88 protein-coding genes, 1 tRNA gene and 1 rRNA gene (1 of these 90 running past the window's edge) are annotated in these 115343 nt (G+C 71.6%); 59 read left to right on the forward strand and 31 right to left on the reverse strand.

Features of this window, described 5'->3' with window-relative positions:
- The first annotated feature begins 173 nt into the window (after positions 1-173).
- The 3 genes from rrf (at position 174) to ACIGAQ_RS00015 (ending at position 1215) form a co-directional block, all read left to right on the forward strand.
- Positions 174-290: ribosomal RNA gene (rrf, locus tag ACIGAQ_RS00005) — 5S ribosomal RNA — on the forward strand.
- A gap of 114 nt (positions 291-404) precedes the next feature.
- Positions 405-1067 carry a DegT/DnrJ/EryC1/StrS family aminotransferase gene (locus ACIGAQ_RS00010; RefSeq protein WP_311689174.1) on the forward strand — a complete coding sequence of 221 codons (663 nt, stop codon included), beginning with the start codon at positions 405-407 and terminating at the stop codon, positions 1065-1067.
- A gap of 72 nt (positions 1068-1139) precedes the next feature.
- Positions 1140-1215, forward strand: a tRNA-Thr gene (locus tag ACIGAQ_RS00015).
- Positions 1216-1259: 44 nt separating this feature from the next.
- Here ACIGAQ_RS00015 and ACIGAQ_RS00020 read toward each other — a convergent pair.
- Complete coding sequence (locus tag ACIGAQ_RS00020; RefSeq protein ID WP_311689158.1) at positions 1260-4016, reverse strand: SpoIIE family protein phosphatase; 2757 nt, start codon at positions 4014-4016, stop codon at positions 1260-1262.
- Positions 4017-4392: 376 nt separating this feature from the next.
- Here ACIGAQ_RS00020 and ACIGAQ_RS00025 point away from each other — a divergent pair, with 376 nt between their 5' ends.
- The 10 genes from ACIGAQ_RS00025 (at position 4393) to ACIGAQ_RS00070 (ending at position 19587) form a co-directional block, all read left to right on the forward strand.
- The gene (locus ACIGAQ_RS00025; protein WP_311689160.1) at positions 4393-9864 is read left to right on the forward strand and encodes a HAMP domain-containing protein; all 5472 of its coding nucleotides are present in this window, start codon (positions 4393-4395) and stop codon (positions 9862-9864) included.
- Between the two features lie 307 nt (positions 9865-10171).
- Positions 10172-10852 carry a response regulator gene (locus tag ACIGAQ_RS00030; protein ID WP_311689162.1) on the forward strand — a complete coding sequence of 227 codons (681 nt, stop codon included), beginning with the start codon at positions 10172-10174 and terminating at the stop codon, positions 10850-10852.
- Positions 10853-10979: 127 nt separating this feature from the next.
- Positions 10980-13739 carry a DNA translocase FtsK gene (locus ACIGAQ_RS00035; RefSeq protein WP_362285746.1) on the forward strand — a complete coding sequence of 920 codons (2760 nt, stop codon included), beginning with the start codon at positions 10980-10982 and terminating at the stop codon, positions 13737-13739.
- A 264-nt stretch (positions 13740-14003) separates the two neighbouring features.
- A complete protein-coding gene (locus tag ACIGAQ_RS00040) occupies positions 14004-14852 on the forward strand; it encodes a RodZ domain-containing protein (protein WP_311689166.1) in 849 nt (282 codons plus the stop codon).
- A gap of 93 nt (positions 14853-14945) precedes the next feature.
- The gene (rimO, locus tag ACIGAQ_RS00045) at positions 14946-16427 is read left to right on the forward strand and encodes a 30S ribosomal protein S12 methylthiotransferase RimO (protein ID WP_362285749.1); all 1482 of its coding nucleotides are present in this window, start codon (positions 14946-14948) and stop codon (positions 16425-16427) included.
- Positions 16424-17269 (forward strand): CDP-diacylglycerol--glycerol-3-phosphate 3-phosphatidyltransferase, encoded by an 846-nt coding sequence (gene pgsA / locus ACIGAQ_RS00050; RefSeq protein WP_399777963.1) that lies wholly within the window; start codon positions 16424-16426, stop codon positions 17267-17269. The genes rimO and pgsA overlap by 4 nt, the downstream gene beginning before the upstream one ends.
- Complete coding sequence (locus ACIGAQ_RS00055) at positions 17266-17811, forward strand: CinA family protein (RefSeq protein WP_399777965.1); 546 nt, start codon at positions 17266-17268, stop codon at positions 17809-17811. Before pgsA ends, ACIGAQ_RS00055 begins: the two co-directional genes overlap by 4 nt.
- Positions 17812-17920: 109 nt before the next feature.
- Positions 17921-18301 carry a helix-turn-helix domain-containing protein gene (locus ACIGAQ_RS00060; RefSeq protein ID WP_015657463.1) on the forward strand — a complete coding sequence of 127 codons (381 nt, stop codon included), beginning with the start codon at positions 17921-17923 and terminating at the stop codon, positions 18299-18301.
- A gap of 223 nt (positions 18302-18524) precedes the next feature.
- Complete coding sequence (locus ACIGAQ_RS00065; protein ID WP_311689176.1) at positions 18525-18995, forward strand: DNA starvation/stationary phase protection protein; 471 nt, start codon at positions 18525-18527, stop codon at positions 18993-18995.
- 343 nt (positions 18996-19338) lie between these two features.
- Entirely contained in the window at positions 19339-19587 is a 249-nt protein-coding gene (locus ACIGAQ_RS00070) for a hypothetical protein (RefSeq protein ID WP_399780606.1), read from the forward strand.
- A 95-nt stretch (positions 19588-19682) separates the two neighbouring features.
- On the opposite strand, the gene ACIGAQ_RS00075 is transcribed toward ACIGAQ_RS00070, so the two are convergent.
- The 3 genes from ACIGAQ_RS00075 to ACIGAQ_RS00085 form a co-directional block, all read right to left on the reverse strand.
- Complete coding sequence (locus tag ACIGAQ_RS00075; protein ID WP_399777967.1) at positions 19683-20447, reverse strand: SDR family NAD(P)-dependent oxidoreductase; 765 nt, start codon at positions 20445-20447, stop codon at positions 19683-19685.
- Between the two features lie 32 nt (positions 20448-20479).
- Positions 20480-21310: an Fpg/Nei family DNA glycosylase gene (locus ACIGAQ_RS00080; protein ID WP_399777969.1), complete on the reverse strand. Its 831-nt coding sequence runs from the start codon at positions 21308-21310 to the stop codon at positions 20480-20482.
- An 85-nt stretch (positions 21311-21395) separates the two neighbouring features.
- Complete coding sequence (locus ACIGAQ_RS00085; protein ID WP_399777970.1) at positions 21396-26387, reverse strand: ATP-dependent helicase; 4992 nt, start codon at positions 26385-26387, stop codon at positions 21396-21398.
- Positions 26388-26509: 122 nt separating this feature from the next.
- On the opposite strand from ACIGAQ_RS00085, the gene ACIGAQ_RS00090 reads away from it, so the two are divergent.
- The 3 genes from ACIGAQ_RS00090 to ACIGAQ_RS00100 are packed head-to-tail and all read left to right on the forward strand — an operon-like array spanning position 26510 to position 28391.
- Positions 26510-27340, forward strand: a complete 831-nt coding sequence (locus ACIGAQ_RS00090; RefSeq protein ID WP_399777971.1) for an AraC family transcriptional regulator — start codon at positions 26510-26512, stop codon at positions 27338-27340.
- A gap of 23 nt (positions 27341-27363) precedes the next feature.
- Positions 27364-28086: an AzlC family ABC transporter permease gene (locus ACIGAQ_RS00095; protein ID WP_399777973.1), complete on the forward strand. Its 723-nt coding sequence runs from the start codon at positions 27364-27366 to the stop codon at positions 28084-28086.
- Complete coding sequence (locus ACIGAQ_RS00100) at positions 28083-28391, forward strand: AzlD domain-containing protein (RefSeq protein WP_399777975.1); 309 nt, start codon at positions 28083-28085, stop codon at positions 28389-28391. The genes ACIGAQ_RS00095 and ACIGAQ_RS00100 overlap by 4 nt, the downstream gene beginning before the upstream one ends.
- Here ACIGAQ_RS00100 and ACIGAQ_RS00105 read toward each other — a convergent pair whose 3' ends face one another.
- Positions 28392-29336 (reverse strand): hypothetical protein, encoded by a 945-nt coding sequence (locus ACIGAQ_RS00105; protein WP_399777977.1) that lies wholly within the window; start codon positions 29334-29336, stop codon positions 28392-28394. It abuts the gene before it with no gap.
- An 80-nt stretch (positions 29337-29416) separates the two neighbouring features.
- On the opposite strand from ACIGAQ_RS00105, the gene ACIGAQ_RS00110 reads away from it, so the two are divergent.
- From ACIGAQ_RS00110 to recX, 4 genes are all read left to right on the forward strand, one after another.
- Positions 29417-29611, forward strand: coding sequence for a DUF3046 domain-containing protein (locus tag ACIGAQ_RS00110; RefSeq protein ID WP_311688446.1), 195 nt, complete (start codon positions 29417-29419; stop codon positions 29609-29611).
- A gap of 90 nt (positions 29612-29701) precedes the next feature.
- Complete coding sequence (locus ACIGAQ_RS00115; RefSeq protein ID WP_399777980.1) at positions 29702-30970, forward strand: AI-2E family transporter; 1269 nt, start codon at positions 29702-29704, stop codon at positions 30968-30970.
- Between the two features lie 419 nt (positions 30971-31389).
- Entirely contained in the window at positions 31390-32514 is a 1125-nt protein-coding gene (gene recA, locus ACIGAQ_RS00120; RefSeq protein WP_399777981.1) for a recombinase RecA, read from the forward strand.
- 3 nt (positions 32515-32517) lie between these two features.
- Entirely contained in the window at positions 32518-33390 is an 873-nt protein-coding gene (gene recX, locus ACIGAQ_RS00125) for a recombination regulator RecX (RefSeq protein WP_399777983.1), read from the forward strand.
- A 71-nt stretch (positions 33391-33461) separates the two neighbouring features.
- Here the strand turns inward: recX and ACIGAQ_RS00130 are convergent, their stop codons facing one another.
- From ACIGAQ_RS00130 to ACIGAQ_RS00165, 8 genes are all read right to left on the reverse strand, one after another.
- Complete coding sequence (locus ACIGAQ_RS00130; RefSeq protein WP_399777985.1) at positions 33462-33902, reverse strand: rhodanese-like domain-containing protein; 441 nt, start codon at positions 33900-33902, stop codon at positions 33462-33464.
- Positions 33899-34450 carry a cysteine dioxygenase gene (locus ACIGAQ_RS00135; protein WP_311688438.1) on the reverse strand — a complete coding sequence of 184 codons (552 nt, stop codon included), beginning with the start codon at positions 34448-34450 and terminating at the stop codon, positions 33899-33901. The genes ACIGAQ_RS00130 and ACIGAQ_RS00135 overlap by 4 nt, the downstream gene beginning before the upstream one ends.
- A 94-nt stretch (positions 34451-34544) precedes the next feature.
- Positions 34545-34631, reverse strand: a complete 87-nt coding sequence (locus ACIGAQ_RS00140) for a putative leader peptide (protein ID WP_348772510.1) — start codon at positions 34629-34631, stop codon at positions 34545-34547.
- Between the two features lie 93 nt (positions 34632-34724).
- Entirely contained in the window at positions 34725-36332 is a 1608-nt protein-coding gene (locus ACIGAQ_RS00145; protein ID WP_362285849.1) for an FAD-dependent monooxygenase, read from the reverse strand.
- Positions 36333-36540: 208 nt separating this feature from the next.
- Positions 36541-37446 carry an amino acid ABC transporter permease gene (locus ACIGAQ_RS00150; RefSeq protein ID WP_311688437.1) on the reverse strand — a complete coding sequence of 302 codons (906 nt, stop codon included), beginning with the start codon at positions 37444-37446 and terminating at the stop codon, positions 36541-36543.
- Positions 37443-38120: an amino acid ABC transporter permease gene (locus ACIGAQ_RS00155; RefSeq protein WP_311688435.1), complete on the reverse strand. Its 678-nt coding sequence runs from the start codon at positions 38118-38120 to the stop codon at positions 37443-37445. Before ACIGAQ_RS00155 ends, ACIGAQ_RS00150 begins: the two co-directional genes overlap by 4 nt.
- A gap of 125 nt (positions 38121-38245) precedes the next feature.
- Positions 38246-39091: a glutamate ABC transporter substrate-binding protein gene (locus ACIGAQ_RS00160; protein ID WP_311688433.1), complete on the reverse strand. Its 846-nt coding sequence runs from the start codon at positions 39089-39091 to the stop codon at positions 38246-38248.
- Between the two features lie 75 nt (positions 39092-39166).
- A complete protein-coding gene (locus ACIGAQ_RS00165; RefSeq protein ID WP_094053832.1) occupies positions 39167-39943 on the reverse strand; it encodes an amino acid ABC transporter ATP-binding protein in 777 nt (258 codons plus the stop codon).
- 290 nt (positions 39944-40233) lie between these two features.
- Between ACIGAQ_RS00165 and ACIGAQ_RS00170 the strand changes: the two genes are divergently transcribed.
- The gene (locus tag ACIGAQ_RS00170; protein ID WP_309098141.1) at positions 40234-40920 is read left to right on the forward strand and encodes a response regulator transcription factor; all 687 of its coding nucleotides are present in this window, start codon (positions 40234-40236) and stop codon (positions 40918-40920) included.
- Positions 40921-40929: 9 nt separating this feature from the next.
- Positions 40930-42336, forward strand: a complete 1407-nt coding sequence (locus tag ACIGAQ_RS00175) for a HAMP domain-containing sensor histidine kinase (RefSeq protein WP_311688428.1) — start codon at positions 40930-40932, stop codon at positions 42334-42336.
- On the opposite strand, the gene ACIGAQ_RS00180 is transcribed toward ACIGAQ_RS00175, so the two are convergent.
- Entirely contained in the window at positions 42326-43327 is a 1002-nt protein-coding gene (locus tag ACIGAQ_RS00180; protein ID WP_311688426.1) for a TAXI family TRAP transporter solute-binding subunit, read from the reverse strand. The two genes, ACIGAQ_RS00175 and ACIGAQ_RS00180, sit on opposite strands and share 11 nt — an antisense overlap.
- A gap of 96 nt (positions 43328-43423) precedes the next feature.
- Between ACIGAQ_RS00180 and ACIGAQ_RS00185 the strand changes: the two genes are divergently transcribed.
- Entirely contained in the window at positions 43424-43849 is a 426-nt protein-coding gene (locus ACIGAQ_RS00185; protein WP_399777990.1) for a MazG nucleotide pyrophosphohydrolase domain-containing protein, read from the forward strand.
- Between the two features lie 82 nt (positions 43850-43931).
- On the opposite strand, the gene ACIGAQ_RS00190 is transcribed toward ACIGAQ_RS00185, so the two are convergent.
- On the reverse strand, positions 43932-45155 hold the full coding sequence (locus tag ACIGAQ_RS00190) for a cation:proton antiporter (protein WP_311688422.1): 1224 nt from the start codon (positions 45153-45155) through the stop codon (positions 43932-43934).
- 4 nt (positions 45156-45159) lie between these two features.
- A complete protein-coding gene (locus ACIGAQ_RS00195) occupies positions 45160-45645 on the reverse strand; it encodes a TrkA C-terminal domain-containing protein (protein WP_311688420.1) in 486 nt (161 codons plus the stop codon).
- A gap of 219 nt (positions 45646-45864) precedes the next feature.
- Here ACIGAQ_RS00195 and ACIGAQ_RS00200 point away from each other — a divergent pair, with 219 nt between their 5' ends.
- The 4 genes from ACIGAQ_RS00200 (at position 45865) to ACIGAQ_RS00215 (ending at position 50009) form a co-directional block, all read left to right on the forward strand.
- Positions 45865-46815 carry a sensor histidine kinase gene (locus tag ACIGAQ_RS00200; RefSeq protein ID WP_311688463.1) on the forward strand — a complete coding sequence of 317 codons (951 nt, stop codon included), beginning with the start codon at positions 45865-45867 and terminating at the stop codon, positions 46813-46815.
- Complete coding sequence (locus ACIGAQ_RS00205) at positions 46812-47477, forward strand: response regulator (protein ID WP_399777993.1); 666 nt, start codon at positions 46812-46814, stop codon at positions 47475-47477. Before ACIGAQ_RS00200 ends, ACIGAQ_RS00205 begins: the two co-directional genes overlap by 4 nt.
- Before the next feature lie 63 nt (positions 47478-47540).
- Positions 47541-49067: a tRNA (N6-isopentenyl adenosine(37)-C2)-methylthiotransferase MiaB gene (gene miaB, locus ACIGAQ_RS00210; RefSeq protein WP_399777995.1), complete on the forward strand. Its 1527-nt coding sequence runs from the start codon at positions 47541-47543 to the stop codon at positions 49065-49067.
- 204 nt (positions 49068-49271) lie between these two features.
- Complete coding sequence (locus ACIGAQ_RS00215; RefSeq protein WP_399777997.1) at positions 49272-50009, forward strand: class III extradiol dioxygenase subunit B-like domain-containing protein; 738 nt, start codon at positions 49272-49274, stop codon at positions 50007-50009.
- 130 nt (positions 50010-50139) lie between these two features.
- On the opposite strand, the gene ACIGAQ_RS00220 is transcribed toward ACIGAQ_RS00215, so the two are convergent.
- Both ACIGAQ_RS00220 and ACIGAQ_RS00225 read right to left on the reverse strand, forming a co-directional pair.
- Positions 50140-50637: an Rv0909 family putative TA system antitoxin gene (locus tag ACIGAQ_RS00220; protein ID WP_399777999.1), complete on the reverse strand. Its 498-nt coding sequence runs from the start codon at positions 50635-50637 to the stop codon at positions 50140-50142.
- A 26-nt stretch (positions 50638-50663) separates the two neighbouring features.
- On the reverse strand, positions 50664-50939 hold the full coding sequence (locus ACIGAQ_RS00225) for a hypothetical protein (protein ID WP_311688415.1): 276 nt from the start codon (positions 50937-50939) through the stop codon (positions 50664-50666).
- A gap of 182 nt (positions 50940-51121) precedes the next feature.
- Here ACIGAQ_RS00225 and miaA point away from each other — a divergent pair, with 182 nt between their 5' ends.
- The 6 genes from miaA (at position 51122) to hflX (ending at position 59516) form a co-directional block, all read left to right on the forward strand.
- A complete protein-coding gene (gene miaA / locus ACIGAQ_RS00230; RefSeq protein WP_399778001.1) occupies positions 51122-52060 on the forward strand; it encodes a tRNA (adenosine(37)-N6)-dimethylallyltransferase MiaA in 939 nt (312 codons plus the stop codon).
- A gap of 108 nt (positions 52061-52168) precedes the next feature.
- Positions 52169-52681: a hypothetical protein gene (locus ACIGAQ_RS00235; RefSeq protein WP_311688413.1), complete on the forward strand. Its 513-nt coding sequence runs from the start codon at positions 52169-52171 to the stop codon at positions 52679-52681.
- A gap of 200 nt (positions 52682-52881) precedes the next feature.
- On the forward strand, positions 52882-53754 hold the full coding sequence (dapF, locus tag ACIGAQ_RS00240) for a diaminopimelate epimerase (protein WP_399778003.1): 873 nt from the start codon (positions 52882-52884) through the stop codon (positions 53752-53754).
- A gap of 278 nt (positions 53755-54032) precedes the next feature.
- A complete protein-coding gene (locus ACIGAQ_RS00245) occupies positions 54033-56255 on the forward strand; it encodes a RelA/SpoT family protein (protein WP_399778005.1) in 2223 nt (740 codons plus the stop codon).
- 91 nt (positions 56256-56346) lie between these two features.
- Positions 56347-57861, forward strand: a complete 1515-nt coding sequence (locus tag ACIGAQ_RS00250; RefSeq protein WP_399778007.1) for a M1 family metallopeptidase — start codon at positions 56347-56349, stop codon at positions 57859-57861.
- 161 nt (positions 57862-58022) lie between these two features.
- The gene (gene hflX / locus ACIGAQ_RS00255) at positions 58023-59516 is read left to right on the forward strand and encodes a GTPase HflX (protein ID WP_399778009.1); all 1494 of its coding nucleotides are present in this window, start codon (positions 58023-58025) and stop codon (positions 59514-59516) included.
- Positions 59517-59625: 109 nt separating this feature from the next.
- On the opposite strand, the gene ACIGAQ_RS00260 is transcribed toward hflX, so the two are convergent.
- Entirely contained in the window at positions 59626-60825 is a 1200-nt protein-coding gene (locus ACIGAQ_RS00260) for a trypsin-like serine peptidase (RefSeq protein WP_399778011.1), read from the reverse strand.
- A gap of 227 nt (positions 60826-61052) precedes the next feature.
- Positions 61053-62276, reverse strand: coding sequence for a hypothetical protein (locus ACIGAQ_RS00265; RefSeq protein ID WP_311688407.1), 1224 nt, complete (start codon positions 62274-62276; stop codon positions 61053-61055).
- 586 nt (positions 62277-62862) lie between these two features.
- On the opposite strand from ACIGAQ_RS00265, the gene ACIGAQ_RS00270 reads away from it, so the two are divergent.
- From ACIGAQ_RS00270 to ACIGAQ_RS00285, 4 genes are all read left to right on the forward strand, one after another.
- Positions 62863-64152 carry an aminotransferase class III-fold pyridoxal phosphate-dependent enzyme gene (locus tag ACIGAQ_RS00270; RefSeq protein WP_399780611.1) on the forward strand — a complete coding sequence of 430 codons (1290 nt, stop codon included), beginning with the start codon at positions 62863-62865 and terminating at the stop codon, positions 64150-64152.
- A gap of 245 nt (positions 64153-64397) precedes the next feature.
- On the forward strand, positions 64398-66311 hold the full coding sequence (locus tag ACIGAQ_RS00275) for an IucA/IucC family protein (protein WP_399778014.1): 1914 nt from the start codon (positions 64398-64400) through the stop codon (positions 66309-66311).
- A gap of 374 nt (positions 66312-66685) precedes the next feature.
- Positions 66686-67411, forward strand: a complete 726-nt coding sequence (locus ACIGAQ_RS00280) for a GNAT family N-acetyltransferase (RefSeq protein ID WP_399778015.1) — start codon at positions 66686-66688, stop codon at positions 67409-67411.
- 273 nt (positions 67412-67684) lie between these two features.
- Complete coding sequence (locus ACIGAQ_RS00285) at positions 67685-69682, forward strand: ATP-dependent DNA helicase (protein WP_399778017.1); 1998 nt, start codon at positions 67685-67687, stop codon at positions 69680-69682.
- Between the two features lie 170 nt (positions 69683-69852).
- Here ACIGAQ_RS00285 and lexA read toward each other — a convergent pair whose 3' ends face one another.
- On the reverse strand, positions 69853-70632 hold the full coding sequence (gene lexA / locus ACIGAQ_RS00290; RefSeq protein WP_030845416.1) for a transcriptional repressor LexA: 780 nt from the start codon (positions 70630-70632) through the stop codon (positions 69853-69855).
- A gap of 632 nt (positions 70633-71264) precedes the next feature.
- Here lexA and nrdR point away from each other — a divergent pair.
- Positions 71265-71825: a transcriptional regulator NrdR gene (nrdR, locus tag ACIGAQ_RS00295; RefSeq protein WP_362285843.1), complete on the forward strand. Its 561-nt coding sequence runs from the start codon at positions 71265-71267 to the stop codon at positions 71823-71825.
- Positions 71826-71989: 164 nt separating this feature from the next.
- Complete coding sequence (locus tag ACIGAQ_RS00300; RefSeq protein WP_311688401.1) at positions 71990-74881, forward strand: vitamin B12-dependent ribonucleotide reductase; 2892 nt, start codon at positions 71990-71992, stop codon at positions 74879-74881.
- A gap of 143 nt (positions 74882-75024) precedes the next feature.
- Here ACIGAQ_RS00300 and ACIGAQ_RS00305 read toward each other — a convergent pair whose 3' ends face one another.
- Positions 75025-75558 carry a TerD family protein gene (locus tag ACIGAQ_RS00305; protein ID WP_399778021.1) on the reverse strand — a complete coding sequence of 178 codons (534 nt, stop codon included), beginning with the start codon at positions 75556-75558 and terminating at the stop codon, positions 75025-75027.
- 155 nt (positions 75559-75713) lie between these two features.
- Between ACIGAQ_RS00305 and ACIGAQ_RS00310 the strand changes: the two genes are divergently transcribed.
- The 3 genes from ACIGAQ_RS00310 to ACIGAQ_RS00320 all read left to right on the forward strand — a co-directional run bounded on the left by ACIGAQ_RS00310 (position 75714) and on the right by ACIGAQ_RS00320 (position 78031).
- The gene (locus ACIGAQ_RS00310; protein WP_311688399.1) at positions 75714-76319 is read left to right on the forward strand and encodes a YdbC family protein; all 606 of its coding nucleotides are present in this window, start codon (positions 75714-75716) and stop codon (positions 76317-76319) included.
- A gap of 134 nt (positions 76320-76453) precedes the next feature.
- Entirely contained in the window at positions 76454-77113 is a 660-nt protein-coding gene (locus ACIGAQ_RS00315; RefSeq protein WP_311688398.1) for a histidine phosphatase family protein, read from the forward strand.
- A gap of 12 nt (positions 77114-77125) precedes the next feature.
- Positions 77126-78031 carry an ADP-ribosylglycohydrolase family protein gene (locus ACIGAQ_RS00320; RefSeq protein ID WP_399778023.1) on the forward strand — a complete coding sequence of 302 codons (906 nt, stop codon included), beginning with the start codon at positions 77126-77128 and terminating at the stop codon, positions 78029-78031.
- 520 nt (positions 78032-78551) lie between these two features.
- Here ACIGAQ_RS00320 and ACIGAQ_RS00325 read toward each other — a convergent pair.
- A complete protein-coding gene (locus ACIGAQ_RS00325) occupies positions 78552-80102 on the reverse strand; it encodes an MFS transporter (RefSeq protein ID WP_311688396.1) in 1551 nt (516 codons plus the stop codon).
- Between the two features lie 187 nt (positions 80103-80289).
- Here ACIGAQ_RS00325 and ACIGAQ_RS00330 point away from each other — a divergent pair, with 187 nt between their 5' ends.
- From ACIGAQ_RS00330 to ACIGAQ_RS00340, 3 genes are all read left to right on the forward strand, one after another.
- On the forward strand, positions 80290-80907 hold the full coding sequence (locus ACIGAQ_RS00330; protein ID WP_399778026.1) for a TetR/AcrR family transcriptional regulator: 618 nt from the start codon (positions 80290-80292) through the stop codon (positions 80905-80907).
- A gap of 81 nt (positions 80908-80988) precedes the next feature.
- Entirely contained in the window at positions 80989-81690 is a 702-nt protein-coding gene (locus ACIGAQ_RS00335; protein WP_362278310.1) for a ribonuclease HII, read from the forward strand.
- A 68-nt stretch (positions 81691-81758) separates the two neighbouring features.
- Positions 81759-82388, forward strand: coding sequence for a hypothetical protein (locus ACIGAQ_RS00340; RefSeq protein ID WP_399778028.1), 630 nt, complete (start codon positions 81759-81761; stop codon positions 82386-82388).
- Between the two features lie 298 nt (positions 82389-82686).
- On the opposite strand, the gene ACIGAQ_RS00345 is transcribed toward ACIGAQ_RS00340, so the two are convergent.
- Entirely contained in the window at positions 82687-83301 is a 615-nt protein-coding gene (locus ACIGAQ_RS00345) for a hypothetical protein (RefSeq protein WP_311688392.1), read from the reverse strand.
- Between the two features lie 343 nt (positions 83302-83644).
- Positions 83645-85810 carry a RecQ family ATP-dependent DNA helicase gene (locus ACIGAQ_RS00350; protein WP_399778030.1) on the reverse strand — a complete coding sequence of 722 codons (2166 nt, stop codon included), beginning with the start codon at positions 85808-85810 and terminating at the stop codon, positions 83645-83647.
- 142 nt (positions 85811-85952) lie between these two features.
- Here ACIGAQ_RS00350 and ACIGAQ_RS00355 point away from each other — a divergent pair, with 142 nt between their 5' ends.
- The 7 genes from ACIGAQ_RS00355 (at position 85953) to ACIGAQ_RS00385 (ending at position 97706) form a co-directional block, all read left to right on the forward strand.
- On the forward strand, positions 85953-87668 hold the full coding sequence (locus ACIGAQ_RS00355) for a DUF4192 domain-containing protein (protein ID WP_399778032.1): 1716 nt from the start codon (positions 85953-85955) through the stop codon (positions 87666-87668).
- Between the two features lie 725 nt (positions 87669-88393).
- On the forward strand, positions 88394-90316 hold the full coding sequence (locus ACIGAQ_RS00360) for a glycogen debranching N-terminal domain-containing protein (RefSeq protein WP_399778034.1): 1923 nt from the start codon (positions 88394-88396) through the stop codon (positions 90314-90316).
- Positions 90317-90469: 153 nt separating this feature from the next.
- On the forward strand, positions 90470-91228 hold the full coding sequence (locus ACIGAQ_RS00365) for an NUDIX domain-containing protein (protein WP_184589838.1): 759 nt from the start codon (positions 90470-90472) through the stop codon (positions 91226-91228).
- A gap of 139 nt (positions 91229-91367) precedes the next feature.
- Positions 91368-93632, forward strand: coding sequence for an ATP-binding cassette domain-containing protein (locus tag ACIGAQ_RS00370; protein ID WP_399778036.1), 2265 nt, complete (start codon positions 91368-91370; stop codon positions 93630-93632).
- Positions 93633-93793: 161 nt separating this feature from the next.
- Positions 93794-94681, forward strand: coding sequence for a FadR/GntR family transcriptional regulator (locus ACIGAQ_RS00375; RefSeq protein ID WP_311683374.1), 888 nt, complete (start codon positions 93794-93796; stop codon positions 94679-94681).
- A 427-nt stretch (positions 94682-95108) separates the two neighbouring features.
- Positions 95109-96650 carry an RNA polymerase sigma factor gene (locus ACIGAQ_RS00380; protein WP_311683372.1) on the forward strand — a complete coding sequence of 514 codons (1542 nt, stop codon included), beginning with the start codon at positions 95109-95111 and terminating at the stop codon, positions 96648-96650.
- A gap of 225 nt (positions 96651-96875) precedes the next feature.
- Complete coding sequence (locus tag ACIGAQ_RS00385) at positions 96876-97706, forward strand: S1 family serine peptidase (protein ID WP_399778038.1); 831 nt, start codon at positions 96876-96878, stop codon at positions 97704-97706.
- Positions 97707-97976: 270 nt separating this feature from the next.
- On the opposite strand, the gene ACIGAQ_RS00390 is transcribed toward ACIGAQ_RS00385, so the two are convergent.
- Positions 97977-98207, reverse strand: a complete 231-nt coding sequence (locus ACIGAQ_RS00390; RefSeq protein WP_094053871.1) for a hypothetical protein — start codon at positions 98205-98207, stop codon at positions 97977-97979.
- 441 nt (positions 98208-98648) lie between these two features.
- Here ACIGAQ_RS00390 and ACIGAQ_RS00395 point away from each other — a divergent pair, with 441 nt between their 5' ends.
- From ACIGAQ_RS00395 to ACIGAQ_RS00405, 3 genes are all read left to right on the forward strand, one after another.
- Positions 98649-100772 carry a DNA topoisomerase IV subunit B gene (locus ACIGAQ_RS00395; protein WP_311683367.1) on the forward strand — a complete coding sequence of 708 codons (2124 nt, stop codon included), beginning with the start codon at positions 98649-98651 and terminating at the stop codon, positions 100770-100772.
- A gap of 160 nt (positions 100773-100932) precedes the next feature.
- Positions 100933-101493 (forward strand): DUF485 domain-containing protein, encoded by a 561-nt coding sequence (locus tag ACIGAQ_RS00400; RefSeq protein ID WP_399778040.1) that lies wholly within the window; start codon positions 100933-100935, stop codon positions 101491-101493.
- Positions 101490-103082: a cation acetate symporter gene (locus ACIGAQ_RS00405; RefSeq protein ID WP_399778042.1), complete on the forward strand. Its 1593-nt coding sequence runs from the start codon at positions 101490-101492 to the stop codon at positions 103080-103082. Before ACIGAQ_RS00400 ends, ACIGAQ_RS00405 begins: the two co-directional genes overlap by 4 nt.
- A gap of 222 nt (positions 103083-103304) precedes the next feature.
- Here the strand turns inward: ACIGAQ_RS00405 and ACIGAQ_RS00410 are convergent, their stop codons facing one another.
- The 4 genes from ACIGAQ_RS00410 to ACIGAQ_RS00425 all read right to left on the reverse strand — a co-directional run bounded on the left by ACIGAQ_RS00410 (position 103305) and on the right by ACIGAQ_RS00425 (position 108100).
- Positions 103305-103985, reverse strand: coding sequence for a response regulator (locus ACIGAQ_RS00410; RefSeq protein WP_311683391.1), 681 nt, complete (start codon positions 103983-103985; stop codon positions 103305-103307).
- Positions 103985-105655, reverse strand: coding sequence for an ATP-binding protein (locus ACIGAQ_RS00415; protein ID WP_399778044.1), 1671 nt, complete (start codon positions 105653-105655; stop codon positions 103985-103987). The genes ACIGAQ_RS00410 and ACIGAQ_RS00415 overlap by 1 nt, the downstream gene beginning before the upstream one ends.
- 103 nt (positions 105656-105758) lie before the next feature.
- Positions 105759-106703, reverse strand: a complete 945-nt coding sequence (locus ACIGAQ_RS00420) for a sucrase ferredoxin (protein WP_399778046.1) — start codon at positions 106701-106703, stop codon at positions 105759-105761.
- 53 nt (positions 106704-106756) lie between these two features.
- Positions 106757-108100 carry a citrate synthase gene (locus tag ACIGAQ_RS00425; RefSeq protein ID WP_399778048.1) on the reverse strand — a complete coding sequence of 448 codons (1344 nt, stop codon included), beginning with the start codon at positions 108098-108100 and terminating at the stop codon, positions 106757-106759.
- Positions 108101-108210: 110 nt separating this feature from the next.
- On the opposite strand from ACIGAQ_RS00425, the gene ACIGAQ_RS00430 reads away from it, so the two are divergent.
- Both ACIGAQ_RS00430 and ACIGAQ_RS00435 read left to right on the forward strand, forming a co-directional pair.
- Positions 108211-109371, forward strand: coding sequence for a citrate synthase/methylcitrate synthase (locus tag ACIGAQ_RS00430; RefSeq protein ID WP_399778051.1), 1161 nt, complete (start codon positions 108211-108213; stop codon positions 109369-109371).
- A gap of 106 nt (positions 109372-109477) precedes the next feature.
- Positions 109478-110593, forward strand: a complete 1116-nt coding sequence (locus ACIGAQ_RS00435) for a CobW family GTP-binding protein (RefSeq protein ID WP_399778053.1) — start codon at positions 109478-109480, stop codon at positions 110591-110593.
- Here ACIGAQ_RS00435 and ACIGAQ_RS00440 read toward each other — a convergent pair.
- Positions 110590-113046: a DNA topoisomerase (ATP-hydrolyzing) subunit A gene (locus ACIGAQ_RS00440; RefSeq protein ID WP_399778055.1), complete on the reverse strand. Its 2457-nt coding sequence runs from the start codon at positions 113044-113046 to the stop codon at positions 110590-110592. The genes ACIGAQ_RS00435 and ACIGAQ_RS00440 overlap by 4 nt on opposite strands.
- A 219-nt stretch (positions 113047-113265) precedes the next feature.
- On the opposite strand from ACIGAQ_RS00440, the gene ACIGAQ_RS00445 reads away from it, so the two are divergent.
- Both ACIGAQ_RS00445 and ACIGAQ_RS00450 read left to right on the forward strand, forming a co-directional pair.
- A complete protein-coding gene (locus tag ACIGAQ_RS00445) occupies positions 113266-114657 on the forward strand; it encodes a pitrilysin family protein (RefSeq protein WP_362278279.1) in 1392 nt (463 codons plus the stop codon).
- Positions 114654-115343: the start of a pitrilysin family protein gene (locus tag ACIGAQ_RS00450; protein ID WP_311683347.1), read on the forward strand. The gene runs 699 nt beyond the window's last position; only the first 690 of its 1389 coding nucleotides appear in the window; the start codon lies at positions 114654-114656; its stop codon lies off the right edge, out of view. The genes ACIGAQ_RS00445 and ACIGAQ_RS00450 overlap by 4 nt, the downstream gene beginning before the upstream one ends.

Genomic DNA, 115343 nt, shown 5'->3' on the forward strand with positions numbered 1-115343 from the left:
CCAGTAGACGACTGGGTTGATAGGCCGGATATGGAAGCCAGGTAACTGGTGGAGTTGACCGGTACTAATAGGCCGAGGGCTTGTCCTCAGTTGCTCGCGTCCACTGTGTTGGTTCTGAAACCACGAACAGCCCCGTCTTTTGTGACGGTGTGGCGTTCACAGTTTCATAGTGTTTCGGTGGTTATAGCGTAGGGGAAACGCCCGGTTACATTCCGAACCCGGAAGCTAAGCCTTACAGCGCCGATGGTACTGCAGGGGGGACCCTGTGGGAGAGTAGGACGCCGCCGAACAAATATTGAAAGGGTCGGACCCGGAACTTTGTTTCCGGGTCCGACCCTTTTTTGTTGTGCGTCACTTGAAGTTCACGTTGCGCAACCAGCATGCACAACATGGGTACTGCTGCAATGCTCAGGGCCGCCGGTGTCGGACTCGGTGACGAGGTCGTCGTGCCGGCCTTCGGGAACGTCGAGGTCGCGGAGGCCGTGGCCATGGCCGGGGCGCTGCCGGTGTTCGCCGACATAGATCCCGTCACCTACTGCCTGGATGCCTCCGCGGTGGAAGCGGTGGTGACGCCGCGGACCGCGGCCGTCGTCGTCGTGCACCGCTTCGGCCGGCTCGCCGACATCGCCCGGCTCCACGGTGTGGGGCAGCGGCACGGACTGCTCGTACTGGAGCAGGGCGAGTCCGAGGCGCCCTACGACGAGATAGCCCGGCGTCGGGAGCGCGCGGCGTATCTCGACGCGAAACTGCGGGGTGTACGGACGCCGGACGACGGGGACGGGCACACGTACCAGCAGTACGTCGTGCGGGTGCCGGGCAATGGGCGGCCCGACCGGGACGCCTTCGCGCGGGCCGTGCGCGCCAGGGGAGTCGAGGCCCGGGTGCCGGTGAAGACGCCGGTGCACAGGCTGCCCGAGTTCCGGCGTTGTGTGTCCCTGCCGGAGACGGAGCGAGCTGCCGACGAGACGCTCGCTCTGCCGGTGCACGCCGCGCTCACCAAGCGGGACATGCAGCGGATCGTGTCGGCGTGCAATGCCCTCGGAGGACTGCTCCAGCCGGCGTTCTGACGTGGTTGGGAGCACGGGTCCGTTCGGGGTATGATCTATTCCGTTGCCGCGGGGGAACCCGCAAAGCAACAGGCCCCTATAGCTCAGTCGGCAGAGCGTCTCCATGGTAAGGAGAAGGTCAACGGTTCGATTCCGTTTGGGGGCTCCAGTCGAAAAGGCCCCACCCTGACGGGTGGGGCCTTTTGCGTTGTCCTAGTCCTTGTGGGGGCCCGGGACGCGCATCGCCAGGATCGCCATGTCGTCCGACGGGGCGTCCGAAGCGAAGCGTTCCACCGCGCGCATGATGCGGGCCGCGACCGCGCCGGCCGTGAGCCCCGTGCAGGTCGTCAGGACGTCGGCGAGGCCGTCGTCGCCGAGCATGCGGGTGCCCTCGCGGCGTTCGGTGACGCCGTCCGTGACGCACAGCAGGACATCGCCCGGGTCGAGCGTGACCGTCTGCTCGTAGAGCTCCAAGTCGTCGATGACGCCGAGGAGGGGCTGGGGTTCGGCGGCCGGCTCGACCGTGCCGTCCTGGCGCAGGCGCAGCGGCAGCGGGTGGCCGGCGCAGACGACCTTCAGCTCGGCGCTGCCGTCCTCCTGGGGCCGCATCTCGCCGTAGAGGAGGGTGAGGAAGCGGCTGCGGGCGCCTTCGTCGAGGATGGCGGAGTTGAGGCGTTCCAGGACCGTGGGGCCGCTGAGGCCCTCGCGGGCGAGGAGGCGCAGGGCGTGCCGGGCCAGGCCGGTCACCGCGGCCGCGTTGGGGCCCGTGCCGCAGACGTCGCCGATGGCGAAGCCGTAGGCGCCGTCGCGGATGGGGAAGACGTCGTAGAAGTCGCCGCCCACCTCGTTGCCCTCGCCGGCGGCGCGGTAGATGACCTCGACCTCGACTCCCTCGATCGTGGGGAGCTCCGGGGGGAGGAGGCTGCGCTGGAGGGACTGGCTGATGGCCGTGCGCTCGGAGTAGAGGCGGGCGTTGTCCAGGGCCAGGGCGGCTCGGCGGGAGAGGTCCTCGGCGAGTTCCAGGATCTCCTGGCGGAAGTGTTCGTCAGTGGGCTTGCCGAGGGTGAGCATGCCGATGACGCGGTTGCGCGCGACCAGGGGGAGGACGACCGTCTCGCCGCCGACGGCGGAGGCGGTGGCCAGGGTGGGGCCGATGCCGGGCTTGATCTGGTGGCTGGGGCCGCCGCTCAGCCCGAGGCTGCGCATGGAGGTGCGCAGGGCGGCCTGGTGGGCGATTTCGGCCGGGGCCGTCCAGACGCGGGCGCCGGGGGTGGGGACCGGGTCGGGCGGGGGGACCTTCGACAGCAGGGACTTGATGCCGTCGATGAGTTCCTCGTCCTCGTGCAGGACGTAGGAGAGGTACGGCTCGGAGGCCTGGTCGGCGATCGTGTAGACGGCGCACCAGGTGGCGAGGGTCGGGACGGTCATCTGGGCCATCAGGGCCAGGGTCTGGTCGCGGTCCAGGGTGCCGGCCAGCAGGTCGGAGGCCTCGACCAGGAAGCTGAGGGAGCCGCGGCGCAGGCGTTCCAGTTCGCCCAGGCGGGCCGATTCGACGGCCAGGGCGATGCGGTCGGCGGCGAACTGCAGGCGCAGGGCCTCCTCGTTGGAGTATCTGCCCGGCGCCTCGGCGGCGACTCCGAGGGAGCCGGTGAGGCGGCCTTCGACCTTCAGGGGGACCGTGACGACCGAGCGCATCCCTGTGCCGTTGAGCAGGGGGACCGCGCCGGAGACCGCCGTGAGATCGTCGTGGACGGCGGGCATGCGGGCGGAGCCGTAGCGGCCGGTGCCCGCCTCGACGGGGACGCGGGCGAAGCGCTGGCGGGCGGAGGGGAGGCCGGTGGAGGCGCGGACCTCCAGTTCCGTCTCGTCGTCCGTGGCGAGCAGCAGGAAGGCCGAGTCGCCGTCCAGCATGTCGCGGGCGCGCTCGACGGTGCGCTGGAGGAGGCCGTCGAGGTCGTCGGGGGCGGGGGAGCCGATGAACACCTCGAAGGGGTCGGTGCTCTGACCCTCGGAGCCGGTGGAGGTGTCGGAGGCGGGGACGCGCAGGGGGGTCTGCAGAACGGCCCGTTCGTGGTCCCTGACCAGGAGGCACACGGTTGACGGTTCGCCGCCGGTGTCGCGGACGCGCAGGTGGGAGGCGTAGACGGGGGTGACGCGGCCGTCGGCGTCCCGGATGCCGTAGCTGCCCTCCCAGCGGGAGAGCCGGAGTGCCTCCGCGATGCCCGTGCTGGTGCCGGGGGTGTGCGGCCAGGCGGCGAGGTCGGTCAGGGGCTTGCCGGTGACCTGCTCGGCCGGGTAGCCGAAGAGTTCCTCGGCGTCCTCGTTCCAGGCGCTGATGTGGCCGGTGCGGTCGACCTGGACGACGGCCACGCGGACCCGGCTGTCGGCGAGGGGGAGGAGGTCGGCCGGGAGGGCGGGGCCGGCGGCGCGGGTGCCGACCGTGCGGGCGGGCAGGTCGAGCTGGAACCAGACGGTCTTGTGGGTGGGGGTGTACTCGACGCCCCAGCGGCCGGCGAGGGCCGCGCAGAGCTGGAGGCCGCGGCCGCCCTCGCGGTCGGGGTTGCCCATGGTGACGGCCGCGCCCTGGAGCGGGATCTCGCGCTCGGGGTAGTGGTCGGCCACCTCGATGCGCACGCCCTCGTCGCTGCGCAGGCACAGCACGTCGGCGGAGGTGCCGGCGTGGACCACGGCGTTGGTCACCAGTTCGCTGGTGAGAACCACCGCGTCGTCGACGATGTCGGCGAAGCCCCACCCCTGGAGGGTGTCGCGGACGAAGGAGCGGGCGCTCGCGACCGAGCGCCCGACGGGCTCGAAACTGGCGGCCGCGCGCGCGGTGATCACAGAACTCCTCGACCGGTTCTCGACGTGCTGCTGGGCTGCGGGGCCGACCGGCTCGAGCCGCTGATGCGGCAGGCCGCCCGTCGGCCGGGGGTCCGGGGGCTGTCCCCCCGGGATCAGTCCGGTGGTCATGTGTGCGGCCGCCCCTCCGATGCCCGCTCGTCTTCGTGCCACCGCCCAGGCCGGACGGACCGGCGCGGCTGGACAGCCGGATGCAAGGTTACTTACCTTCGCGGTCCATGCGGATGCCGGTCTGCAGTGTTTCCGTCCGGAGGGTGTGCGGACGATGTGCGAAGCTGCCGAACTGTTATGGCCTGGTTCGGCCGGGGTGAAACACTGGGCAAGCTTCTTGTGAAGGTCAGGGCAGGCTGAGTGCACAAGGCGTACGGCGGGCAGCAGCCCCCTGGGACGGGCCCGGTGCGCAGGGCAGAGAATACGCAGTAGTAACTGGTACGCCGAGCGGTACCGCGAGCACAGAGTGACGGTCGACCCCTGCGGGAGGGACACAGTGGAGTCTGGCGCAGCGACGCGTGGCACGAAGACGCGCGCGAAGGGCGGACAGTCCCCGAGCAACCAGGGCAAGGTGCGGGGCGGCACGACCGAGGTGGACACGGCGGCCCTGAACCGGCTGATGGCGGCGCTGGTGTCCATGCGGGACGGGAACTTCCGCAAGCGGCTCACGGTGTCCGGCGACGGCGTGATGGCCGAGATCGCGGCGGTCTTCAACGAGGTGGCCGACCGCAACCTGCACCTGACGGGTGAGCTGTCGCGGGTGCGACGGATGGTGGGCCGTGAGGGCAAGCTGACCGAGCGGCTGGAGACGGGTGCCTGTGAGGGTTCCTGGGCGGCCGCGATCGACCACTCGAACGCCCTGGTCGACGACCTGGTGCGGCCGGTCTCCGAGGTCGGCCGGGTGCTGTCGGCGGTGGCGGAGGGTGATCTGTCGCCGCGCATGGACCTGCGCACGCAGACGGCGGACGGCAACAGCCAGCCGTTGCGGGGCGAGTTCCTGAAGGTCGGGCGGACCGTCAACAACCTGGTCGACCAGCTGTCGACGTTCACGGACGAGGTCACGCGCGTGGCCAGTGAGGTGGGCACCGAGGGCAAGCTGGGCGGCCAGGCACGCGTGCGCGGCATGTCGGGTTCGTGGCGGGACCTCACCGACTCCGTCAACACGATGGCGAACCGGCTGACCGCTCAGGTGAGGGACATCGCGCTGGTGACGACGGCGGTCGCCAAGGGTGATCTGTCGCGGAAGGTCACGGTCCAGGTGGCCGGCGAGATGCTGGAGCTGAAGAACACCGTCAACACGATGGTGGACCAGCTGTCGGCGTTCTCCTCCGAGGTGACCCGGGTGGCCCGTGAGGTGGGCACGGAGGGCGCGCTGGGCGGTCAGGCGCAGGTGCCCGGGGTCGACGGTGTGTGGAAGGAACTCACCGATTCGGTGAACACCATGGCCGGGAACCTCACGGCCCAGGTGCGCGGGATCGCGGAGGTGACGACGGCGGTCGCCAACGGTGACCTGTCCCGCAAGGTGACCGTGCCGGCCCGCGGCGAGGTCGCGCAGCTCGCCGACACGATCAACCAGATGACCGAGACGCTGCGGATCTTCGCGGACGAGGTCACGCGGGTGGCCAACGAGGTCGGTGCCGAGGGGCGGCTGGGCGGTCAGGCGAACGTGCCGGGCGCGGCGGGGACGTGGAAGGACCTCACCGACTCGGTGAACACGGTCTTCCGGAACCTGACCACTCAGGTGCGGGACATCGCCGCCGTGACGACGGCCGTGGCCAACGGCGATCTGTCGCAGAAGGTCACCGTCGACGTGGCCGGCGAGATGCTGGAGCTGAAGAACACCGTCAACACGATGGTGGACCAGCTCTCCTCCTTCGGTGCCGAAGTGACGCGTGTGGCGCGGGAGATCGGTGTCGAGGGCGAGCTGGGCGGTCAGGCGCAGGTGCCGGGCGCGGCGGGGACGTGGAAGGACCTGACCGACTCCGTCAACACGGCGTTCCGCAACCTCACCGGTCAGGTGCGCAACATCGCGCAGGTCACGACGGCGGTGGCCAACGGCGATCTGTCGCAGAAGGTCACGGTCGACGTCTCCGGCGAGATGCTCAAGCTGAAGAACACCGTGAACACGATGGTGGACCAGCTGTCGAGCTTCGCCGACCAGGTGACGCGGATGGCCCGGGACGTGGGCACGGAGGGCCGGCTCGGCGGTCAGGCCCGGGTCGACGGCGTGTCGGGCACCTGGAAGGAGCTCACCGACTCCGTCAACTCGATGGCCGGCAACCTCACCTCCCAGGTGCGCAACATCGCCCAGGTGACGACGGCCGTGGCGCGGGGCGACCTGTCGCAGAAGATCGACGTGGACGCGCGCGGGGAGATCCTGGAGCTGAAGAACACCATCAACACGATGGTCGACCAGCTCTCGGCCTTCGCCGAGCAGGTGACGCGGGTGGCCCGCGAGGTGGGTACGGACGGGCGGCTGGGAGGTCAGGCGCAGGTGCCCGGCGTGGCCGGTGTGTGGCGCGACCTGACCGACTCGGTGAACGGCATGGCCGGCAACCTCACCGCGCAGGTGCGCAACATCGCCCAGGTGGCGACCGCGGTGGCCCGGGGTGACCTGTCGCAGAAGATCACCGTGGACGCGCGCGGGGAGATCCTGGAGCTGAAGAACACCTTGAACACGATGGTGGACCAGCTGTCGTCGTTCGCCCAGGAGGTCACGCGTGTGGCCCGTGAGGTGGGTACGGAGGGCATCCTGGGCGGCCAGGCCGAGGTGCAGGGCGTCTCCGGCACCTGGAAGGACCTCACCCAGTCGGTGAACGGCATGGCCAACAACCTGACCATCCAGGTGCGCAACATCGCCGAGGTCACGACTGCGGTCGCCCGGGGCGATCTGTCGAAGAAGATCACCGTTGACGCCAAGGGCGAGATCCTGGAGCTGGTGACGACGGTCAACACGATGGTCGACCAGCTGTCGTCGTTCGCCGAGCAGGTGACCCGGGTCGCCCGCGAGGTGGGCACCGAGGGCATCCTGGGCGGCCAGGCGCACGTGCCCGGCGTCACGGGCATCTGGAAGGACCTGAGCGACAACGTCAACCTGATGGCCAAGAACCTCACCACTCAGGTGCGCAACATCTCCCAGGTCTCGGCGGCGGTCGCCAACGGTGACCTGACGCGGCAGGTCACCATCGAGGCCCGCGGCGAGGTCGCCCAGCTCGCGGACACCATCAACACGATGGTGAAGACGCTGAGTTCGTTCGCCGAGCAGGTCACCAAGGTGGCCCGTGAGGTGGGCACGGACGGCATCCTCGGCGGGCAGGCACACGTGCCGGGTGTGGCCGGCACGTGGAAGGACCTGACCGAGTCCGTGAACCAGATGGCGTCCAACCTGACCGGCCAGGTCCGCAACATCGCCCTGGTCACCACGGCGATCGCCAAGGGTGACCTGAGCAAGAAGATCGACATCGACGCGCGGGGCGAGATCCTCGAGCTGAAGACGACCATCAACACGATGGTCGACCAGCTGTCGTCGTTCGCCGAGGAGGTCACCCGGGTGGCCCGCGAGGTGGGCACCGAGGGGCAGCTGGGCGGCCAGGCGCGCGTGCGGGACGTGGACGGCACCTGGCGGGACCTGACGGAGTCCGTGAACGAGATGGCCGGGAACCTCACCCGGCAGGTGCGGGCCATCGCGCGTGTGGCGACGGCGGTGACCCGCGGCGATCTGAACCTGAAGATCGACGTGGACGCCTCCGGGGAGATCCAGGAGCTCCAGGATTACATCAACAAGATGATCGCCAACCTGCGCGACACCACGATCGCCAACAAGGAGCAGGACTGGCTCAAGGGCAACCTGGCCCGCATCTCGGCGCTGATGCAGGGACGGCGGGACCTGGAGGACGTGGCCTCGCTGATCATGAGCGAGCTGACGCCGGTGGTGTCGGCCCAGCACGGCGCGTTCTTCCTGGCCATGCCGCTGGTCGACGGCGAGGACATGAACGCCGCGGACGAGGACCAGTACGAGCTGCGCATGCTCGGCAGTTACGGCTACTCGATGGGCTCCATGCCGACGTCGTTCCGGCCCGGTGAGGCGCTGATCGGGACGGCCGCCACGGAGAAGCGCACGATCCTGGTGGAGAACGCGCCCAGCGGCTACCTGAAGATCTCCTCGGGACTCGGCGAGGCGCCGCCCGCGCAGGTGATCGTGCTGCCGGTGCTGTTCGAGGGCAAGGTCCTCGGCGTGATCGAGCTGGCGTCGTTCACGCCGTTCACGCAGATCCAGAAGGACTTCCTGAACCAGATCGCGGAGATGATCGCCACCAGCGTCAACACGATCTCCGTCAACACCAAGACGGAGCTGCTGCTGGCGCAGTCGCAGGAGTTGACCGAGCAACTGCGCGAGCGTTCGGCCGAGTTGGAGCAGCGGCAGAAGGCGCTGCAGGCGTCCAACGCCGAACTGGAGGAGAAGGCCGAGCTGCTGGCCCAGCAGAACCGCGACATCGAGGTGAAGAACACCGAGATCGAGGAGGCGCGGCAGGTCCTGGAGGAGCGTGCCGAGCAGCTCGCGGTGTCGATGCGCTACAAGAGCGAGTTCCTCGCGAACATGTCGCACGAGCTGCGCACGCCGCTCAACTCGCTGCTGATCCTGGCCAAGCTGCTGGCCGACAACGCCGAGGGGAACCTCTCCCCGAAGCAGGTGGAGTTCGCCGAGACGATCCACGGGGCCGGTTCGGACCTGCTCCAGCTCATCAACGACATCCTCGACCTGTCGAAGGTCGAGGCGGGCAAGATGGACGTCTCCCCGACGCGGATCGCGCTGGTCCAGCTCGTGGACTACGTGGAGGCCACCTTCCGGCCGCTGACCGCGGAGAAGGGCCTGGACCTGTCCGTGCGGGTCTCCCCGGAGCTGCCCGCCACGCTGCACACCGACGAGCAGCGGCTGCTGCAGGTGCTGCGCAATCTGCTGTCCAACGCGGTGAAGTTCACCGATTCGGGTTCGGTGGAGCTGGTCATCAGGCCGGCGCGGGACGACGTGCCGCAGAAGATCCGGGAGCAGCTGCTGGAGACGGGGTCGCTGACCGACCCGGACGCCGGGCTGATCGCGTTCTCCGTGACCGACACCGGGATCGGTATCGCGTCCAGCAAGATGCGGGTGATCTTCGAGGCGTTCAAGCAGGCCGACGGCACGACCAGCCGCAAGTACGGCGGCACGGGCCTGGGGCTGTCCATCTCGCGGGAGATCGCGCAGCTGCTGGGCGGCGAGATCCACGCCCAGAGCGAGCCGGGCCGCGGTTCGACGTTCACGCTGTATCTGCCGCTGCACCCGAGCGAGCTGCCGCCGCAGGGCTACCAGCAGCAGCTGCCCGCCCTGGAGGCCGGTGACCTGGTGGCGTCCAAGGCAGAGCCGGCCGAGCTGTCCGACGCGGAGGTCGAGACGCCGGCCGAGGTGACGTCGTACCGCGAGACGCAGAACGGGCCGGCGGCCCTGTTCCGGCGGCGGCGCCGGATGCCGGAGCTGGAGGCCCGCCCGGCGCAGCCCGAGCAGTGGACGCCCGCCGAGCCGGAGGCGGCGCCGCGGCCGCAGCGGGGCATCCGGTTCGGGGGCGAGAAGGTCCTGATCGTCGACGACGACATCCGCAACGTCTTCGCGCTGACGAGCGTCCTGGAGCAGCACGGCCTGTCGGTGCTGTACGCCGAGAACGGCCGTGAGGGCATCGAGGTCCTGGAGCAGCACGACGACGTGGCGGTCGTCCTGATGGACATCATGATGCCCGAGATGGACGGGTACGCGACGACGACGGCGATCCGCAGGATGCCGCAGTTCGCCGGATTGCCGATCATCGCGCTGACGGCCAAGGCGATGAAGGGCGACCGCGAGAAGGCGATCGAGTCGGGCGCCTCCGACTACGTCACGAAGCCGGTCGACCCCGATCACCTGCTGACGGTGATGGATCAGTGGATGCGGGGGGAATGAGGGGATCCGTGGACCGTTGCGCGACTGTGCGGGGAAGGTTCGGTGTTCACACGGAGTCGCCGACCGGGTGTGCGCATAGTCGTGTAGAAGTACGAGTTCCGGGGAACCTTCTGGTCTCCTGCTGCGTTTCTGCTACGTGCACAGTGACATCACGGTGACAGGGTGTGGCGACGGGCGGGGTGCGGCTACGATGACCGGCACAAGGACGGACGGCGCAAGGAAGTCGTCCGCTGAGGCGGCACCCACCGGTGCATCCTCAGGTCCTGTGGACAGGGGAGGCCCCAAGCCGGGGCGAGGAGGGCGGGCCATGGTGCAGAAGGCCAAGATCCTCCTGGTCGATGACCGGCCGGAGAATCTGCTTGCGCTGGAGGCGATCCTCTCTGCGCTCGATCAGACGCTGGTGCGGGCATCGTCCGGGGAGGAAGCGCTCAAAGCGCTGCTCACGGACGACTTCGCGGTGATCCTGCTGGACGTCCAGATGCCGGGCATGGACGGCTTCGAGACGGCCGCGCACATCAAGCGGCGCGAGCGGACCCGGGACATCCCGATCATCTTCCTCACGGCGATCAACCACGGCCCGCACCACACCTTCCGGGGCTACGCGGCGGGCGCGGTCGACTACATCTCCAAGCCGTTCGACCCGTGGGTGCTGCGTGCGAAGGTCTCCGTCTTCGTCGAGCTGTACATGAAGAACTGCCAGCTGCGGGAGCAGGCGTCGCTGCTGCGGCTCCAGTTGGAGGGCGGCGGCAAGGACGCGGACGGCGAGGCCAAGGAGTCGGCCGGGCTGCTTGCGGAGCTGTCCGCGCGACTGGCCGCCGTCGAGGAGCAGGCTGAAGCGCTGACCAAGCAGCTCAACGACGAGTCGACGGACGCCGCCGCGGTGGCCACGGCGGCTCATCTGGAGCGCAAGCTCACGGGGTTGCGGCGGGCGCTGGACGCCCTGGAGCCCGGCACCGGCAGCACCTCCTCGGTGTCCTCGCAGAACTGACCCACGCGGACGCGGCGTTGCCCGTCCATGACCGCGCGTCAGTTTCGCGCCTCTCCCGGAGCGACACGAACGGGTGAAGCGGCAGGCACACGTGTCCCCCGTCGTCTCCCCCGGTAACCTCACACCCATGGCCTCACGTCCCTCCGCAGCCAGGAAGCCGCCGGCGAAGAAGGCGGCCGCTTCCGCGAAGGCCCCGGCGAAGAAGGCCGCTGCCAAAAAGGCTCCCGCTAAGAAGGCGCCCGCCAGGAAGGCCGCGGCCAAGAAGGTCGCGCCCAGACCGGCCCCCAGCCCCACCGGAGGCGTCTACCGGCTCGTGCGTGCCGTGTGGCTCGGCGTGGCGCACGCCGTCGGTGCCGTCTTCCGCGGCATAGGGCAGGGCGCCAAGAACCTCGACCCGGCCCACCGCAAGGACGGCGTCGCCCTGCTGCTGCTCGCCATCGCGCTGATCGTCGCCGCCGGCACCTGGGCCGACCTCAAGGGCCCCGTCGGCGACCTGGTCGAGATCCTGGTGACCGGTGCCTTCGGCCGGCTCGACCTGCTGGTGCCGATCCTGCTCGCCGTCATCGCCGTGCGCTTCATCCGCCACCCGGAGAAACCCGAGGCGAACGGGCGCATCGTCATCGGCCTGTCCGCGCTCGTCATCGGCGTGCTCGGTCAGGTGCACATCGCCTGCGGCTCACCCGCGCGCGCCGACGGCATGCAGGCCATAAGGGACGCCGGCGGCCTGATCGGCTGGGCCATGGCCACCCCGCTGTCGTACACCATGGGCGACGTGCTGGCCGTGCCGCTGCTGGTGCTGCTGACGATCTTCGGGCTGCTGGTCGTCACGGCCACCCCGGTCGCGGCCATCCCGCAGCGGCTGCGGCTGCTCGGCGTCCGGCTCGGCATCCTGCGCGACCCGGCCGAGGACGCCTACGGCTACGCGGAGGACGACGACGAGCGCTACGAGGAGCAGTGGCGCGAGGCGCTGCCCGCGCGCCCGCGCGGCAGGCGCGCGCCTGCGCCCGCGGCGTACGACCCCGACAGCGCCGAGGAGGAGGCCCTCACGCGGCGCCGGGGCCGCCCCCGGCGCTCGGCCGTGCCGCAGCCCGACATGGACCGGCCCCGGGACGCCGTGGACGTCGCCGCCGCGGCCGCCGCGGCGCTCGACGGCGCCGTGCTGCACGGCATGCCGCCCTCCCCGGTCGTCGCCGACCTCACCCAGGGCGTACGGGTGGGCGACCAGGAGGCGACCACGCCGACGCCGGTCCCGGCCGCCCGGCCCCAGCAGGACCCGCCCCGGCCGGAGCAGCCGCAGCAGGACGAGCCCGCGCCGCAGAAGCCCAGGGCGGGCGTCCGCGACCTCACCAAGGCCCCGCCGGCCGAACCCCGCGAGCTGCCCCCGCGTGCCGAGCAGCTCCAGCTGTCCGGTGACATCACCTACGCGCTGCCCTCGCTGGACCTGCTGGAGCGCGGCGGTCCGGGCAAGGCCCGCAGCGCCGCCAACGACGCCATAGTCGCCGCGCTGACCACCGTCTTCACCGAGTTCAAGGTCGACGCCCGGGTCACCGGCTTCACCCGCGGGCCGACGGTCACCCGCTACGAAGTCGAACTCGGCCCCGCCGTGAAGGTCGAGCGGATCACCGCGCTGGCCAAGAACATCGCCTACGCCGTCGCCAGCCCGGACGTGCGGATCATCAGCCCGATCCCCGGCAAGTCCGCGGTCGGCATCGAGATCCCGAACACCGACCGCGAGATGGTCAACCTCGGTGACGTGCTGCGTCTCGCGGAGTCCGCGGAGGACGACGACCCGATGCTGGTCGCCTTCGGCAAGGACGTCGAGGGCGGCTACGTCATGCACTCGCTGGCGAAGATGCCGCACATGCTGGTCGCCGGTGCCACCGGCTCCGGCAAGTCGTCCTGCATCAACTGCCTGATCACCTCGATCATGATGCGGGCGACCCCCGAGGACGTCCGGATGATCCTCGTCGACCCCAAGCGGGTCGAGCTGACCGCCTACGAGGGCATCCCGCATCTGATCACGCCGATCATCACCAACCCCAAGCGCGCCGCCGAGGCGCTCCAGTGGGTCGTGCGCGAGATGGACCTGCGCTACGACGACCTGGCCGCCTACGGCTACCGGCACATCGACGACTTCAACAAGGCCGTGCGCGAGGGCAAGGTCAAGCCGCCCGAGGGCAGCGAGCGCGAGCTCCAGCCGTACCCCTACCTGCTGGTCATCGTGGACGAGCTGGCCGACCTGATGATGGTGGCGCCCCGGGACGTCGAGGACGCGATCGTGCGCATCACCCAGCTCGCGCGCGCGGCCGGCATCCACCTGGTGCTCGCCACGCAGCGGCCCTCGGTGGACGTCGTCACCGGCCTGATCAAGGCGAACGTGCCCTCCCGGCTCGCCTTCGCCACCTCCTCGCTGGCCGACTCGCGGGTCATCCTCGACCAGCCCGGCGCCGAGAAGCTCATCGGCAAGGGCGACGGGCTGTTCCTGCCGATGGGGGCCAACAAGCCCACCCGTATGCAGGGCGCCTTCGTGACGGAGGCCGAGGTCGCGGCGGTCGTGCAGCACTGCAAGGACCAGATGACGCCGGTCTTCCGGGACGACGTCGTCGTCGGCACCAAGCAGAAGAAGGAGATCGACGAGGACATCGGCGACGACCTCGACCTGCTGTGCCAGGCGGCCGAACTGGTCGTCTCCACGCAGTTCGGCTCGACGTCCATGCTCCAGCGCAAACTGCGCGTGGGCTTCGCCAAGGCCGGACGGCTGATGGACCTCATGGAGTCCCGGAACATCGTCGGGCCGAGCGAAGGTTCGAAGGCTCGTGACGTTCTTGTGAAGCCTGACGAGCTGGATGGCGTGCTCGCCCTGATCCGGGGGGAGTCTGATGGGTAGGGAAGCGGGGCACGGTCGTCGACTCGCGCGGCGTGTACGGCAATCGGGTGTCCTGATCGTGACTCATCCGTAAGGGATCATTGAGCAACCGTTTCCCTTCGGCGTACGTCAAGTTGAGCGAAGCGAAAAGCAGTGACCTCACCATCGGAATGTCGGGCCATTCCGATGGCGTACAAAGTGACACCGCCCGGTTGCCCCACCCTTTTGTACCCCCCCTAGACTGAACCTCCAGCACAGGCGGCTATACGCTCGAAAGGCGCCCCCGTGTCCATCGGCAACTCCCCTGAAGACGAGCGTCCGTTCGAAGACGAGCGCGTCGAAGCAGACCGCGAGGAAGCCCGCCCCTCCATCGGCCGTGCCCTGCAGCAGGCTCGTATCGCCGCCGGGCTGACCGTCGACGACGTCAGCAGCGCCACCCGGGTCCGTATGAACATCGTGCACGCCATCGAGGCGGACGACTTCACCCCCTGCGGTGGTGACGTCTACGCCCGTGGCCACATCAGGACCCTCGCCAAGGCCGTCCATCTCGACCCGGAGCCCCTGCTCGCCCAGTACGGCGAGGAACACGGCGGGCGCCCGGCACCGACCCCGGCGGCTCCCCTCTTCGAGGCGGAGCGCATCCGTCCCGAGCGGCGGGGCCCCAACTGGACCGCGGCGATGGTCGCCGCGATCGTCGCCGTGATCGGCTTCGTCGGCTTCACCATGTTCCAGGGCGGTGACGACGGCGGCAGCGAGGCGAACGTCGCCGAGGGCTCCACGCCCAGCGACTCCGCCTCTCCGACCACCAAGACCAAGAAGCCCGTCGATCCCGAGCCGGAACCCTCCGACAGCGCGATCGCCGCCGCGCCGCAGGACAAGGTGACGGTCCAGGTGGCCGCCGTCGACGGTCGCAGCTGGATCGCCGCGCGGGACCACAACAACCGGATGCTGTTCGACGGAGTCCTCAAGCAGGGCGACTCCAAGACCTTCCAGGACAGCTCCAAGATCCACCTCGTCCTCGGGGACGCCGGGGCGATCGACCTCTTCGTCAACGGCAAGAAGATCGAGGACGACTTCCAGCCCGGCGCCGTCGAACGCCTCACGTACACCAAGGGCGACCCCGAGGCCGGGTGACAGGCCTCGAAGGGGGCAGCGGGTACGGGGTTGGCCGTGATCGGCCAACCCCGTCGACGTGGGGTGTCAGCGGGACGAAGTACTCTTGAGCCCATGCCTGAACGCCGTACCGTCGCACTCGTCACCCTTGGCTGCGCCCGTAACGAGGTGGACTCGGAGGAGCTCGCAGGCCGTTTGGAGGCGGACGGCTGGCAGCTCGTGGAGGACGCCGAGGAAGCCGACGTCGCCGTCGTGAACACCTGCGGCTTCGTCGAGGCCGCCAAGAAGGACTCCGTCGACGCCCTCCTGGAGGCCAACGACCTCAAGGGGCACGGCAGAACCCAGGCCGTCGTGGCGGTGGGCTGCATGGCCGAGCGGTACGGCAAGGAGCTGGCCGAGGCCCTGCCCGAAGCCGACGGCGTGCTCGGCTTCGACGACTACGCGGACATCTCCGACCGCCTCCAGACCATCCTCAACGGCGGCATCCACGCCTCGCACACCCCGCGGGACCGGCGCAAGCTGCTGCCGATCAGCCCGGCCCAGCGGCAGGAGTCCGCCACGGAGGTCGCGTTGCCCGGGCACGCACCGGCCGACCTCCCGGAAGGCCTCGCCCCGGCCTCCGGCCCGCGCGCGCCGCTGCGCCGCCGGCTGGACGGCTCCCCGGTCGCCTCCGTGAAGCTGGCCTCCGGCTGCGACCGGCGCTGCACCTTCTGCGCCATCCCGTCCTTCCGCGGCTCCTTCATCTCACGCCGGCCCTCCGACGTCCTGAACGAGACGCGGTGGCTCGCCGAGCAGGGCGTGAAGGAGGTGATGCTGGTCTCCGAGAACAACACCTCCTACGGCAAGGACCTGGGCGACATCCGCCTGCTGGAGTCGCTGCTGCCGGAGCTCGCCGAGGTCGACGGCATCGAGCGCGTGCGCGTCAGCTACCTCCAGCCGGCCGAGATGCGTCCCGGCCTCATCGACGTGCTGACCTCGACCCCGAAGGTCGCGCCCTACTTCGACCTGTCCTTCCAGCACTCCGCGCCCGGCGTGCTCCGCGCGATGCGCCGCTTCGGCGACACCGACCGCTTCCTGGAACTGCTCGACACCATCCGCGCCAAGGCCCCTCAGGCCGGTGTGCGCTCCAACTTCATCGTCGGCTTCCCCGGGGAGAGCGAGGCCGACCTCGCCGAGCTGGAGCGCTTCCTGAACGGCGCGCGCCTGGACGCCATCGGCGTCTTCGGCTACTCCGACGAGGAGGGCACCGAGGCGGCCGGCTACGACAACAAGCTCGACGAGGACGTCGTCGCCGAGCGTCTGGCCCGCGTCTCGCGGCTCGCCGAGGAACTCGTCTCGCAGCGCGCCGAGGAGCGGGTCGGCGAGACCGTCCACGTCCTCGTCGAGTCCGTCGGCGAGGAGGACGGCGTGTACGGCCGTGCGGCGCACCAGGCGCCCGAGACGGACGGCCAGGTGCTCCTCACGAGCGGCGCGGGACTGACCGTCGGCCGTATGGTCGAGGCGAAGGTGGTCGGTACGGAGGGTGTCGACCTGGTGGCCGAGCCGCTCCCCGGCTCGTTCGCGTCGCCTTCGTCGAGTGAGGAGGCGGGCAGATGACGGGTGTCCCGGCATCCGCGGCGGGAGGCTCCTCCGGCGCGAGGAGGACCGCCGCCGGTGCGGCGTCCACGGCCGCCGAGAAGTCTTCCGGGGCGGTGGTGGGGCACAACCCGGTGCCGCCGGCCGAGAGCGGGGCATCCGGAGCCGCCGGGGGTGAGGCTCTCGTCCGCGAGGACGCTGCGGGGACCGGTGCCGGCGCCCGGGGCGACGACAGGCCCGCGCGGGGGGCGAAGCTGGCGGCCGCGGCCGTGAACCAGGCCAGCGTCTGGAACGTCGCCAACCTGCTGACCATGCTCCGGCTGATCCTCGTGCCGGCGTTCGTCGCGCTGATGCTCGCGGACGGCGGCTACGACCCGGCGTGGCGTTCCCTGGCCTGGGCCGCCTTCGCCATCGCCATGATCACGGACCTCTTCGACGGTCACCTGGCGCGCACCTACAACCTGGTCACGGACTTCGGGAAGATCGCCGACCCCATCGCCGACAAGGCGATCATGGGAGCGGCGCTGATCTGTCTGTCCGCCCTCGGCGATCTGCCCTGGTGGGTGACCGGCGTGATCCTCGGCCGGGAACTGGGGGTCACCCTGCTGCGTTTCCTCGTCATCCGGTACGGCGTCATCCCCGCCAGCCGCGGGGGCAAGCTCAAGACGCTCACCCAGGGCATCGCCGTGGGCATGTACGTGCTGGCGCTGACGGGCTGGCTGGCCACCCTGCGGTGGTGGGTGATGGCCGCGGCGGTCGTCCTGACCGTGGCGACCGGGCTGGACTATGTGAAACAGGCCATTGTGCTGCGCAGGCGGGGAATCGCCGCGCGCAAGGCGGCGTTGGAGGAGAAGGAAGCGTGAGTTCCACGGCCACCGACGTGGTGCGACTACTCACAGTGAGGGGCGAGACGCTCGCCGTCGCGGAGTCGCTGACCGGTGGCCTCGTGGCGGCGGACATCACATCGGTGCCCGGGGCGTCCAAGGTCTTCCGGGGCTCGGTGACCGCCTACGCCACCGAACTGAAGCAGGAGCTGCTCGGCGTCGACGCCACCCTGCTGGCGGCACGCGGAGCGGTGGATCCGCAGGTCGCGGCCCAGATGGCGGCCGGCGTCCGCAAGGCGCTCGGCGCGGACTGGGGCATCGCGACCACCGGCGTGGCGGGTCCCGACCCGCAGGACGGACAGGCCGTCGGGACGGTCTTCGTCGCCGTGGACGGCCCGCTCGCACCGGATTCCGGTTCTGCCGGCGGCGGAAAAGTGGAGGGTCTGCGGTTGAACGGCGACCGCGCGGAAATTCGTAGAGAGAGTGTACGGAGCGTACTCGCACTGCTCCTGACGGAGCTTGCGGGCGAACAGACTGGGAATGAGCGGGCACAGGATACGGAACGGAACGGGGGGTTTTGATGTTTGCAGCCCTGAGTGAACACGACATCGCTCCCCGCACGGCCGCGGCGCAAGGCGGTACGGTGGGGCGTAATGGATGCGGCTACGCGGTCCGAGGAGGGAGCCACCGATGATTCTGCTCCGTCGCCTGCTGGGTGACGTGCTGCGTCGGCAGCGCCAGCGCCAGGGCCGTACTCTGCGCGAAGTCTCCTCGTCCGCCCGAGTCTCACTCGGCTATCTCTCCGAGGTGGAGCGGGGGCAGAAGGAGGCTTCCTCCGAGCTGCTCTCCGCCATCTGCGACGCGCTGGACGTACGGATGTCCGAGCTCATGCGGGAAGTGAGCGACGAGCTCGCCCTCGCCGAGCTGGCCCAGTCTGCTGCGGCCACCCCCAGCGAGCCCGTGCCCACGTCGGTGCGACCGATGCTGGGCTCCGTCTCGGTGACCGGTGTGCCACCGGAACGGGTGACGATCAAGGCGCCCGCCGAGGCGGTGGACGTCGTCGCCGCGTGACGCCCCGCGCGTACGTGGCATGAACGGGCGGCGCCGATCGGGCGCCGGGATGTGGTGAGGCCCCGGCCGGGGTTCTCCGGGAGATCCGGAGGAGAGTCGGTCGGGGTTTTCGCTTGCCCGCGTGCGAGTGCGGCCACTCGGTCCGGTTTGTGTGCGTTTGCCCGTGTGGCGTGCGGCCGTCATCGTTGAGGGGATGGCCGGGGAACAGTCCACGGAGGTGCGGATGTACGTCGTGAAGAGCCCGTTGTCGGACGCGAGCCTGAAGACCGTGTCCGAGGCGCTGCAGGGCGCTCTCGTCGATCTGGTGGACCTCGCCCTCGTGGCGAAGCAGATCCACTGGAACGTGGTGGGGCCGCGCTTCCGGTCCGTGCATCTCCAGCTCGACGAGGTCGTCGACACCGCGCGGACGTACTCCGACACCGTCGCCGAGCGCGCCGCGGCCCTGGGCATCCCGCCGGACGGGCGAGCCGCGACGGTGGCCGTCGGCAGCGGGATCGGAGTGACGCCCGAGGGGTGGGTCGACGACACGACCGCGGTGAGCACGCTCGTCGAGGCGCTGGGCGCGGTGATCGCGCGGATGCGGGAGCGGGTCGAGGCGACCGGGGAGCCGGATCCGGTGAGTCAGGACATCTTCATCCAGATCACGGGGGACCTGGAGAAGCATCACTGGATGTTCCAGGCCGAGAACGGGTGATCGCCGTCCCGGCGCACGTGAACGCCGCAGCGAGCGACGAGCCGGCGCGTCTCGCCGCTCGGGGGTGCGGGGTGTGGTGCGCCAGGGGGCGTGGCGGGGCGCGCTGTGTGCGGGGGCGGGGTGGGGTGCGCCGTGCGTCTGGGTGCGGCGGAATGCGCCGCGCGTGGGGGTGCGGCGGGGCGCGCCGTGTGCGCGATGCGTCTGTGTGCCGGTGGTGCGCCCTGTGCGCGGGCTCGGGCACCCGAATAGCGTCCGGCTGGAGGTGGCGGCCATGGCGGGGATAGGGCGCCCGGGGGGACCTCAGGGCCGGAGGGCTCGGGGCTGGGGGGCTCGGAGTCGGGGACTGCGTGGCTGGGGGGTGCGGGGGGCGGTGCTGGGGCTCGGGGTGCTGTGGTGGTGGGCCGTGGTGCGGCTGGCGGTGGCGCCCGGCGCGGGGGCGCTGGAGGCGACGGTGGCCGCCGGGGGGTGGGGGCTGAGCGTGCTGCCGGTGCATTGCGTGCCGAAGGGGCGGGCCGGCGGGGTGGTGGTCGGTGCGGGGCGGTTGCGGAGGGCTTTGGGGGTGGGGGTGCGGGGGGTGCTTCGGCGGGGGTGAGCTTTGGGGTGATGGCTGACGGCTGACGGCTGACGGGGGTGACGGGTGGCCGTAGTGGGGTGGGCGGCAGGGGCGTGGGGTGTGCCGCTCGGGAATCACCACGGCATCGCCACACCCCCGTTCGGGCGAAGGATCTGCCCCGTCGTGAAGGCCGATGCGTCGGACGCCAGGTGCAGGACCGCGTGGGCGACGTCCTCGGGCTCGCCGACCCGGCCCAGGGGTGACATACGAGCCATGGCCGCCTCCGTACGGGCTTGAGCCCCGTTGTCGTGGCGGTCGGTCATCGGCGTGCGGATCCAGCCCGGTGCGACCGCGTTGACGCGGATGCCGTACCGGCCGACCTCGGTCGCGAGGGTCCTCGTCAGCTGGACCACCGCCGCCTTGGCCGCGCCGTAGCAGAGCAGTCCCGGGGCGCCGGTGTCCACGGCGCCCGACGCCATGGTGACGATGCTGCCCGGGGTGCCGCGCGCGATCATCAGGCGGGCCGCCTCCTGGCACGCGTACAGCACGCCCTTGAAGTTCACGGCGAGCACCCGGTCGAGGTCCTCGTCCCGGGTCTCCAGCACGGGGCTGCTGTGCATGATGCCGGCGACCGCGGCCAGGACGTCCAGGCGTTCGCAGGAGGTGACGGCCTGGCGCAGCCCCGCGCGGTCGGTGACGTCCAGGAGGAGGGTGCGGACCGTGCCGCCGCCGGCCTCGATGAGGGCTGCCGTGGCGTGCAGGCCCTCGGGGTCGCGGTCCGCGCAGTGCACGGTGGCCCCCGCCTCGGCCAGCAGGAGGGCACTGGCGCGGCCGATGCCACTCGCGGCGCCGGTGACGAAGGCGGTGCGGCCGGTGAGGTCGTACGCCGGGACGGGCATACGGGGACCGTACGAGCGTTTCTGACGAGTCGTCAATTGGTCGTGTCGCGGCCGGTGCGCCGCGTGGGCGCCGGGGCCGGGCCCGGCTGGCAGACCGGGCACCAGTACGTGGGACGCTCGCGGGAGCCGTCGCCCTGGTCGGCGACCCGGATCGGGGTACGGCAGCGCAGGCAGGGGCGGCGTGCCCGGCCGTACACGAAGAGGTCCTGGCCGCGCAGGCCCGTCGTGACGCGGACCGGACGCTCGCGGTTGACCTCCAGCAGCTTCTTGGCGAGCGCCGGCAGCTTGGCGGCGCGGTCGGCCGGCAGCTCACCCGCGGGGAGCCACGGGGTGACGCCGAGCAGGAAGCAGAGCTCGCTCTTGTACACATTGCCGATGCCGGCGAGGTTGCGCTGGTCGAGCAGTGCCTCGCCGAGCTCGCGGGCCGGGTCCTTCAGGACGTTGGCGAGGGCCCGGTCGGGATCCCAGTCCGGGCCGAGGAGGTCGGGGCCGAGGTGGCCGACCGCGCGGTCCTCGTCGGAGGTGCGCAGGAGTTCCAGCACGGGGAGGCGGTAGCCGACGGCCGTGCGGTGGGTCGTGCCGAGGATCGCGCGGATCTGGTGTCCGGGGCCGCCGCTCCACCGCTGGCCGTTCGCGTACACCTTCCAGGAGCCGTCCATCCGCAGGTGGGAGTGGAGCGTCAGGCCGCCCTCGATGCGGGTGAGGAGGTGTTTGCCGCGCGGGGTGACGTCCAGGACCGTGCGACCTGTGAGGTCGGCGGTGGCGAAGCGCGGCACCCTGAGGTCGCTGCGGGTCAGCACGTGGCCCGCGAGGGCGTCGTGCAACCGCCTCGCCGCCTGCCAGACCGTGTCTCCTTCGGGCATGGCTCAAGGGTGGCACGTCGGACGTGCGCGAGGACGGCGGGCCTTCCGGGAGGCTGCGGGGGTGCGGCCTCCGGTGAGGCGGACGTCAGGCACGCAGGCGGAGACCTCGGGGTGTCGCAATGAAGCCCGCTCCTTCCAGGAGGGTGCCGATGGGGGACGTGAGCGCCTGTGCGCCGTTGACGCGCTCCACCGTCACCGTGCCGAGGGAGCCCGCGCGGGCGGCCGAGGCCAGGGCCTCCGCCGCGATGCGCAGGCCGTGGTCGTCGCCGGGCTCGCCGTCCGGGTCGGCGGTCCAGGCCAGCAGGGTCTTGCCGCCGCGCTCCATGTAGAGCGTCAGTTCACCGTCCACGAGCACCACCAGGGAGCCCGCCTTGCGGCCCGGCTTGTGCCCGGCACCGGCCGGCGGCTCGGGCCAGGGCAGGGCCGCGCCGTACGCGTTCGCCGGATCGGCGGCGGCGAGCACGACGGCCCGGGACGCGTCCGTGCGGGTACGGCGGCCGGGGAAGCCCGAGTCGTGGGCCGCGCGTCCGCCGCTCTGCCAGGGCGGGGGGCTCTGCGGCGCGTAGTCGCGGGGCGAGATCCACTCGCCCGGGCCCGGCTTGGGCGGCTCGTACGGGGAGCCCGGTCCGGGGAAGCCGTCGTGGCCCGGGTCGTCCGTGTGGTCGGTGGAGGGACCGGAGTCGTCCGGCCCGGCGAAGTCGTGGGCCGGGAAAGGGTCGGGGTCGGCACCTGTGAAGGGGTCGGGGCCGGTGCCCGCGAACGGGTCGGTGCCGGGGTCCGTGCCTGCGAACGGGTCGGCTCCGGGGCCCGGGGTCGGCCCCGGGAGGGTCTCGCCGCGGTCGCGGGCGTTGGACACCGCCCGCAGTCGGTCCACGGCTCCGTCCATCGCGAACTGTGCCGCGCCGAGCCCCTCCACCACATAGCCGCGGCGGGCCTGGCCGCTCTCCTCGAAGACGGACAGGACGCGGTACGTCGCCGAGAAGCCGCCCTCGACGCCCTCCGCCGAGACCGCGCCCCTGGTGACCACGCCGTGCCGGTCCAGGAGCGTGCGGGCCAGGGCGTGGGCCCGCACGGTCGGGTCGGCCTCGTGGGACGGCAGCAGCGACCAGCGGCCGGCGACCGTCGGCGGGCCCGAGCGGGACGCCGTCCGGGCCGCGGCCGTCAGGGAGCCGTAGCGGCCGCGCGGGACCGCCCGCTTGGCGCGGTGGGCAGTGGAGCCGGCGGTGCGGCCCGAGCCGAGCAGGGAACGCAGGGGGCTGAGCGTGTCGTTGGTCAGACGACCCGACCAGGCCAGATCCCACAGGGCGTCGGCCAGCTGGGGATCGGTGGCCTCAGGATGCGTGGTGGCGCGGACCTGGTCGGCGATCTGGCGGAAGAACAGGCCGTAGCCGCCGGAGAGCGTGTCCAGGACGGACTGGTGCAGGGCCGTCAGCTCCAGGGGGTGCGGGGGCGGCAGCAGCAGGGGGGCCGCGTCCGCCAGGTAGAGGGAGACCCAGCCGTCCTTGCCGGGGAGGGAGCCCGCCCCGGCCCAGACCACCTCTCCCGCGGCCGTGAGCTCGTCCAGCATCGCCGGGTTGTAGTTCGCGATCCGTGACGGCAGGACCAGCTTCTCCAGGGCGGAGGCCGGCACGGAGGCGCCCTGCAACTGCTCGATCGCGCGCACCAGCCCGTCGATGCCGCGCAGGGAATGCCCCTTGCCGATGTGCTGCCACTGGGGCAGGAACTGGGCGAGCGCGGCGGGAGGCACCGGCTCCAGCTCGTGCCGCAGGGCGGCCAGGGAGCGGCGGCGCAGCCGGCGCAGCACGGCCGCGTCGCACCACTCCTGGCCGATCCCGGCCGGATGGAACTCGCCCTGGACGACCCGCTGCGCCGCGGCCAGCCGCTGAAGGGCGCCCTCGGTGACGGCCACGCCCAGGCCGAAGCGGGCGGCGGCCGTGGCCGAGGTGAACGGGCCGTGGGTGCGGGCGTAGCGGGCGAGGAGGTCGCCGAGCGGATCCTTCACGGGCTCCGTGAAGGCTTCCGGGACACCGACCGGCAGGGCCGTGCCCAGCGCGTCGCGCAGGCGGCCGGCGTCCTCGATGGCCGCCCAGTGGTCGGCGCCGCCGATGCGGACCCGGATGGCGCGGCGGGTACCGGCCAGCTCCTCGGCCCATCGCGGCTCGGCGCCCCGCTCGGCGAGCTCCGCGTCCGTCAGCGGCCCGAGCAGGCGCAGCAGGTCCGCGACGCCCTCGGCGTCCTTGACGCGGCGGTCCTCGGTGAGCCACTGCAGCTCCCGCTCCAGCTCGGTCAGCACCTCCGCGTCCAGCAGCTCACGCAGCTCCGCCTGTCCCAGCAGCTCGGCCAGCAGCCGGGAGTCCAGCGACAGGGCGGCGGCGCGGCGCTCGGCGAGCGGCGAGTCGCCCTCGTAGAGGAACTGGGCGACGTAGCCGAACAGCAGGGAGCGCGCGAAGGGGGACGGCTCTGCGGTGGTCACCTCGACGAGTCGGACCCTGCGGGACTCCAGGTCGCCCATCAGCTCGACCAGCCCGGGGACGTCGAAGACGTCCTGGAGGCACTCGCGGATCGCCTCCAGGACGATCGGGAACGAGCCGAACTCGCTCGCCACCTGCAGCAGCTGGGAGGCACGCTGCCGCTGCTGCCACAGCGGGGTGCGCCGGCCCGGGTTGCGGCGGGGCAGCAGCAGCGCGCGGGCGGCGCACTCGCGGAACCGGGCGGCGAACAGGGCCGAGCTGCCCACCTGGTCGGTGACGACCTGGTCGACCTCGCCCTTGTCGAAGACGACGTCGGCGGCGCCCACGGGGGCCTGCTCGGCGTCGTACTCCCGGCCCGCCTTCACCGGCTCCTGGTCCAGCAGGTTCAGGCCCATCAGGTCGGCGTCCGGCAGGCGCAGCACGATGCCGTCGTCGGCGTGCATGACCTGCGCGTCCATGCCGTACCGCTCGGAGAGCTTGGCCCCGAGGGCGAGCGCCCAGGGGGCGTGCACCTGCGCGCCGAAGGGCGAGTGCACGACCACGCGCCAGTCGCCCAGCTCGTCGCGGAAGCGCTCCACGACGATCGTCCGGTCGTCCGGGATGTGGCCGCAGGCCTCGCGCTGCTCGTCCAGGTACGACAGGACGTTGTCCGCCGCCCAGGCGTCCAGCCCGGCCGCGACCAGACGCAGGCGGGCGTCGTCCTTGGACAGCGAGCCGACCTCGCGCAGGAACGCGCCCACCGCCCGGCCCAGTTCGAGCGGGCGGCCCAGCTGGTCGCCCTTCCAGAAGGGCAGCCGGCCCGGCACGCCCGGGGCGGGGGAGACCAGGACGCGGTCGCGGGTGATGTCCTCGATGCGCCACGAGCTCGTGCCCAGCGTGAAGACGTCGCCCACCCGGGACTCGTAGACCATCTCCTCGTCGAGTTCGCCGACCCGGCCGCCGCCCTTCTTGGGGTCCGACCCGGCGAGGAAGACCCCGAACAGGCCGCGGTCGGGGATCGTGCCGCCGGAGGTGACGGCGAGACGCTGCGCACCGGGGCGGCCGGTGATCTCGCCGGTGACGCGGTCCCACACCACGCGCGGGCGCAGTTCGGCGAAGGCGTCGGAGGGGTAGCGGCCGGCCAGCATGTCCAGGACCGCCGTGAAGGCCGACTCCGGGAGGGAGGCGAAGGGGGCGGCCCGGCGGACGGCGGCGAGGAGGTCGTCGAACTGCCAGGTGTCCATCGCCGTCATCGCGACGAGCTGCTGCGCCAGGACGTCCAGGGGGTTGGCGGGGACCTTGAGGGACTCGATGGCGCCCGTGCGCATGCGCTCGGTGACCACGGCCGCCTGGACCAGGTCGCCGCGGTACTTCGGGAAGACCACGCCGGTGGAGACCGCGCCCACCTGGTGACCCGCACGGCCCACGCGCTGCAGCCCGGAGGCCACCGACGGGGGCGACTCGACCTGGACGACGAGGTCGACCGCACCCATGTCGATGCCCAGTTCGAGACTGGACGTTGCCACGACCGCGGGGAGGCGGCCCGCCTTGAGGTCCTCCTCGACCAGGGCGCGCTGCTCCTTGGACACCGAGCCGTGGTGGGCGCGGGCGATGACCTGGGGCGCGCCCTGGGCGGCTCCCGAACCGCCCATGAGCTCGGCGGGGGAGTGGTGCTCGTCCAGGGGCTCACCCGTGGCCCGCTCGTACGCGATCTCGTTCAGGCGGTTGCACAGGCGCTCGGCGAGGCGGCGGGAGTTCGCGAAGACGATCGTGGAGCGGTGGGACTGGACGAGGTCGGTGATCCGCTCCTCGACGTGCGGCCAGATCGACGGGCGCTCGGCGCCCTCCGAACCGTCCGACACCGGGGAGCCACCCAGCTCGCCCAGGTCCTCGACCGGGACGACCACGGAGAGGTCGAACTCCTTGCCCGACTCCGGCTGGACGATCTCCACCTTGCGGCGGGGGGAGAGGAAACGGGCCACCTCGTCGACCGGACGGACCGTCGCCGACAGGCCGATGCGGCGGGCGGGCTTCGGGAGGAGGTCGTCCAGCCGCTCCAGGGAGAGCGCGAGGTGGGCGCCGCGTTTGGTGCCGGCGACCGCGTGCACCTCGTCGAGGATCACCGTGTCCACCCCGGTCAGCGCGTCGCGGGTGGCCGACGTCAGCATCAGGAACAGCGACTCCGGGGTCGTGATCAGGATGTCCGGCGGGCGCGTGGACAGGGCTCGGCGCTCCGCCGGGGGCGTGTCCCCCGAACGGATGCCCACCTTCACCTCGGGCTCGGGCAGGCCCAGCCGTACGGACTCCTGGCGGATGCCCGTCAGCGGGCTGCGGAGGTTGCGCTCGACGTCCACGGCCAGGGCCTTGAGCGGGGAGACGTACAGGACGCGGCAGCGCTTCTTGGGGTCGGCGGGGGGCGGGGTCGACGCCAGCTGGTCCAGCGCGGCCAGGAAGGCGGCCAGGGTCTTGCCGGAGCCGGTCGGGGCCACGACCAGCACGTCCGAACCCTCGTGGATGGCCCGCCACGCGCCGGCCTGGGCCGTGGTGGGCGCGGGGAAGGCCCCCGTGAACCAGGCGCGGGTCGCGGGGGAGAAGCCGTCGAGGGGGCCGGGCGCTTTGCTGACCATGCGTCCATCGTGCACCCCGGCACTGACAACGGGGGGTCACGGCGGGCCGGGCCACCGCTTCGGGACCGGACCTCGCCCCCCTCCTCCGTCCCGCTGCGGGCCGGAAGCCGGACAATGGACGGATGAGCGAGCGCGCGCGGCACTGGCAGTACGAGGAACTGCCCGGAGTGGACTTGCTGCGGGCCCGGTACGTGCGCAAGACCTTCGTGCGGCACACGCACGAGAACTTCGTGATCGCCGCCATCGCGGACGGCGTGGAGGTCTTCCACCACGGCGGGGGCGACCAGTACGCCGGGGCGGGCGCCCTGGCGCTGGTGAACCCGGACACGCCGCACACCGGGCGGGCCGGCGTCCCCGAGGGGTGGCGCTACGGGGCCGTGTATCCGCCGGTGGACGTGGTGGCGGAGATCGCGGCCGAGACGACGGCCCTGCGCGGGACCCCGGCGTTCGTCAGCCCGGTGGTGGACGACCCCTACGCCGTCGGTCTGGTGCACCAGGTGCTGCGGGCCGCCGACGAGGGCAACGCGCTGGCCGCCGACACCTTGCTGCGGGTCGCCGTGACCAGACTGCTCCGGCTGAACGGCGGGCCCATGCCGAGACGAGCGGTGCGGACGGCCGGAGCCGTGATCGCGGCACGCGCGCGTGGCGTGCTGGAGGAGCGGATGGCACGGCCCCCGAGTCTGGAGCAGCTGGCGACCGACCTCAGGACCAGCCCGTTCGCGCTGCTGCGGGCCTTCCGGGACACCTACGGGATGCCACCCCACGCCTGGCTCACGGACGCCCGGGTCCGCAGGGCGCGGCGGCTGCTCGACACGGGGAAGGCGCCCTCGGAGGTGGCCCTGGCCGTGGGCTTCACCGACCAGCCGCACCTCAACCGGCACTTCAGCCGGATCGTGGGAGTACCTCCGGGCGCGTACCAGCGGGAGCGCAAGAATGTACAAGACCCGTCGTAGCGGTCGGCCGTAGTTTTCGGTACGTGGCAGAAACGACAGCTCTCAAGGATGCAGGAACCGGCGGGAAACGGGATCGGGCCGTCATCAGGGACGCCCTGGGCGTCGGGGTGGCCGTCGGGCTCTCCGGGTTCGCCTTCGGGGTGACCTCCGCCGGGAGCGGACTCACGCTGTGGCAGACCTGCGCGCTCAGTCTCCTCGTCTTCACCGGCGCCTCCCAGTTCGCGCTGGTGGGGGCCCTGGCGGGCGGGGGCAGTCCGTTCACGGCCGCCGCGGGGGCGTTCTTCCTGGGCGTGCGGAACGCCTTCTACGGCCTGCGCCTGTCGCAGGTGCTGGCCCTCCCGCGCGCGGTGCGGCCGTTCGCCGCCCAGTGGGTGATCGACGAGACGGCCGCCGTCGCCCTGGCCCAGCCCACGCGCCGCACCGCCCGGATCGGGTTCTGGGTGACCGGACTGACCCTGTACGTGCTGTGGAACCTCACCACGCTGCTCGGTGCCCTGGGCGCCGAGGCCATCGGCGACACCGACGCGTGGGGCCTGGACGCCGCGGGACCCGCCGTCTTCCTGGCACTGCTGGCGCCCATGCTGAAGACCGGCACCGAGCGGGCCGCCGCCGGGCTCGCCGTGCTGCTGGGGCTCGGCCTGCTGCCCGTCCTGCCCGCCGGGGTGCCGGTGCTGCTGGCGGCGCTGGCGGCACCGCTCGTGCTGTGGGCCGAGGGCCGGCGCCGGGGGCAGGGGGACGGACGATGAACGTCTGGATCGCCATCGGGGTGACCGTCCTCGGCTGCTACGCCGTCAAACTGGCCGGGCTGCTGGTGCCCGCGGGCGCCCTGGAGCGGCCCGTCGTCAAGCGCCTGGCCGCCCTGCTGCCCGTGGCGCTGCTCGCGGCGCTCACGGCCCAGCAGACCTTCGCCGACGGACAGACGCTGGTGCTGGACGCGCGAGCCGCCGGGCTCGGCGCTGCCGCCGTGGCGCTGCTGCTGCGGGCGCCCTTCCTGGTCGTCGTCGCGGCGGCCGTGGTGGTGACCGCGGGGGTGCGGGCCCTGGGGGCGTGATCAGCCGATGGTCCGGCCGTACGCGGCGAGGGTCCGCAGGGCCTCGATCGTCACCATCGCACGGGCCTCCAGCGCCGGTGCCGGGGCCCACCGGCGCCACCGCACCGGCCAGCCGCCGTCCTCCTCCTGCTGGGCCGCGAGGTGGTCCAGGGAACGGGCCACCTCGTCGTCCGTGAACCACGCGCGCGCGAGCGAGCCCGGTGTCCGCGCGTAGTCGTACGGGAAGTGGTGCTCGCCCGGCGCGTAGCCGGGGGAGACCGGGTACGCGTCCAGGCGGTCGGGGTCGAGCGCGGCCAGGCCCTGTGCGCGCACCAGACGGCCCAGGCGGTCGGCGGCGGCCTCCGCGCGCGGGCGGTCGGGAACCGCGTCCAGGAAGGCCACGGCCGCCTCGATCTCGTACGGGTGCGACTTCTCCAGGGACTCGACCGCCTGCCAGCAGAAGTCCGTGGCCCGGAACATCCACGCGTGCCACACCTCGTTGCGGTGCAGCAGCGCCACCACCGGACCGGTGGCCAGCAACTCGCTGGGCGGGTCGGCCACGACCGGCACGAACGGGGCCGTGGGGTAGCCGCGTTGACGGGGATGGACCGCCGGCAGCGCACCGTCCGCCGTCGAGACGGACGTCAGGTAGCGGCAGATGCGCTCCACCCGCTGGCCCGCGCACCGCCCGACGGCGTCCAGGACGCGCAGGGCGCGGGCGGTGTGCAGCGGCTGGCTGACCGGACCGCGCAGGTCGGGTTCGAGGGCGTGGCCGTACCCGCCGTCCCCGTTGCGGTAGGCGTCCAGGGCCGTCTCCACCGGGTCGGCGGGACCGCCGCGGAAGTGGTGGGCGAAGAGGTGTTGCTCCAGCACGCGCGCGGTGAGCCAGACGAAGCGTTCGGCGCGCGCCACGGGGGTGTGTGGCGGGGGCGTCGGGGGCAGTGCGGATGCTCCTGTATCGGCCATGGCACCGACCGTAGGGCGCGGAGGGGTGCGTGCAGGCGGTCCCGGCTCAGGCCCACCCCCAGGGGCGGGATACTGGAGTCATGCGGTTGACGGTCTTCTGGCAGCGGATGGCGGAGCACTTCGGTCCGGGGTACGCCGACACCTTCGCGCGCGACCACGTGATGTCGGAGCTCGGCGGGCGCACGGTGAACGAGGCACTGGACTCCGGCTGGGACGCCAAGGACGTCTGGCAGGTGGTCTGCTCGGTGATGGACGTGCCCCGGGAGAAGCGCTGACCGCTGCCGGCGGGCTCCGCGGAGCGCCGGCCGGTCACGAAGATCGCAGGCGGGCAGACGGCCGTCGGTGGCGTGGGCGAGACTTGGTCCGTGGCACCCACTGACGAGGCCGGGCAGGCAGCCCGGCAGGCATCCCCGACCGGTACGACGCCGCCCACCCCGCCCCCCGCCGGCGGGGCCGCCGGACCGAACGGCCGCATGCCGCGCTGGCTGCCGCGTGCCATGGTGCTCGCGCTCGCGCTCGTCGCCGTCTTCCAGCTCGGCAGCTGGGCGTTCCACCAGCTCACCGGCCTGTTGATCAACGTTCTCATCGCGTTCTTCCTGGCCCTCGCGATCGAGCCGGCGGTGAGCTGGATGGCCTCGCGCGGCATGCGCCGGGGCTTCGCCGCGTTCATCGTCTTCATCGGCGTGCTGATCGTGGCCGCGGGCTTCGTCACGCTCCTCGGATCCATGCTGGCCGGGCAGATCATCAAGATGGTCGAAGGGTTCCCGGACTACCTCGACTCCGTCATCAACTGGATCAACGCGCACTTCAAGACCGACCTCAAGCGCGTCGACATCCAGGAGGGACTGCTCCGCTCCGACTGGCTGCGCAACTACGTCCAGAACAGCGCCACGGGCGTCCTCGACGTCTCCGCGCAGGTCATCGGCGGACTGTTCCAGCTGCTGACGGTCGCGCTGTTCTCCTTCTACTTCGCCGCCGACGGCCCCCGGCTGCGCCGCACCATCTGCTCGGTCCTGCCGCCCGCCCGGCAGGCCGAGGTGCTGCGCGCGTGGGAGATCGCCGTGAACAAGACCGGCGGCTATCTGTACTCGCGCGGCCTGATGGCGCTGATCTCCGGCCTGGCCCACTTCGTGCTGCTGCAGATACTCGACGTGCCCTACGCGCCCGTGCTCGCCGTGTGGGTGGGCCTGGTGTCGCAGTTCATCCCCACCATCGGCACGTATCTCGCGGGTGCGCTGCCCATGCTGATCGCGTTCACGGTCGACCCCTGGTACGCGCTGTGGGTGCTGATCTTCGTCGTCGTCTACCAGCAGTTCGAGAACTACGTGCTGCAGCCCAAGCTCACCTCGAAGACCGTCGACATCCATCCCGCGGTCGCCTTCGGCTCGGTCATCGCGGGCACCGCGCTCCTCGGCGCCGTCGGCGCGCTGATCGCCATCCCCGCCATCGCCACCCTCCAGGCCTTCCTGGGGGCGTACGTGAAGCGTTACGACGTCACGGACGATCCCCGGGTCCACGGACACCGAAGGGGCGAGGGGCCGGGGCTGCTCACCCGCGCGCGGGGGCTGTGGGCGGCGCGCCGGCCGGGGGAGCAGCGGTCCGCCGACGAGGACTCCGGCCGGAACGGCACCTGAGCCATCACCGGCTGCCGCCCGTGCCTGTCGGTCCGTGGCTCCTGGCTTGACGGGGGCAGCCGGCGCCGCCGGGGGCCTCGGCTGCCTCCGCCGTTGCGAGGGGGTGGCTCCTGGAGGAACCGGGCGACGGCGGCGTCGCCGATCCGGAACGTCGGTCTGCCGGGCGGCACGAGCCCTGGATCCCTGGAGCGCGGGTGCGGTGGGTGCCGTGGGAGCCGCGTGGTGCGCTTGACACGAAAATCGAACATCTATTCTCATGGGGGCACCGGCCGGGCTCAACGACGGGCGTTTCGACGTAGTTTGGGTGGAGGCGTGCCCGAGTTATCCACAGGCCGGACGTGCGTCGAGGCGCATTGTCAGTGGCAGGCGTTAGCGTCTTTGACGTGAAGCGATCGACTCAAGCAAATCGGGTGGAACCCATGGCAGGAACCGACCGCGAGAAGGCCCTGGATGCCGCGCTCGCACAGATTGAACGGCAATTCGGCAAGGGCGCGGTCATGCGCATGGGCGACCGGACCCAGGAGCCCATCGAGGTCATCTCGACCGGATCCACCGCCCTGGACGTGGCCCTCGGCGTGGGCGGCCTCCCCCGCGGCCGCGTCGTGGAGATCTACGGACCGGAGTCCTCCGGTAAGACCACGCTGACCCTCCACGCGGTGGCGAACGCGCAGAAGGCCGGTGGCCAGGTCGCCTTCGTCGACGCGGAGCACGCCCTCGACCCCGAGTACGCCAAGAAGCTCGGCGTCGACATCGACAACCTCATCCTCTCCCAGCCCGACAACGGCGAGCAGGCCCTGGAGATCGTGGACATGCTGGTCCGCTCCGGTGCCCTCGACCTCATCGTCATCGACTCCGTCGCCGCGCTCGTCCCGCGCGCGGAGATCGAGGGCGAGATGGGCGACAGCCACGTGGGTCTGCAGGCCCGTCTGATGAGCCAGGCCCTGCGGAAGATCACCAGCGCGCTCAACCAGTCCAAGACCACCGCGATCTTCATCAACCAGCTCCGCGAGAAGATCGGCGTGATGTTCGGCTCCCCGGAGACTACGACCGGTGGCCGGGCCCTGAAGTTCTACGCCTCGGTGCGCATCGACATCCGCCGCATCGAGACCCTGAAGGACGGCACGGAGGCGGTCGGCAACCGCACCCGCTGCAAGGTCGTCAAGAACAAGGTCGCGCCGCCCTTCAAGCAGGCCGAGTTCGACATCCTCTACGGCCAGGGCATCAGCCGCGAGGGCGGCCTGATCGACATGGGCGTGGAGCACGGCTTCGTCCGCAAGGCCGGCGCCTGGTACACGTACGAGGGCGACCAGCTCGGCCAGGGCAAGGAGAACGCGCGCAACTTCCTGAAGGACAACCCCGACCTGGCCAACGAGATCGAGAAGAAGATCAAGGAGAAGCTGGGCGTCGGCGTGCGTCCCGAGGAGCCGACCACCCAGCCGGGCACGGACGCCGCGGTCTCCGCCCCGGCCGACGCGGCCCCGGCCGTCCCCGCCCCGGCAGCGGCCAAGGCCACCAAGTCCAAGGCCGCCGCAGCCAAGAGCTGACCCGTGACACGACGAACCGACTGGGCGGAGTACGAGTACACCGCCTCCGGTGCCCCACGGGGGAGGGGCACCGGAGGAGCGACCGACTCGGCCGTGGACGGGGAGGACACCCACCAGGACACCGCGCTGTACGGGGGCGACCGCCTGCACGGGGGCAGCGGTCGACGCGGCGGCGACGGCCCGCACGAGGGCGATGGACCGTACGGGGACGAAGGACCGTACGGGGAAGGCACTCCCGGGACTCCCAGGGGCGACTCGCGTGGCGGCGGGACGCGCCGGGGGCGCGGGCGGCGTCGGCGTGGCTTCGGTGAGGCGCCCGACGCCGAGGACGGAGGCGGCCTTCCCTCGTCGAGGGCCGAGCAGGAGGCGCCTCCGGGGGACCCGGTCGAGCAGGCACGGGCGATCTGCCTGCGCCTGCTGACCGGGACCCCACGGACGCGCAAACAGCTCGCCGACGCCCTGCGCAAGCGGCAGATCCCGGACAAGGTCGCGGAAGAGGTGCTGTCGCGTTTCGAAGAGGTCGGCCTCATCAACGACAGCGCCTTCGCCGACGCCTGGGTGGAGTCCCGGCACCACGGACGCGGGTTGGCCCGGCGGGCGCTCGCCCAGGAACTGCGCACGAAGGGCGTCGACTCCACGCTGATCGACGCGGCCGTCTCCCAGCTCGACTCCGAGCAGGAGGAGACGACCGCGCGGGAGCTCGTCGACCGCAAGCTGCGTGCCACCCGGGGTCTCGACCGCGACAAGCGGCTGCGCCGCCTCGCGGGCATGCTCGCCCGCAAGGGCTACCCGGAGGGCATGGCGCTGCGCGTCGTCCGGCAGGCGCTGGAGGAGGAGGGCGAGGACACGGACTTCCCGGTCGGCGAGGAGTACTGAGCCGGAAGCCGGCTGACTCACGCCATGGGCCTCCGGCTCCTACCCTCTGCGTCTCAAGCTCTCCGTGGGTCTCAAGCTCTCCGTGGGCCTTCGGCTCGTTCCACCGGAAGCCCCGCCTCCCGCCACGCCTGGAATCCGCCGACCAGATCGGTGGCCCGGTGCAGTCCCAACTGGTGCAGGGACTGCGCGGCCAGGCTGGAGGCGTATCCCTCGTTGCAGATCACGACCACGCGCAGGGCGTGGCTCGTGGCCTCGGGCAGACGGTGGCTCCCCTGCGGGTCCAGGCGCCACTCCAGTTCGTTGCGCTCGACGACGACGGCACCGGGGATGAGGCCGTCCCGTTCGCGCAGGGCGGCGTAACGGATGTCGACCAGCAGGGCGTCGCCGGCCCGGGTGGCCTCGTACGCCTCCTGCGGCCCGATCCGCTCGTAGGCCGCTCGTACGCGCTCCAGCAGCGCGTCGATCCCCAGAGGAGGCCGGACCTCACCGTTCGTGGAGTCGGGAGTGCTCACTGCCAGTCCTCCGGTCGCTCCACCTGCTCCAGGCGCAGGATCGGCCCGCTGCGGCTGTAGCGGCGGATCTGCGGCAGGGGAGGGTAGTAGGCGTGGACGGAGACCGCGTGCCGCTCGCGGGACTCGTTGAGCACCTCGTGGACGTGGTGGCGCCCGAAGGCGCGGCCCTGACCGGCCGGCAGCCGCCGTTCGCGGTCCACACCCTCGGTGAGTTCGAGCGTCTTCCAGCCGTCGGTGGGCAGCCGCGCGGCCAGTGAGTTCTCCTTGAGCTCGCCCGACGCGGTCAGGAAGGCACCGACCGAGTCGGCGTGGTCGTGCCAGCCGGTGCCCGTACCGGGCGGCCAGCCGATCAGCCAGGCCTCGCTGCCGCCAGGGCCGTCCAGCCGCACCCAGGTGCGGCCCTCCGGGTCGAGCGGCAGGGAGGCGATCAGCTCGCGGTCGGCGGCCGTGCGCCGGACGAAGTCGTAGAGGTCGGCCTGGGTGGGAGCCGAACGGGCCGAGGAGACAGAGGGGAGCGCGGAAGAGGACGCGGAAGGAGATACAGACACGGGTGCCGTCCTGAGGGTCCTGGTGAGGGTTCGCGAGAGGCGCGGCAGCCCACGCGGTCGGAGCGCGGGGCGCGCGGAGGAAGAGGATGCGAAGTCAGCAGGACGGGCGACACACGCAGCCCGCATAACGGAGGAGGTCCATATGGACCCTCCGCCACAGGCGCACACAGGTGTCGGTCACGCACCGGAGTACACCATGGCCGCCCGGACGGGTCAACTCACTGTCACCATGCGGACGCAGGGTGACAGTGAGGTCGTCACTCCATGTGCCGCGTCAGGGCGAGCCGGCCGAAGCACCCGCTCCGGCCTGCGCTTTCGCCGGCCCGCCGACCGTGGCCTCGGCCGCCGCGTACAGGTCCTCGGGGCGCACGCCCGCGAACGCGGTGACGAGATGCCCGTCGGGGCGCACCAGGAGCACGGTGTGGGCGGCCGCGCCCGGATAGCTCTCGGCGACCAGCAGCTCGGCGGGGTGCGGCAGGGCCGTCACGGCAGCGGCGAGCCGGGGCATGATGCCCGCCCGGGCCCAGTGCTTGCGCTCCCACACGCCCGTGCCCGGCGCGATCAGCACCACGAGCAGGGCGCCCCGGCCGAGCCGGTCACTGAGCCGTACGAAGGTGCCGTCCTCGGCGGTGACCCGGACGTCGGTGACCGGGGCGCCGGGCGGGGTGTCGACCGGCACCTCCCCTTCGAGGGGCCCGGGCGCGAGCGGCGAATCGGCGTACGCCCCCGGCGCGCCGAGCTGACCCTGCCCCAAGTGACCGTCCGTGAGGAGCGCGTCGTGGCCGCGGGACGAGCCGGGGACGTAGGAGCGCAGCCCTCCGCCGCCGCGCAGCAGCGGCAGCGCCTGGTCGGCGGCGCGCAGCCGGGCGGCGACGACCGCGCGGCGCTCGGCCTGGTAGCTGTCGAGGAGTGCCTCGTGCGGCCCGTGGTGCCAGGCCAGGGCCAGCTTCCAGGCGAGGTTGTCGGCGTCCCGCAGCCCCTCGTCCAGCCCGTGCGTGCCGAGGGCACCGAGCAGGTGGGCCGCGTCCCCGGCGAGGAAGACGCGGTCGGCGCGCCAGCGACGGGCCAGCCGGTGGTGCACCGTGTGGACACCGGTGTCGAGCAGCTCGTACGGCGGGGTCGAGCCGCCCGCCCAGCCGGCCAGGGTCTCCCTGATGCGGGTCAGCAGCAGCTCGGGGGTGACCAGGTCCTTTCCGGGCGGCAGGAGCCAGTCCAGGCGCCAGACGCCGTCCGGCAGCGGCCGCGCGGTGATCTCGCCGGCGGAGGGGCCCGACATGCGCCAGGACGGCATGCGGTGCAGCAACGCCTCGTTGTGCCAGGGCAGTTCCGTGCGCAGGGCCGCGACGGCGTGACGTTCCACCGCCGTACGGCCCGGGAAGCGGATGTCCTGGAGCTTGCGCACGGTGGAGCGGGGGCCGTCGCAGCCGACCAGGTAACTGCCGCGCCACCAGGTGCCCTTGGGGCCGCGGGTGTGGGCCGTGACGCCTGAAGGTTCCTGCTCGATGCCGTCGAGGCGGCTCTCCACGGCGATCTTGACGAGCCGTTCGTCCGCGAGGGCCGAACGCAGGAGGCCGGTCAGGACGTGCTGGGCGATGTGCAGCGGGACGGGTTCGCTGCCGTCGAAAAAGACCTCGCGCATCACCTGCTTGCGCCGTACCGACCGCCATCCGGCCCACTGGGCACCGACCTGGTCCAGGGGGACACCGGTCAGGCGCTCGATGAGAGCGGCGGTGTCCTCGCGCAGGACGACGGTGCGCGCCGCCCGGGGTTCGTCCTTGCCCGGGCCCTCGTCGAGGACGACGCAGGGCACTTCCTGACGGGCCAGGGCCAGGGCGAGCGTGAGCCCGACGGGCCCCGCTCCGACGATGATCACCGGGTCCACGGCGCGGCGCCCCCTGCCCGTGGTGTTGTCCTGAGAGACGTAGGTGAACACGAAGGTGGAGCAGGGTGCACGATCACAGAACGTATGCAACCTATTGCCGGTGCTTGCGTCAAGTGACCAGGGGCAGTGGCGATCATGCCACTGCCCCTTTGTGTGTCACACGAGGTGAGAGAGCGTCAGGCGACCCTCGACGCGTACGGGCCGACCGTCAGTGAGTTGCGTCGCCGGTGCCGGTCCCACTGCCGAGCTCGGCCGCGTTGAGGTCGTCGACCTTCTCTGCGCCCAGAACGGCCCCCGTGCTCCGCTTGCTGCGCCGGAGCCTGCCCTCCAGCCAGGAGGCGAAGGACGTGAGGATGAAGTTCAGCACGATGAAGATGACCGCCACCACGATGAAGCTGGGGATGACGTTCGCGTAGTTGGCCGCGAGGGTGCTCCGCGTGTTGAGGAGCTCGGTGAAGCCGAGCATCACGCCGCCCAGCGCGGTGTCCTTCACGATGACGACCAGCTGGCTGACGATGGCCGGCAGCATGGCCGTGACGGCCTGCGGCAGCAGGATGCTGCTCATCGTCTGGCTCTTGCGCAGGCCGATCGCCATCGCCGCCTCCGACTGCCCCTTGGGCAGCGAGAGGATGCCGGCGCGGACGACCTCGGCGAGGACCGACGCGTTGTACAGCACCAGGCCGGTGACGACCGCGTACAACGGGCGCTCATCGCTCGGGATGCCCGTGGAGCGGACGTAGAACTCGTTGGCGAACAGCATCAGCAGCAGCACCGGGATGGCCCGGAAGAACTCGACCACGGCACCGGCCGGGATGCGCACCCAGCGGTGGTCGGAGAGTCGCAGGATGCCGAGGACGGCGCCCAGCGGAAGTGCGATCACCATGGCCAGTGCCGCAGCCTTCAGCGTGTCGGCCAGACCGGGAAGCAGGTAGGTCGTCCAGGCCTCGGACGTCGTGAACGGCTTCCAGAGGGACCACTCCAGCTGGTTCTTTTCGTCCAGCGTCTGCCAGACCCACCACAGGAGCAGAGCGAGCAGGACAAAGAAGACCACGGAGAACAGCACATTGCGCCGCTTGGCCTTCGGGCCGGGGGCGTCGTAAAGAACGGACGTCATCGCTTCACCGCCAGTCGCTTGCTCAGCCAGCCGAGGATCAGGCCGGTGGGCAGGGTCAGAACCACGAACCCGAAGGCGAAGACGGCACCGATGAGCAGCGTCTGTGCCTCGTTCTCGATCATTTCCTTCATCAGGAGGGCGGCCTCGGCAACACCGATCGCTGCCGCCACAGTGGTGTTCTTCGTCAGCGCGATGAGCACGTTGGCCAGCGGTCCGATCACAGAACGGAAGGCCTGCGGCAGCACGACCAGCCTCAGTACCTGGCTGAAGCTGAGCCCGATGGCCCGTGCTGCCTCGGCCTGCCCGACCGGCACGGTGTTGATGCCGGAGCGGATCGCCTCGCAGACGAAGGCGGCCGTGTAGGCGACGAGACCGAGGACGGCCAGTCGGAAGTACTTGAGCTCGAAGTCATCGGGTGCACCCATCGTCACGCCGAAGATGTCGGCGAGGCCGAGCGACGTGAAGACGATGATGACGGTCAGCGGGATGTTCCGGACGATGTTCACGTAAGCGGTGCCGAAACCGCGCATCAGGGGGACGGGGCTGACCCGCATGGCCGCCAGCAGGGTGCCCCAGATCAGGGAACCGATGGCTGAGAACACGGTGAGCTGAATCGTGACCCAGAAAGCGCCCAGGATGGACGGGTCGTCATATTTAGAAAGAAAGTCGAACACGATCTCCCGCGCTTCCGGGTGGGTGGCGTAGGTGGCGGACGTGGCGCGCCGCCGTCAGAGCAGTGGCGGCGCGCCAGCGGATCCCCGTGACGAGCACGGGGATCCTGCGTCGGCGGAGTCCCGCGTTACTGGACGATCTGGCCGATCTTCGGGGCGGGCTCGTTCTTGTACTCCGCCGGGCCGAAGTTCTCCTGGACGGCCTTCTCCCAGGCGCCGTCGCTGACCATCTTCTCGAGGGCCTTGTTGATCTTGTCGAGAGTCGCGGTGTCGCCCTTCTTGACACCGATGCCGTAGTTCTCGTTGCTGAGCTTCAGGCCGGCCAGCTTGAACTGACCCTTGTACTGGTCCTGCGCGGCGTAGCCGGCGAGAATCGAGTCGTCGGTGGTCAGCGCGTCCACGGCACCGCTCTGCAGAGCCGACAGGCACTCCGAGTAGCCACCGCGCTGGGTCAGCTGCGCCTTCGGGGCGAAGTCGTCCTTGACGTTCTGCGCCGAAGTCGAACCGGCGACGGAACAGAGCTTCTTCTCGTTGAGGTCCGTGGCCTTGCTGATGTCCGAGTCCTTCTTCACCAGCAGGTCCTGGTGGGCCAGCAGGTAAGGGCCGGCGAAGTCGACCTTCTGCTTGCGCTCGTCGGTGATCGAGTACGTGGCCGCGATCATCTTGACGTCACCACGGGACAGCGCGTTCTCGCGGTCGGCGCTCTTGGTCTCGACCCATTCGATCTGGTTCGGCTCGTAGCCCAGTTCCTTGGCCACGTAGGTCGCCACGTCCACGTCGAAGCCGGAGAAGGAACCGTCGGGCTCCTTCAGGCCCAGGCCGGGCTGGTCGTACTTGATACCGATCTTGATCTTGTCGCCGCCGCCGGAGCCGGAGCCGTTCGAGTCACCGCCGTCGTCGCCTCCACAGGCCGTGGCGGTCAGAGCGAGGACGAGAGCGGTGGCGGCCGCGGCGGAGACCTTGCGGAGCTTCATTGGGAACATCCTTTGCCGTGAAGAGAAAACCGTCGTTACGGGTGGCGCGGACCGTCGCGGGCGCGACGTGCGCCGTCAGTGGTGCAGGATCTTCGACAGGAAGTCCTTGGCGCGGTCGCTGCGCGGATTGCTGAAGAACTGGTCGGGCGCAGCCTCCTCGACGATTCGGCCGTCCGCCATGAACACCACGCGGTTTGCCGCCGATCGTGCGAAACCCATCTCATGGGTGACGACGATCATGGTCATACCGTCGCGGGCGAGCTGCTGCATGACCTCCAGCACCTCGTTGATCATCTCGGGGTCGAGCGCGGAGGTGGGCTCGTCGAAGAGCATCACCTTCGGCTCCATGGCCAGCGCTCGCGCGATCGCGACGCGCTGCTGCTGGCCGCCGGAGAGCTGCGCCGGGTACTTCTCGGCCTGCGCGCCCACGCCGACCCGGTCGAGCAGGGCACGGGCCCGCTCCTCGGCCGCCTGCTTGTCCTTCTTGCGGACCTTGATCTGGCCGAGCATCACGTTCTCGAGCACGGTCTTGTGCGCGAAGAGGTTGAAGGACTGGAAGACCATTCCGACGTCGGCGCGCAGCTTCGCCAGAGCCTTGCCCTCGGCGGGCAGCGGCTTGCCGTCGATCGTGATCGAGCCGGAGTCGATCGTCTCCAGGCGGTTGATGGTGCGGCACAGCGTGGACTTGCCGGACCCGGAGGGTCCGATGACCACGACGACTTCACCGCGGGCGATCGTCAGGTCGATGTCCTGGAGTACGTGCAACGCGCCGAAGTGCTTGTTGACGCTCTTCAGGACGACCAGTTCTCCGGTCGCGGCCACATCTTCCTTGGCCACCGATACTTCGGTCATCGCTCTCAGGCTCCGTCCTCCTCGGTTTCGGAGGACAGTAGTTACCCTCTACGACCTGCGTCATTACATCTGAGGGGAATCTGAGCATCACGATCCGATAGCAATCGGACACATGTCGTAGCACTTATGAGCAGCGCTCATACCAGCCGGGTAACGGAAGCTGTCAGCAACCGGAACCCTCTTGACGCCGTCGTCATCCATCGGCGTGACTGCACAAGGTGCACGCGCGCGCGTGCACGCGTTTTTGTACACATCCAGATCGTACGGCCAGTGAACCGAAGGGGGCCCGGGTGAGACTGCTGCTCGTCGAGGACGACAACCACGTGGCCGCCGCCCTGTCGGCGGTCCTGGCACGGCACGGCTTCGACGTCACGCACGCGCGCAGCGGCGAGGAGGCTCTCCAGGCCCTGGTCCCCGAGGGTGACGGCTTCGGCGTCGTCCTGCTCGACCTCGGCCTGCCCGACCAGGACGGCTACGAGGTCTGCGGCAAGATCCGCAAGCGCACCAGCACCCCCGTGATCATGGTGACGGCGCGCTCCGACGTACGCTCCCGCATCCACGGCCTCAACCTCGGTGCCGACGACTACGTCGTGAAGCCCTACGACACCGGCGAGCTGCTCGCCCGGATCCACGCGGTCAGCCGGCGCACCTCCCACGAGGACACCTCCAGCGGCATCGAGACCGAACTACGGCTCGGGCCCGTGCACATCGAGCTGCCCACCCGCCGGGTCAGCGTGGACGGGTCGGTGATCCAGCTGACCCGCAAGGAGTTCGACCTGCTGGCCCTGCTCGCGCAACGGCCCGGGGTGGTCTTCCGCCGCGAGCAGATCATCAGCGAGGTGTGGCGGACCAGCTGGGAGGGGACCGGTCGCACCCTGGAGGTGCACGTCGCGTCGCTGCGCGCCAAGCTGCGCATGCCCGCCCTCATCGAGACCGTACGCGGAGTCGGCTACCGGCTCGTCGCGCCTGCCGGATAGCGGGGCCGGGTGCGCACTCGTCTCCTCCCGCTGCTCATCGTCCTGATGGCGGCCGTGCTGCTCGCGCTCGGTGTGCCGCTCGCCGTCAGCCTGGCGGGCGCCCAGCAGCAGAAGGTCGTCGTCGACCGCATCGACGACACCGCGCGCTTCGCCGCCCTCGCCCAGTTCGTCACCGACTCGCCCGACGCGACCACCGGCGCGTTCGAGAACGAGCGCCTGGCCACGCTCAGCAGCGAGCTCCGCAGCTACCACGAGGTCTACGGCATCCGCGCCGGCGTCTTCTACCGCAGCGGCAGGGCCATGGCCCACGCACCCGCCAAGTGGGCCCTGCCCAAGGAGGGCGAGGTGCGCGCCGCCTTCGACGAGGCGCTGCTCAGCCGCCGCAGCCACGACCCGAAGCAGGTCTGGCCCTGGCAGCGTGGCAACCTCGTGGTCGCCTCGCCGGTCATCAGGGACGGAGACGTCGTCGCGGTGGTCGTCACCGACTCGCCGACCGGTCCGATGCGCTCCCGGACGCTGCAGGGCTGGCTGATCATCGGCGCGGGCGAGTTCGCCGCGATGCTGCTGGCCGTCGGCGCCGCCCTGCGGCTGACCGGCTGGGTGCTCAAGCCCGTACGGGTCCTGGACGCCACCACCCACGACATCGCCACCGGACGGCTGAAGTCCCGGGTCGCCGCGGCCGGCGGTCCGCCGGAACTGCGACGCCTGGCCCGGTCGTTCAACGAGATGGCGGACAACGTCGAGGACGTGCTGGAGCAGCAGCGCGCCTTCGTCGCCGACGCCTCCCATCAGCTGCGCAACCCCCTCGCGGCCCTGCTGCTGCGCATCGAGCTGCTCGCCTTCGAGCTGCCCGAGGGCAACAAGGAGATCGCCTCCGTGCAGGCGGAGGGCAAGCGCCTCGCGCAGGTCCTGGACGACCTGCTGGACCTGGCGCTCGCCGAGCACACCGAGGCGGACCTGAGGGTCACGGACATCGGCGAGCTGGCCGCCGAACGCGTCGCGGCCTGGGCCCCGACCGCCGAGGCCAAGGGCGTACGCCTGGTCGGCGACTGCCCGCCGACGACCGCCTGGGCCGACCCGGTCGCCCTGTCCAGCGCCCTGGACGCGGTCATCGACAACGCGGTGAAGTTCACCCCCGAGGGGGAGACGGTCGAGGTGGGTGTCGCCGCCGACGGCGACACCTCCACCGTCGTCGTCACCGACCACGGCCCGGGGCTCACCGACGAGGAGCTGGCCCGCGTCGGTGACCGCTTCTGGCGCAGCGGCCGGCACCAGAACGTCAAGGGCTCGGGCCTCGGACTGTCCATCTCGCGGGCGCTGCTCGCGGCGGGCGGCGGCTCGATCGCCTACGACCACCACGAGCCGCACGGCCTGCGGGTCACCGTGCGTGTCCCGAGGTCGGGGCCTACGGCTTGACCGACTGGTAGTAGCGCTGCGCCCCGGCGTGCAGCTGCAGCGGGTCGGTGTAGATCGCCGTGCGGACGTCGACCAGCTGGGCGGAGTGGACGGTCGAGCCGATGCCGTCGCGGCTGTCGATCACCGTGCGGGTCAGCCACTCGGTGAGCCGGGGATCGACGTCGCTGCGGGTCACCAGGAGGTTGGACACCGCCAGGGTCGGCACCGGGTCGCCCCGCTGGATGGTGGGATAGGCGGACTCGGGCATCTTGGTGGCGCGGTAGTACCGGGTGGCACCGCCCTGGTCGTGCAGCTTGGCCACCAGGGTGGCGTCGATCGGCACGAACCGGAAGGCCGAGGCCGACTTCTTCGCCAGCCGGCTCAGTCCGTCCGTGGGCAGCCCGCCCGACCAGAAGAACGCGTCCAGCCCGTGCCCCAGCCGCTTGGGCCCGGTGTCGATGCCGTCCGACGAGGGCTCGATGTCCTTCTCCGGGTCGATGCCGGCCGCCTTGAGCACCCCGTTGGCGATCAGCCGCACGCCGGAGTCGGGGAGCCCTATGGCCACGCGCTTGCCCCGCAGGTCCGCGACGGTGCGGATGTCCGAGTCCGGCGGCACGACGAGCTGGACGTAGTCGTCGTACAGGCGCGCGACTCCGCGCAGCCGGTCGGCGCCCGTGCTGTTGTCGAGCTTGTACGTGGCGACGGCGTCGGCCGCGGCGATCGCGAAGTCGGCCTCGCCGGTCGCCACGTCCGCGACGTTCTCCTGCGAACCGGCGCTGGTCAGCAGCCGCACGCGCAGGTCGGGCATGTCCTTGTCGATCTGGTGGCGCAGGAGTTCGCCGTACTCGTGGTAGACCCCGGCGCGCGTGCCGGTGCTGAAGTCGATCTCCCCGCCCGGCGGCTGCTCGGCCCAGGGGCGCAGCCACCACAGCAGCAGCCCGAGGACCACGAGGGCGGCGGCACCGCCCTGCAGGGTCCGCTGCCTGCCGATGCGGGGGAACGTCCTGGACATGCGGGCGATCCTGCCAGCCGGGGCGCCCCCCTGACCAGGGCGGGGGTCACAGGACGGGACGAGGGGGTGTCAGGGGCGGCCACTACAGTCGCCCTCATGAGCTCCTCGCCCGCCGACCTGGTCCGAGAATTCCACCGCGCCTTCGGTCTGGACGCCCGCAGCACCCCGACGGAGGTCTCCCCGGAGCTCGCCGCCCACCGCGGCGAGCTCCTCGCCGAGGAGGCCGCGGAGGTCGCCGAGGTCTCGGTGACGGGCCCGCTGGACCGGCTCGCGCACGAACTGGCGGACGTGGTCTACGTCGCGTACGGCACGGCCCTGGTGCACGGCATCGACCTCGACGCGGTACTCGCCGAGATCCACCGCTCCAACATGACCAAGATCGGCCCGGACGGTGCGGTCTCCCGCCGCGCCGACGGCAAGGTCCTCAAGGGGGACCACTACGAGGCACCGGATGTGCGCGGGGTGCTGCGGAAGCAGGGGTGGACGCCGAAGCAGGGGTGGACGCCGGGCGAGGGCGACTGACCTGGGCGGAGCCGGGGATGAGGGTGCCGTACCCGGCCTCTCCGCGTCCGGCACCCCGACCCCCTGCCGCCCTGCCCCACCGTCAGTCGGCGACCGGTGCCTCCGCCTCGGCGGCCCGGGGCGCCGGCTCCGGCTCCGGCCGGCCGCGCTCGCGGCGCCGGCCCCACCAGGTCGCCACGGGCTCGGTGTACCGCGCGGTGAGCGGCCCCAGGACGACCAGGATCAGGACGTACGCCGTGGCCAGCGGGCCGAGGGACGGCTCGATGCCGGCGGCGACCGCCAGCCCCGCGATGACGATCGAGAACTCGCCGCGGGCGACCAGCGCGCCGCCCGCCCGCCAGCGGCCCTTGACGGAGATCCCGGCCCGCCGGGCCGCCCAGTACCCGGTGGCGATCTTCGTCAGCGCGGTGACGACGGCCAGGCCCAGGGCCGGCAGCAGCACGGGCGGGATGCTCGACGGATCGGTGTGCAGCCCGAAGAACACGAAGAAGACCGCCGCGAACAGGTCACGCAGAGGGCTGAGCAGCGTGTGCGCGCCCTCCGCCACCTCGCCGGACAGCGCGATGCCCACCAGGAAGGCGCCCACCGCCGCCGACACCTGCAACTGCTGGGCGACGCCCGCGACCAGGATCGTCAGGCCCAGCACGACCAGCAGCAGCTTCTCCGGGTCGTCGCTGGAGACGAACCGCGAGATGACCCGGCCGTAGCGCACGGCCAGGAACAGCACCAGCCCCGCCGCGCCCAGCGCGATCGCCAGGGTCACGCTCCCGGCCAGCAGCCCGGCGCCCGCCACCAGCGCCGTGACGATCGGCAGGTACACCGCCATCGCCAGGTCCTCCAGCACCAGCACGCTGAGGATCACCGGCGTCTCCCGGTTGCCGACCCGGCCCAGATCGCCGAGCACCTTCGCGATCACGCCGGACGAGGAGATCCAGGTGACACCGGCCAGGACGACCGCGGCCACCGGACCCCAGCCGAGCAGCAGCGCCACCGCCGCCCCGGGCAGGGCGTTCAGCGCGCAGTCGACCAGACCGGACGGATAGTGCGTCTTGAGGTTGGAGACCAGGTCGCTCGCCGTGTACTCCAGGCCCAGCATGAGCAGCAGCAGAATGACGCCGATCTCCGCGCCCGTGGCGACGAACTCCTCGCTCGCCCCCAGCGGCAGCAGACCGCCCTCGCCGAACGCCAGACCGGCGAGGAGGTACAGCGGTATCGGCGAGAGCCGGAAGCGGGCGGCGAACCGGCCGAGCAGGCCGAGGCCGAGGATGATGGAACCGAACTCGATCAGCAGGACCGCGGAGTGCACCGGCTCACTCCCGCTCGAGTATCGACGCGGCCGCGTCGACACCCTCGCGCGTGCCGACGACGATCAGCGTGTCCCCGCCCGCCAGCCGGAAGTCCGGCGCCGGCGACGGGATGGCCTCGGCACGGCGCAGCACCGCCACCACCGACGCGCCCGTGTCCGTCCGCATCCGGGTGTCGCCCAGCACCCGCCCGTTCCAGCGCGAGGTCGCGGCCACCTCGATCCGCTCGGCGACGAGCCCCAGATCCGTGGTGTACAGCAGGCTGGGGCTGTGGTGGGACGGCTTGAGCGCGTCGATCAGCGAACCCGCCTCGGAGCTGGTCAGCCGCAGGGACTGCGCGCAGGAGTCGGGGTCGTCGGAGCGGTACACGTTGACCGTGCGCGTCCCGTCGCGGTGCGCGACCACCGACAGATGGCGGTGTTCGCGGGTCTCCAGGTCGTACTGGACCCCGATGCCCGGCAGCGGCGTCGCCCTCAGGCGCGGAGCTGACACGTTTCTTCCCCTTGTTCGTCCGGTGGTCTGTGCCTGTGTCCGTGTCCTGAGCGGTGCCGTGAGCGGTGTCGATCAACGGACGGGCCACGTCCGCATGCTGCCATCCGGCCGTACCGTGGCGACATGGGTGTCGTGACGGATATACGCAGCGGCCGGTCGCCGGAGACACTGACCGGGGAGGTGTCGGACGCGAGCGCCGGAAGGAGCGGAGCCAGGAACGTGTCGCTGTTCTGGCGGATCTTCTCGCTCAACGCCGCCGGCCTCGTCGTGGCCACCGCGCTGCTGCTCGGGCCGGTCACCGTCTCCACCCCCGTCCTGGCCGGAGAGGCCCTCGTCCTGCTCGGCGGCCTGGTGCTGCTGCTGGCCGGCAACGCGCTGGTGTTGCGCTTCGGCCTGGCGCCCCTGCAGCGGCTGGACCGCGCCATGGCCACCGCCGACCTGCTGCGCCCCGGCTCCCGCCCGGTGGTCGGTGGCCCGGCGGAGACGGCCGGGCTGATCACCACGTACAACACGATGCTCGACCGGCTGGAGGCCGAGCGGGCCACGGGCGCCGCCCGTGCGCTGTCCGCCCAGGAGAGCGAACGCCACCGCATCGCGCGCGAGCTCCACGACGAGGTCGGGCAGACCCTGACCGCCGTCCTGCTCCAGCTCAAGCGCGTCGCCGACCGGGCGCCCGGGGAACTGCGCGACGAGGTCGGCCAGGCGCAGGAGGCGACCCGGGCCGGTCTGGACGAGATCCGCCGGATCGCCCGGCGGCTGCGCCCGGGTGTCCTGGAGGAGCTGGGCCTGGCCAGCGCCCTGCGCTCACTGGCGGGCGAGTTCACGACCCACGGGCTGACCGTGCGCCACCACGTCACCGGCGACCTCCCCGCCCTGACCCCCGAAGCCGAGCTCGTCGTCTACCGGGTGGCGCAGGAAGGCCTGACCAACACCGCCCGGCACGCCGGCGCCGACCGCGCCGAGCTCCGCCTCCGGCCCGTCCCGGGCGGCGTCGAACTCCTCGTCCGGGACAACGGCACCGGCGTGGGCACCGCCCCCGAGGGCGCCGGCATCACCGGCATGCGCGAACGCGCCCTGCTGATCGGGGCCGCCCTCACCGTCGGACCGGCCCCGGACGGCGGCACCGACGTACGGCTGCGCCTGCCGGTGCCGGAAGGAGCACGCCGATGAGCGCCCCGGCGACCACCCCGATCCGCGTCCTGCTCGCCGACGACCACACGCTCGTGCGCCGGGGCGTGCGCCTCATCCTGGACGGTGAGCCGGACCTGACGGTCGTTGCCGAGGCCGGAGACGGCGCCGAGGCCGTCGCGAAGGCCCGGGAGACCCCCGTCGACCTGGCCGTCCTCGACGTGGCCATGCCCCGCATGACCGGCCTCCAGGCGGCCAGGGAACTCTCCCGCCGGCTGCCCGACCTGCACATTCTCATCCTGACCATGTACGACAACGAGGAGTACTTCTTCGAGGCGCTCAGAGCCGGGGCCAGCGGCTACGTCCTCAAGTCGGTCGCCGACCGCGACCTGGTCGAGGCATGCCGGGCGGCCGTGCGGGACGAGCCGTTCATCTACCCGGGCGCCGAGCGGGCCCTGGTCCGCTCCTACCTGGAGCGGCTGCACCGCGGCGACGGCCTGCCGGAACGGGCCATCACCGAGCGCGAGGAGGAGATCCTCAAGCTCGTGGCCGAGGGTCACACATCCAAGGAGATCGGCGAACTCCTCTTCATCAGCGCCAAGACCGTCGAACGCCACCGCGCCAACCTCCTGCAGAAGCTCGGCATGCGCGACCGCCTGGAGCTGACCCGGTACGCCATCAGGGCGGGGCTCATCGAGCCGTGAGCCCCGGGCCCGGTTGTCCACAGGCGACCGGGTCATGTCCGCCGACCGCCTACCCTTGTCCCCATGAGCAGCATCGACCGGAGCCAGTCAGTGGGCGGCACGCGCACATACGAGGTACGCACCTACGGGTGCCAGATGAACGTCCACGACTCCGAGCGATTGGCCGGCCTGCTGGAGGACGCGGGCTACGTCCGCGCCCCCGAGGGCTCCGACGGCGAGGCGGACGTCGTCGTCTTCAACACGTGCGCCGTGCGGGAGAACGCCGACAACAAGCTGTACGGCAACCTCGGTCACCTCGCGCCGAAGAAGGCCGCCCGCCCCGGCATGCAGATCGCGGTCGGCGGCTGCCTGGCGCAGAAGGACCGCGACACGATCGTGAAGAAGGCGCCCTGGGTGGACGTCGTCTTCGGCACGCACAACATCGGCAAGCTGCCCGTCCTGCTGGAGCGCGCCCGCGTGCAGGAGGAGGCGCAGGTCGAGATCGCCGAGTCCCTGGAGGCGTTCCCCTCGACCCTGCCCACGCGCCGCGAGAGCGCCTACGCGGCCTGGGTGTCGATCTCCGTCGGCTGCAACAACACCTGCACCTTCTGCATCGTCCCGGCCCTGCGCGGCAAGGAGAAGGACCGCCGCCCCGGCGACATCCTCGCCGAGATCGAGGCCCTGGTCTCCGAGGGCGTCTCCGAGATCACCCTGCTCGGGCAGAACGTCAACGCCTACGGCTCGGACATCGGCGACCGCGAGGCCTTCAGCAAGCTGCTGCGGGCCTGCGGGAAGATCGACGGCCTGGAGCGCGTCCGCTTCACCTCGCCGCACCCGCGCGACTTCACCGACGACGTCATCGCCGCCATGGCCGAGACGCCGAACGTGATGCCGCAGCTCCACATGCCGCTGCAGTCCGGCTCCGACCCGATCCTGAAGGCGATGCGCCGCTCCTACCGCCAGGAGCGCTTCCTCGGGATCATCGAGAAGGTCCGCGCCGCCATCCCGCACGCCGCGATCAGCACGGACATCATCGTGGGCTTCCCCGGCGAGACCGAGGAGGACTTCGAGCAGACGCTGCACGTGGTCCGCGAGGCCCGCTTCGCCCAGGCCTTCACCTTCCAGTACTCCAAGCGACCCGGCACCCCGGCCGCCGAGATGGACGGCCAGATCCCCAAGAAGGTCGTCCAGGAGCGCTACGAGCGTCTGGTCGCCCTCCAGGAGGAGATCTCCTGGGAGGAGAACAAGAAGCAGGTCGGCCGCACGCTGGAGCTGATGGTCGCCGAGGGCGAGGGCCGCAAGGACGACACCACGCACCGCCTGTCCGGCCGCGCCCCCGACAACCGCCTGGTCCACTTCACCAAGCCGGACCAGGAGGTCCGCCCGGGCGACGTGGTCACGGTCGAGATCACCTACGCCGCCCCGCACCACCTGCTCGCCGAGGGCCCCGTCCTCGGCGTGCGCCGCACGCGCGCGGGCGACGCCTGGGAGAAGCGCACGGCGGAGAAGGCGGCGAAGGCGTCCCAGCCGACGGGCGTCCTGCTGGGCCTGCCCAGGATCGGTGTTCCGGAGCCGCTGCCGGTGGCGGCGAGCGGGTGCGGCTGCGACTGAGCCGGGCGTGACCGCCGGCGGGGTGTGACCGACGGCGGGGCGGAGCCGGGTGGCGGCCGCACGCGCATGAGTCGGGCCTGACCGCCGGCGGGCGTGATCGCCGGCGGGGCGGGGCCGGGTGGTGAGGGGGCCGGGTGGTGAGGCGGAGCCGGGTGGCGGCCGCCTGCTGCGGAATCGCGCCTTCTGAGGGTTACCCTGCCGATCATGCTTGTCGCCGCCGCTGTCTGTCCCTGCCCGCCCCTGCTGGTTCCCGAGGTCGCCGCGGGTGCCGCGCCGGAACTGGACGCCGCGCGAGCCGCCTGCACGGACGCGCTGGGCGTGCTCGCCGCGGCCCGTCCCGACCGGCTGGTGGTCGTCGGGCCGGGGGACGTCCCGGGGCCCGAGAGGTACCCGGAGGGCAGCCGAGGGTCGTTCCGGGGCTTCGGTGTCGACCTCGACGTACGGCTGGGGCGAGCCGGAGCCGGGGGCAGGGCGGGAGCGGGAGACGCGCGTGCGGAACGGCGGCTGCCGTACGCCCTGGCGGTGGCCGCCTGGCTGCTGGAGCGCACCGGGTGGGCCGACGCCCCGGTCGAGGGAGTCGGGGTGGGGGAGGGGCTCACGCCCGGGGACTGCGCCCGGGTCGGACGGGAGCTCGCCGCCGGTGCCGAACGGGTCGCGCTGCTGGTGATGGGCGACGCCAGCGCGTGCCGGACGCTCAAGGCCCCGGGCTACCTCGACGAGCGGGCGGCCCCCTTCGACGCCGAGGTGGGGCGTGCGCTGGGCGCGGCGGACCTTCCGGCCCTGCTTGCGCTGGACACCGGCCTCGCCCGCGAGTTGAAGGTGTCCGGCCGGGCTCCCTGGCAGGTCCTGGCGGGCGCGGCCGAGGGCGCGGGCCTCGGGGGATCGCTGCTGTTCGAGGACGCGCCGTACGGCGTGGGGTATGCCGTCGCCACCTGGTCGTAGGCGTAGGCCGCGTCACGGAGGCGCGGCGGGTGCGGGAAACGCCGGACGGCCGGGAGCGCGTGCTCCACGGCCGTCCGGCGATGTGCCCCTTCGGTGCCCTTGGGTGCCTCTCGGTGGGCCGGTGCCCGGGTCAGGAAACCGGCGGTGGTGCGTCGTCCGGCGGTGTGCTGCCGTCCGCGTCGCGCGGCGGTGCCGAACGGCCCGCGTCCGGTGGCGGAGTGGCCCCGCCAGGTGGCGCAGTCGCCCCACCCTGCGGCGAAGTCGCCCCGGCCTGAGGCGGAGTCGCTCCACCCTGCGGCGGAGTCGTCCCACCCTGCGGCTGAGTCGCATCGCCCTGTGGCGGAGCGGCAGCCTCACCCTGAGACGGGCCGGCCGCACCCGGCGCCGGTGTCGTGCCGCCCGTGCCCGGTCCGCCGTCGTGCTGGTGCGCGAGTCGGCCCATGGCGCCCTTGGCCCTGCCCGTGCCCGACTGGATCCTGTCGCTGTACTTGCCCTTGGTCCTCTTGTCGACGACCTGCGCGGCTTTGTCGAGACCGTGCTGGATCCTGCCCTCGTGCCGCTGCGCGAGGTGCGAGACCTTGCCCTTCGCGGGGCCCAGCTTGGCCTTCACGTTGTCCAGGAGACCCATGGCTCACCTTCCCTCGCGCGGGGCGGTCACGTACGGGCGCCCTCGCCTGCCTCGTTGTCGGCCGCCTTGTCGGTGGACTGCTGCTTGGGGATGTCGACGCCCTCGCCCTCGGCGCTCTCGCCGCTCTGGGCGGCCTCAGCCGTCGGCTCGGCGGTGTCCGCTGCTCCCTCGGCCGCCTTCGCCTCTGCGGTCGCCGCCTCCTCCGTCTCGGACCCGGCCTTCGTCGCGTCGCTCCCGGCCTCGGCGGCAGGCGCCTCCTCCGTGGCCTTGGACCGCCGGAGAATGCGTGCAAAAACGCCCATATCCACTCCATACGTTACTCGTGCGGGCGAAATCCCGCGTCGCCCGGTGCGTCCGTTTGCGCGGCCCGGGCCACCGCCTCTGTGATCCGGCGGCAGGAACCTCGCAACGGGCAACGACCCCGGGGCCGTGGCGTCACGTAACTCGTTCGAGAGCGGTGTGCGAGGTTTGCGAGACTGGGTCGGTGAGCAGCGCACCCCCCGCCCCCCGCGTCATCGCCGTCGTCGGTCCCACCGCGGCCGGAAAGTCCGATCTGGGCGTCTTTCTGGCCCAGCGACTCGGCGGTGAGGTCGTCAACGCCGACTCCATGCAGCTCTACCGAGGGATGGACATCGGCACCGCCAAGCTGACGCCCGAGGAGCGCGGCGGAATCCCGCACCACCTCCTGGACATCTGGGATGTCACCGTCACGGCGTCCGTCGCCGAGTACCAGCGCCTGGCCCGCGAGCGCATCGACGCGCTGCTCGCGGAGGGCCGCTGGCCGATCCTGGTCGGAGGGTCGGGCCTGTACGTCCGAGGCGCCGTCGACAACCTGGAGTTCCCCGGCACCGACCCGGAGGTCCGCGCCCGCCTGGAGGAGGAACTCACCCTTCGCGGCTCGGGCGCGCTGCACGCCCGCCTGGCCGCCGCCGACCCCGAGGCGGCCCGCGCCATCCTGCCGAGCAACGGACGCCGGGTCGTCCGGGCCCTCGAAGTCATCGAGATCACCGGCAAGCCCTTCACGGCCAACCTCCCCGGCCACGACTCGGTCTACGACACGCTCCAGATCGGCGTCGACGTGGCCCGCCCCGAGCTGGACGAGCGCATCGCGCGCCGGGTCGACCGGATGTGGGACGCCGGACTCGTGGAGGAGGTGCGGGCGCTGGAGGCGCAAGGGTTGCGCGAAGGGCGTACGGCCTCGCGCGCGCTCGGCTACCAGCAGGTCCTCGCGGCGCTCGCGGGGGAGTGCACCCTGGAGGAAGCGCGGTCCGAGACGGTACGTGCCACCAAGCGCTTCGCGCGCCGTCAGGATTCATGGTTCAGGCGCGATCCACGGGTGCACTGGTTGAGTGGGGCTGCGGCCGATCTCACGGAACTTCCGCAGCTCGCGCTGTCCTTGGTCGAACGACCGGTTACAGCCTGATCACGTCATGGCATCGGGACGCCCAGGCCGTCATCCGGTCCTTCGGCGGCGTGCCATCATCGAGCTTCGATCGACCGAGTTGAGTCCTAGTTGGGAGGGCGCGTGGCGATGGAGGCCGGCCCTCGCGACACCGCACAAAGCACCGATCACATCACCGCCGAGCGGGATGTGCCGGAGCACGAGGACGGACCGGAGCAGGACGCGGACCGCCTCAGCTCCGACGGTCCCGACGAGACGCCGAGTGTGACCGACGACGGCCCCGAGCCCGACGAGATGTTCGCGGACGAGGTCGAGGTGGAGCTGCGCCCGCAGCGCCGTCTGCGCATCTGGCAGCTCGCACCGATCGTCGGACTCGCGGCGCTCGGCTCCCTCATGTTCGCCTTCCCGCTCGCCTTCGACTTCGGCGACAGCGGGGCCGTCATCGCCATGCTCGGCCTGCTGATCTGCTCCTGCGCGGCCGGCTGGGGCATGATGGCGGCCCGCCGCGTCGGCTACACCTGGCCCGGCCTCCCGGCCAAGGGCTCCGGCCGCAGAGCGGACTGGCGGGTCGTGCTCGGGTACGCGGTGCTGGTGGCCGCGGTGGTCGTCCTGGCCGTGTGGCGGGTGGCCCGGCTCCGCTGAAGCCGCGTACGGGGCCCTGAAAGGTGCGGAGAACCGCGCGACGAGCCGGCCCGACGCACCCGCAGTCCACGACGCACCCGCAGCCACTCCCGACCACCGGATCACCCGCACACGGCTGGTGCGCCCGCTGTCCCCGGGGCCCCGCAACCCCACGACGATCCGCCCCGCCCTCCCCGCGCGGCGCGCCGTACGATCGGGGCATGAGCACGCGGATCGCCTTCCTCAAGGGTCACGGCACCGAGAACGACTTCGTGATCGTCCCGGACCCCGAGAACACCCTCGACCTGCCCCCGGCCGCCGTCGCCGCCCTGTGCGACCGCCGCGCGGGCATCGGCGGTGACGGACTGCTGCACGTCGTGCGGTCCGCCGCGCACCCCGAGGCCAGGAGCATGGCGGCCGAGGCGGAGTGGTTCATGGACTACCGCAACGGCGACGGATCGGTCGCGGAGATGTGCGGCAACGGCGTGCGCGTCTTCGCGCGCTACCTCCAGCGCGCCGGGCACGTGACCGAGGGGGACCTCGCGGTCGCCACCCGCGGAGGCGTGAAGACCGTGCACATCGCCAAGGACGGCGACATCACCGTCGGCATGGGCAAGGCGCTGCTCCCCGAGGACGGCGTCACCGTGAGAGTCGGCGAGCGCAGCTGGCCCGCGCGCAACGTGAACATGGGCAACCCGCACGCGGTCGCCTTCGTCGAGGACCTGGCGCACGCCGGCGATCTGTACGCCCCGCCGCCCTTCAGCCCGGCCTCCGTCTACCCGGACGGGGTCAACGTCGAGTTCGTCGTCGACCGCGGCCCCCGGCACGTCGCGCTGCGCGTGCACGAGCGCGGCTCCGGCGAGACCCGTTCGTGCGGCACGGGCGCGTGCGCGGTCGCCGTGGCCGCCGCCCGCCGTGACGGCGCCGACCCCGCCGCCACCGGCACACCGGTGACCTACACCGTGGACGTCCCCGGCGGCACCCTCGTGATCACCGAGCGGCCCGACGGCGAGATCGAGATGACCGGCCCGGCCGTGATCGTGGCCGAGGGCGAGATCGACGCGGACTGGCTGCAGGCCGTTCCGCGGGGCTGAACCGGCCCTGCCGTCCTGGAGGCTTCGACCCGAAACCGGCGTATGGATCCGGCCACTTGGCGGGAACACGACTACTCCGGTCAGCCTGCATGACGGTACAAACCTCACATTCGTCCCTCGAATGGGTGATCAGTTTCACGCTCGGCGAGAGGCGGTCAGCCACGCGTGGTGGGCTCGATAGCATCAAGCACCGGCCCGGACGGGGGACCGAAGCCGCCCCCTGAGCCGTGTCCGCCCTGGGGCACCCCGTCCGCCGGTTGACGCAGCCGGAGGTGCCCATGAGTGCGGAGGCCACGAATCCCGTGACCCCAGGCCCGATGCCGGGCGCGGCGTCGGGGCCGGTGACACCGACCGCGCCGCGCAGAAAGGCCCGCCCCCGGATCGATCTGCGCCGCCTCGGCAGAGCCGCGCTGCTCGGACCCGCCGCCCGCGACCGGCTGCCCGACGCCATCGGCCACGTCGTCGAGGCCCACCGCGCCCACCACCCCGAGGCGGATCTCGACCCCCTGCGCCGCGCCTACGTCCTGGCCGAGTCCTCGCACCGCGGCCAGATGCGCAAGAGCGGCGAGCCGTACATCACGCACCCGCTGGCCGTGACCCTGATCCTCGCCGAACTCGGCGCGGAGACCACCACGTTGACCGCCTCCCTGCTCCACGACACCGTCGAGGACACGGACGTGACCCTCGACCAGGTGGGCGAGCAGTTCGGCGAGGAGGTCCGCTACCTCGTCGACGGCGTCACCAAGCTGGAGAAGGTCGACTACGGCGCCGCCGCCGAGCCCGAGACCTTCCGCAAGATGCTCGTCGCCACCGGCAACGACGTCCGCGTCATGTCGATCAAACTCGCCGACCGGCTGCACAACATGCGCACCCTCGGTGTCATGCGCCCCGAGAAACAGGAGCGCATCGCGAAGGTGACACGTGACGTGCTCATCCCGCTCGCCGAGCGGCTCGGCGTGCAGGCCCTCAAGACCGAACTGGAAGACCTGGTCTTCGCGATCCTCCACCCCGAGGAGTACGCGCACACCAGGGAGCTGATCGTCCGCAACGCCGACCGTGCCGACGACCCGCTCGCCGAGGTCGCCGACGAGGTGCGCTCGGTGCTGCGCGAGGCGGGCATCACGGCCGAAGTCCTCATCCGCCCCCGCCACTTCGTCTCCGTGCACCGCGTCTCCCGCAAACGCGGCCGGCTGCGCGGCTCCGACTTCGGCCGCCTGCTGGTCCTCGTGGGCGAGGACGCCGACTGCTACGGCGTGCTGGGTGAACTGCACACCTGCATGACGCCGGTGGTCTCGGAGTTCAAGGACTTCATCGCCGTACCGAAGTTCAACCTCTACCAGTCGCTGCACACGGCCGTCGCCCGCGAGGACGGCCAGGTCGTCGAAGTCCTCATCCGCACCCACCAGATGCACAAGGTCGCCGAGGCGGGAGTCGTCGCCCTCGGCAACCCGTACGCCCCCGCCCCCGACGACCCGGCCGACGGCGAGCGCGTCGACCCCACCCGGCCCGGCTGGCTCTCCCGGCTCCTCGACTGGCAGGAGGCCGCGCCCGATCCCGACCACTTCTGGTCGACCCTGCGCGAGGACCTCGCCCAGGACCGCGAGATCACCGTCTTCCGGCCCGACGGCGGCACGCTCGGGCTGCCCGAGGGGGCGACCTGCGTGGACGCCGCGTACGCGCAGTACGGCGAGGACGCGCACGCCTGTATCGGCGCCCGGGTCAACGGCCGCCTGGCGACGCTGTCCACCGTGCTGCGGGACGGCGACACCGTCCAGCTCCTCATGGGCCAGGACCCGGCCTCCGAGCCCTCCCGGGAATGGCTGGAGCACGCGCACACGCCCGCGGCCCGGATCGCCATCCAGCGGTGGCTGGCCGCCCACCCGGCGCAGGCCGAGGCCCAGGAGCACGAGGCCCGCGGCGCCGAGGCCGACCGGCCCGCCGGCGACCGCCCCACCGGCGACCTTACGGCCACGCCCCGGCCCGTCGGCCGGCCCGGCCCGGAGGCACCCGCGGCCTCCGGCCCCGAGCAGCCCGGCACCCGCTCCGCCGGCGGCGACGTCCTCACGGACCTGCCGGGCGCGACCGTACGGCTCGCCCGGTGCTGCACGCCCGTACCGTCCGACGCGATCACCGGCTTCGCCGTACGCGGGGGAGCGGTCACGGTGCACCGCGTGGAGTGCCCGGCGGTGGCGCGCATGAAGGACGGGGGACGTGAGGAAGTCGGCGTGCGCTGGGGTGAGGCCACCGAGTGCCGGGTCACCCTGGTCGCCGAATCGTTCGTCCGTCCCCATCTGCTCGCCGACCTCACCGAGGTGATGGCCCTCGAAGGGGCCGAGATCGTCTCCGCGACCGTCGAGCCCCCGACGCAGCAGCAGGTGCGGCACACCTACACCGTGCAGCTCCCGGACGCGGCCCACCTCCCCGCCCTGATGCGCGCCATGCGGAACGTGGCCGGGGTGTACGACGTGAGCCGGGCGCAGCCGCAGACACAGGGCGCCTGAGCGGCAGGCGGCGCAGGCCCCGGTCCCCGGTTCGGGTGGGCCGGACGCGCGTCGCCCGTGCCGCGCAGGCGGGCGCTGATAGCCGTGGGGCATGTCCCTCACGCCCTCTTCCCCCGCCCGGCGACGGACGTCCGCCGCCCTGCTCGCCTCGGCCGTCTCCGTGTGCCTCGTCGCCGCGAGCGCCCCCGCCGTCCCGCTCGGCGTCGGCGACCGGCTCTTCCCGCACCTGGGCAACCCCGGCTACGACGTCGCCTCGTACGACCTGTCCTTCACCTACCCCGGCACCAACAGCGAGCCGCTGCGGGCCGTCACCACCATCGACGCCTGGGTCACCGCCGACCTGGACCGGATCAACCTGGACTTCGCGCACGGCAAGGTCGACTCGGTCGAGGTCGACGGCGACCCCGCGCGGTTCCGCACCGTCGGCGAGGATCTGGTGATCACGCCCGAGGACGCCGTGTCGGACGACACCTGGATGCGCATCACCGTGCGCCACACCAGCGACCCCGTGCCGGCCGAGGGCCGCGAGGGCGGCTGGGTGCGCACCGGCGACGGCCTCGCCATGGCCAACCAGGCCGACGCCGCGCACCTGGTCTTCCCGTGCAACGACCACCCCTCCGACAAGGCCATGTTCACCATCCGGGTCACCGCGCCCGACGGCCACACGGCCGTGGCCAACGGTCTGCCCGCCGGTGTGGAGCGGGCCGGCGGGAAGACCACGTGGACGTACAGCACCCGGCACCCCATGGCCACCGAGCTCACCCAGGTGTCCATCGGCCGCTCCACGGTGCTGCACCGCACCGGCCCGCACGGCCTGCCCGTGCGGGACGTCGTCCCCACCCGGTACCGCGAGGCGCTGGAACCCTGGCTGGAGAAGACCCCCGCGCAGATCGCCTGGATGGAGAACAAGGTCGGCCGCTACCCCTTCGAGACCTACGGCGTCCTCGCGGCCGACGCCTCCACCGGCTTCGAACTGGAGACCCAGACGCTCTCCCTCTTCGAGCGGGAGCTGTTCACCGAGCCCGTCTACCCGGCCTGGTACGTCGAGTCGATCATGGTCCATGAGCTGGCCCACCAGTGGTTCGGCGACAGCGTCACCCCCCGCACCTGGTCCGACCTGTGGCTCAACGAGGGCCACGCCACCTGGTACGAGGCGCTCTACGCCGAGGAACAGGCCGGAAAGCCGATGCGGGACCGGATGAAGCTCGCCTACGGCGCCTCCGACCGCTGGCGCCGGGCCGGCGGACCGCCCGCCGCGCCCAAGGCACCCGAGCCCGGCCACAAGACCGACATCTTCCGGCCCAACGTCTACGACGGCGCCGCACTCGTCCTGTACGCCCTGCGCCAGGAGATCGGCGGCCCGGCGTTCGAACGCCTCCAGCGCGCCTGGGTCAACCGCCACCAGGACGGCACGGCCGGCACACAGGACTTCGTCCGGCTCGCCGCCGAGATCTCCGGCCGCGACCTGGACGACTTCTTCCAGGGCTGGCTCTACGGCGAGAAGACCCCGCCGATGCCGGGACACCCGGACTGGAAGCCGGAGGACCCCGGGAAGCCTGCGAAGCCCGTGGCGGCCGCGGTTTCCGGCGGGGGAGGCGCGCGATAACACGGTGACGAGACGCCCCGTGCCGTGCGACCATCTTCGGGTCGGCGCGGCACGGCGCGGGACGCCGGGAATCTCCCGGAGTGCCCCTGCGTTGTGCACAGTGACGGACCAGCCTCGGCTCTCCGTCGCCGACATCGGTTTCCCACCTACGTAAGGATCCAATGACCTCCTCTTCTTCCCCTTCCCAGGACACCAAGCGCTTCGCGCACAGCCACCCCGAGGGTCTTCGGGCCGATGCCCTGATGGAAGAGGACGTCGCCTGGAGCCACGAGATCGACGGAGAGCGGGACGGCGACCAGTTCGACCGCTCCGAGCGCGCGGCCCTGCGCCGCGTCGTGGGCCTGTCCACCGAGCTCGAGGACGTCACCGAGGTCGAGTACCGCCAGCTCCGCCTGGAGCGGGTCGTGCTCGTCGGCGTCTGGACCTCGGGCACTGCCCAGGACGCGGCGAACTCCCTCGCGGAGCTCGCCGCCCTCGCCGAGACGGCGGGCGCGCTGGTGCTCGACGGCGTCATCCAGCGCCGCGACAAGCCCGACGCGGCCACGTACATCGGCTCCGGCAAGGCCGAGGAGCTGCGGGACATCGTCCTCGAGTCCGGCGCCGACACCGTCATCTGTGACGGTGAGCTCAGCCCGGGCCAGCTCATCCACCTCGAAGACGTCGTCAAGGTCAAGGTCATCGACCGTACGGCCCTGATCCTGGACATCTTCGCCCAGCACGCCAAGTCCCGGGAGGGCAAGGCGCAGGTCGCGCTCGCGCAGATGCAGTACATGTTGCCGAGGCTGCGCGGCTGGGGTCAGTCGCTGTCCCGGCAGATGGGCGGCGGCAAGGGCGGCGGCCTCGCCACCCGTGGTCCCGGTGAGACCAAGATCGAGACGGACCGGCGGCGGATCCGCGAGAAGATGGCGAAGATGCGCCGTGAGATCGCGGAGATGAAGACCGGCCGCGAGATCAAGCGCCAGGAGCGCAAGCGCCACAAGGTGCCGTCCGTGGCCATCGCGGGCTACACCAACGCCGGCAAGTCCTCGCTGCTCAACCGCCTCACAGGCGCGGGCGTCCTGGTCGAGAACGCCCTGTTCGCGACCCTCGACCCGACCGTGCGCCGGGCCGAGACGCCGAGCGGACGGCTGTACACGCTCGCGGACACCGTCGGATTCGTCCGGCACCTGCCGCACCACCTGGTCGAGGCGTTCCGCTCCACGATGGAGGAGGTCGGCGAGTCCGACCTGATCCTGCACGTGGTGGACGGTTCGCATCCGAACCCGGAGGAGCAGCTGGCCGCCGTGCGCGAGGTGATCAGGGACGTCGGCGCCACCGACGTACCCGAGATCGTCGTGATCAACAAGGCGGACGCGGCCGACCCGCTGACGCTGCAGCGGCTGCTGCGCGTCGAGAAGCGGTCCATGGCCGTCTCGGCCCGCACCGGCCAGGGCATCGAGGAACTGCTCGCGCTCATCGACAACGAGCTGCCGCGTCCCTCGGTCGAGATCGAGGCGCTCGTGCCGTACACGCACGGCAAGCTCGTCGCCCGCGCCCACGACGAGGGCGACGTGATCTCCGAGGAGCACACCCCGGAGGGCACCCTGCTCAAGGTGCGGGTGCACGAGGAACTGGCGGCGGAACTCACGCCGTACGTCCCGGCGCCGCTCGCCTGACCGGTCTGACGCCACCGGCCCGGCCGGTCTGGCGCCGTCGGCCCGCCCGGCCGACCGCGGAGGCCCGCCCCCGAGTCACTCGAGGGCGGGCCTGTTTCGTGTGCGCGGGTCAGCGGCCGCCGTAGGTCTTGCTCATGTTCTCGTAGAGCGCCTCGGCGTCCCGGCCCAGCTGCGGGCCCGCCAGCCAGGTGTTGTCGGCCGGGCCGATCGAGGTGTTGGAGACCAGCACGGACTTGCCGTTCAGCACCCGGAACCAGCCTCCGCCGGACGACCCGCCCGTCATGGTGCAGCCGATGCGGTACATCGTCGGCAGACTCGGGCTGAGCGAGAACCGGCCGGGGATGTCGGCGCACTTGAACATCTTCAGGCCGTTGAAGGGGGGCGCGGCCGGGTAGCCCCAGGCGCCCATCTTGGCGGCCTCCGCCGCGGACGGGGCGGAGAAGTCCACGTCCAGCGCGGCGCCGACCGTCTCCTCCAGGGACTTCGCGCCCTGCTCGGGCTTCACGTGCAGTACCGCGTAGTCGTACGCGGCCCCGTCACCGCCCGTCTCCGAGCCGCCCTGGATCCACTGGTTCGAGGTCGAGGCCCAGTCCGCCCACCAGTTGCCGTACGGGGCGATCTCCGCCGGGTCGGCGTTGCTCAGCTCCGCCTCGGACCTGCCCAGGTCGTTGTAGGCCGGGACGAACACGATGTTGCGGTACCAGCCGCCGTTCCCGCCCGCGTGCACGCAGTGGCCCGCCGTCCACACCAGGTTGGACTTGCCCGGGTGGTTGACGTCCTTGACCACTGTGCCGGAGCAGACCGCCGGGCCGTCGGGGGAGTCGAAGAAGACCTTGCCGACCGGGGCCGCGTTGCGGTGGTACGGCGTCTTCTCGGCCTGCGCGGCGACGGGCGCCGGCTCCGGGTCGCTGATGCCCTGCCCGGCCGACGCGTCCTTCGTCGTGACCGTCTTGTTGGCCTCCTCGGCGGACTGCATCCGCTCGGGCTTCCAGAGGCCCTCGATCACCGGATTGACGAAGTCCTTGGCCTCACTCAGCCACTGGTCCCGGTCCCAGTCCTTCCAGCCGCCGTCCTTCCACTTGTCGACGTCGATCCCGTGCTCCTTGAGCTTGCCCGCGAGATCGGCAGGGATCTCGACCTTGCCGCCGGCGTCCCCCGCCTGCGAGGGCGTGGCGTCGGGCTTGTCACTCGCCGAGTCGGCCGAGCCGCCACAGGCGGTGGCGGTGAGCGCCAGGGCGGCGACGAGCCCCGCGGCGGCGAGAACGGTGCGCCGTCCGCGCCTCGGTGCGGGCGTACGTGTGGAACGCATGGTGCGATGACCCCCGTTGATGCGTGCGTGTGTGGTGCTGTGTCGTGTGCCGTGTTCGATGCTCGATGTGGGCTGTGCGCTGCGAGCCCCGGCACGAGAGCCCACTATGCCCGTGGAGTTGAGGGCGAACCGGGGTGGGGCGGTGAAGGTTTCCGCGAGCCGGCGGGACTCCTGGCAGGATGCTCCGCCGGCGCGTCGCCCGGGCCGCCCCCCGCGCCGGCGCCCGACTAGCGGCCGGCGTACTTCTCGCTGACCGAGTCGAACACGCCCTTGGCCACCTCACCCAGACGCGGTCCCGCCAGCCAGCCCGACGTCACCGGGCCGATCGAGGTGTTGGACACCAGAGCCGGCCGGCCGTCCGAGCCGGTCGCGACCCAACCGCCGCCCGACGAACCGCCCGTCATGGTGCACCCGATCCGGTACATCGTCGGGTCCGACGCCGTGAGCGACAGCCGCCCCGGCCGGTCCTGGCACCGGTACAGCTTCTGCCCGTCGTACGGCGGCGCCGCCGGGTAGCCGATCGCCGTGACGCTCTCGACCTGAGGTACGGCGGGAGCCTTGAAGTCGACCGGCAGCGCCGAACCGACCGTCTCCTCCAGCGACTTGCCGCCGCTGCCCTTCTCCGGCGTCACGTGGATCACGGCGAAGTCGTACGGTGCGCCGTCACCGCCCGTCGAACCTCCCTGCTCGATCCACTGGTCCGAGGTCTGCGCCCAGTCGCCCCACCAGACACCGTAGGGAGCGACGTCCTCGCGGGTCGCGTTCTCCAGCTCCTGGACCGGCTTGCCGTCGTCGTTGTACGAGGGCACGAACGCGATGTTGCGGTACCAGCCACCCTTCTTGCCCGCGTGCACGCAGTGGCCCGCCGTCCACACCAGATTGGACTTGCCCGGGTGCGCCGGGTCCTTCACCACCGTCGCCGAGCAGACGGCAGAGCCCTTGGGCGAGTCGAAGAAGACCTTCCCCGCCGTGGGCGCGGCCGCGTGGTACGACGGCGGCACGGCCTGCGCCCGGACCGGCGCCGGCGTGGGATCGGTGACGCCCTGGTCACCGGAGAGGTCGCTCTCGTCGACGCCCTGGTCGGGCTCCTCCGCCTCCCGCATCCGGTCCGGGTTCCAGAGCCCTTCGATGATCGGGTTGACGTACTCGTGGGCCTCGCGCAGCCAGTCGTCCCGGTCCCAGTTCTTCCAGGCGCCGTTCTTCCACTTGTCGATGTCGATCCCGTGCTCACGGAGCCGGTCCCTGATGTCGTCCGGGATCCGGAGCTTGCCGTCGTCCGAGGCGGTGGCGGAAGCGGAGGCCTCACCGCCCGCCGCGGCGTCACCCGAGTCGCAGGCGGTGGCGGTCAGCGCGAGCGCCGAGGCGAGGGCCACGGCGCCCAGTACGGGGGAGTTCCTGCGGCGCGCCCTCCCCTCTCGGCGTGTGGTGAACGGCGGCCTGACGGATCGCATGATGTGACTCCCCCTGATGGTGACGAACATGGACGAAACCGGTGCCTCGACCCTGGTTTTCCGCTGCTGCACGGGGACTTCGGGCCGACACACCGCGTCCGGGAACGGCACCACACACTATGCGGTGGCTGTGGGGGAGGCCCGACGGAACAGCAACAGTTCCGTCACGGAAAGGATCTTGAGGCAACCCGTAACCCGGTGAGCGGTCCGGGGTTGGTAGCGGTGGGGGGTCTGCTGTCTGTGCGCGGTCCCTGGTGCCCGTGCCCAGTGGGAGGTCAGGAAAGTCGTGGCGGAATCCGTCCTTGGGGGTTGTGCGTCAGAGGAGGCCGCTGTGGGGCATGCGCCGGTGAAGACCCTCCCCGGTGAACCCGTCGACGACACCGTGGTGGGAGCGGGCGACGGCTCCATAAGAGCGGATGACGGTGCCCCGGGCACGGCGGACGAGGGTGCCACGCCGGACGTGGGCGCTGCGGGGGACGAAGGCGCCAAGGCAGACGTAGGTGCTGACGAGGCTCTCGGCGGTGACGCCGACGAGGCCCTGGTCGAGGGCGCCGAAGGGGCTCTGGTCGAGGGCGCCGAAGGGGCACTGACCGATGGTGACGGAAGGGCTTCGGAAGATGGCGCCCGGGGAGCGCGCGGTGGGAGGGAGGACTTCCCGCGCCGCCAGTCCGTCCGCCAGTCCGCCCGCGAGGCCGCGGCCCGGACCTACGCCCGGGCCCTGCCCATCGTGCCGGTGCGGGCGCGAGGCATGACGATCGAGGGCGCGGACGGCCGCCGCTACCTGGACTGTCTCTCGGGCGCCGGAGCGCTCGCCCTCGGACACAACCACCCCGTCGTCCTGGAAGCCATCCGCAAGGTCCTCGACTCCGGCGCCCCCCTCAACGCCCTCGACCTCGCGACCCCCGTCAAGGACGCCTTCGTCACCGAACTCCTCCGCACCCTGCCTCCTGGGCTCGCCGACCGGGCCCGCGTGCGCTTCTGCGGACCGACCGGCAACGACGCGGTACGGACGGCCTACGAGCTGGTCCGCGCGGCTGCCGGGCGACCCCCCGGTCTCGCCGGTGATGAGTCGGCGATCGTCCGTGTGGCGCCTCCGCAGGACTGCGCCCACCTGTTCCGCGCCGATGCCGCCGCACGCCCTGCCGGGGTGATCGTCGAACCCGTCCAGGGCGACGGCGGAGTGCTCCCCGTACCGGACGCCTGGATGCGGCGAGTACGGCAGCTCACGGCCGACCGCTCCGTACCGCTGATCTCCGACGAGATCCAGACGGGTGTCGGGCGCACCGGCACCTTCTGGGCGGTGGAGCACAGTGGCGTGACCCCGGACGTGATGGTCCTCTCCGAGGCCATCGGCGGCAGCCTGCCCCTGGCGGTCGTGGTCTACCGCGACGACCTCGACACCGGGGAACCCGGCCCCGACACCGGCACCTTCCGGGGCAACCAACTCGCCATGGCCGCGGGCACGGCGACGCTCGCCCACGTCCGCGAGAACCGTCTCGCCGAACGCGCCTCGACCCTCGGCGCCCGCATGCTGCACCAACTGCGGTCGCTGACCAATGATTTCGCGTGCGTGGGCGAGGTGCGGGGGAGAGGGCTCATGATCGGGGTCGAGTTGGTGGATACCTCGGGGGAGACCGAGACAGCGCTCGAACTGGCCGCTGTGGTCCAGCGGGAGTGCCTGCGGCGCGGTCTCATCGTCGGACTCGGCGGCCGCCACGCCAGTGTCGTACGCCTGCTGCCACCCCTGACGATCACCGACGAACAGGCGGCCGCCGTACTGGACCGTCTGACCGACGCGATCCAGGCAGCGGCGCAGCGCCGGCAGAGCACGGCAGGGCAGCGGGGCCGCACATCCCGTACGCGCCGGGCCCCTTGACGCGCGCAAGTTCTCGCGTCTGCCGCCCCGCCCGTACGCGGGGCATCACCCTTGCCGTGCCCGCCCCGGTCCCGACGGTCCGAACCCCCACCGAGGTGCCCGCCTTGAACACCATCCCCACTCCCGACAACTCCGCCACGAGGGGAGCTGGATCCGCGGCAGTCACGCGCCCGGCCGGGACATCGCCGGCATCGGCCGTGCCCGAGCAGCGAGTTGGGGGAGTGAGACCCGGCCAGGAGGGGAGCGTGGGTGAGTCCGCCCCCGACCTCCTGCGCCGACCCGACCCCTGCCTCGTCGCCCACGCAGCAGCCGTGGAGACCCTGCTGCGCTGCTGGGTTCGCGAAACCGACCAGGCCGCCCCCTCCGACGACGTCCTGCGTATCCCCCTGCCGGCCAGCGGCACAGCCCTCCTCGTCCCGGTGCGCTACTGGTCCCCGACGGGCTGGCACCGCTTCGGCCTCCCGCGCCTGGCCGACGCACCGCTTGACGCCCCTCCGGTCGACGCCGTGACGGTCGCCGCCCTGCTCACCAGGGAAGGCCTGACCGGTGTGCTCACCAGAGCAAGCCTGACCGGTGTGCTCAGTGGGCCAAGCCTGATCGGTGCCGGGGCTTCATCCGGTGCCCGGGCCGCATGCGATGTCCCTGCCCTCAAGGCTGATGCTGTCGCGCCGGCCCACGACGACGGCATCGCTCTTGTCGCGGGTGTCACCGACTCCCTTCGCCGCATCACCACCTTCGTCCGCGAACGCCGGGACCACCCTGCCGACGCTCCCGATCTCTTCCTGGCCGCGGAACAGGCACTCCTCCTCGGACATCCCCTGCACCCGACGCCGAAGAGCCGCGACGGACTCTCCGAGGCCGAAGCTCGGCGGTACTCACCCGAACTCCGTGGCTCCTTCCCCCTGCACTGGATGGCTGTCGCCCCCTCCGTTCTCGCCACCGACTCCTGCTGGACCGAACGTGGCCGTACCGTCTCCGCCCCCACTCTGACCGCCCGCCTGGCCGAGCCCGGACTGGCGCTGCCGGACGGCCATGCCCTGCTGCCCCTGCACCCCTGGCAGGCACGCCAGATCCGACACCGCCCCGAGATCGCCGCCCTGCTGGACGACGGACAGCTCCGTGACCTCGGTCCCCACGGGGCGCCCTGGTACCCCACCTCCTCCGTCCGCACCGTCTACCGGTCCGGCGCCCCTGCGATGTTCAAGCTGTCCCTGGGACTGCGCATCACCAACTCCCGTCGAGAGAACCTCCGTAAGGAACTCCACCGCGGCGTCGAGGTCCATCGCCTGCTCCGCAGCGGTCTCGGGCGGCAGTGGCGGGCCGCGCATCCTGCCTTCGACATCGTGCGCGACCCGGCCTGGCTCGCCGTCGACGGGCCGGCCGGCACCCCGCTGCCCGGGCTGGACGTGGTCATCCGCCACAACCCGTTCAGTCCCTCGGACGATGTGTCCTGCGTCGCCGGACTCGTCTCACTGCGCCCGTCATCCCCGACCCGCCCGGACACCGCTTCAGACCGTTCCCAGGACGAAGGCCCGGTCCTTCGCTCCCGGCTTGCCGAACTGGTCACCGGCATCGCTCGGCGCACCGGCCGGCCTCGCGGAGCCGTCGCCGCCGAGTGGTTCCTGCGCTACCTGGAACACGTGGTGCGTCCCGTCCTGTGGCTGGACGCGGAGGCCGGCGTCGCCCTGGAGGCGCACCAGCAGAACACGCTGCTCCTGCTGGAAGCCGACGGCTGGCCCGCGGGCGGCCGGTACCGCGACAACCAGGGCTACTACTTCCGTGAGTCCCGACGCGCGGCGCTCGACGCCCGACTGCCCGGCATCGGCGAGCGGAGCGACACCTTCGTCCGCGACGAGATCGCCGACGAGCGTCTCGCGTACTACCTGGGCGTCAACAACGTGCTCGGTCTCGTCGGCGCGTTGGGTTCTCAAGGGCTGGCCGATGAGCGATTGCTGCTGGCCGCCTTCCGTCGCTTCCTCGGGACCGTCGCCTCCGGTCCGGCCCGGCTGCGCTCCTCGCTGCCCGCCCTGCTGCTCGACTCACCCGTGCTGCGCTGCAAGGCCAACCTGCTCACCCGACTGCACGGCCTCGACGAACTCGTCGGCCCGGTCGACACCCAGTCCGTCTACGTCACCATCGCCAACCCCCTGCACTGCTGATCATTCCGACCTCCTTCCGACCATGACCGGCCTCCTTCATCGCTGAGGACACGCCCCATCCGCCTTTCTGAGAGGAGCGTTTGGTGCCTTCCGTCGATCCGTCCATCCCGACGGCCACCCCCGTCTCTGCTGCAGCCGCTTGTCCGGCGGCGCCCGATGCCCATGCCGGCAGCGAGCCCACCGAGCCCGGAGGGGAACGCGAGCCGGGACGCCGTTCCGTCTCGGTTGCCGGCGGGCGCGACGAGGACACGGAGGGAGACAGAGGCACGGAGGGACACGGGGACAGGGAGACGGGGGAGGACGGGGACCCGGAGCAGGACAGGGGAGCCGAGGACGAGGACGAGGACGGGGACGGGGACGGCACCGAGGACACCATGGACCTTCGGCTCCCGGACGAGTTCCTCGCCCTCATCGCGGAAGAGGGGACCGAGCCCGGGGCAGGATTCGGGCGGAATTCCGACCAGGACTCGGCAGTGGTTCCGGGGCTCCTCACCACGACACCCCTGGCCGGCTTCCGCAGGCCGTACGACGACCTGCTCGACGGCGTGGCCGACTGGGGCCCGGCGGAGACCCCCGGCGGACTGTTCCACCTCGTTCCCGTACGCGTGGAACGTGATCTGCCACTCATCAGCCGGTGGATGAACGACCCTGCCGCCGCGGAGTTCTGGGAGTTGTCAGGGCCGGCGAGCGTGACCGAGGACCATGTGCGGGACCAACTCGCCGGTGACGGGCGCAGCGTGCCCTGCGTCGGCGTACTGGGCGGAACACCGATGAGCTACTGGGAGATCTACCGGGCCGACCTGGACCCGCTCGCCCGCCATTACCCGGCACGACCCCATGACACGGGCGTCCATCTTCTGATCGGTGCTGTCGCCGACCGCGGGCGTGGCCTGGGGAGCATGCTCCTGCGAGCCGTGGCCGATCTCGTTCTCGCACGGCGCCCCTCCTGCGCACGCGTCATCGCGGAACCCGACATTCGCAACACCCCCTCCGTCGCCGCTTTCCTGACCGCCGGCTTCCGGTTCTCCGCCGAGGTCGACCTGCCCGCCAAGCGAGCCGCCCTCATGGTCCGAGACCGCTCTCTCCGGCACCTTCTGTAGCGCTGTGTCACCGCGCCATCACTCATTGAACGGACCGCGTGCCGCCGCGGTTCCCGTCGACGGCGGAGAATTCCGAAATCCCAGCGAGCTGCGCTGCTCGTACCTGCCTCATCACCGTTGCCGAGCCCTACGCAGCCGAAGTCAGCACACCCGTCCTACTCCCCACCAGCACATCCGCCCTACTCCCCACCGAGGAGTCCAGGTCTTGATCCTGCCCCCCGCCCTCGCCTTGATCACCCGTTTGTCAGTGCCGGGTCGTAGGGTGGTCGCGCTATGACGAAGCCCTCACTCCCCGAACTCCTCCATGCCGCCGTCACTGCCGTCGGCGGTACGGAGCGCCCCGGCCAGGTGGCCATGGCCGAAGCCGTCGCTGAAGCGATCGACGACGGTTCCCACCTGCTGGTCCAGGCCGGCACCGGTACCGGTAAGTCCCTGGGCTACCTGGTGCCCGCGCTCGCGCACGGGGAGCGAGTGGTCGTCGCGACCGCCACCCTGGCCCTGCAGCGCCAGCTCGTGGAGCGCGACCTTCCGAGAACGGTCGAGTCGCTGCACCCGCTGCTGCGCCGCCGCCCGGAGTTCGCCATGCTCAAGGGCCGGTCGAACTACCTCTGTCTGCACCGCCTCCACGAGGGCGTTCCGCAGGACGAGGAGGACGGCCTCTTCGACCAGTTCGAGGCGGCCGCGCCCACCAGCAAGCTGGGGCAGGACCTGCTGCGGGTACGGGACTGGGTCGACGAGACCGAGACCGGTGACCGTGACAACCTCACCCCCGGCGTCTCCGACCGCGCCTGGGCGCAGGTGTCGGTGTCGTCGAGGGAGTGCCTGGGTGCCTCGAAGTGCGCCTACGGCGCGGAGTGCTTCGCCGAGATGGCCCGAGAGCGGGCCAAGCTCGCCGACGTCGTCGTCACCAACCACGCCCTGCTCGCGATCGACGCCATCGAGGGCGCCCCGGTCCTCCCGCAGCACGAGGTGCTGATCGTCGACGAGGCGCACGAGCTGGTGTCGAGGGTCACCGGCGTCGCCACCGGCGAACTCACCCCGGGCCAGGTCAACCGCGCGGTGCGCCGCGCCGCGAAACTCGCCAACGAGAAAGCCGCGGACCAGCTCCAGACGGCCGCCGAGGGTTTCGAGCGGCTCATGGAGCTGGCGCTTCCGGGCCGCCTGGAGGAGATCCCCGAAGACCTCGGGTACGCGCTGATGGCCCTGCGTGACGCGTGCCGCACGGTCATCTCCGCGATCGGTACGACCCGGGACAAGTCGGTGCAGGACGAGGACGCGGTGCGCAAGCAGGCCCTGGCCGCCGTGGAGAACGTCCACGACGTGGCGGAGCGGATCACCAACGGTTCCGAGTGGGACGTGGTCTGGTACGAGCGCCATGACCGGTTCGGTGCTTCCCTGCGCGTCGCGCCCATGTCGGTCTCGGGGCTGCTGCGGGAGAAGCTCTTCGCGGACCGCTCCGTGGTTTTGACGTCGGCGACGCTGAAGCTGGGCGGCGACTTCAACGGCGTGGGAGCCTCCCTGGGTCTCGCCCCGGAGGGCACGGAGGGCGACGACCTCCCGCAGTGGAAGGGCATCGACGTCGGCTCGCCCTTCGACTACCGCAAGCAGGGCATCCTCTATGTCGCCAAACACCTGGCGCGCCCCGCCCGCGACGGTGACCGAGCGGACATGCTCGACGAACTGACGGAGCTGATCCAGGCGGCCGGTGGTCGCACGCTGGGGCTGTTCTCCTCCATGCGGGGTGCCCAGCTGGCCGCCGAGGAGCTGCGTGCGCGGATCCCGGAGTTCCCCATCCTCCTCCAGGGCGAGGAGACGCTCGGCGAGCTCATCAAGAACTTCGCGGCCGACCCCAAGACCTGTCTGTTCGGCACGCTGTCGCTGTGGCAGGGCGTGGACGTCCCCGGACCCAGCTGCCAACTGGTCGTCATGGACAAGATCCCGTTCCCGCGTCCGGACGACCCCCTGATGAGTGCCCGGCAGAAGGCCGTGGAGGACGCCGGTGGCAACGGCTTCATGGCGGTGGCCGCCACCCACGCCGCCCTCCTCATGGCGCAGGGCGCCGGCCGTCTCGTCCGGGCGTCGGGCGACCGCGGTGTGGTCGCGGTGCTCGACCAGCGGCTGGCCACGGCACGGTACGGCGGGTACCTCAAGGCGTCGCTGCCCGACTTCTGGTACACGACGGACCGCAATCAGGTGAGGAAGTCGCTGGCGGCGATCGATGCGGTGGCCAAGGAGGCCGAAGCGGCGGAGCAGGCCGAAGCGGCGCAATGAGACCGGAGCCGGGCCTCGGCTCGCGGCCGGGCAGCCGTAGCCGAGCCCCGGCCCGAGCTGAGGGTCCGGGGCCCGGCCCCGGACAGCGCAGGACCCCGGAACCGGCGCAGGGGTTCCGGGGCCCGGTCAGAGGGCGGGCCTGCTCGGCTCGCCCGACGCGGTGCGCGCTGTCAGACGCGGCGCAGTACGGCCACCACCTTGCCGAGGATGGTCGCGTCGTCGCCGGGGATCGGCTCGTACGCCGCGTTGTGCGGCAGAAGCCAGACGTGGCCGTCCTCGCGCTTGAATCGCTTGACCGTGGCCTCGCCGTCGAGCATCGCGGCCACGATGTCGCCGTTCTCCGCGACCGGCTGCCGGCGCACCGTGACCCAGTCGCCGTCGCAGATCGCCGCCTCGATCATCGAGTCACCGACGACCTTGAGCACGAACAGCTCACCGTCACCGACGAGCTGGCGGGGCAGGGGGAAGACGTCCTCGACGGACTCCTCGGCGAGGATCGGGCCACCGGCGGCGATGCGGCCGACCAGCGGGACGTACGACGCGGCCGGCTTGCCCGCGGTGTCCGTGGGCTGTACCGAGGCGGCCTGGTCCGAGCCGCGCACCTCGTAGGCGCGAGGGCGGTGCGGGTCGCGGCGCAGGAAGCCCTTGCGCTCCAGCGCCATCAGCTGGTGCGCCACCGAGGAGGTGCTGGAGAGGCCGACGGCCTGGCCGATCTCCCGCATCGACGGCGGGTAGCCACGCCGCTGCACGGAGTCCCTGATGACCTCGATCACCCGGCGCTGGCGGTCGGTGAGGCCCGAGCTGTCCGCCCGGATGCCGGGAGGTCGGCCCGGCAGGGAGCGCTTGTGCCCCTCAGGGTTCGTGGCTTCGTTCATCGCATGCACCGGCTCCAGTCGGCCCTGGGAGCGGTCCTGGGCAGTGATGGCGGCACTGTCTGCGGTGGTGGTCACGTCGGCCCCTCTCGATGGTCTCCCTGCTGGACAACGGTAGTTGCTTTCGAAAGGTTGCGCCAAACACACGTTCGAGTGAAAAAACGCGAATTGCCGGACGCGATCATGTGTCCGGGTGTATTAGCGGCCGGGCCACCTGGCGGGCAAAAGGGCCCATTGCTGTACTCTTCACCGCCGGGGTGATCGCCTCGTGGACTGTTGCCCCAGTCTGCCATCCGGCATTCCCCTGCCCCGGGACCAGCCCTCATCTGTGCGGGAGTCCCACGTCCCCTCCTCGCGGCGCCCACCGTATCTCCGCATGTGCCGAAGCGATACGGCCGTGCGCCAACGGATGCGGCCGTGTCGTGCCGGGCGGTCGCGCCGAGGTGCGAGCGGCGGCGTCGCGGGGACACGCGGGTCCGGTGCGGCGCCGCCCGTCGCGCGTCACCTGCGGCTACGCGTGCGACACGCGCATACGGCCTGGATGTATGAGCCAATCCCCACATCTAGTGGTTGGATTGCATCAGCAGCCCACAAGTTGTGGTCCCCCCGGTCTTCGCGGCCATGGTCATCGCCTATGCTTGGGGCTGCTTCGTGGGGCGCGAGACGTCCAGCGAGGCTATTGAGTCTGCTGTGAGGAGGGTTGGGAGATCATGCACTGCCCCTTCTGCAGGCACCCCGACAGCCGGGTCGTCGACAGCCGTACGACGGACGACGGCACGTCGATCCGCAGGCGCCGCCAGTGCCCTGACTGCTCCCGTCGTTTCACGACCGTGGAGACGTGCTCGCTCATGGTGGTCAAGCGATCCGGCGTCACCGAACCCTTCAGTCGCACGAAGATCATCAATGGTGTGCGCAAGGCCTGCCAGGGACGGCCGGTCACCGAGGACGCGCTCGCCCAGCTCGGCCAGCGCGTCGAGGAGGCGGTGCGGGCCACCGGAAGCGCCGAGCTGACCACCCACGACGTGGGGCTGGCCATACTCGGCCCGTTGCAGGAGCTCGATCTCGTCGCCTATCTGCGCTTCGCCTCCGTCTACCGGGCCTTCGACTCGCTCGAGGACTTCGAGGCGGCGATCGCGGAGCTCAGGGAAGGGACGGGACGCCCCGACGCGGACGACGGCGACCGCGAGGACACGGGTGCGGGGAGCCAGGAGGACGACCGCGGGCCCGGAGGGACGGCACAGGTCCCCGAGCCCGCAGGCGCCGCCGACTGACCGGCGGGCCGGCTCCGGACGGCAGCTCCGGGACCGGCCGGGCGGCGGCGATGTGAAGACCTGTTGCGGGCGGCGTGAGTGGACGCCCGCAACACCAGACAGAACAACGTGCACCGGGAACATCGGCGCACTTCAGGGCGTTTTCGCCCGTACAGGGAGGCGGCATGACAGAGACGGCGAGCGGTCCGGCACGGAGTTCCCGCGCCAAGAGCCCCAAGGCGAGCAAGGGCCTGCGTATCGAGCGCATCCACACCACCCCTGGGGTTCACCCCTACGACGAGGTGGCCTGGGAGAGCCGTGACGTCGTCATGACCAACTGGCGCGACGGCTCGGTCAACTTCGAGCAGCGCGGCGTCGAATTCCCCGACTTCTGGTCGGTGAACGCGGTCAACATCGTCACCAGCAAGTACTTCCGCGGTGCCGTCGGCACCCCGCAGCGCGAGACCAGCCTCAAGCAGCTGATCGACCGCATCGTGAAGACGTACCGGAAGGCCGGCGAGGACTACAAGTACTTCGCCTCGCCCGCCGACGCCGAGATCTTCGAGCACGAGCTGGCGTACGCCCTCCTGCACCAGATCTTCAGCTTCAACAGCCCCGTGTGGTTCAACGTGGGCACGCCGCAGCCCCAGCAGGTCTCCGCCTGCTTCATCCTGTCCGTCGACGACTCCATGGAGTCGATCCTCGACTGGTACAAGGAAGAGGGCATGATCTTCAAGGGCGGCTCCGGTGCCGGCCTGAACCTCTCCCGCATCCGCTCCTCCAAGGAGCTGCTGTCCTCCGGCGGCAACGCCTCCGGCCCGGTCTCCTTCATGCGCGGCGCCGACGCCTCCGCAGGAACGATCAAGTCCGGTGGCGCCACCCGCCGCGCCGCCAAGATGGTCGTCCTCGACGTCGACCACCCGGACATCGAGGACTTCATCGAGACCAAGGTCAAGGAAGAGGAGAAGATCCGCGTCCTGCGGGACGCCGGCTTCGACATGGACCTGGGCGGCGACGACATCACGTCCGTCCAGTACCAGAACGCCAACAACTCCGTCCGCGTGAACGACGAGTTCATGAAGGCGGTCGACGAGGGCGGCAAGTTCGGCCTGCGTGCCCGCATGACCGGCGAGGTCATCGAGGAGGTCGACGCCAAGGCGCTCTTCCGCAAGATCGCCGAGGCCGCCTGGGCCTGCGCCGACCCCGGCATCCAGTACGACGACACCATCAACACCTGGCACACCTGCCCCGAGTCCGGCCGGATCACCGCGTCGAACCCGTGCAGCGAGTACATGCACCTGGACAACACGTCCTGCAACCTGGCCTCGCTGAACCTCATGAAGTTCCTCAAGGACGACGGCAAGGGCAACCAGTCCTTCGAGGCGGAGCGCTTCCAGAAGGTCGTCGAGCTGGTCATCACCGCGATGGACATCTCGATCTGCTTCGCGGACTTCCCGACCCAGAAGATCGGCGAGAACACGCGCGCGTTCCGCCAGCTCGGCATCGGCTACGCCAACCTCGGCGCCCTGCTGATGGCCACCGGCCACGCCTACGACTCCGACGGCGGCCGCGCCCTCGCCGGCGCCATCACCTCCCTGATGACCGGCACGGCCTACCGCCGCTCCGCCGAGCTCGCCTCGGTCGTCGGCCCGTACGACGGCTACGCCCGCAACGCCGACGCCCACAAGCGCGTCATGAAGCAGCACTCCGACGCCAACGACAAGGCCGTCCGCATGGACGACCTGGACACCCCGGTGTGGGCGGCCGCCAGCGAGGCCTGGGGTGACGTCCTGCGCCTGGGCGAGAAGAACGGTTTCCGTAACTCGCAGGCGTCCGTGCTCGCCCCGACCGGCACCATCGGTCTCGCGATGTCCTGCGACACCACCGGTGTCGAGCCCGACCTCGCGCTGGTCAAGTTCAAGAAGCTCGTCGGCGGCGGCTCGATGCAGATCGTCAACGGCACCGTGCCGCAGGCCCTGCGCCGCCTCGGCTACCTCGAGGAGCAGATCGAGGCGATCGTCGCCCACATCGCCGAGAACGGCAACGTGATCGACGCCCCCGGTCTCAAGCCGGAGCACTACGAGGTGTTCGACTGCGCCATGGGCGAGCGGGCCATCTCCCCGATGGGCCACGTCCGCATGATGGCCGCGATCCAGCCGTGGATCTCGGGCGCCATCTCCAAGACGGTCAACATGCCGGAGACGGCGACCGTCGAGGAGGTCGAGGAGATCTACTTCGAGGCCTGGAAGCTCGGCGTCAAGGCCCTCGCGATCTACCGCGACAACTGCAAGGTCGGCCAGCCCCTCTCCGCCAAGACCAAGGAGAAGGAGAAGGCGGAGATCACCGAGAAGACCGAGGAGACGATCCGTACCGCGGTCGAGAAGGTCGTCGAGTACCGCCCGGTCCGCAAGCGCCTTCCGAAGGGACGCCCCGGCATCACCACGTCCTTCACCGTCGGCGGCGCCGAGGGCTACATGACGGCCAACTCCTACCCGGACGACGGGCTCGGTGAGGTCTTCCTGAAGATGTCCAAGCAGGGCTCGACCCTCGCGGGCATGATGGACGCCTTCTCCATCGCCGTCTCGGTCGGCCTCCAGTACGGCGTGCCGCTGGAGACGTACGTCTCGAAGTTCACGAACATGCGCTTCGAGCCGGCCGGTATGACGGACGACCCGGACGTGCGGATGGCGCAGTCGATCGTCGACTACATCTTCCGCCGCCTGGCGCTGGACTTCCTGCCCTTCGAGACGCGCTCCGCGCTCGGCATCCACTCCGCCGAGGAGCGCCAGCGTCACCTGGAGACCGGCTCGTACGAGCCGTCCGAGGACGAGGTCGACGTCGAGGGCCTGGCCCAGTCGGCGCCGCGGGCCCAGGAGCTGAAGGCCGTGTCCGCTCCGAAGGTGGAGGAGGCGGCCAAGCCCGCCCCGCAGCAGGCCCACACCAGCGCGGAACTGGTCGAGATGCAGCTGGGCATCCAGGCCGACGCCCCGCTCTGCTTCTCCTGCGGGACGAAGATGCAGCGCGCCGGTTCCTGCTACATCTGCGAGGGCTGCGGCTCGACCAGCGGCTGCAGCTGACGCCGCGCGCCTGGGCCGATGACGCCGGGCGCCTGAGCCGATGACAGAGGGGCACCGCCGTCGGGCGGTGCCCCTCTCGTCGTTCCTCGTGTCGCCGGGCCCCGGGGAGCGTCCGGTGATGACCCATCCTCGGGCCGTCCGGCTCAGGCCCGTCCGGCCGCGCCCATCGTCCTGGTGAACGTCACAGGGTCGCCCTCGAAACCGCGCAGCCCGGGACGGAAACGCCAGGGCCCGGTGCCTTCCCGGACGAACTCCGCGACCGTGGCGGCCGTGGCGCCCAGGACCCCGCCGAAGTCGTCCTCGGCCAGGACGTCGTACCCCTCGCGGATGCGCAGGCCGGGGTTGACGACGCTGACGAAGGTGCGCTCCGCCGGGCGCTGCTGGATGACGACACCGACCACCACGCGCGCGTACCGGGGGTCGAGCCGCTCCAGCTCCACCGTCATGACCTCGTCGAAGCCGAAGCCCTGACCGTCCTTGCTGTCCCGGTTGAGGTAGATGGTGCCGTCGGGGGAGCGGCTGTCGAAGTGCACCACGTAGGCGGGGTCGCCGTGCGGGTCGTCCGCCGGATACGTCGCGGCGACGAGGTCCAGGTCGGTGGAGGGCTGCCCCGCCGGACTGGGATCCCACCGCACCGCGATCTCGACCTTGCGCAGCCCCTTGTTGAGCCCGTCCACCGGCGTCCCCTTCTCCGTACCGACCCGCCCGTTCGCCCCAACTGCCGGGCGCTCACGACTGTTTGTCCATCCTGCCACGTGCGCGGGTGCCCGCGGGGCGGAGCGGTCCAGCCGAGAGTGACCGGCGCCACGCTCCCTGGCCTTACCATGGCGCGGTGCTGGTCAAGTGGATTCGCTGCACCGTGGTGGACCGCCGCGGGTTCGAGCGGGGGCAGCGGAAGTGGGCGGGGCTTCTGGGGGAGCCGGGGTTTCGCGGGCAGGGGGGTGGCTGGAGCCGGGGAAGGCCGGACGTGGCGCACATCTTCGCGTTCTGGGAGAGCCGCGCCTTCTACGACTCGTTCATGGCGAGGTCCCACGACCGGCTCGCCTCGGCCCAGTCGGGCACGTTCAAGGACGCCCGCGTCAGGCTCTTCGACTACCGCTTCGACGTGAAGACCGGCTTCGAGCCGCGCTTCACGGACGCCGACCTGCTGCGCGTCGCGCTCTGCCGGGTCCACGAGGAACGGGCCGAGCACTTCGTGCTGATGCAGGAGAAGGTCTGGAATCCGGCGATGGCCGGCTCGCCCGGCATGGTGCGCGGGCTGTTCGGCGAGGCACCGGGCCACGAGTACCTGGTGCTGTCGATGTGGCGATCGGCCGCCGAACACGGCAAGTACCGGACCGAACGCGTGGAGCGGCTCGCCCTGCGAGCCCAGACGGAGGCGGACGTCGCGGCGCTGACCGGTGCGATCGTCGACATGGAACCGAGCTGGACGGTCTGAACGAGGCACGGCGTCATCGAGCGACCCGGCCGGTGGCCCCGAGCGGGGGCGATGTGGGGGGAATCCGTGTGACCTACGCTGTATGAGTACCGTCCGGGTGCTCGGCGGGCCCTCACCCGATCTAGGGTTTTGGCATGGCACGACCACGGCGCATCGTCCTTGTCCGGCACGGCGAGTCAACGGGCAATGTTGATGACTCCGTGTACGAGCGTGAACCCGACCACGCCCTGGCCCTGACCGACCGCGGTCGACGGCAGGCGGAGGCGACGGGCGAGCAGCTACGAGCACTGTTCGGCGACGAACGCGTCAGCGTCTACGTCTCCCCGTACCGGCGCACCCACGAGACGCTGCGCGCCTTCGGCCTCGACCCCGCTCTGATACGGGTACGGGAGGAGCCCCGGCTGCGCGAGCAGGACTGGGGGAACTGGCAGGACCGCGACGAGGTCCGCCTCCAGAAGGCCTACCGGGACGCGTACGGCCACTTCTTCTACCGCTTCGCCCAGGGGGAGTCCGGCGCCGACGTCTACGACCGGGTCGGCGGCTTCCTGGAGAGCCTGTTCCGCAGTTTCGAGGATCCCGGCCATCCCCCGAACGTGCTCATCGTGACCCATGGGCTGGCCATGCGACTGTTCTGCATGCGGTGGTTCCACTGGACGGTCGCCGAGTTCGAGTCGCTCTCGAATCCCGGGAACGGCGAGGTGAGGATGCTCGTTCTGGGAGACGACGGCAAGTACACGCTGGACCGGCCGTTCGATCGCTGGCGGGATCCCGAGCCGTACGGGATCTCCGGATAGAGTGGCAGGGCGATGACCGCTGACTTCTCTCCCGACGTGCGCCTGGACCGCGCCCTGGCCGCTCTGCGCGGACTGTCCGTCGGGGACGCCCTGGGCTCCCAGTACTTCGTGCCGGTGAACTACCCGCTGCTCAAGCGCCGCGAGCTCCCGCCCGGGCCCTGGCAGTGGACCGACGACACGGAGATGGCGGCTTCCGTCGTCGCCGTGCTGGCCGTCCACCATCGCATCGACCAGGACGCGCTCGCCCGGTCCTTCGCCGAGCACCACGACTTCGACCGGGGGTACGGCCCCGCGGTCAACCGCCTACTGCGGCTCGTCCGGGAGGGTGGCGACTGGCGCGAGCTCGCCGCCGCGCTCTTCAACGGCCAGGGGTCCTGGGGCAACGGCGCGGCGATGCGCATCGCCCCGCTGGGCGCCTGGTACGCGGACGATCCCGAGCAGGCGACCCACCAGGCGGAGATCTCCGCGTACACCACCCACCAGCACCGCGAGGCCGTGGTCGGTGCCATGGCCGTCGCCGCGGCCGCCGCGTTCGCCGCGGCGCCGGGCGGACCGCCCAGCGCCGAAGCGCTCCTCGACGGCGTGATCGATCTGGTCCCCAAGAGCGCGGTGGGCGCAGGGCTGCGCCGGGCCCGGGACATGCTCGACTACGGCGATGCCGCCACCGTCGCGGCGGTGCTGGGCTGCGGCCGGCGGACAACGGCCCACGACACCGTCCCCTTCGCCCTCTGGTCGGCCGCGAGAGGTCTCGGCCACTACGAGAAGGCGTTCTGGACGACCGCCCAGGTCGGTGGGGACGTCGACACGACCTGTGCCATCGTCGGAGGCGTGATCGCCGCGGGGAAGGCGGGGGCGCCGCCCGCCGCGTGGCTGGAGAGAACCGAGGGGCTTCCGGACTGGGTCCCGACGTCGGTCTAGCGCGAAGCGCTCAGGGCCTGGGGCGTAGGGCCCGGCTTGTGTGCCTGTCGCAGGCCCGCAGACCGGAGTGCTGCCCTGCCGGCGTTGTGCAGTGCCCTGCGGTTGTCCTCCCGGTGTCGTGAGCTTGCCTTGCGGCCGTTGTCCCGACACCGTGGGCTCGCCTTGCCGCTGTCTGCTGTCTGCTGTCTGCTGTCCGCTGTCCGCTGTCCGCTTGGCGCCATGCGCCCGTCCGGCCGCCGGTATCTGCGAACTCTGCGTATACCTCGGGAACTCTCCGTGACCGCCCGGTCGTTGTCCTGACAACTGCTGCGCGCGGTGCCAGGGCGCGTGGTGCCGGAGATCCGTGCCGGCGCGCGAAGGGGTGATCATGAAGGCGTTGCTCGTGGTTCTGCTCCACTGCTGGGGCGCTGTCGTACACCGTCGCGCGACGCGTCCGGTCGTGAACCGGCCCGACCGCCGCCGGCAGGCCCGTTTCGGTCCTGCCGGCGAGGCGCCGAGGCCGGTCCGTGCAGGACCCGCGTCAGCCCACCCCCGGCCCGGCCGATCCCGCCAGTGCTTCCAGGTCGCTCTTGCGGACCTGAATGACCAGCCAGGCCGTGACGACGGCCAGGACGGCCATCGCGGCAGCCGGGATGAAGGCCGCGGAGATGCCGTGGGCGAGTACCTCGTGTCCCCACGGCGCGGGCAGCTGATGGGTGCTGGCGAACTCCGCCTTCTGCTGGGCGGAGCCCTCGGCCATGAACTGCGGAAGCTGCTTCTCCGCCTCGTTCCTGGTCGCCGTGCCGAAGACCGTCGTCAGAATGGACAGACCCAGCGCTCCGCCCACTTGCTGTGTGGCGTTGAGCAGGCCGGACGCGGCGCCCGCCTCGTGCTGGGCGACACCGGAGACGGCGGTGAGGGTCAGCGTCACGAAGTTGAGCCCCATGCCGAAGCCGAACACCAGCATCGGACCGAGGACACCGCCGACGTACGAGCTGTCCGAGCTGATGAGCGCCTGCCAGGCCAGCCCGATCATCGCGAGCGCCGAGCCCACGACCATGAAGGGCTTGGGGCCCAGCACCGGCAGGAACCGCTGGGACAGACCGGCCCCCAGAGCGATCACGACCGTCACGGGCAGGAAGGCCAGCCCTGCCTCGATCGGGGTGTATCCGAGCACGTTCTGCACGAACAGCACGATGTAGAAGAACATCCCGAACATCGCCGCGGCCAGGCTCAGCATGATCACGTAGGTGCCCGAGCGGTTGCGGTCGGCGAACATCCGCAGCGGGGTGATCGGCTCCTTGGCACGCGACTCGATGATCGCGAACGCCACCAGCAGGACCACCGCGGCGGCGAACGACCCGATGGTGAGGCTGTCCCGCCAGCCCTCGTCCGCCGCGCGTATGAAGCCGTAGACGAGGGAGGCCATACCCGCGGTGGAGGTCACCGCTCCCGCGATGTCGAAGCGGCCGGAGTGCCGCTCGGACTCGCCGATGTAGAGCGGGGTGAGGACGGCGATCAGCACGCCGATCGGCACGTTCACGAAGAGCACCCACCGCCAGTCGAGCCACTCGGTGAGCATGCCGCCCGCGAGCAGGCCGATGGCGCCGCCGCCGGCCGAGACGGCGGCGAAGACACCGAAGGCCCGGTTGCGTTCCGGCCCCTCGGGGAACGTGGTGGTGATGAGCGCCAGCGAGGTGGGCGACGCGATCGCGCCTCCCACGCCCTGCAGGACGCGTGCGGCCAGCAGCTGCCAGGGTTCCTGGGCGAATCCGCCGAGCAGCGAGGCAAGGGTGAACAGCAGGATGCCGGTCATGAAGACCCGGCGGCGGCCGAGGATGTCACCGGCGCGGCCGCCGAGGAGCAGCAGACCGCCGAAGGTGAGTGTGTAGGAGCTGACGACCCAGGTGAGGTCGGTGGTGCTGAACTCGAGCGCGTCTTGAATGTGCGGCAGCGCGATGTTCACAATCGTCGCGTCGAGTACCACCATGAGTTGGCAGGCCGCGATGACCGCGAGCGCGATGCCGGGATGTCCCTCCCGGCGGGCCGCACCTGGCTTCTTCTGGTCCTTGAGCAATGGAGAGGTTGTCACTATGGGTCCCCCACGAGTGCCTTAGTGAACGCTCGCGTTCACTGTCGCGTCAACGGTAGTGAGTCCCCCACAGTGAACGCAAGCGTTCACTTACGGTGGCGTCGTTCGGCACATCCCCCTGTGGTGTCGTCCGGCGCGCCCCCCATCCCCGGAATCCCCGCTTCCTCTGCTCGTTGGAGAGAGTCCGATGGTTACCCCGAGCTGGGCGGATGCCCCCGCTCAGACGGCCCGCCGCCGCGGCGCCGTGCTCGAACGCGCGATCCTCGACGCCGCGCTGGACCAACTCAGTACCGTCGGCTGGAACGGCCTGACGATGGAAGGTGTCGCCGCCGGCGCCCAGACGGGCAAGGCCGCGGTCTACCGGCGCTGGCCCTCCAAGGAGGACCTCGTCGCCGACGCGCTGCGGGCCGGCCTGCCGCAGTTCGACGAGGCGCCCGACGAGGGCGGCGTGCGTGAGGACCTGCTGGCTCTGTGCCTGCGGGCCCGTGACGCGATGTTCTCCCGTCCCGGGTTCGCGCTTCGCTCGGTGATTCACGAATGTGACACGACCCAGGCCGAGCGCTTCCACGCGGTCATCTTCGAGGGCGTGGTGGAGCCCACCATCAAGATGCTCCGGGAAGTGATCGAGCGTGGCATCAGGCGCGGAGAGGTGCGCCCCGACGCTGCGAACGGGTATGTCTTCGACGCCCTCCCGGCCATGATGATGTACCGCTCCAAGATGTGCGGCTGCGAATGGCGGGACAATGAAGTCGAGGAGATGATCGACCAGTTGATGGTTCCGCTGCTGCGGCCTGACGGCTCCTGACACGAGTCGGTGAGGGGCCGGGCGCCGCAAGGCGGGCCAGGGTGTCGCGGGCGGTTCGGGGCGGCGTAATCTAGGGGCGCCATGCCGTACGAACCGCCTACTCACACCGTCGAGCGCTCCCTTCGAGCCACGACCGGAGCGAAGATCGTTGCAGGTGTCGACGAGGTGGGGCGCGGCGCGTGGGCCGGTCCCGTCACCGTCTGCGCGGCGATCACCGGACTCCGCCGCCCGCCCGAGGGCCTCACGGACTCGAAACTGCTCACCATCAAGCGACGCACCGAACTCGCCGAGACGCTGCGCACCTGGGTGACGTCGTACGCCCTGGGACACGCCTCCCCGGAGGAGATAGACGATCTCGGCATGACCGCCGCCTTGCGGCTGGCGGCCGAGCGTGCCCTGAACGCACTGCCGGTCCGTCCCGACGCCGTCATCCTCGACGGCAAGCACAACTATCTCGGTGCGCCCTGGCGGGTCCGTACGGTGATCAAGGGCGACCAGTCGTGCGTGGCGGTCGCCGCGGCCTCGGTGATCGCCAAGGTTCAGCGCGACAAAATGATGGCCGAACTGGGTATCGACCATGCAGACTTCGGTTTTGCGGACAACGCCGGGTATCCCTCACCCGTGCACAAGGCCGCACTGGCGGAGCGGGGCCCCACCCCCTACCACCGTCTGTCGTGGGCGTATCTTGATGCGCTGCCCCAGTGGCGGCACCTCAAGAAGGTCCGCAGCTGGGCGGACGGAAGTGTTCCGGAAATCGAGGGTCAGCTGGGCTTCGATTTCTGACGGTTTCGTTCGCACGCATGCGCCACCCGCCGACGCGGGTCGTACCAGCGTTTGATAAATATCAACTCATGCCTCTCATTCCCGAGGAGCCTCAGATTCACGAGAGTGCCCAGGGTCCCCGCGCCACTCCGGCCAGCGGCCGTACCGCGCCGACCCCCCGTCCCGTACCCGGCCCCCGTCCCGCGGCTCCGTCGCGTCCCGGTCGTCCCGGGCCTCTCAGGCCCGCACCGCCGGTGCAGCGAACCCCGCGTGACGTGGCCGCCAAGCCCGCTCCGTCGGGCCCCGACGCCGGTGCCGCCGCCCCGGCCGCGCCGCAGATCCAGCTGATCCCCGCTTCCGTGGAAGGCGCGCTCGACGCCGCCGAGGAGGCCGTGGACCTGCTGCTGGACTCCGGTCGTGCCCCCGGCGACATCCTGGTGATCACGACCGGCGAGCAGCACCCGTGGGCCACCCACGAGCTGTCCTTCGGTGAAGCCTCCTACTGGGCCCAGCACGACGCCCGCGACGACGTCTTCTACACGGACGCCACCGTCGCGGCCCGTGCCGCGTCGCGTCCGGTGGTCGTCGTCGCCGTCAACGGCGGTTCCGAGGCCGCGGCCGCGAGCGCGCTGGCGTTGGCCCACTCCCGGGCCAACGCCCTGCTGATCGTGTGCGGAGACCCGCAGCGCATCAACGCGGTGCTCGGCGCGGGCGTCTGAACCGGCGCCGCGGCGCCCACCAGGGCGCCGGCGACTGACCCAGGACGCCGATTCGGCGGCTTCGCACGGCGGGCGGTTCAGCCTGCCTCCAATGCGGAACGCCTGGGCGCCGAGGACGAGTGCTGTCGCACGGACCGGGTGGCGCAGAGTCGTGCCGCCGGCTCGTCGTACCCGGTGTCTTCAGGTCGACCCGCGTGTCTGCGCCGGGGAGCCCGGAGCCCGGAGCCGGGTGCCGAATGCGGGGTGAGCCGCGCCGTGAGGCGCGGCCCGGGCCGGGCGCACGTGCTCGGGCGGGGCCTCAGCGAGCCGCCGCTGCGCGGCGCAGTATCTCGGAGGCCGCGCCACCGGTACGCGGCTGCGGTGGCGGCGCCTCCGACGTGGCGAACGGCTCCGGCGCCGAGGCGGAGTGCGGGCGGCGTCCGCCACGGTCCTCGCCCAGGACCTGCCAGCCGTCACGGGTCAGCGTGATGTACGCCCCGCACCGCAGCCCGTGCAGGGTGCAGGCGTCCCGCAGGCCCCACATCCACGCACCGTCCTCCTCCGTCCAACGCGCGTCGCCCTCACGGCAGTAGAGCAGCACCGCGGTGCGCACCGGTGTGCGGCGCCGCAGGTCGTGCGGGATGATGCGGCGCAACTGCGCCAGCAGCACGTTGCGGAACATCCAGCCGTCGGCCGGGGCCGGACGGCGGACGAAGGAGGCGCTCGCCCGCAGCCGCTCGTCCGGGTCGAGCACGGCGATGACGGCGGTCGCCGGCTGCGGATGATGCCGGGCGTGCAGTCCGCTGACCACCTCGCGGGGGCTGCGCAGCAGGGGGATCCCCGCAGCGGCCCATTCCGCGGGTTCGAGCAGGCGGTTGGCGGAAGCGGCGGATGTCGACGCCGCTGCCGAGGCCGGAGCGAATCCGAAGGTCACGGTCCTCCCTTCGGCTACGCGCCCACACTGCGGGCGGGGTCGGATTCCTGGGAGCGCGCACCGCAGGGAAGCCCTACCGGGCGGCGGACGAGCCGTGCGGGGAGCGGACCTCAATTCTTCCTGTCGAACTTGAATGCGGCAACGAGCAATTGAGGCAGCCGACCGTTATCAGATGATGCGCGGCTAATATCCCCACCCCGTGTGTCGTCGAGCCACCCATGGGGCGTTCGAGCACGACACGTTCGTACGCCACGGGGGCGGGTGGCGTCCAGAGGCGTGCGCGAGGAGGCGCGGGACCCGCCTTGTGCGCGCGCCCGCAGGGCGGGTGACCGGCGGAGGGCCGTCAGCCCTGGACGGCCAGCACCAGCGGCAACACCCCCTGCGCCCCGGACCGCCGGAGCAGGCGGGCGGCGACTGCCAGGGTCCATCCGGTCTCCGTGTAGTCGTCCACCAGGAGGACCGGGCCTTGGGCCTCGGCGAGGACGGCGGCCAGGGCGTGCGGCACGGTCAGCGTCCCGTCGAGTGCCTTCAGCCGCTGGGCGCTGTTGCTGCGGGGACCCGGATGTGTTTCACCTGTGTACTCAACCGCCCCCAGCAGCGGCAGCCGGCCGACCTCCGCGATGCGGGCTCCCAGGGAGTGGATCAGCCGGGGCCGGGTGCGGGACGCCACGGTGACCACGCCGACCGGACGCGGCGGGGCGTCCGAGGATCCGGAGGCCCAGCCGCCGGGGCCTCTGGCCCAGTCGGCCAGCACGTCCACCACGGCTTTCGACACGTCGTCCGGTACCGGCTCGTCGGGTGCCTGGGGCGCGAGCAGGGGCCGGAGCCGGTTGCCCCAGCCGATGTCGGACAGACGCCCCAAAGCCCGTCCCGGCGCGGCCTGTTCGCCGGCCGGGATGCGTCCCTTGAGGTCCACTCCGATCGCCGGCAGACCGGTCGGCCACATCCGGCGCGGTTCCACCTCCACACCCGCGCGACCCAGGTCCACGCGCGCGGCGTCGAGCGCCTCCACGGACGTATCGGCGGTGAAGCGCGGTCCCGCGCAGTTGTCACAGCGGCCGCACGGTTTCGCGGCCTCGTCGTCCAGCTGGCGCTGGAGGAACTCCATGCGGCAGTCGGTCGTCGACGCGTACGCGCGCATGGCCTGCTGCTCGGCCTCGCGCTGCCGCGCCACCCACGCGTAGCGCTCGGCGTCGTAGACCCAGGGCTGCCCTGTCGCGATCCAGCCTCCCTTGACCCGCTTGACCGCGCCGTCCACGTCCAGGACCTTGAGCATCGTCTCCAGGCGGGAGCGGCGCAGTTCGACCAGGGGCTCCAGGGCGGGCAGCGACAACGGCTTCTCCGCGCGGGCGAGGACGTCGAGCGTGCGGCGCACCAGATCCTCCGACGGGAAGGCGAGCGACGCGAAGTACTTCCAGATCGCCTCGTCCTCCTTCCCCGGCAGCAGGAGTACCTCGGCGTGCTCGACCCCGCGTCCCGCGCGTCCCACCTGCTGGTAGTAGGCGATGGGGGAGGAGGGCGAACCGAGGTGCACCACGAAACCCAGGTCGGGCTTGTCGAAGCCCATGCCGAGCGCGGAGGTGGCGACCAGCGCCTTCACCTTGTTGGCGAGCAGATCCTCTTCGGCCTGCTGGCGATCGGCGTTCTCCGTCTTGCCCGTGTAGGAGGCGACCGTGTGCCCGCGCTGCCGCAGGAAGGCCGTGACCTCCTCCGCGGCGGCCACCGTGAGCGTGTAGATGATCCCCGACCCCGGCAGGGCGTCGAGATGCTCGGCGAGCCACGCCATCCGGTGCGCGGCGTCCGGTAGCCGCAGCACGTTCAGGCTCAGGCTGTCCCGGTCCAGTGGACCCCGCAGCACGAGGGCGTCCGAGCCGCCACCGGTGCCGAGCTGCTCCGCGACGTCGGCCGTCACGCGAGCGTTCGCCGTGGCGGTGGTGGCGAGGACCGGCACCCCGGGCGGCAGGTCGGCGAGCATCGTGCGCAGCCGGCGGTAGTCCGGCCGGAAGTCGTGGCCCCAGTCGGAGATGCAGTGCGCCTCGTCCACCACCAGCAGTCCGGTGGCGGCCGCGAGCCTGGGCAGCACCTGGTCCCGGAAATCCGGGTTGTTGAGCCGCTCGGGACTGACCAGCAGGACGTCGACCTCACCCGCGGCGATCTCTGCCTGGACGGCCTCCCACTCCTCGGTGTTGGACGAGTTGATCGTGCGGGCGTGGATGCCGGCGCGGGCCGCCGCCTCGACCTGGTTCCGCATGAGGGCGAGCAGCGGGGACACGATCACCGTCGGACCGCTGCCTCGCGCCCGCAGCAGCGAGGTCGCCACGAAGTACACCGCGGACTTGCCCCAGCCCGTCCGCTGGACGACCAGGGCGCGGCGCCTGTCGGCGACCAGCGCCTCGATCGCCCGCCACTGGTCCTCGCGCAGCCGGGCCGCTCCTGATGCGTCCCCGACGAGACGGGTGAGGACGGCGTCGGCCGCCGCCCGGAGATCCGCGTTGCTCGTGTGCTCCATGCGTTCCATACAACAGGACGGCGGTGACAGTCGGCGCGGTGCCTGTGGACAGCGGTCACCGCGCCGGCCTGGGTGACGTGTCCCTGCTTGAAGTTATCCACAGGACAAAGCGGAGCTTTGAATTCCGCGAGATCGTCTTCGCATGACGAACCACGGCGAAACCACTGGATCCTCCGAAAACGGCGACATCGGCGCGTCCGGGACACACTCCGCGCACGCGGCGGGCGCACGGGGAGACGGGCAGGAGATGCGGGCGGGCGACGGCGCAGGGCCGCGCCTCCCCGGCCAGGCGTACGGAGGTCACGGCGCCGAGCACCAGGTCACCCTGCGCACGCCGGCGGAACTGGCCGACGCCCTGCCCTATCTGCTCGGGTACCGACCGGAGGACAGCATCGTCCTCGTCGCCCTGCACGACAAGGACGGCCACGGACGGTTCGGGGGCCGGGCCCGGCTCGGTATCCCCGCCCATGAGGACGACTGGCCGTCCGCCGCCCGGCAACTGGCCCACGGCCTGGTGAAGGGCAGCGAGCGCAGAGGAGCCCGGCCCGAGTCGATGGTCGCCTTCCTGTGCCAGGAGCCGGAGAAGGGCCTGACCGGCCGCCAGGTCATGGAGCGGCTCAGGCCCCTGGCCCAGAGGCTGCGCGTCGAGTGCGGTTCGCTCGACGTGGTCGTGGTCGAGGCCCTGTGCATCTCGGAAGGACGCTACTGGTCGTACTGCTGTGACAACCCGGTCTGCTGCTCGCCCGAGGGAGCGCCCATGGGCCTGCCCGGCACATCGGTGCTCGCCGCCGCTGCCGCCTACGCCGGAATCCAGGTCCGCGGCACGCTGAAGGAACTGCGGGCCCGCCTGCAGCCCTGGGAAACGGCGAGCGCCCTGCAGCAGGAGGCCGCTCTGGACGCCGCGAGCATGGCGCTCGTCCCGCGCATCCTGGACGACGCCGGCCGCACCGAGGTCGCCGACGAGACACTCGACCTCGCCGAGCGGATGCTGGACCGCCTGGCCGGGACGGAGCCCGTCTCCGGCATGCTCCTTGCGGACCTACGCGACGACGAACTGATCGGGCACGACGAGGCCGCCCGGCTGATCCTCGGCCTCCAGGACCGCTCGACCCGTGACCGCGCCGCCGAGTGGATGGAGGGTGACGAGGCCGCACGCGCCCTGCGCCTCTGGCGGACCCTCGCCCGCCGCTGCGTCGGACCCTACGGCGAACACGCCGCCGCACCGCTCACCCTGGCCGGCTGGGTGGCATGGTCCACCGGCGACGAACTGGAGGCACGGGAAGCCCTCGCCATGGCCCTGGCCGCGGACCCCGACTATCTCTTCGCCCGGCTCCTGCACCAGGCCTGCAACGAAGGGCTGGAGCCGGAGTCCATCCGCCGCTGCCTGCGAGCGGAGCGCGCCGGGCGGGGACGGGCGGTGGCCGCCGGGGCGGATGTCAGGGCGGAGGACTTGCGAGGGCGGGAGGCAAGCTCGGGGGCTTCAGCGGTCGAGTCGGTCACCGCGGAGACCGGCGAAGCGCCGCAAGGGGCCGACTCGGAACCCGCGCCCGCGACGGCTACCGCTCGCCGGCGCCGCCCCCGGCTCGCCGGAGGGACCCCCGGACGTACCCGCGCAACCGACCGTGATCCGAGCCCGCGGACGTCCCACCGGCATACGCCCACGGCTCCCGCACGCCCTGCCGGTGCTGCCGAAGCCGCCACGCGCCCGGGCCGCGCGGCATCACCGAACTCCGGGCGGCCGGGGGCCACGCGTACCGGCAGCACACGTGCGCGTGGGGTGCACAAGGCGGTCCTGCCCAGCCAGGACACGGGACAGGACGGCACCCGTCCCGGCCCAACGGTGGAGGGGGACGAGTGAGTGCCCGGGCGGGCGTGGCGGTCCGAGCGGTCCGGATGCTCCGAGTGGTCCGGACGCTCCGAGCGGTCCGGGGGGTCCGGGCGGGCAAGGGGCAAGGGTCGGGGCGTGACTCCGACGACGTCCCCACCGTTCACCTGAGTGGCGGAGCGCCCGGACCGGCTGTGACGCCGCACTGCCCCTGCCCCGTCGGAGCCCTTCGGCGCCGAACCCGATCGAGGCGCACAGAGCGCAGAGGAAGCCTTCCCATGCACCAGCCGACTCCGCCCTCCGCCGCCGACGACGGTCCCTTCCTGGGCGTGCCTTCGACATCCGCCGAACCCGAACCCGAACACGAGCTGGAGCTCGCGCCCACGTGTGAGGCTGTGCCCTGGCCAGAGCCAGAGCCAAATCCACGGCCAGAGCCAAATCCAGCGCCGGGAGGACCAGCACTGGGAGGACCAGCACCGGGAGCGCCGAGCCAGGGGCCGGGGCCGGGCGCGCTCTCGCCGAGTGACACCGCCGCGCCCCCACGCTCAGCGGCCCCACTCGACGGCTTCGGACCCCGACTCCCGGGCGGTGCCGTCCCCGGCTCACCGTCGGCCCAGGGCCGCGCCCCGACCCCCACCGGACAGGCGTCCCCACCGCTGCGCCGCGGGGCCACGGGTCAGGCGCCCCCACCACCTCCCCGTGGGGCCACGATTCCCGGACTGCGCTGGTCCGCCGACCTGCCGCCCGCCCACGCGGTGATGATCTGTGTCGCCCTTCCCGGCCTGGCCATCTCGTCGAGGGAGGAAGGGCAGCTGACCGGGAGCGGACTGGAGGGCTTCTACCGTGCCGGCCGACGTGTGCTCTCACGGTGCGAGATCCGGGTGGCCGGGCGAGAGCCCCTCGCGGTGCAGTCCCGCATGATCGCCGCCGACCGCGCCCGCTTCGTGGGCACGCTCCGCACGTCCCCACAGGCGGGGCCGGACCCGGACGTCGTCGTGGAACGCAACCGCTACGCGGACGGCACCGAGCGGATCACGCTGCACAGCGCGGCTTCCCGTCCGCTGCGGCTGCCGGTCGAGGTGGCCCTGGGCACGGACCTCGCCGATCTCGGGGCGATCGCCTCCGGTAAGGCCGGTCCCGAACTTCCCGCCAGCGTCCACGACTCCGGCCTGCGCTGGTCCAGCGCCACCGGCAACGCGTCCGTCACGGCCGCACCGCCTCCCTCGGACGCGCTCGCCTCGGCCGGGCTGCTGCGCTGGGAACTGAACCTGCCGCCGGGCGGCAGCAGAAGCGTGGAACTGCGGGTGCGGCCGGACGGTGCCGGTCCCCTCCGGGCCGTGGGCCGCGTGGCGACCAGCCCTCTGGCCGCGGCCCGCGCGGAAGGCGACGATCCCACGGCCGCCGCCCTGCTGCGGACGAGCATCGAGGACCTCCAGGCCCTCCTGCTGCGGGACTCCGCCCATCCCGCCGACACCCATCTCGCGGCAGGGGCTCCCTGGCGCTGTGGTCTGGCCCCGGCCGACGCGCTCGTCGCCGCCCGCATGGCCCTTCCCCTCGGCACCGGTCTGGCCGCAGGGACGCTCCGGATCCTCGCTCGTACCCAACTCATCGCCCCTGGACGGCACTTCGGGATGATCCCCGGCCCACGACGGGACGCCGGTCCGCTCCTCCCGCCGCAGTGCACCGGCACCGAGGCCACGCTGCTCTTCCCGGCCCTGCTCGCCGAGGCCCGCCGCTGGGGCCTCCCGGATCAGGAGACGGAGGCCCTGCTGCCCGCCGCCGAACGGTGTCTGACCTGGTTGCTGGCCACCGCGGGCGACGACCCGTACCTGCGCGACCCGCACCCGGGCGGTCTCACCCGCTGTGAGACCCAGGCACACGCGCACCGTGCCGCGCTGCTCGGTGCCGACCTGCTCGACGCCTGCGGACGCCCGGGCGGGGAGGGACTTCGGCAGTGGGCACAGGCGTCACGGACCGCGTTCCGGAAGGACTTCTGGGTGGACGACCTGGGAGGCGGAAGGCCCGCGGTGGCCCGCGCTCCGGACGGCAGACCCGTGCCACACCTGAGCTCGGCCGCAGCCCACCTCCTCGATACCGGCCTCCTGGGCGGAGGAGCCATGGCCCCGGCACTGCTCGACAAAGTGCAGACCGAGCACCTCGCCCGGCTCCTCGGCAGCCCGGTCATGGACTCGGGCTGGGGCCTGCGCGGACTCGGCGCGAAGGAACCGTGTTTCAACCCGTTCGGGCACCGCGCCGGAGCCGTGCGGGTCCAGGAGACGGCACTCGCCGTCGCGGGGCTGGCCGCCGCGGGGTACGAGAAGGAGGCGAGTGCGCTGCTGCGCGGCGTCCTCGCGGCAGCCGCGTCCTTCGACCACCGTCTGCCCGAGATGTACGCGGGGGAGCAGCGCACGGAAGGCGGCACCCCCCTCCCGCACCCCGCGGCCTGCCGCCCCGCGGCCACCGCCGCGGCCGCCGGGGTCCTGCTGCTGACCACCCTCGCCGGCATCCGCCCCGACGCCCCGGCCGGGACGGTCACCCTGAGTCCCGTGCGAAGCGCCCCCCTCGGCGAGATCGGCTTCACCGGACTGCGCGTGGCCGGTGCACCGTTCTCCGTGCGGGTCGGCCGACTGGGCCTCGCCATGGTCGAAGAGGCGGCCGACGGACTGCAACTGGGCGTGTGACCTGGCACGACCTGTCATCTTCGGACTCGCGGGCACAGACAGCCGAGCCCGTTGTGGACCCGAGTGGATCAGTAAGGAACCAATAGTGGATCAGTAAGCGAAGCGATCGGCGAAGGGAGTGTTTATCGTCAGGCAGACGACTATGATCGCGGCATGCCCTACGACCCGTCAGCGTTTCCGCCCTTCGCCGTCACCGTGGACCTGGTCGTGCTGACCGTGCGCCGCCATGCCCTGTGTGCGCTGGCGGTACGCAGGGGCGAACCGCCGTTCCAGGGGCGATGGGCGCTCCCCGGCGGTTTCGTGCGGGCCGACGAGGACCTGGCACAGGCTGCGGCGCGCGAACTGGCGGAGGAGACCGGGCTGCGTGTCCACGACCCGGCTGTCCCCGCTCAGGACAACGGCGCTCATCTGGAGCAGCTCGCCACCTACGGCGACCCCAAGCGCGACCCCCGGATGCGGGTCGTCAGCGTCGCCCACCTCGCCCTCGCACCCGACCTGCCCGCGCCGAGGGCAGGTGGTGATGCCAGCAACGCACGCTGGGCGCCGGTCGAGGAACTGCTGCAGCAGGGCGGATACGGACGGGACGCCGAGCCGGTCGCGCCACTGGCATTCGACCACGCGCAGATCCTGGCGGACGGGGTCGAACGTGCCCGCTCCAAGATCGAGTACTCGTCGCTGGCGACGGCGTTCTGCCCGCCCGAGTTCACGGTCGGGGAGCTGCGCCGTGTCTATGAGGCGGTGTGGGGCGTGGCGCTGGACCCGCGCAACTTCCACCGCAAGGTGACGGGCACACCGGGTTTCCTCGTCCCCACCGGCGGGACGACCACCCGCCAGGGCGGCCGCCCCGCGCAGCTGTTCCGTGCCGGAGGGGCGACTCTGCTCAACCCCCCGATGCTGCGCCCCGAGGTGTGACCGAGGGCGCGGCCCACGTCGTGCCTCCGAGCGAGAGCCGTCCCTGGCCCGGGCGAAGTGGAGCGGCAGGCCGGGCCGGACCATGCGAGGGGCTGCCGGATGCCCGAAAAAACGGACATAGCGCGCTATCTTGCTGCGGGTGATCGAGGCCTACGGACTGACCAGCAACCCCCGCAAAGAGCTCCCGCCCGCGGCCGACGACGTCTCCTTCCAGGCGCGAGCGGGCCGAGTCACCGCGCTGCTCGGTGCGCCGGGCGCCGGGAAGACAACGGTCCTCAGACTCATGCTCGAACTCCAACAGGGCCGTGGAATCACGCACTTCCGGGGGCGGCCACTGCATCGCATCGCCCACCCCTCACGTGAAGTCGGCGTCCTGCTCGGGGACGTACCGGGTCACCCCGCCCGGACGGTTCGCGGTCATCTCCGGATGCTGTGCGCCGCGGCGGGGGTGCCGGTGCGGCGGGCCGACGAAGTCCTCGAAGCGGTCGGGCTCGTGAGCCTGCGCGAGGAACGTCTCGGCACCCTCTCGCGGGGCATGGACCGCCGACTCGGCCTGGCCTGCGTCCTCCTGGCCGACCCGCACACCCTCGTCCTCGACGACCCCGCCGACGGGCTCTCCGCACGAGAGAGCAACTGGCTGCACGGCATGCTGCGGGCCTACGCCGCCCAGGGTGGCACCGTCCTGTTCACCACGGCCGACCCCAAAGAGGCCGCCCGCACCGCCGACCGCGTCGTCACCCTGGAGCAGGGCAGACTCGTGGCCGATCAGGAGGCGGCGGAGTTCTCCCGGACCAGGCTGCGCCCCCGGGTCGCCGTGCGCAGCCCGCACGCGGCCCGTCTCGCCGCCCTCCTGACCAAACAGGCCCGCACCGCGCAGCGCTCCGTCGAAGTCGTACGCGAGGGAGGCAACCGCCTGTCCGTGTACGGCAGTACCTGCGCGGAAGTCGGGGAGATCGCATTCCGCCACGGCATCCTGGTGCACCAACTCGCCGACGAGATCGGCGACATGGGGCCCGGTGCCGGAGCCGCCCCGGCTGTGCCGCGCCGTGCAGCCACACAGCCCGTCGTGGTCGTCGCCGAGCGGCCCCCCACGCTCGGCCCGCACCCCACACTCGACCCGCTCCCCGCGACGGAGACCCAGGAGTCAGGGGCTGAGGAGCGGATCGTTCCTGCCGCTGCCGGGTCGGATCAGCATGTCGGCAGGCCCGAGGCGCACTCGGACGCCGTCCCGGCCGACAGCTCGGGCCCTCGACCGCCGAGCTCCACCGGAGCCGGCGCCACGCCCACCTCCGGCCCCCGCCCCACCGGCACGCTGGATCCTCACAGGGCCCGTTCGACCCACACGCCCCCCGCCGACTCCGTCAGCGCCGCCGGAACGCCCGATACCCGCGCTACCGAGCAACTCGCACCCCGGACCACCCACGCGCCCGACCCCCAGGCCCCCCGCCCGCTCGACCCCCAGACCATCCACGCCCTCGACTCCCAGCCCTCCCGCCCGCTCGACCCCCAGACCACCCACGCGCTCAACGCCCAGACCCCCCGCACCGCCGGCCCGCCCGGCACCCGTACCCCCCGAGTCACGCGCACCCTCGACGCCCTGCCCCCTCTGCCGCCCCCCATCTCCGTCCGCCCCGCCCCCAGCCCCCTCCGCCCTCTCCGCTACGAGATCCGGCGCGCCGCCGGGATCGGTACCGGGTTTCTCACCGGGGCCGTCGTACTCGTCGTGTCGGCCGTGACAGCCGTCGTGCTCGCCCGCATCGGGCACACCCCGCAGCCGCGCCTACTGGCCGCGTGGCCGCAGGAGCTGCCGCTGCCGCCGGCGGCACTCGGCGCGGGTCTGCTGGGCGCGCTGGCCTTCGGGGACGAGTTCCGCCACCCCGCCCTGGCGGCGGATCGCGGCACCGTGCCCCGGCGGCTGGGGCTGCTGGTCGCCAAACTGCTCGTGGCCTCGGTCACCGCGCTGACGCTGGCCGTGCTCACCGTCGGTTGCAACGCCGAGGTGCTCTATCTCGTCTACGGACGGGAGCTCGCCCAGGTTCCCGTCGACTGGCTGCCGCTCACCACGAGTTGGATCGGGCTGGTGGTCGGCTGCGCCTGGGCCGGGGTGCTGGCCGCGGGAGTCTTCCGGTCCACCACGGCCGGTCTCGCCGCCGTGGCCGCCGTGCCCCTGCTCGTCGTCCCCGTCGTACACCAGCTCCTGAACGGACCGTCCGTGCGGACCGCTGCCGGGCTGCCCATGCGGCTGCGAGAGGCCCTGCTGCCGCGCTGGCCCTTCGGGGGAGAGCGCTACCTGGAGGCCGCACTGCGGGTGGTCTCCCAACCCGTGGGTGGCGCACTGACGTTGTCGCTGGCCACCCTGCTCTGCGCCTACCTGCTCACCGGCCTGCGCAGCCGGTTTCGGTGACGACTGTCCGTAACCCTTAGTTCGGCCATGCGCACAACTCCCCGCAGAGCGCCCATTTCTTTCCGATAAGGCGTCAATTGCGACGGGGTGAGCGATCACCCTTTCGTGTGCTTTTCACCAAAGACCTCAAGGGAGTTGGAGACGACGCCGACAAAGGAAGCGTGAGTACCCTTGCGCACACCATGATGACCGCCGCCCGCTCCGCTGACACCGGCCTCACGAGCCCGGGCGAACTCGACCGCTACCCCTACGCGGAGGCGCCCGCCGTCGACCGGGTCGGGGCCCCTGCCTGGGACGGCGGGGACCCGGAGCTGGGCCGGGTCGGCCGGCGCGCCGCGGGCAGCCGCGGGCGCGGGCTGCACGGCCAACTCGTTCAGCAGCTGGGTCAGATGATCGTCTCCGGCGACCTGGGAGCCGACCGCCCGCTGGTGCCCGAGGAGATCGGCCAGCGCTTCGAGGTCTCCCGCACCGTCGTGCGCGAGTCGCTCCGCGTCCTGGAGGCCAAGGGCCTGGTCAGCGCCCGGCCGAACGTCGGCACGCGCGTGCGCCCCGTCAGCGACTGGAACCTGCTCGACCCGGACATCATCGAGTGGCGGGCCTTCGGGCCCCAGCGCGACGACCAGCGCCGCGAGCTGAGCGAGCTGCGCTGGACGATCGAGCCCCTCGCCGCCCGCCTCGCCGCGGGACACGGGCGCGAGGACGTCCAGCAGCGCCTCGTGGACATGGTCGAGATCATGGGGCACGCAATGGCCCAGGGTGATGCGCTCACCTTCTCCCGTGCCGACTCCGAGTTCCACTCCCTGCTCATCCAGGTCGCGGGCAACCGCATGCTGGAGCACCTCTCCGGGATCGTCTCCGCGGCCCTCCAGGTGTCCGGCGGTCCGGTCACCGGCTGTGACCGGCCGAACGAGACGTCGCTGGCGCACCACGGTCGCATCTGCGACGCCCTCGCGACCGGCGACGGAGCCGGGGCCGAGGCGGCGATGCGGCAACTGCTCACGGTCCACCCCGAGGTGGAACGCGTGGTGCCCGCCCCTCGCGAGCACTGACCGCGTTCCACGGGCGGCGCGGCCGGGTGTGCCACCCCCCTCCTGTGGCATCGCCCGCCCGGTGACCCGCCTCCCGTCGGACCCCGTGGGATCCTTGGTGATCCTGCGGGGTCCGACGGCGCGAAGGGGCCCTGAATCCGCCGGAGCGGTCGGGTCGGCGCCAGAGGTGACACCATCTGACCTCATCTGACCGTTTTTGCTCGCTTACGGGGTGTGACTCGGGCCACGCAGATTGGGCGTAACGCTCATGGGAAGAACGCGATGACCTAAGAGGTGACAGCCGCGGAGGGAATACGGACGCCGTCGAAGGCGCTGTGCATCTTCCCGGCCCCCGCCCGCGCCGTCGGCCCATCCCCAAGCCGGCGGTCGGCTCCTGTCCCTGTGGACGGGGCCGGAAGCCGTTTTCCAACGTTCCGAGAGGTTGTTCGTGTCGGCCAGCACATCCCGTACGCTCCCGCCGGAGATCGCCGAGTCCGTCTCTGTCATGGCGCTCATTGAGCGGGGAAAGGCTGAGGGGCAGATCGCCGGCGATGACGTGCGTCGGGCCTTCGAAGCTGACCAGATTCCGGCCACTCAGTGGAAGAACGTACTGCGCAGCCTCAACCAGATCCTCGAGGAAGAGGGTGTGACGCTGATGGTCAGTGCCGCAGAGCCCAAGCGCACCCGAAAGAGCGTCGCAGCGAAGAGTCCCGCCAAGCGCACCGCCACCAAGACGGTCGCGGCCAAGGCGGTGACCACGAGGAAGGCAACCGCCACCGCCACGCCGGCGGCGCCTGCCGCCGAGCCCGCCGCCGAGGAAGAGGCGCCCGCCAAGAAGGCGGCCGCCAAGAAGACCACCGCCAAGAAGACGGCGGCGAAGAAGGCCCCCGCGAAGAAGACGGCGGCGGCCAAGAAGACCAGCGCCAAGAAGGACGACGTCGAGCTCCTCGAGGAGGAGGTGCTCGAGGAGGCAGCCCCCGGCAAGGCCGGCGAGGAGCCCGAGGGCACCGAGAACGCGGGATTCGTGCTCTCCGACGAGGACGAGGACGACGCGCCCGCGCAGCAGGTCGCCGCCGCCGGTGCCACCGCCGACCCGGTCAAGGACTACCTCAAGCAGATCGGCAAGGTCCCCCTGCTCAACGCCGAGCAGGAGGTCGAGCTCGCCAAGCGCATCGAGGCGGGCCTGTTCGCCGAGGACAAGCTGGCCAACGCCGACAAGCTGGCGCCGAAGCTCAAGCGCGAGCTGGAGATCATCGCCGAGGACGGCCGCCGCGCCAAGAACCACCTGCTGGAGGCCAACCTCCGCCTGGTGGTCTCCCTGGCCAAGCGCTACACCGGCCGCGGCATGCTCTTCCTGGACCTCATCCAGGAGGGCAACCTCGGTCTCATCCGCGCGGTCGAGAAGTTCGACTACACCAAGGGCTACAAGTTCTCCACGTACGCCACCTGGTGGATCCGTCAGGCGATCACCCGCGCCATGGCCGACCAGGCCCGCACCATCCGTATCCCGGTGCACATGGTCGAGGTCATCAACAAGCTCGCGCGCGTGCAGCGCCAGATGCTCCAGGACCTGGGCCGCGAGCCCACCCCGGAGGAGCTGGCCAAGGAACTCGACATGACCCCCGAGAAGGTCATCGAGGTCCAGAAGTACGGCCGCGAGCCCATCTCGCTGCACACCCCGCTCGGTGAGGACGGCGACAGCGAGTTCGGTGACCTCATCGAGGACTCCGAGGCGGTCGTCCCGGCCGACGCCGTCAGCTTCACGCTCCTCCAGGAGCAGCTGCACTCCGTCCTGGACACCCTGTCCGAGCGCGAGGCGGGCGTCGTCTCGATGCGCTTCGGTCTCACCGACGGTCAGCCGAAGACCCTCGACGAGATCGGCAAGGTCTACGGCGTCACGCGTGAGCGCATCCGCCAGATCGAGTCCAAGACGATGTCGAAGCTGCGCCACCCGTCCCGTTCGCAGGTGCTGCGCGACTACCTCGACTGATCGAGGCGCAAGGCGTCGAGGCACGAGGCATCGAGGCGCAAGCAGCGGAAGGCCCGGATCCCATAGGGAGCCGGGCCTTTGCCGTGTCGGCTGCGGGGTGGGCAGGTGGAGCGTGCCATGTCTGCCCCGTGGCGCGTGCGCGGAGCGGGGCGTCGCGCGGGTGCGGGGTGTCGGCGGTTGGATCACCCTGGGTGTCTCACCGACACCACGGAGTGAGGAGTGCGCATGCGTCGTCGACTGGTCCGTGCCCTGGTCCGACCCCTGGCTCTGGCAGCCGCGGCCACCGCCCTGTCAGCGGCCTCCACCGCGTCCGTGGCCGTCGACCGGGTCGTCATAGGGGGTTTCCCGGTCGACGCGTCGCAGAGCCCGTGGACGGTCGCTCTGGCCAGCCGTGACCGGTTCGGGGGTACGCGGTCGGGACAGTTCTGCGGTGGCGTCGTGGTCGGACGCACGACCGTGCTCACGGCGGCGCACTGCATGGATCGGGCGGTCCTGGGCGGGCCCCCGGAGCGGGTGAAGGACCTCAAGGTCATAACGGGCCGCACGGATCTGCTCTCGGACCGCGGCGGCCAGGAGATCGCCGTGCGGTCCGCCTGGGTGAACCCGGCCTACGACGGCGCGAGCAACAACGGGGACTTCGCCGTGCTCACCCTGGCCCGGCCCCTTCCCGCCGACTCGGTCATCGGCATGGCGGGCGAGGGGGATCCGGCGTACGCGGCGGGAGGAGCCGCGACGGTGTACGGGTGGGGTGACATCTCGGGCGCTGGGGAGTACCCCAGCGATCTGCGCGCGGCGCGGGTGCGCGTGCTCCCCGACGCCCTGTGCGAGGAGGCGTACCCGGGCGGGGCCGACGGCACCTACGACGCCAGGAGCATGCTGTGCGCCGGGGAGCCGGAGGGGGGCCGGGACGCCTGCCAGGGCGACAGCGGCGGGCCGCTGGTGGCTCAGGGACGACTGATCGGCCTCGTGTCCTGGGGGATCGGCTGCGGGCGGGCCGGCAGCCCCGGCGTGTACATGCGGGTCTCCGACATCATGCGGACGCTCGGCTGGAAGTGAAGGTTCCATGCGGGCGGCAAGCGGAAGCGCGGCAGGCGCCCGACGCGGCCTCTGTGCAGCGTCCCCGTGCAGCCTGTGTGAGTTGTGCGAGGCGGCCCGTGTGGCCTGTGTGGGATGCGCGAGGCCTCCCGTGCGGCCTGTGTGGTTTGTGCGAGGCGTCCGGCGCGGTCCGTGCGGGCCGGGTGAGGACGAGGACGGGCGGCTGCCTCTGGGAGGCAGCCGCCCGCTCTCCGGCCTGTGCCGGGCTGGCTCGTCGTCGGACGCGAGGTGTCAGCGCTCTTCTTCGGAGGCGGTCGCGGGAGCGGCCGTGAGTCGCTCCGTCTCGTCCTGTATCTCAGCGGCGATCTTCTTGAGTTCCGGCTCGAACTTGCGCCCGTGGTGGGCGCAGAAGAGCAGCTCTCCGCCGCTGAGCAGGACGACGCGCAGGTACGCCTGGGCGCCGCAGCGGTCGCAGCGATCAGCGGCCGTCAACTGGCTCGCAGGGGTCAGAACAGTAGTCACGTCGCCTCTTCTCTAGCTCGACGAGCTGTCGTACCAGGGTCAACATCCAACCAGCCCCAAAACGTTCCCGCTCGTGGCTTTTCCTCGAAAAAATCTTGCGAGGCGGCTGTCTGCTGCCGGTTGGCGGCGAATGTGCCGTATTGCGTGTCTATGTGTCTTACGGGGCTTCGCGTCGTATCGGTGGTCGGTCCTCCCGGCTGGGTTGCCGGTTGTTCATGAGGACGTGCCCGGAGCCTAAATGGTTCATGCCTGGAAGGGAACGTGATGTGGACTTCACTCCATCGAGGGATCGAACAGGCATGCGACTGTGGACTAGTCTGAGTTTCCGACGAGGGTGGCGTTACAAGGGCTCTACCAGGCCTGGGTACCCTCTCACCGGTGACTGAAGCCGCGCCCTTACCCACGAGGGCCCCATCTGAAATTCAGCGAGGAGCGAACCGCGTGACCGCCGAGACGTCCGTGCCGTCCACAGCTCTGCTGGCAGGAGCAGACCGGGACGGTTCCAACTACACCGCGCGGCACCTGCTCGTCCTCGAGGGGCTCGAGGCCGTGCGCAAGCGCCCTGGCATGTACATCGGCTCGACCGACAGCCGCGGTCTGATGCACTGCCTCTGGGAGATCATCGACAACTCCGTCGACGAGGCCCTCGGTGGTTACTGCGACCACATCGAGGTCATCCTCCACGACGACGGCTCGGTCGAGGTCCGGGACAACGGCCGGGGCATCCCGGTCGACGTCGAGCCCAAGACCGGCCTGTCCGGCGTCGAGGTCGTCATGACCAAGCTGCACGCCGGCGGCAAGTTCGGCGGCGGCTCCTACGCCGCCTCCGGCGGTCTGCACGGCGTCGGCGCCTCCGTGGTGAACGCCCTGTCCGCCCGGCTGGACGTCGAGGTGGACCGCGGTGGCCACACGCACGCGATCAGCTTCCGGCGCGGTGTCCCCGGTGCCTTCGCCGGGAACGGCCAGGACGCGAAGTTCGAGGCGAAGAGCGGCCTGCGCAAGGCGAAGAAGATCCCGAAGACCCGCACCGGCACGCGCGTGCGGTACTGGGCCGACCGCCAGATCTTCCTCAAGGACGCCAAGCTCAACCTGGAGACGCTGCACCAGCGTGCCCGCCAGACCGCCTTCCTGGTGCCCGGCCTGACCATCGTCGTCCGGGACGAGTACGGGCTCGGCGAGGGCGGCAGCAAGGGCGAGGAGTCCTTCCGCTTCGACGGCGGCATCAGCGAGTTCTGCGAGTACCTGGCCAACGACAAGCCGGTCTGCGACGTCCTCCGGTTCTCCGGGCAGGGCACGTTCAGGGAGACCGTCCCGGTACTGGACGAGCACGGCCAGATGACCCCGACCCAGGTCACCCGCGAGCTCGACGTCGACGTCGCCATGCGCTGGGGCACCGGGTACGACACGACCCTGAAGTCGTTCGTGAACATCATCGCCACCCCCAAGGGCGGCACCCACGTCGCCGGCTTCGAGCAGGCCGTGGCGGCCACGATGAACGAGGTGCTGCGCGCCAAGAAGCTGCTGCGCGTCGCCGAGGACGACATCGTCAAGGACGACGCCCTGGAGGGACTGACCGCGGTCGTCACCGTGCGTCTCGCCGAGCCGCAGTTCGAGGGCCAGACCAAGGAGGTCCTCGGGACCTCGGCGGCCCGCCGCATCGTGAACACCGTGATCAGCAAGGAACTCAAGGCGTTCCTGACGTCCACGAAGCGCGACGCCGCCCAGCAGGCCCGGGTCGTCATGGAGAAGGCCGTCGCCGCGGCCCGTACGCGCATCGCGGCCCGGCAGCACAAGGACGCCCAGCGCCGCAAGACGGCCCTGGAGTCCTCCTCCCTCCCGGCGAAGCTCGCCGACTGCCGCAGCGACGACGTCGACCGCAGCGAGCTGTTCATCGTCGAGGGCGACTCCGCGCTCGGCACGGCCAAGCTCGCCCGGAACTCCGAGTTCCAGGCGCTGCTGCCGATCCGCGGCAAGATCCTCAACGTCCAGAAGTCGTCCGTCACGGACATGCTGAAGAACGCCGAGTGCGGCGCGATCATCCAGGTCATAGGAGCCGGCTCCGGGCGGACCTTCGACATCGACGCGGCGCGCTACGGCAAGATCATCATGATGACCGACGCCGACGTCGACGGCTCCCACATCCGCACGCTGCTGCTGACCCTCTTCCACCGCTACATGCGGCCCATGGTCGAGGCCGGCCGGGTGTTCGCCGCCGTGCCGCCGCTGCACCGGATCGAGATCGTCCAGCCCAAGAAGGGCCAGGACAAGTACGTGTACACGTACTCGGACCGGGAGCTGCGCGACAAGCTCATGGAGTTCCAGAGCAAGGGCATCCGGTACAAGGACTCGATCCAGCGCTACAAGGGCCTCGGTGAGATGGACGCCGACCAGCTGGCCGAGACGACCATGGACCCGCGCCACCGCACGCTGCGCCGGATCAACCTCTCCGACCTGGAGGCGGCCGAGCAGGTCTTCGACCTGCTGATGGGCAACGACGTGGCGCCGCGCAAGGAGTTCATCTCCAACTCGGCGGCGACACTGGACCGGTCGCGGATCGACGCGTAGCGGCCGCGCAGGGCTACGCGCCCGCTGGGAGTGCCACTCCCGGCGGGCGTTCGGCGTTTCCGGGGTACCGGTGCGGCGCCGCGCCGGACGGGTCACCTGATGGGGTGAAGCGCGGAGGGAAGAAGAGTCGGGGATCTTCCCGTTCTGTCCATCCTTGGACATGCAGTCAAGCAAGGGCCGTCCCCACAGGGCCGGGGCTGGTCAGGAGAGTTCGGTCGAGCGGCTCGGCGGTCATGCCCCGGACCCGGCCGAGGAGGCCGCACGGCTGAGGTACGACGACCCCTGGTACGACGCCCTTGCCTCCGGCTGGGGCGAGTCGGAGGGTGCCGGAGCGCCTGCCCCGGTGACGGTGCCCCGCGCGCGTGAGGCGGCCGAGGGCGGCGTCGCGGCGGCCGAGGTGTATCTGGAGGTGCAGCGCAGCGCGGCCTTCCAGGAAGTGCGGCGGCGGTACCGCAGGTTCGTGGTGCCCGCCTTCGCGGCGTTCTTCGCCTGGTACGTGGGCTACGTCGTGGCGGCCACGACCGCGCCGGAACTCATGGCCCGGCCCGTGGCGGGCGCGGTGAACGTGGCACTGCTGGCGGGGCTCGGCCAGTTCCTGACCACGTTCCTGCTCACCTGGGCGTATGCGCGGCACGCGCGGCTGCGGCGGGACCGGGCGGCCCTCGAACTGCGCTGGGACACCCAGGAACTGACCCGCGGCGCGAACGGCGGTGCCTCATGACCGACCAGCAACAGACCCTGGCACTGCTGCTGTTCAGCGCGTTCGTGGCGGTCACGCTGGGCATCACCACGTGGGTGGGCCGCAACCGGCGAGGGTCCGCGGAGGAGTTCTACGCGGGCGGACGGCTCTTCACGCCCATGGAGAATGGTTTTGCCATCGCGGGTGACTACATGTCGGCCGCCTCCTTCCTGGGCGTCACCGGCCTCATCGCGCTGTTCGGGTACGACGGACTGCTGTACGTCGTCGGATTCCTGGTGGCCTGGCTGGTGGTGCTGTTCTTCGTCGCCGAACTGGTGCGCAACTGCGGTCGCTTCACGCTCGCCGACGTCGTGGCGGCGCGCATGCGGGAGCGGCCGGTGCGCATCGCGGCGGGAACCTCCTCGGTCACCGTGTCCGTTCTGTATCTGGTGGCGCAGATGGTCGGCGCGGGCAGCCTGGTGGCGCTGCTGCTCGGCGGCACGAGCGGGGCGGCGCGGGCCTGGACCGTCATCGGCGTCGGGGCGCTCATGGTGATCTACGTGTCGTGGGGAGGGATGCGGGCGACCACCTGGATCCAGATCGTCAAGGCCGTCCTGCTGCTGGGCGGCACCATCGCGCTGACCGCGCTGGTCCTCGTGCGCTTCCACGGTGATCTCAACCGGCTGCTGCTCACGGCGGCCGAGCGGAGCGGGCACGGCGCGGCGTTCCTGGCGCCCGGACTGAAGTACGGCGGCGACTGGACGGCACGGTTCGACCTCATCAGCCTGGGACTGGCCCTGGTCCTGGGCACGGCGGGACTGCCGCACATCCTGTCCCGCTTCTACACCGTCCCCACCGCGCGTGCGGCACGCCGTTCGGTCGTCTGGGCGGTCGGACTGATCGGCGGCTTCTACCTGATGACGATCGTGCTCGGGTTCGGCGCGGCTGCGATCGTCGGTCCGGACGCCGTGCGCGGGTCGAACGCGGCCGGGAACACGGCGGTTCCGCTGCTGGCGCTCGATCTGGGCGGCGGTGCCGGAAGCACCGGGGGAACGGTTCTCTTCGCGATCGTCGCCGCGGTCGCCTTCGCCACGATCCTCGCCGTGGTCGCCGGGATCACGCTCGCGTCCTCGGCGTCCGTGGCCCACGACCTGTACGCCTCCCTGCGCCGCAAAGGCGGCAAGCCGCGCAGCGAGGTGGCCGTGGCCCGGGTCGCGGCCGTCGGAGTCGGCGTGGTGGCGATCGCCCTCGGTCTGCTGGCCCGCGACCTCAATGTCGCGTTCCTGGTGGGCCTCGCCTTCGCCGTCGCCGCGTCGGCGAACCTGCCGGTGCTGGTCTACTCCCTGTTCTGGCGCGGCTTCACCACCCGGGGTGCCGTGTGGGCCGTCTACGGCGGTCTGGTCCCGGCCGTGGTGCTGGTGGTGCTGTCCCCCGTCGTCTCCGGAAGCCCCGACTCGCTCTTCCCGGGCGCCGACTTCTCGTACTTCCCGCTGCAGAACCCGGGGCTGGTCTCGATCCCTCTGGGCTTCCTCGCGGGCTGGCTGGGCACGGTCACGTCGGCGGAGATCCCGGACGAGGCCCGGCACGCGGAGACGGAGGTGCGGTCGCTGACGGGGGCGGGAGCGGCCTAACGGCCGGCCCTCCCGGCCGTAGCGGCCGCGTCCTGGCGTAGCGGCCGCGTCCTGGCCTGGCGGCCGTCTCCAGGCGTGGCGGCCGTCTCCAGGCGTAGCCGCCGTCTCCGGGCCCGCGGCCGCTGTCTCCGGGCCTAGCGGTCGCCTCCCGTGCGCAGCGGCCCCTCGCGTGAAGCAGCGGCCGTCTCCGGGACGTGGTGGCTGCACCCGGCCGCTGAGCCGCTATGACCGGGTGGCCCACACGTAACGGTGTTCCGGGCGGCCCGCGTCGCCGTACTTGAGGGTGAGCCGGGCCCGGCCCGTGCGCTCCAGGAGCTTGAGGTAGCGCTGCGCGGTCTGGCGGCTCACCCCGGTCCGTTCGGCGATCTCCTGGGCGGACAGCGGTCCGTCGGCGTTCATCAGGGACTGCCGGACCAGTTCAGCGGTCGTGGGGGAGTGGCCTTTCGGCAGGGCGGGCTCCGCCCCGGCCGACAGGGCGCCGAAGATGCGGTCCACCTCCGCCTGTTCCGCCTCGCCGCCCCCGTCGAGGGTGCGGCGCAGCTCCGCGTACGCCTCCAGCTTCGCGCGCAGGCCCGCGAAGGCGAACGGCTTGACCAGGTACTGCAGGGCTCCGTACCGCATCGCCGCCTGCACCGTGGACACGTCCCGGGCCGCCGTCACCATGATCACGTCGGTCTGGTGGCCGCGCCGCCGCATCTCCTGGACGACCGCCAGCCCCGTCTCGTCGGGCAGGTAGTGGTCCAGCAGCACCAGGTCCAGCCGGGGCAGCGTCTCCACCTGGCGCAGCGCGTCCGCCGCGTTGTGCGCCTCACCGGCGACGTGGAAGCCCGGCACCTTCTCGACGTAGGCGGCGTTGACCCGGGCGACCCTGGTGTCGTCGTCCACGACCAGGACCTCGATCATCACGACCCCTCCTCGGCGTGCTGCGGAACGGACGGCGCAGTCAGGGCCGGCTCGGGGCCCGGCTCGGTCAGTGCCTCGGGCAGTACGACGGTGAACTCGGCGCCCCCGCCGTGCGCCTCGCCGACGGTCGCGCTGCCGCCCTGGCGTTCGGCGAGTCTGCGCACCAGGGACAGCCCGATGCCCCGTTCCCGGTGGGCGGGCGGCTTCTTCGTCGACCACCCCTCGGTGAAGATCAACTCCCGGTTCTCCGGCGGGATTCCCGGGCCGGTGTCCCGCACCCGCAGGGTCACCGTACGGCCCTCGGAGCGCAGTTCGACCTCCACGCGCGCGTGCGGCGTGCCCGCGGCCGCGTCGAGGGCGTTGTCCACCAGGTTGCCGACGACCGTGACGAGCCCCTGCGGGTCGACCAGCCGGTCGGGCAGCCGGGTCCGGTCCGAGACCCCCAGGGCGACGCCCCGCTCGGCCGCCACGGTCGCCTTGCCGACCAGCAGGGCGGCGAGCAGCGGGTCCTCGACCCGCTCGGTGATCTGCTCGGACGTGGCGCGGTGGTCGCCGACCACCTCGCCGACGAAGTCGACGGCGTCGTCGTACATCTCCAGTTCCAGCAGCCCCAGAAGTGTGTGCATCCGGTTGGCGTGTTCGTGGTCCTGCGCGCGCAGGGCGTCGATCAGACCGCGGGTGGAGTCGAGTTCGCGGCCCAGCTGCTCCAGTTCGGTGCGGTCGCGCAGGGTGGCCACGGCGCCGCCGTCGTCGGTGGGCATCCGGTTGGCGACCAGCACGCGCTGGCCCCGCACGGTGAGCAGGTCCGTGCCGGTCACGCGCCCGGCCAGGACATCGGCCGTACGGCCCGCGCCCAGCGCCTCGTCGGGGGTGCGGCCCACCATGGTGTCCCCGAGGCCCAGCAGGCGCTGCGCCTCGTCGTTGACGAGCCGGATGCGGCCGGTGCGGTCCAGGGCGACGACGCCCTCCCGGATGCCGTGCAGCATCGCCTCCCGCTCCGACAGCAGCGCGGCGATGTCCGAGAAGGCCAGGTCCCGGGTCTGCCGGTGCACGCGCCGGGAGATCAGCCAGGCCGCCAGCGCGCCCACGGCCAGGGCACCGCCGGCGTACGCGAGCAGCCCCGGGATCGCGTGGATGAGCCGGCCCCGGACGCTGTCGTAGGCGATGCCGACCGACACCGCGCCGACGACCGTGCCGTCACCGTCGCGCAGCGGCACCTTGCCCCGGGCGGAACGGCCGAGCGTGCCGTCGTCGATCTCCATGACCTCGTGGCCGGCCAGGGCCTGACCCGGGTCGGTGGAGACGATCCCGCCGATCTGCTTCGGGTCGGTGTGCGACCAGCGCACGCCCCGCCAGTCCATCACCACGATGTACTCGGCCTGGGTGGCCTTGCGGATGCGCTCCGCCTCCTGCTGCACCGGGCCGTTCGGCGACGGCGGCGTGTCCCGCAGGTCCTTCGCGAGCCCGGGCTGCTGCGCGGTGGTCTGGGCGATCGCCAGCGCGCGGCGCATGGCCTGATCGTCCAGCTGGTCACCCAGGGGAGCCAGGAACAGCCCGGTCGCGAGGACCGCGACTCCGGCGGCGATGGCCACCTGCATCAGCAGCACCTGCGAGAACACCCGCCGCGGCAGGCCGAGGCGCAGGCGACGTGCGGGGGGAGTGGGGCTCATACCGAAGACGGTACGTGCGGCTGCCCGGGTCCCGTAACAGGGGTGGCTCGGATCTCTTGATCAATGGCGTGATCTCTTGATCAATGGTGCAGCGGGGACCGCGTCAGCTGGCGAGGGCCGTCGTCACGCGGGTCTCGCGCACCGCCACCACGTCCATCCGCGCGGGTGAGCCAAGGACCGACGCCCCGCAGCTCTCCGGACGGGGCGGCAGAGCCGCGCTCTGGGCCACCTCCACCTGCCAGCGGCGTCCGTCGGCATGGGCGACGGTCACCTCCCAGTGCGGGGCGGCGCCGGCCGTCCGCACGACGCTCAGCGTCTCCGCCGCGTACTCGCCGATGCCGGTGCGCACGGCGAGCTCGGCGGCCTGGCCCGGCCGCTCCCAGGCCGACCTGCCCCGGCAGCCCTCCACGACGACACGTCCCTCGCGCGCGCCTTGCAGGACTTCCTTGAGCAGGTGCGCCTCGGCCCGCCCGTAGGCGTATCCGTACGGCAGCACCAGCACGGTCGGGGAGAAACGGTGACCACCCAGATGGGTGACCTCCCAGACGCCCTCGGCCTCGGAGGCGGCGAGCTCGGCCGCGAGGGGGCGGCCCAGCAGGGCGCAGCAGCGGTCGCGCTTGCCGTTGGTGCAGACGAGCGCCAGCGGGTCGCCCTCATGCGGCTCCGCGCCGAGCACCGCGTCGAAGGAGTGGTGGTCGCCCCGGCCGAGTGCGGCGAAGTCGAGGTCGAGCAGGCGCGCGGGATCGGAGGTCGTGGCGGCGTGCAGCCACCCGTTGCCCGGGGCGGTGTGCGCCGCGAACACGCGGCGGGCGGCGGGCATCCGGCTGTCGGCGTGACGCCCGGGACGGCGGATGAGCGCGATCCGTACGCCCGTGTCCTGCGCGGCCGCCTCCAGGGCACGCCCGAGCGCGGGGTCCAGGTGGCTCGAGGTGAGCGCCTTGGCACCCCACGGACCGGGCTGCTCCAGCAGCAGCCAGGTCCTCGCGGTCGCCGCGGTTCCCGAAACGGGCTCGTCGGAGTCCCGGGAGACGCTTGAGCACGTACTCACAGAGGTGAGCCTAACCTGACTTGGCCCGGCTCTCCTCCCGGGGCCGCCCCGGTCTACTCCGGTAGTGGCTGAGGCGGCTTCGGACCTGCGTAGAGACCGCTCGGGCGCATCCGCAGCGGGCGTTCGCCGTACTCCTCCAGGGCGTGGGCGATCCAGCCCGCCGTACGGGCCACGGCGAAGATCGTCTCGCCGGCGCTCGCGGACATGCCGCACGACGCGGTGAGCACGGCGAGGGCGAGGTCGACATTGGCGTGCAGCGGGGCGTGACGGGCGGCGGTGTCGACGATGTCCCGGGCCGCGAGGAGGGCGGGTTCGGCGCGCGGGACGCCCTCCAGGAGGGAGAACAGGGCACGCGCGCGTGGATCCTCGCCCGGGTACAGCCGGTGCCCGAGTCCCGGGATGCGGCGGCCTGCGCGCAGTTCGTCGGCGATCACCGGCCCGGCGTCGCCCTGGTCGAGGACGTCCTGGAGCATCCGGTGGGCGAGCCCGCTGGCCGCGCCGTGCAGGGGGCCCTCGATCACGCCGAGCCCGGCGGAGACGGCCGCGTAGGCGTGCGCGCGGGCCGAGGCGGCGACCCGCACCGCGAGGGTGGAGGCGGCCAGGTCGTGGTCGACGAGGAGGGCGAGGGCCGTGTCCAGCACGCGCAGGGACGCCGCGTCGGCCTCCCGCGGGGACAGCCGGGTCCACAGGCGCCGGGCCAGCGGGGTCTGATCAAGGCGGTCGCCACGGCCCTCACCACGGCCCTCGCCACGGCCCTCGGTACGGCTGTAGTGATGACGGCTGTCGTGACGGCGGTCGTCGCGGCGGTCACGCCCGGCGGGCGGCAGGGCGGCGACAAGTGTCGGGATGAGGGTGCGGGCCGTGCCGAGCACGGCGTCCTCGGACAGGTCGAAGCGCAGTGGGTCCGCGGTCGCGGCGGCGATCGTCGCGACGCGGAGCAGGTCGGCTGGCGCGGCGTGTTCGGGCAGGGCGTCGACGGCGCGGCGGGCGACGGCCACGGAACCGGCGGGTGCCGTGAACGTCGTGCCCGGGCGCAACCGGCCCGTCCACAGCCACTCGGCGACCTCCTCGTAGCTGTGCCGCATGGCCAGGTCGACGGCGTCGACGCCGCGGAAGTAGTACCGGTCGCTCTCGATGAGCGTGAGTCGGGTGCGCACGGACAGTTCGTTGCCGGCCCCCGGAGTGACCGCGCTCTCGCGCCTGTTGCGCCGGGCGAGGGCTTCGACCTCCCGGGCGTCGAAGGTGCTGCCCCGGCCGCCGCTGCCACGCCGGCTGCTGAGCTGGCCGCGGCTGACGTAGGCGTAGACCGTCTCCGGCTTCACGCCGAGCAGCTCGGCGGCCTCCTTTGTGCTCAGCCGCCGCCCCGGGTCGACAGGGGCGGGTTCTTGATCGCGCATGGGGGCCACCGTAGCCGTCCAGTGGGACATTGACTCTTACATTGATTGAATCAATGTTGACAGGGCTCAAGTCAAGCATGGACAGTCGAATCAAGTCCAGGGAGGAAGACATGTCCGTCAACAGGTCCACAGCCACTCTCGTCGAGGTACCGCGCGGGCTCGCCGGCGTCGTCGTCACCGACACCCGGATCGGTGACGTCCGCGGTCTCGAGGGCTTCTACCACTACCGCCAGTACTCGGCCGTCGAGCTCGCGCAGACCCGCGGCTTCGAGGACGTCTGGCACCTGCTCGTGCACGGCGAGCTGCCCGACGCCGGCCGCGGCGCGGCCTTCGCACGGGAGACCGCCGCGCTGCGGCGCCTGCCGGACGAGGTGCGCGCCGCCCTTCCGGCCGTCGCCGCGGCCGGCGGACGCTCCGGCCCGCTCGCCGGGATGCGCACGGCGCTGTCGCTGCTGGGCGCCGCGAAGGGCTTCCGGCCGGTGTACGACATCGATGCCGAACAGCGCCGACGGGACGCGCTCGAAGCGGCGGCCGCCGTGCCCACCCTGCTCACCGCCCTGCACCGGCTGGGGCAGGGGCTCGAACCGGTGGAGCCACGGGAGGATCTGACCTACGCGGCGAACTACCTGTACATGCTGACCGGCTCGGTACAGGACGAAGAGCGCGCCCGGGCCGTCGAGCAGTACCTCATCTCCACCATTGACCACGGATTCAATGCGTCAACGTTCACGGCCCGGGTGATCGCCTCGACGGGCGCGGACATGGCGGCGTGCCTCGCCGGTGCCGTGGCGGCGCTGTCGGGGCCGTTGCACGGAGGCGCGCCCAGCCGCGCCCTGGACACACTGGACGCGATCGGCACCCCGGACCGCATCGACGCCTGGGTGCGCGCCAGGGTGCTCGCCGGTGAGCGCATCATGGGCTTCGGGCACGCGATCTACCGCACGGAGGACCCGCGGTCGCGGATGCTGCGCGAGGTCGCCCGGAAGTTCGGCGGACCGCGGGTGGACTTCGCCGTGGAGGTCGAACGGCACGTCGAGGCGATCCTGGCGGAGCTCAAGCCCGGCCGTGAACTCCACACCAACGTCGAGTACTACGCGGGCGTCGTCATGGAACTCTGCGGCCTGCCCCGCGAGATGTTCACCCCGACCTTCGCCGCCGCGCGGGTGGTGGGCTGGAGCGCCAACATCCTGGAACAGGCGGAGGACACGAAGATCATCCGCCCGGTGGCCCGTTACGTGGGACCGCAGGCCCCGGCCCCGGTACCGGCCTGAGCAGGCGCCGGCGCGATCTCCCCGGCTCGTATCCTGGCCGCATCCCAGCTCGTACGTGTGCCGGTCGGGCAAGCCGGTGCGCGCGTCGGTGTGAAAGAGGTCGTCCGTGCGTCAGCCGAGTCCGCAGCCGCAGCAGATCCCGGTCGTCGTCCTGGCCGGATTTCTCGGGTCGGGGAAGACCACACTGCTCAACCACCTCCTCCACCGCAGCGGCGGGAGCCGGATCGGGGCCATCGTCAACGACTTCGGGGCCATCGAGATCGACGCGATGGCCGTGGCCGGGGCGCTCGGCGACTCCACGGTCTCCCTCGGCAACGGGTGCCTGTGCTGCGCGGTCGACGCGAGCGAACTCGACCAGTACCTGGAGAAGCTCGCCGAACCCTCCCTCGGCATCGACGTCGTCGTCATCGAGGCGAGCGGCCTGGCCGAGCCGCAGGAGCTCGTGCGGATGCTGCTCGCCAGCGAGCTCCCGGGCATCGTGTACGGCGGGCTCGTCGAGGTCGTCGACGCCGCCGAGTTCGATGCCACCCGGGCCCGGCATCCCGAGCTCGACCGGCATCTCGCGCTGGCCGACCTCGTCGTGGTCAACAAGATGGACCGGGCGGCGGACGGCAAGCGCGTCCTCGGACTCGTCCGGTCCCTCGCCGACCGCGCCGCCGTCGTCCCGGCCGCCTACGGGCGGATCGACCCCGAGTTCCTCTTCGACTGCCGGCCGAGCGAGGAACGCATCGGGCAGCTGTCCTTCGACGACCTCCACGACCACGATGCGCCCGGCGAACACGGCGAACACGGCGAACACGGCGAACACGGCGAACACGGCGAACACAACGACCACGCCGGGCACCTGCACAGTGCCTACGACAGCCTGTCGTTCACCTCGGCACGGCCCCTCGATCCGCGCCGGCTGATGGAGTTCCTCGACAGCCGTCCCGAGGGGCTGTACCGGATCAAGGGGTACGTCGACTTCGGCCCGTACGACGTCCGCAACCGCTACTCCGTCCACGCCGTCGGGCGGTTCCTGCGTTTCTACCCGGAGCCCTGGCCGGCCGGCGAGGAGCGCCTCACACAGCTGGTCCTCATCGGCTCCGGCATCGACGCCCCCGCCCTCGACCAGCAGCTCGACGCCTGCCGGAGCGACGCCCCGCACGCCGACGAGCACGGCATGTGGGGCGTCCTGCGGTACGTACGCGGCCGGGACGAGGATCCCGCCGAACCGGCCTAGACCGGGCCGGCCACCACCGCGACGGTCTTGGCCAGCGACACACCCGAGCCGTCCCGACGGGGGTCGATCTCCGGCAGCGCGGCCGGGCTGCCGTTCTTCTGGGCTGCCAGCGCCGGGCTGGGACCCGCCCAGGCCAGGGACAGGCAGTCCTCGCCCTTGAGGAACCGCTGGCAGCGGACGCCGCCGGTGGCCCGGCCCTTGCGCGGGTACTGGTCGAACGGCGTCAGCTTGGCCGTCGTCTGGACCGAGTCGTCCAGCGTGCCGCGCGAGCCCGCGACCGTGAAGACCACCGCGTCGGCGGCCGGGTCCACCGCCGTGAAGGAGATGACCTTCGCGCCCTCGGAGAGCTTGATGCCGGCCACACCGCCGGCCGGGCGGCCCTGCGGACGCACCTGCGCGGCCTGGAAGCGCAGCAGCTGGGCGTCGTCGGTGATGAAGACCAAGTCCTCCTCGCCCGTGCGCAGCTCGACCGCGCCGACGATCCGGTCGCCCTCCTTGAGGGTGATCACCTCCAGCTCTTCCTTGTTGGCCGGATAGTCCGGCACGACGCGCTTCACGACACCCTGGGCCGTGCCGAGCGCGAGGCCGGGCGAGGACTCGTCGAGGGTCGAAAGGCAGACCACCGTCTCGTCGTCGTCCAGGGAGACGAACTCCGCCAGCGGGGCGCCCCCCGCGAGGTTCGGCGTCGGCATCGACTCGGGGAGTGTGGGCAGGTCGACCACGTTGAGCCGCAGCAGCCGGCCCGCCGAGGTGACCACGCCGACCTCACCGCGCGCGGTGGCCGGCACCGCCGAGACGATCACGTCGTGCTTCACGCGCTTGGCGCCGGAGTCCTCCGGGAACGGCTCGCCGTTCGCCGTGCGGGCCAGCAGGCCCGTCGAGGACAGCAGCACCCGGCACGGGTCGTCGGCCACCTGCAGCGGCACGGCCGCGACCGGGGCGCCGCCCGACTCCAGCAGGACCGTACGCCGGTCGGTACCGAACTTCTTCGCCACCGTGGCCAGTTCGGAGGAGACCAGCTTGCGCAGTTCCGCGTCCGAGTCGAGGATCCGGGTCAGCTCCTCGATCTCCGCGGTCAGCCGCTCCTTCTCCGTCTCCAGTTCGATGCGGTCGTACTTGGTCAGGCGGCGCAGCGGCGTGTCGAGGATGTACTGCGTCTGCACCTCGCTCAGCGAGAACTGCTCCATCAGGCGCTGCTTGGCCTGCGCGGAGTTCTCACTGGAGCGGATCAGCCGGATGACCTCGTCGATGTCCAGCAGGGCCGTCAGCAGACCCTCGACCAGGTGGAGGCGGTCGCGCTTCTTGCCGCGGCGGAACTCCGAGCGCCGCCGCACGACGTCGAACCGGTGGTCGAGGTAGACCTCCAGCAGCTCCTTCAGCCCCAGCGTGAGCGGCTGGCCGTCCACCAGGGCGACGTTGTTGATGCCGAAGGACTCCTCCATCGGCGTCAGCTTGTAGAGCTGCTCCAGCACGGCCTCCGGCACGAAGCCGTTCTTGATCTCGATGACCAGGCGCAGGCCGTGCTCCCGGTCGGTGAGGTCCTTGACGTCGGCGATGCCCTGGAGCTTCTTCGAACCGACCAGATCCTTGATCTTGGCGATGACCTTCTCCGGGCCGACCGCGAAGGGCAGCTCAGTGACGATGAGGCCCTTGCGGCGGGCCGTCACCTGCTCCACGGAGACGGTCGCCCGGATCTTGAACGTGCCGCGGCCGGTCTCGTAGGCGTCCCGGATGCCGGAGAGGCCGACGATGCGGCCGCCGGTGGGCAGGTCGGGCCCCGGGACGTGTTTCATCAGGGCTTCGAGGTCCGCGTTCGGGTGCCTGATCAGGTGGCGGGCGGCGGCGATGACCTCGCGCAGATTGTGCGGCGGCATGTTCGTGGCCATACCGACCGCGATGCCCGAGGCGCCGTTGACCAGGAGGTTCGGGAAGGCGGCGGGCAGGGCGGCCGGTTCCTGCTCCTGGCCGTCGTAGTTGGGGTTGAAGTCGACGGTGTCCTCGTCGATCGACTCCGTCATCAGGCTGGTGGCCTCGGCCATCCGGCACTCGGTGTACCGCATGGCGGCCGGCGGGTCGTCGTTGCCCAGCGAGCCGAAGTTGCCGTGGCCGTCGACCAGGGGGACCCGCATCGAGAAGGGCTGGGCCATGCGCACGAGCGCGTCGTAGATCGACGCGTCGCCGTGCGGATGCAGCTTGCCCATCACCTCGCCGACGACACGGGCGCACTTGACGTACCCGCGCTCGGGGCGCAGGCCCATCTCGCTCATCTGGTAGACGATGCGGCGGTGCACCGGCTTCAGGCCGTCACGGGCGTCCGGCAGGGCCCGGGAGTAGATGACCGAGTACGCGTACTCGAGGAAGGAGCCCTGCATCTCGTCGACGACGTCGATGTCGAGGATCCGCTCCTCGTACGAGTCGTCGGGCGGCGGGGTCTTCGTGCTGCGGCGGGCCATCGCTGCCGGCTCCTTGCTGCTGCGATCCGGATCTGACGCCGACCATTGTGGACCGCCGCACTGACAAGCGGGACCAGGACCCGGTCCGGAAGGCCTTTCCGGCTCCCGGGACCAGGTCGGCGCCGGGAACTTCACCAGGGCTTCGCACGCTTGCATACAGTGGCAGGACCGGCAGGAAACCGCGGTTGTGAAGACCGCTCCGCGATCGAAGGGACGTACATGCCCATGGGTCACACGGCCACAGCCCAGGCAGGCTCCGGGGGCCTGACAGCGACCGAGCACCGCCTGGCCAACGGTCTGCGCGTGGTGCTCTCCGAGGACCACCTGACCCCCGTCGCGGCGGTGTGCCTCTGGTACGACGTCGGCTCACGCCACGAAGTCAAGGGGCGTACCGGCCTGGCTCACCTTTTCGAGCACTTGATGTTCCAGGGTTCCGCCCAGGTCAAGGGCAACGGCCACTTCGAGCTCGTCCAGGGCGCGGGCGGCTCGCTGAACGGCACCACCAGCTTCGAGCGGACCAACTACTTCGAGACCATGCCCGCCCACCAGCTCGAGCTCGCCCTCTGGCTGGAGGCCGACCGCATGGGCTCCCTGCTCGCCGCCCTCGACGAGGAGTCGATGGAGAACCAGCGGGACGTCGTGAAGAACGAGCGCCGCCAGCGCTACGACAACGTCCCCTACGGCACCGCCTTCGAGAAGCTCACCGCCCTCGCCTACCCCGAGGGCCACCCGTACCACCACACGCCCATCGGCTCCATGGCCGACCTGGACGCGGCCACCCTGGAGGACGCGCGCGCGTTCTTCCGCACGTACTACGCGCCGAACAACGCCGTGCTCTCCGTGGTCGGCGACATCGATCCGGAGCAGACGCTGGCCTGGATCGAGAAGTACTTCGGCTCCATCCCCGGTCACGACGGCAAGCCCGCGCCGCGGGACGGTTCGCTGCCCGAGATCATCGGCGAGCAGCTGCGCGAGGTCGTCGAGGAGGACGTCCCGGCGCGCGCCCTGATGGCCGCCTACCGCCTGCCCGAGGACGGCACGCGCGCGTGCGACGCCGCCGACCTGGCCCTCACGGTCCTCGGCGGCGGCGAGTCCTCCCGCCTGTACAACCGCCTGGTGCGGCGCGACCGTACGGCCGTCGCGGCGGGCTTCGGCCTGCTGCGGCTCGCCGGTGCGCCCTCCCTGGGCTGGCTGGACGTGAAGACGTCCGGCGACGTGGAGGTGCCGGTCATCGAGGCCGCCATCGACGAGGAGCTCGCCCGGTTCGCCGAGGAGGGCCCGACGGCCGAGGAGATGGAGCGCGCCCAGGCCCAGCTGGAGCGCGAGTGGCTGGACCGGCTCGGCACGGTCGCGGGCCGCGCCGACGAACTGTGCCGGTACGCCGTGCTGTTCGGCGACCCGCAGCTGGCGCTGACCGCCGTGCAGCGCGTGCTGGAGGTGACGGCGGAGGAGGTCCAGGAGGTCGCCAAGGCCCGCCTGCGCCCCGACAACCGCGCGGTGCTCGTCTACGAGCCCGTCGCCGACGAGAACGCCGACGCGACCGACGACGCCGACACCGCCGGGGAGACCGCAGCCGCGGCCGGCGACGAGAACGAGGAGGCGGCCAAGTGACCGAGCTCGCCACGATGGACTTCCACCCCCGGCCGCAGGCGGGCGAGGCACGGCCCTGGGCCTTCCCGGCCCCCGAGCGCGGCACGCTCGACAACGGCCTGACCGTGCTGCGCTGCCACCGCCCCGGCCAGCAGGTCGTCGCCGTGGAGGTGCTGCTGGACGCCCCCCTGGAGGCCGAGCCGGCCGGCCTGGACGGCGTGGCCACGATCATGGCGCGGGCCTTCTCGGAGGGCACCGACAAGCACTCGGCCGAGGAGTTCGCCGCCGAGCTGGAGCGCGCCGGCGCCACCCTCGACGCGCACGCCGACCACCCCGGTGTCCGGATCAGTCTGGAGGTCCCGGCCTCCCGGCTCGCCAAGGGCCTCGGTCTGATCGCCGACGCCCTCCGGGCGCCCGCGTTCGCGGACAGCGAGGTCGAGCGGCTGGTCCGCAACCGCCTTGACGAGATCCCGCACGAGCTGGCCAACCCCTCCCGCCGCGCCGCCAAGGAGCTCTCCAAGGAGCTGTTCCCGGCGGGCTCGCGCATGTCGCGGCCCCGCCAGGGCACCGAGGAGACGGTCGCGGCCATCGACTCCGCGGCCGTGCGCGCCTTCTACGAGAAGCACGTCCGCCCCGCCACGGCCACGGCCGTGGTGGTCGGCGACCTCACCGGCATCGACCTGGACGCCCTGCTCGGCGACACCCTG

The sequence above is a fragment of the Streptomyces sp. NPDC085932 genome (assembly GCF_044540525.1).
Classification (GTDB): Bacteria; Actinomycetota; Actinomycetes; order Streptomycetales; family Streptomycetaceae; genus Streptomyces; species Streptomyces levis.

Coding starts and splice junctions, on each gene's coding strand:
- ACIGAQ_RS00010 (WP_311689174.1), top strand. CDS start 405: ATGCTCAGGGCCGCCGGTGTCGGACTCGGTGACGAGGTCGTCGTGCCG.
- ACIGAQ_RS00020 (WP_311689158.1), bottom strand. CDS start 4,016: ATGACCACCGGACTGATCCCGGGGGGACAGCCCCCGGACCCCCGGCCG.
- ACIGAQ_RS00030 (WP_311689162.1), top strand. CDS start 10,172: ATGGTGCAGAAGGCCAAGATCCTCCTGGTCGATGACCGGCCGGAGAAT.
- ACIGAQ_RS00035 (WP_362285746.1), top strand. CDS start 10,980: ATGGCCTCACGTCCCTCCGCAGCCAGGAAGCCGCCGGCGAAGAAGGCG.
- rimO (WP_362285749.1), top strand. CDS start 14,946: ATGCCTGAACGCCGTACCGTCGCACTCGTCACCCTTGGCTGCGCCCGT.
- pgsA (WP_399777963.1), top strand. CDS start 16,424: ATGACGGGTGTCCCGGCATCCGCGGCGGGAGGCTCCTCCGGCGCGAGG.
- ACIGAQ_RS00060 (WP_015657463.1), top strand. CDS start 17,921: ATGATTCTGCTCCGTCGCCTGCTGGGTGACGTGCTGCGTCGGCAGCGC.
- ACIGAQ_RS00065 (WP_311689176.1), top strand. CDS start 18,525: ATGTACGTCGTGAAGAGCCCGTTGTCGGACGCGAGCCTGAAGACCGTG.
- ACIGAQ_RS00075 (WP_399777967.1), bottom strand. CDS start 20,447: ATGCCCGTCCCGGCGTACGACCTCACCGGCCGCACCGCCTTCGTCACC.
- ACIGAQ_RS00080 (WP_399777969.1), bottom strand. CDS start 21,310: ATGCCCGAAGGAGACACGGTCTGGCAGGCGGCGAGGCGGTTGCACGAC.
- ACIGAQ_RS00085 (WP_399777970.1), bottom strand. CDS start 26,387: ATGGTCAGCAAAGCGCCCGGCCCCCTCGACGGCTTCTCCCCCGCGACC.
- ACIGAQ_RS00090 (WP_399777971.1), top strand. CDS start 26,510: ATGAGCGAGCGCGCGCGGCACTGGCAGTACGAGGAACTGCCCGGAGTG.
- ACIGAQ_RS00100 (WP_399777975.1), top strand. CDS start 28,083: ATGAACGTCTGGATCGCCATCGGGGTGACCGTCCTCGGCTGCTACGCC.
- ACIGAQ_RS00105 (WP_399777977.1), bottom strand. CDS start 29,336: ATGGCCGATACAGGAGCATCCGCACTGCCCCCGACGCCCCCGCCACAC.
- ACIGAQ_RS00110 (WP_311688446.1), top strand. CDS start 29,417: ATGCGGTTGACGGTCTTCTGGCAGCGGATGGCGGAGCACTTCGGTCCG.
- recA (WP_399777981.1), top strand. CDS start 31,390: ATGGCAGGAACCGACCGCGAGAAGGCCCTGGATGCCGCGCTCGCACAG.
- ACIGAQ_RS00150 (WP_311688437.1), bottom strand. CDS start 37,446: ATGACGTCCGTTCTTTACGACGCCCCCGGCCCGAAGGCCAAGCGGCGC.
- ACIGAQ_RS00160 (WP_311688433.1), bottom strand. CDS start 39,091: ATGAAGCTCCGCAAGGTCTCCGCCGCGGCCGCCACCGCTCTCGTCCTC.
- ACIGAQ_RS00165 (WP_094053832.1), bottom strand. CDS start 39,943: ATGACCGAAGTATCGGTGGCCAAGGAAGATGTGGCCGCGACCGGAGAA.
- ACIGAQ_RS00180 (WP_311688426.1), bottom strand. CDS start 43,327: ATGTCCAGGACGTTCCCCCGCATCGGCAGGCAGCGGACCCTGCAGGGC.
- ACIGAQ_RS00185 (WP_399777990.1), top strand. CDS start 43,424: ATGAGCTCCTCGCCCGCCGACCTGGTCCGAGAATTCCACCGCGCCTTC.
- ACIGAQ_RS00205 (WP_399777993.1), top strand. CDS start 46,812: ATGAGCGCCCCGGCGACCACCCCGATCCGCGTCCTGCTCGCCGACGAC.
- miaB (WP_399777995.1), top strand. CDS start 47,541: ATGAGCAGCATCGACCGGAGCCAGTCAGTGGGCGGCACGCGCACATAC.
- ACIGAQ_RS00215 (WP_399777997.1), top strand. CDS start 49,272: ATGCTTGTCGCCGCCGCTGTCTGTCCCTGCCCGCCCCTGCTGGTTCCC.
- ACIGAQ_RS00220 (WP_399777999.1), bottom strand. CDS start 50,637: ATGGGTCTCCTGGACAACGTGAAGGCCAAGCTGGGCCCCGCGAAGGGC.
- ACIGAQ_RS00225 (WP_311688415.1), bottom strand. CDS start 50,939: ATGGGCGTTTTTGCACGCATTCTCCGGCGGTCCAAGGCCACGGAGGAG.
- ACIGAQ_RS00235 (WP_311688413.1), top strand. CDS start 52,169: ATGGAGGCCGGCCCTCGCGACACCGCACAAAGCACCGATCACATCACC.
- dapF (WP_399778003.1), top strand. CDS start 52,882: ATGAGCACGCGGATCGCCTTCCTCAAGGGTCACGGCACCGAGAACGAC.
- ACIGAQ_RS00245 (WP_399778005.1), top strand. CDS start 54,033: ATGAGTGCGGAGGCCACGAATCCCGTGACCCCAGGCCCGATGCCGGGC.
- ACIGAQ_RS00250 (WP_399778007.1), top strand. CDS start 56,347: ATGTCCCTCACGCCCTCTTCCCCCGCCCGGCGACGGACGTCCGCCGCC.
- hflX (WP_399778009.1), top strand. CDS start 58,023: ATGACCTCCTCTTCTTCCCCTTCCCAGGACACCAAGCGCTTCGCGCAC.
- ACIGAQ_RS00260 (WP_399778011.1), bottom strand. CDS start 60,825: ATGCGTTCCACACGTACGCCCGCACCGAGGCGCGGACGGCGCACCGTT.
- ACIGAQ_RS00265 (WP_311688407.1), bottom strand. CDS start 62,276: ATGCGATCCGTCAGGCCGCCGTTCACCACACGCCGAGAGGGGAGGGCG.
- ACIGAQ_RS00280 (WP_399778015.1), top strand. CDS start 66,686: ATGGACCTTCGGCTCCCGGACGAGTTCCTCGCCCTCATCGCGGAAGAG.
- ACIGAQ_RS00285 (WP_399778017.1), top strand. CDS start 67,685: ATGACGAAGCCCTCACTCCCCGAACTCCTCCATGCCGCCGTCACTGCC.
- nrdR (WP_362285843.1), top strand. CDS start 71,265: ATGCACTGCCCCTTCTGCAGGCACCCCGACAGCCGGGTCGTCGACAGC.
- ACIGAQ_RS00300 (WP_311688401.1), top strand. CDS start 71,990: ATGACAGAGACGGCGAGCGGTCCGGCACGGAGTTCCCGCGCCAAGAGC.
- ACIGAQ_RS00315 (WP_311688398.1), top strand. CDS start 76,454: ATGGCACGACCACGGCGCATCGTCCTTGTCCGGCACGGCGAGTCAACG.
- ACIGAQ_RS00320 (WP_399778023.1), top strand. CDS start 77,126: ATGACCGCTGACTTCTCTCCCGACGTGCGCCTGGACCGCGCCCTGGCC.
- ACIGAQ_RS00330 (WP_399778026.1), top strand. CDS start 80,290: ATGGTTACCCCGAGCTGGGCGGATGCCCCCGCTCAGACGGCCCGCCGC.
- ACIGAQ_RS00335 (WP_362278310.1), top strand. CDS start 80,989: ATGCCGTACGAACCGCCTACTCACACCGTCGAGCGCTCCCTTCGAGCC.
- ACIGAQ_RS00340 (WP_399778028.1), top strand. CDS start 81,759: ATGCCTCTCATTCCCGAGGAGCCTCAGATTCACGAGAGTGCCCAGGGT.
- ACIGAQ_RS00350 (WP_399778030.1), bottom strand. CDS start 85,810: ATGGAGCACACGAGCAACGCGGATCTCCGGGCGGCGGCCGACGCCGTC.
- ACIGAQ_RS00355 (WP_399778032.1), top strand. CDS start 85,953: ATGACGAACCACGGCGAAACCACTGGATCCTCCGAAAACGGCGACATC.
- ACIGAQ_RS00360 (WP_399778034.1), top strand. CDS start 88,394: ATGATCTGTGTCGCCCTTCCCGGCCTGGCCATCTCGTCGAGGGAGGAA.
- ACIGAQ_RS00365 (WP_184589838.1), top strand. CDS start 90,470: ATGCCCTACGACCCGTCAGCGTTTCCGCCCTTCGCCGTCACCGTGGAC.
- ACIGAQ_RS00385 (WP_399778038.1), top strand. CDS start 96,876: ATGCGTCGTCGACTGGTCCGTGCCCTGGTCCGACCCCTGGCTCTGGCA.
- ACIGAQ_RS00400 (WP_399778040.1), top strand. CDS start 100,933: ATGCAGTCAAGCAAGGGCCGTCCCCACAGGGCCGGGGCTGGTCAGGAG.
- ACIGAQ_RS00405 (WP_399778042.1), top strand. CDS start 101,490: ATGACCGACCAGCAACAGACCCTGGCACTGCTGCTGTTCAGCGCGTTC.
- ACIGAQ_RS00410 (WP_311683391.1), bottom strand. CDS start 103,985: ATGATCGAGGTCCTGGTCGTGGACGACGACACCAGGGTCGCCCGGGTC.
- ACIGAQ_RS00415 (WP_399778044.1), bottom strand. CDS start 105,655: ATGAGCCCCACTCCCCCCGCACGTCGCCTGCGCCTCGGCCTGCCGCGG.
- ACIGAQ_RS00425 (WP_399778048.1), bottom strand. CDS start 108,100: ATGCGCGATCAAGAACCCGCCCCTGTCGACCCGGGGCGGCGGCTGAGC.
- ACIGAQ_RS00430 (WP_399778051.1), top strand. CDS start 108,211: ATGTCCGTCAACAGGTCCACAGCCACTCTCGTCGAGGTACCGCGCGGG.
- ACIGAQ_RS00440 (WP_399778055.1), bottom strand. CDS start 113,046: ATGGCCCGCCGCAGCACGAAGACCCCGCCGCCCGACGACTCGTACGAG.
- ACIGAQ_RS00445 (WP_362278279.1), top strand. CDS start 113,266: ATGCCCATGGGTCACACGGCCACAGCCCAGGCAGGCTCCGGGGGCCTG.